Annotated in this window: 106 protein-coding genes and 2 pseudogenes (1 of these 108 cut by a window edge); 55 read left to right on the plus strand and 53 right to left on the minus strand. The window is 67.7% G+C overall.

Features of this window, described 5'->3' with window-relative positions:
- Nucleotides 1-144: 144 nt before the first annotated feature.
- Nucleotides 145-1458 (minus strand): NAD-dependent dihydropyrimidine dehydrogenase subunit PreA, encoded by a 1314-nt coding sequence (preA, locus tag N1F91_RS04670; RefSeq protein WP_289990582.1) that lies wholly within the window; start codon nt 1456-1458, stop codon nt 145-147.
- An 81-nt stretch (nt 1459-1539) separates the two neighbouring features.
- Between preA and N1F91_RS04675 the strand changes: the two genes are divergently transcribed.
- Nucleotides 1540-1770, plus strand: coding sequence for a type II toxin-antitoxin system HicB family antitoxin (locus N1F91_RS04675; protein ID WP_289990583.1), 231 nt, complete (start codon nt 1540-1542; stop codon nt 1768-1770).
- Between the two features lie 3 nt (nt 1771-1773).
- On the plus strand, nt 1774-2010 hold the full coding sequence (locus tag N1F91_RS04680) for a type II toxin-antitoxin system HicA family toxin (protein ID WP_289990584.1): 237 nt from the start codon (nt 1774-1776) through the stop codon (nt 2008-2010).
- A 130-nt stretch (nt 2011-2140) separates the two neighbouring features.
- Here the strand turns inward: N1F91_RS04680 and N1F91_RS04685 are convergent, their stop codons facing one another.
- A complete protein-coding gene (locus tag N1F91_RS04685; RefSeq protein WP_289990586.1) occupies nt 2141-3499 on the minus strand; it encodes an NAD(P)-dependent oxidoreductase in 1359 nt (452 codons plus the stop codon).
- 502 nt (nt 3500-4001) lie between these two features.
- Nucleotides 4002-5543 carry a trimethylamine methyltransferase family protein gene (locus tag N1F91_RS04690; RefSeq protein ID WP_289990588.1) on the minus strand — a complete coding sequence of 514 codons (1542 nt, stop codon included), beginning with the start codon at nt 5541-5543 and terminating at the stop codon, nt 4002-4004.
- 192 nt (nt 5544-5735) lie between these two features.
- On the opposite strand from N1F91_RS04690, the gene N1F91_RS04695 reads away from it, so the two are divergent.
- From N1F91_RS04695 to N1F91_RS04710, 4 genes are all read left to right on the plus strand, one after another.
- Nucleotides 5736-6317: a hypothetical protein gene (locus N1F91_RS04695; protein WP_289990837.1), complete on the plus strand. Its 582-nt coding sequence runs from the start codon at nt 5736-5738 to the stop codon at nt 6315-6317.
- 58 nt (nt 6318-6375) lie between these two features.
- Nucleotides 6376-6708 carry a hypothetical protein gene (locus tag N1F91_RS04700; RefSeq protein ID WP_289990589.1) on the plus strand — a complete coding sequence of 111 codons (333 nt, stop codon included), beginning with the start codon at nt 6376-6378 and terminating at the stop codon, nt 6706-6708.
- Nucleotides 6709-6760: 52 nt separating this feature from the next.
- Nucleotides 6761-7450 carry a L,D-transpeptidase gene (locus tag N1F91_RS04705; RefSeq protein WP_289990590.1) on the plus strand — a complete coding sequence of 230 codons (690 nt, stop codon included), beginning with the start codon at nt 6761-6763 and terminating at the stop codon, nt 7448-7450.
- Nucleotides 7451-7987: 537 nt separating this feature from the next.
- Entirely contained in the window at nt 7988-8152 is a 165-nt protein-coding gene (locus N1F91_RS04710) for a hypothetical protein (protein WP_289990591.1), read from the plus strand.
- A gap of 967 nt (nt 8153-9119) precedes the next feature.
- Here the strand turns inward: N1F91_RS04710 and N1F91_RS04715 are convergent.
- The 5 genes and pseudogenes from N1F91_RS04715 to N1F91_RS04735 all read right to left on the minus strand — a co-directional run.
- Nucleotides 9120-11213, minus strand: a pseudogene (locus tag N1F91_RS04715) (ABC transporter ATP-binding protein); the annotation flags it as partial.
- Between the two features lie 10 nt (nt 11214-11223).
- Nucleotides 11224-12378 carry an ABC transporter permease gene (locus N1F91_RS04720; protein WP_289990592.1) on the minus strand — a complete coding sequence of 385 codons (1155 nt, stop codon included), beginning with the start codon at nt 12376-12378 and terminating at the stop codon, nt 11224-11226.
- Between the two features lie 12 nt (nt 12379-12390).
- Nucleotides 12391-13425, minus strand: a complete 1035-nt coding sequence (locus N1F91_RS04725; protein ID WP_289990593.1) for an ABC transporter permease — start codon at nt 13423-13425, stop codon at nt 12391-12393.
- A gap of 91 nt (nt 13426-13516) precedes the next feature.
- Nucleotides 13517-15169 (minus strand): ABC transporter substrate-binding protein, encoded by a 1653-nt coding sequence (locus N1F91_RS04730; RefSeq protein WP_289990594.1) that lies wholly within the window; start codon nt 15167-15169, stop codon nt 13517-13519.
- A 255-nt stretch (nt 15170-15424) separates the two neighbouring features.
- Nucleotides 15425-16216 carry a creatininase family protein gene (locus N1F91_RS04735; RefSeq protein ID WP_289990595.1) on the minus strand — a complete coding sequence of 264 codons (792 nt, stop codon included), beginning with the start codon at nt 16214-16216 and terminating at the stop codon, nt 15425-15427.
- 301 nt (nt 16217-16517) lie between these two features.
- On the opposite strand from N1F91_RS04735, the gene N1F91_RS04740 reads away from it, so the two are divergent.
- From N1F91_RS04740 to pbpC, 9 genes are all read left to right on the plus strand, one after another.
- The gene (locus tag N1F91_RS04740; protein WP_289990596.1) at nt 16518-17522 is read left to right on the plus strand and encodes an ABC transporter substrate-binding protein; all 1005 of its coding nucleotides are present in this window, start codon (nt 16518-16520) and stop codon (nt 17520-17522) included.
- A 75-nt stretch (nt 17523-17597) separates the two neighbouring features.
- Nucleotides 17598-18416 (plus strand): ABC transporter ATP-binding protein, encoded by an 819-nt coding sequence (locus N1F91_RS04745; protein ID WP_289990597.1) that lies wholly within the window; start codon nt 17598-17600, stop codon nt 18414-18416.
- Nucleotides 18413-19267, plus strand: a complete 855-nt coding sequence (locus N1F91_RS04750) for an ABC transporter permease (RefSeq protein WP_289990598.1) — start codon at nt 18413-18415, stop codon at nt 19265-19267. Before N1F91_RS04745 ends, N1F91_RS04750 begins: the two co-directional genes overlap by 4 nt.
- A 277-nt stretch (nt 19268-19544) precedes the next feature.
- A complete protein-coding gene (locus N1F91_RS04755) occupies nt 19545-20855 on the plus strand; it encodes a cytosine deaminase (protein WP_289990599.1) in 1311 nt (436 codons plus the stop codon).
- 4 nt (nt 20856-20859) lie between these two features.
- Nucleotides 20860-22263: an FAD-binding oxidoreductase gene (locus tag N1F91_RS04760; RefSeq protein ID WP_289990600.1), complete on the plus strand. Its 1404-nt coding sequence runs from the start codon at nt 20860-20862 to the stop codon at nt 22261-22263.
- Between the two features lie 231 nt (nt 22264-22494).
- Nucleotides 22495-23076, plus strand: coding sequence for an NAD(P)H-dependent oxidoreductase (locus N1F91_RS04765; protein WP_289990601.1), 582 nt, complete (start codon nt 22495-22497; stop codon nt 23074-23076).
- Between the two features lie 9 nt (nt 23077-23085).
- A complete protein-coding gene (locus tag N1F91_RS04770) occupies nt 23086-23673 on the plus strand; it encodes an NAD(P)H-dependent oxidoreductase (RefSeq protein WP_289990602.1) in 588 nt (195 codons plus the stop codon).
- A 169-nt stretch (nt 23674-23842) separates the two neighbouring features.
- Nucleotides 23843-29305: an alpha-2-macroglobulin family protein gene (locus N1F91_RS04775; protein ID WP_289990603.1), complete on the plus strand. Its 5463-nt coding sequence runs from the start codon at nt 23843-23845 to the stop codon at nt 29303-29305.
- Between the two features lie 208 nt (nt 29306-29513).
- On the plus strand, nt 29514-31592 hold the full coding sequence (pbpC, locus tag N1F91_RS04780) for a penicillin-binding protein 1C (RefSeq protein WP_289990604.1): 2079 nt from the start codon (nt 29514-29516) through the stop codon (nt 31590-31592).
- Nucleotides 31593-31908: 316 nt separating this feature from the next.
- Here pbpC and N1F91_RS04785 read toward each other — a convergent pair whose 3' ends face one another.
- The 8 genes from N1F91_RS04785 to N1F91_RS04820 all read right to left on the minus strand — a co-directional run bounded on the left by N1F91_RS04785 (nt 31909) and on the right by N1F91_RS04820 (nt 41455).
- On the minus strand, nt 31909-32868 hold the full coding sequence (locus tag N1F91_RS04785) for a helix-turn-helix transcriptional regulator (RefSeq protein WP_289990605.1): 960 nt from the start codon (nt 32866-32868) through the stop codon (nt 31909-31911).
- 67 nt (nt 32869-32935) lie between these two features.
- The gene (gene boxA / locus N1F91_RS04790) at nt 32936-34132 is read right to left on the minus strand and encodes a benzoyl-CoA 2,3-epoxidase subunit BoxA (protein WP_289990606.1); all 1197 of its coding nucleotides are present in this window, start codon (nt 34130-34132) and stop codon (nt 32936-32938) included.
- Nucleotides 34133-34484: 352 nt separating this feature from the next.
- A complete protein-coding gene (gene boxB / locus N1F91_RS04795; RefSeq protein ID WP_289990607.1) occupies nt 34485-35936 on the minus strand; it encodes a benzoyl-CoA 2,3-epoxidase subunit BoxB in 1452 nt (483 codons plus the stop codon).
- Nucleotides 35937-36127: 191 nt separating this feature from the next.
- A complete protein-coding gene (gene boxC / locus N1F91_RS04800; RefSeq protein ID WP_289990608.1) occupies nt 36128-37795 on the minus strand; it encodes a 2,3-epoxybenzoyl-CoA dihydrolase in 1668 nt (555 codons plus the stop codon).
- 130 nt (nt 37796-37925) lie between these two features.
- The gene (locus N1F91_RS04805; RefSeq protein WP_289990609.1) at nt 37926-38459 is read right to left on the minus strand and encodes a DUF309 domain-containing protein; all 534 of its coding nucleotides are present in this window, start codon (nt 38457-38459) and stop codon (nt 37926-37928) included.
- The gene (locus N1F91_RS04810; protein WP_289990610.1) at nt 38456-39271 is read right to left on the minus strand and encodes an alpha/beta hydrolase; all 816 of its coding nucleotides are present in this window, start codon (nt 39269-39271) and stop codon (nt 38456-38458) included. The genes N1F91_RS04805 and N1F91_RS04810 overlap by 4 nt, the downstream gene beginning before the upstream one ends.
- A 4-nt stretch (nt 39272-39275) precedes the next feature.
- Nucleotides 39276-40820, minus strand: coding sequence for a benzoate-CoA ligase family protein (locus N1F91_RS04815; RefSeq protein WP_289990611.1), 1545 nt, complete (start codon nt 40818-40820; stop codon nt 39276-39278).
- Nucleotides 40821-41062: 242 nt separating this feature from the next.
- Nucleotides 41063-41455: a DUF3307 domain-containing protein gene (locus N1F91_RS04820; protein ID WP_289990612.1), complete on the minus strand. Its 393-nt coding sequence runs from the start codon at nt 41453-41455 to the stop codon at nt 41063-41065.
- A gap of 349 nt (nt 41456-41804) precedes the next feature.
- Between N1F91_RS04820 and N1F91_RS04825 the strand changes: the two genes are divergently transcribed.
- Nucleotides 41805-42692, plus strand: coding sequence for a dihydrodipicolinate synthase family protein (locus N1F91_RS04825; protein ID WP_289990613.1), 888 nt, complete (start codon nt 41805-41807; stop codon nt 42690-42692).
- A gap of 159 nt (nt 42693-42851) precedes the next feature.
- On the plus strand, nt 42852-43820 hold the full coding sequence (msrP, locus tag N1F91_RS04830) for a protein-methionine-sulfoxide reductase catalytic subunit MsrP (RefSeq protein ID WP_289990614.1): 969 nt from the start codon (nt 42852-42854) through the stop codon (nt 43818-43820).
- 335 nt (nt 43821-44155) lie between these two features.
- Here the strand turns inward: msrP and N1F91_RS04835 are convergent, their stop codons facing one another.
- Both N1F91_RS04835 and trxB read right to left on the minus strand, forming a co-directional pair.
- Nucleotides 44156-45052 carry a LysR family transcriptional regulator gene (locus tag N1F91_RS04835; protein ID WP_289990838.1) on the minus strand — a complete coding sequence of 299 codons (897 nt, stop codon included), beginning with the start codon at nt 45050-45052 and terminating at the stop codon, nt 44156-44158.
- Between the two features lie 29 nt (nt 45053-45081).
- Nucleotides 45082-46056 (minus strand): thioredoxin-disulfide reductase, encoded by a 975-nt coding sequence (gene trxB, locus N1F91_RS04840; RefSeq protein WP_289990615.1) that lies wholly within the window; start codon nt 46054-46056, stop codon nt 45082-45084.
- 283 nt (nt 46057-46339) lie between these two features.
- Here trxB and N1F91_RS04845 point away from each other — a divergent pair, with 283 nt between their 5' ends.
- Nucleotides 46340-46804 (plus strand): Lrp/AsnC family transcriptional regulator, encoded by a 465-nt coding sequence (locus N1F91_RS04845; protein ID WP_289990616.1) that lies wholly within the window; start codon nt 46340-46342, stop codon nt 46802-46804.
- A 339-nt stretch (nt 46805-47143) separates the two neighbouring features.
- Nucleotides 47144-47995 (plus strand): glycosyltransferase family 2 protein, encoded by an 852-nt coding sequence (locus tag N1F91_RS04850; RefSeq protein WP_289990839.1) that lies wholly within the window; start codon nt 47144-47146, stop codon nt 47993-47995.
- 22 nt (nt 47996-48017) lie between these two features.
- Here the strand turns inward: N1F91_RS04850 and N1F91_RS31105 are convergent, their stop codons facing one another.
- The 7 genes and pseudogenes from N1F91_RS31105 to N1F91_RS04885 form a co-directional block, all read right to left on the minus strand.
- A complete protein-coding gene (locus N1F91_RS31105) occupies nt 48018-48806 on the minus strand; it encodes a glycosyltransferase (RefSeq protein ID WP_354670523.1) in 789 nt (262 codons plus the stop codon).
- A 144-nt stretch (nt 48807-48950) separates the two neighbouring features.
- Nucleotides 48951-49982: pseudogene (locus tag N1F91_RS04860) on the minus strand (glycosyltransferase family 4 protein); the annotation flags it as partial.
- Between the two features lie 55 nt (nt 49983-50037).
- Entirely contained in the window at nt 50038-50511 is a 474-nt protein-coding gene (gene greA, locus N1F91_RS04865; RefSeq protein WP_289990617.1) for a transcription elongation factor GreA, read from the minus strand.
- A 181-nt stretch (nt 50512-50692) separates the two neighbouring features.
- On the minus strand, nt 50693-51229 hold the full coding sequence (locus tag N1F91_RS04870) for a PH domain-containing protein (protein ID WP_289990618.1): 537 nt from the start codon (nt 51227-51229) through the stop codon (nt 50693-50695).
- 55 nt (nt 51230-51284) lie between these two features.
- On the minus strand, nt 51285-52715 hold the full coding sequence (locus N1F91_RS04875) for an MATE family efflux transporter (RefSeq protein ID WP_289990619.1): 1431 nt from the start codon (nt 52713-52715) through the stop codon (nt 51285-51287).
- Between the two features lie 270 nt (nt 52716-52985).
- Complete coding sequence (locus N1F91_RS04880) at nt 52986-53513, minus strand: tetratricopeptide repeat protein (protein ID WP_289990620.1); 528 nt, start codon at nt 53511-53513, stop codon at nt 52986-52988.
- 101 nt (nt 53514-53614) lie between these two features.
- Nucleotides 53615-53965 (minus strand): DMT family protein, encoded by a 351-nt coding sequence (locus tag N1F91_RS04885; RefSeq protein ID WP_289990621.1) that lies wholly within the window; start codon nt 53963-53965, stop codon nt 53615-53617.
- A gap of 153 nt (nt 53966-54118) precedes the next feature.
- Here N1F91_RS04885 and N1F91_RS04890 point away from each other — a divergent pair, with 153 nt between their 5' ends.
- Entirely contained in the window at nt 54119-54541 is a 423-nt protein-coding gene (locus tag N1F91_RS04890; RefSeq protein ID WP_289990622.1) for a DUF3775 domain-containing protein, read from the plus strand.
- 198 nt (nt 54542-54739) lie between these two features.
- Nucleotides 54740-55546 carry an extensin family protein gene (locus N1F91_RS04895; protein ID WP_289990623.1) on the plus strand — a complete coding sequence of 269 codons (807 nt, stop codon included), beginning with the start codon at nt 54740-54742 and terminating at the stop codon, nt 55544-55546.
- Between the two features lie 6 nt (nt 55547-55552).
- Here the strand turns inward: N1F91_RS04895 and N1F91_RS04900 are convergent, their stop codons facing one another.
- Both N1F91_RS04900 and N1F91_RS04905 read right to left on the minus strand, forming a co-directional pair.
- The gene (locus tag N1F91_RS04900; RefSeq protein WP_289990624.1) at nt 55553-56416 is read right to left on the minus strand and encodes a DUF1206 domain-containing protein; all 864 of its coding nucleotides are present in this window, start codon (nt 56414-56416) and stop codon (nt 55553-55555) included.
- Between the two features lie 145 nt (nt 56417-56561).
- Complete coding sequence (locus N1F91_RS04905; protein WP_289990625.1) at nt 56562-57161, minus strand: NAD(P)H-dependent oxidoreductase; 600 nt, start codon at nt 57159-57161, stop codon at nt 56562-56564.
- A 90-nt stretch (nt 57162-57251) separates the two neighbouring features.
- Between N1F91_RS04905 and N1F91_RS04910 the strand changes: the two genes are divergently transcribed.
- On the plus strand, nt 57252-57617 hold the full coding sequence (locus N1F91_RS04910; protein WP_289990626.1) for a helix-turn-helix domain-containing protein: 366 nt from the start codon (nt 57252-57254) through the stop codon (nt 57615-57617).
- Nucleotides 57618-57692: 75 nt separating this feature from the next.
- Complete coding sequence (locus N1F91_RS04915) at nt 57693-58007, plus strand: Dabb family protein (RefSeq protein WP_289990627.1); 315 nt, start codon at nt 57693-57695, stop codon at nt 58005-58007.
- 207 nt (nt 58008-58214) lie between these two features.
- Here the strand turns inward: N1F91_RS04915 and N1F91_RS04920 are convergent, their stop codons facing one another.
- The 3 genes from N1F91_RS04920 to N1F91_RS04930 are packed head-to-tail and all read right to left on the minus strand — an operon-like array spanning nt 58215 to nt 59692.
- The gene (locus N1F91_RS04920; RefSeq protein WP_289990628.1) at nt 58215-58598 is read right to left on the minus strand and encodes a VOC family protein; all 384 of its coding nucleotides are present in this window, start codon (nt 58596-58598) and stop codon (nt 58215-58217) included.
- 1 nt (nt 58599) lies between these two features.
- Nucleotides 58600-59271, minus strand: a complete 672-nt coding sequence (locus N1F91_RS04925; RefSeq protein WP_289990629.1) for a sigma-70 family RNA polymerase sigma factor — start codon at nt 59269-59271, stop codon at nt 58600-58602.
- A gap of 4 nt (nt 59272-59275) precedes the next feature.
- A complete protein-coding gene (locus tag N1F91_RS04930; RefSeq protein WP_289990630.1) occupies nt 59276-59692 on the minus strand; it encodes an acyl-CoA thioesterase in 417 nt (138 codons plus the stop codon).
- A gap of 191 nt (nt 59693-59883) precedes the next feature.
- On the opposite strand from N1F91_RS04930, the gene N1F91_RS04935 reads away from it, so the two are divergent.
- The 5 genes from N1F91_RS04935 (at nt 59884) to N1F91_RS04955 (ending at nt 65619) form a co-directional block, all read left to right on the plus strand.
- Nucleotides 59884-61500 (plus strand): GMC family oxidoreductase N-terminal domain-containing protein, encoded by a 1617-nt coding sequence (locus tag N1F91_RS04935; protein ID WP_289990631.1) that lies wholly within the window; start codon nt 59884-59886, stop codon nt 61498-61500.
- Between the two features lie 191 nt (nt 61501-61691).
- Nucleotides 61692-62903: a mandelate racemase/muconate lactonizing enzyme family protein gene (locus N1F91_RS04940; RefSeq protein ID WP_289990632.1), complete on the plus strand. Its 1212-nt coding sequence runs from the start codon at nt 61692-61694 to the stop codon at nt 62901-62903.
- A gap of 71 nt (nt 62904-62974) precedes the next feature.
- The gene (locus N1F91_RS04945; protein ID WP_289990633.1) at nt 62975-63412 is read left to right on the plus strand and encodes a hypothetical protein; all 438 of its coding nucleotides are present in this window, start codon (nt 62975-62977) and stop codon (nt 63410-63412) included.
- 8 nt (nt 63413-63420) lie between these two features.
- A complete protein-coding gene (locus tag N1F91_RS04950; protein WP_289990634.1) occupies nt 63421-64533 on the plus strand; it encodes a hypothetical protein in 1113 nt (370 codons plus the stop codon).
- A 24-nt stretch (nt 64534-64557) separates the two neighbouring features.
- Nucleotides 64558-65619, plus strand: a complete 1062-nt coding sequence (locus N1F91_RS04955; protein WP_289990635.1) for an alpha/beta hydrolase — start codon at nt 64558-64560, stop codon at nt 65617-65619.
- Between the two features lie 24 nt (nt 65620-65643).
- Here N1F91_RS04955 and N1F91_RS04960 read toward each other — a convergent pair whose 3' ends face one another.
- The 3 genes from N1F91_RS04960 to N1F91_RS04970 are packed head-to-tail and all read right to left on the minus strand — an operon-like array spanning nt 65644 to nt 68627.
- Nucleotides 65644-66552, minus strand: coding sequence for an NAD(P)-dependent oxidoreductase (locus tag N1F91_RS04960; protein WP_289990636.1), 909 nt, complete (start codon nt 66550-66552; stop codon nt 65644-65646).
- A 4-nt stretch (nt 66553-66556) separates the two neighbouring features.
- Nucleotides 66557-67375 carry a glycosyltransferase gene (locus tag N1F91_RS04965; protein WP_289990637.1) on the minus strand — a complete coding sequence of 273 codons (819 nt, stop codon included), beginning with the start codon at nt 67373-67375 and terminating at the stop codon, nt 66557-66559.
- 31 nt (nt 67376-67406) lie between these two features.
- Entirely contained in the window at nt 67407-68627 is a 1221-nt protein-coding gene (locus tag N1F91_RS04970; protein ID WP_289990638.1) for an NAD-dependent epimerase/dehydratase family protein, read from the minus strand.
- Nucleotides 68628-68907: 280 nt separating this feature from the next.
- Between N1F91_RS04970 and N1F91_RS04975 the strand changes: the two genes are divergently transcribed.
- Complete coding sequence (locus N1F91_RS04975; protein WP_289990639.1) at nt 68908-69315, plus strand: hypothetical protein; 408 nt, start codon at nt 68908-68910, stop codon at nt 69313-69315.
- A 176-nt stretch (nt 69316-69491) separates the two neighbouring features.
- Nucleotides 69492-71231, plus strand: coding sequence for a sensor histidine kinase (locus N1F91_RS04980; protein WP_289990640.1), 1740 nt, complete (start codon nt 69492-69494; stop codon nt 71229-71231).
- A gap of 7 nt (nt 71232-71238) precedes the next feature.
- On the opposite strand, the gene N1F91_RS04985 is transcribed toward N1F91_RS04980, so the two are convergent.
- Nucleotides 71239-72879: an FAD-binding oxidoreductase gene (locus N1F91_RS04985; protein WP_289990641.1), complete on the minus strand. Its 1641-nt coding sequence runs from the start codon at nt 72877-72879 to the stop codon at nt 71239-71241.
- A gap of 481 nt (nt 72880-73360) precedes the next feature.
- On the opposite strand from N1F91_RS04985, the gene N1F91_RS04990 reads away from it, so the two are divergent.
- From N1F91_RS04990 to uvrB, 4 genes are all read left to right on the plus strand, one after another.
- Nucleotides 73361-74089 carry an autoinducer binding domain-containing protein gene (locus N1F91_RS04990; protein ID WP_289990642.1) on the plus strand — a complete coding sequence of 243 codons (729 nt, stop codon included), beginning with the start codon at nt 73361-73363 and terminating at the stop codon, nt 74087-74089.
- Between the two features lie 135 nt (nt 74090-74224).
- Nucleotides 74225-74482, plus strand: coding sequence for a SemiSWEET transporter (locus tag N1F91_RS04995; RefSeq protein WP_289990643.1), 258 nt, complete (start codon nt 74225-74227; stop codon nt 74480-74482).
- Nucleotides 74483-74569: 87 nt separating this feature from the next.
- Nucleotides 74570-75079 carry a histidine phosphatase family protein gene (locus tag N1F91_RS05000; RefSeq protein WP_289990644.1) on the plus strand — a complete coding sequence of 170 codons (510 nt, stop codon included), beginning with the start codon at nt 74570-74572 and terminating at the stop codon, nt 75077-75079.
- Nucleotides 75080-75184: 105 nt separating this feature from the next.
- Complete coding sequence (uvrB, locus tag N1F91_RS05005) at nt 75185-78247, plus strand: excinuclease ABC subunit UvrB (RefSeq protein ID WP_289990645.1); 3063 nt, start codon at nt 75185-75187, stop codon at nt 78245-78247.
- A gap of 231 nt (nt 78248-78478) precedes the next feature.
- Here uvrB and N1F91_RS05010 read toward each other — a convergent pair whose 3' ends face one another.
- Nucleotides 78479-78838: a hypothetical protein gene (locus N1F91_RS05010; RefSeq protein ID WP_289990646.1), complete on the minus strand. Its 360-nt coding sequence runs from the start codon at nt 78836-78838 to the stop codon at nt 78479-78481.
- A gap of 281 nt (nt 78839-79119) precedes the next feature.
- Between N1F91_RS05010 and N1F91_RS05015 the strand changes: the two genes are divergently transcribed.
- Nucleotides 79120-79716, plus strand: a complete 597-nt coding sequence (locus N1F91_RS05015; RefSeq protein ID WP_289990647.1) for a DUF922 domain-containing protein — start codon at nt 79120-79122, stop codon at nt 79714-79716.
- Between the two features lie 65 nt (nt 79717-79781).
- The gene (locus N1F91_RS05020; protein WP_289990648.1) at nt 79782-80699 is read left to right on the plus strand and encodes a CHAD domain-containing protein; all 918 of its coding nucleotides are present in this window, start codon (nt 79782-79784) and stop codon (nt 80697-80699) included.
- A gap of 30 nt (nt 80700-80729) precedes the next feature.
- Here N1F91_RS05020 and N1F91_RS05025 read toward each other — a convergent pair whose 3' ends face one another.
- The 4 genes from N1F91_RS05025 to N1F91_RS05040 form a co-directional block, all read right to left on the minus strand.
- The gene (locus tag N1F91_RS05025) at nt 80730-80996 is read right to left on the minus strand and encodes a hypothetical protein (protein ID WP_289990841.1); all 267 of its coding nucleotides are present in this window, start codon (nt 80994-80996) and stop codon (nt 80730-80732) included.
- 100 nt (nt 80997-81096) lie between these two features.
- Complete coding sequence (gene rpsU, locus N1F91_RS05030) at nt 81097-81366, minus strand: 30S ribosomal protein S21 (RefSeq protein WP_289990649.1); 270 nt, start codon at nt 81364-81366, stop codon at nt 81097-81099.
- Between the two features lie 67 nt (nt 81367-81433).
- Nucleotides 81434-81565 carry a hypothetical protein gene (locus N1F91_RS05035; RefSeq protein WP_289990650.1) on the minus strand — a complete coding sequence of 44 codons (132 nt, stop codon included), beginning with the start codon at nt 81563-81565 and terminating at the stop codon, nt 81434-81436.
- Between the two features lie 635 nt (nt 81566-82200).
- Nucleotides 82201-82419: a hypothetical protein gene (locus N1F91_RS05040; RefSeq protein WP_289990651.1), complete on the minus strand. Its 219-nt coding sequence runs from the start codon at nt 82417-82419 to the stop codon at nt 82201-82203.
- Between the two features lie 259 nt (nt 82420-82678).
- On the opposite strand from N1F91_RS05040, the gene N1F91_RS05045 reads away from it, so the two are divergent.
- From N1F91_RS05045 to N1F91_RS05060, 4 genes are all read left to right on the plus strand, one after another.
- Nucleotides 82679-83029, plus strand: coding sequence for a hypothetical protein (locus N1F91_RS05045; RefSeq protein ID WP_289990652.1), 351 nt, complete (start codon nt 82679-82681; stop codon nt 83027-83029).
- Nucleotides 83030-83325: 296 nt separating this feature from the next.
- A complete protein-coding gene (locus N1F91_RS05050; RefSeq protein WP_289990653.1) occupies nt 83326-83538 on the plus strand; it encodes a cold-shock protein in 213 nt (70 codons plus the stop codon).
- Between the two features lie 341 nt (nt 83539-83879).
- Nucleotides 83880-84101, plus strand: a complete 222-nt coding sequence (locus tag N1F91_RS05055; protein WP_289990654.1) for a cold-shock protein — start codon at nt 83880-83882, stop codon at nt 84099-84101.
- 202 nt (nt 84102-84303) lie between these two features.
- Nucleotides 84304-84714, plus strand: coding sequence for a BA14K family protein (locus N1F91_RS05060; protein ID WP_289990655.1), 411 nt, complete (start codon nt 84304-84306; stop codon nt 84712-84714).
- Between the two features lie 72 nt (nt 84715-84786).
- On the opposite strand, the gene N1F91_RS05065 is transcribed toward N1F91_RS05060, so the two are convergent.
- Together N1F91_RS05065 and N1F91_RS05070 are read right to left on the minus strand one after the other, a co-directional pair.
- Nucleotides 84787-85428: an MBL fold metallo-hydrolase gene (locus N1F91_RS05065; protein ID WP_289990656.1), complete on the minus strand. Its 642-nt coding sequence runs from the start codon at nt 85426-85428 to the stop codon at nt 84787-84789.
- 290 nt (nt 85429-85718) lie between these two features.
- A complete protein-coding gene (locus N1F91_RS05070; protein ID WP_289990657.1) occupies nt 85719-86612 on the minus strand; it encodes a branched-chain amino acid aminotransferase in 894 nt (297 codons plus the stop codon).
- 240 nt (nt 86613-86852) lie between these two features.
- Between N1F91_RS05070 and N1F91_RS05075 the strand changes: the two genes are divergently transcribed.
- The 5 genes from N1F91_RS05075 (at nt 86853) to N1F91_RS05095 (ending at nt 90776) form a co-directional block, all read left to right on the plus strand.
- On the plus strand, nt 86853-87398 hold the full coding sequence (locus N1F91_RS05075; protein ID WP_289990658.1) for a MarR family transcriptional regulator: 546 nt from the start codon (nt 86853-86855) through the stop codon (nt 87396-87398).
- Nucleotides 87388-88092 carry a response regulator transcription factor gene (locus N1F91_RS05080; RefSeq protein ID WP_289990659.1) on the plus strand — a complete coding sequence of 235 codons (705 nt, stop codon included), beginning with the start codon at nt 87388-87390 and terminating at the stop codon, nt 88090-88092. Before N1F91_RS05075 ends, N1F91_RS05080 begins: the two co-directional genes overlap by 11 nt.
- A gap of 106 nt (nt 88093-88198) precedes the next feature.
- Nucleotides 88199-89611: an ATP-binding protein gene (locus N1F91_RS05085; protein WP_354670522.1), complete on the plus strand. Its 1413-nt coding sequence runs from the start codon at nt 88199-88201 to the stop codon at nt 89609-89611.
- Nucleotides 89612-89682: 71 nt separating this feature from the next.
- Nucleotides 89683-90099 (plus strand): antitoxin Xre-like helix-turn-helix domain-containing protein, encoded by a 417-nt coding sequence (locus N1F91_RS05090; RefSeq protein WP_289990660.1) that lies wholly within the window; start codon nt 89683-89685, stop codon nt 90097-90099.
- Nucleotides 90096-90776, plus strand: coding sequence for an RES family NAD+ phosphorylase (locus N1F91_RS05095; protein WP_289990661.1), 681 nt, complete (start codon nt 90096-90098; stop codon nt 90774-90776). Before N1F91_RS05090 ends, N1F91_RS05095 begins: the two co-directional genes overlap by 4 nt.
- Before the next feature lie 207 nt (nt 90777-90983).
- Here N1F91_RS05095 and N1F91_RS05100 read toward each other — a convergent pair whose 3' ends face one another.
- Genes N1F91_RS05100 through N1F91_RS05110 form a run of 3 tightly spaced genes read right to left on the minus strand, consistent with a single transcriptional unit; the run spans nt 90984 to nt 95742 of the window.
- Nucleotides 90984-92135, minus strand: coding sequence for an osmoprotectant NAGGN system M42 family peptidase (locus tag N1F91_RS05100; protein ID WP_289990662.1), 1152 nt, complete (start codon nt 92133-92135; stop codon nt 90984-90986).
- Nucleotides 92132-93961 (minus strand): N-acetylglutaminylglutamine synthetase, encoded by a 1830-nt coding sequence (ngg, locus tag N1F91_RS05105; RefSeq protein WP_289990663.1) that lies wholly within the window; start codon nt 93959-93961, stop codon nt 92132-92134. Before ngg ends, N1F91_RS05100 begins: the two co-directional genes overlap by 4 nt.
- Before the next feature lie 5 nt (nt 93962-93966).
- Nucleotides 93967-95742 (minus strand): N-acetylglutaminylglutamine amidotransferase, encoded by a 1776-nt coding sequence (locus tag N1F91_RS05110; RefSeq protein ID WP_289990664.1) that lies wholly within the window; start codon nt 95740-95742, stop codon nt 93967-93969.
- Between the two features lie 99 nt (nt 95743-95841).
- On the opposite strand from N1F91_RS05110, the gene N1F91_RS05115 reads away from it, so the two are divergent.
- Nucleotides 95842-96327: a MarR family winged helix-turn-helix transcriptional regulator gene (locus N1F91_RS05115; RefSeq protein ID WP_289990665.1), complete on the plus strand. Its 486-nt coding sequence runs from the start codon at nt 95842-95844 to the stop codon at nt 96325-96327.
- Between the two features lie 12 nt (nt 96328-96339).
- Here N1F91_RS05115 and N1F91_RS05120 read toward each other — a convergent pair whose 3' ends face one another.
- The 3 genes from N1F91_RS05120 to N1F91_RS05130 form a co-directional block, all read right to left on the minus strand.
- Nucleotides 96340-96699 carry a tRNA-binding protein gene (locus N1F91_RS05120; protein ID WP_289990666.1) on the minus strand — a complete coding sequence of 120 codons (360 nt, stop codon included), beginning with the start codon at nt 96697-96699 and terminating at the stop codon, nt 96340-96342.
- A 2-nt stretch (nt 96700-96701) separates the two neighbouring features.
- Nucleotides 96702-97202, minus strand: coding sequence for a YbjN domain-containing protein (locus tag N1F91_RS05125; RefSeq protein WP_289990667.1), 501 nt, complete (start codon nt 97200-97202; stop codon nt 96702-96704).
- A 332-nt stretch (nt 97203-97534) separates the two neighbouring features.
- Nucleotides 97535-97816: an accessory factor UbiK family protein gene (locus N1F91_RS05130; protein ID WP_289990668.1), complete on the minus strand. Its 282-nt coding sequence runs from the start codon at nt 97814-97816 to the stop codon at nt 97535-97537.
- 195 nt (nt 97817-98011) lie between these two features.
- Between N1F91_RS05130 and lgt the strand changes: the two genes are divergently transcribed.
- From lgt to N1F91_RS05165, 7 genes are all read left to right on the plus strand, one after another.
- Entirely contained in the window at nt 98012-98848 is an 837-nt protein-coding gene (gene lgt / locus N1F91_RS05135) for a prolipoprotein diacylglyceryl transferase (RefSeq protein WP_289990669.1), read from the plus strand.
- Entirely contained in the window at nt 98845-99903 is a 1059-nt protein-coding gene (locus N1F91_RS05140; RefSeq protein WP_289990670.1) for a class I SAM-dependent methyltransferase, read from the plus strand. The genes lgt and N1F91_RS05140 overlap by 4 nt, the downstream gene beginning before the upstream one ends.
- 143 nt (nt 99904-100046) lie before the next feature.
- Nucleotides 100047-100838, plus strand: coding sequence for a peptidoglycan editing factor PgeF (gene pgeF / locus N1F91_RS05145; RefSeq protein WP_289990843.1), 792 nt, complete (start codon nt 100047-100049; stop codon nt 100836-100838).
- Nucleotides 100838-101989, plus strand: coding sequence for a Xaa-Pro peptidase family protein (locus tag N1F91_RS05150; protein WP_289990671.1), 1152 nt, complete (start codon nt 100838-100840; stop codon nt 101987-101989). Before pgeF ends, N1F91_RS05150 begins: the two co-directional genes overlap by 1 nt.
- A gap of 54 nt (nt 101990-102043) precedes the next feature.
- The gene (locus N1F91_RS05155) at nt 102044-102580 is read left to right on the plus strand and encodes a hypothetical protein (RefSeq protein WP_289990672.1); all 537 of its coding nucleotides are present in this window, start codon (nt 102044-102046) and stop codon (nt 102578-102580) included.
- A gap of 141 nt (nt 102581-102721) precedes the next feature.
- The gene (locus N1F91_RS05160; protein WP_289990673.1) at nt 102722-103654 is read left to right on the plus strand and encodes a ribose-phosphate pyrophosphokinase; all 933 of its coding nucleotides are present in this window, start codon (nt 102722-102724) and stop codon (nt 103652-103654) included.
- Between the two features lie 124 nt (nt 103655-103778).
- The gene (locus N1F91_RS05165; RefSeq protein WP_289990674.1) at nt 103779-104963 is read left to right on the plus strand and encodes a GGDEF domain-containing protein; all 1185 of its coding nucleotides are present in this window, start codon (nt 103779-103781) and stop codon (nt 104961-104963) included.
- Between the two features lie 12 nt (nt 104964-104975).
- Here the strand turns inward: N1F91_RS05165 and chrA are convergent, their stop codons facing one another.
- The 3 genes from chrA to N1F91_RS05180 all read right to left on the minus strand — a co-directional run bounded on the left by chrA (nt 104976) and on the right by N1F91_RS05180 (nt 107642).
- A complete protein-coding gene (gene chrA, locus N1F91_RS05170) occupies nt 104976-106328 on the minus strand; it encodes a chromate efflux transporter (RefSeq protein ID WP_289990675.1) in 1353 nt (450 codons plus the stop codon).
- Nucleotides 106325-106648 (minus strand): rhodanese-like domain-containing protein, encoded by a 324-nt coding sequence (locus tag N1F91_RS05175; protein WP_289990676.1) that lies wholly within the window; start codon nt 106646-106648, stop codon nt 106325-106327. Before N1F91_RS05175 ends, chrA begins: the two co-directional genes overlap by 4 nt.
- 157 nt (nt 106649-106805) lie before the next feature.
- Complete coding sequence (locus tag N1F91_RS05180; RefSeq protein WP_289990677.1) at nt 106806-107642, minus strand: helix-turn-helix transcriptional regulator; 837 nt, start codon at nt 107640-107642, stop codon at nt 106806-106808.
- 107 nt (nt 107643-107749) lie between these two features.
- On the opposite strand from N1F91_RS05180, the gene N1F91_RS05185 reads away from it, so the two are divergent.
- Nucleotides 107750-108961: an MFS transporter gene (locus N1F91_RS05185; RefSeq protein WP_289990678.1), complete on the plus strand. Its 1212-nt coding sequence runs from the start codon at nt 107750-107752 to the stop codon at nt 108959-108961.
- Between the two features lie 19 nt (nt 108962-108980).
- Here N1F91_RS05185 and N1F91_RS05190 read toward each other — a convergent pair whose 3' ends face one another.
- On the minus strand, nt 108981-109379 hold the full coding sequence (locus N1F91_RS05190; protein ID WP_289990679.1) for a cupin domain-containing protein: 399 nt from the start codon (nt 109377-109379) through the stop codon (nt 108981-108983).
- Nucleotides 109380-109450: 71 nt separating this feature from the next.
- The gene (locus N1F91_RS05195; RefSeq protein ID WP_289990680.1) at nt 109451-110323 is read right to left on the minus strand and encodes a LysR family transcriptional regulator; all 873 of its coding nucleotides are present in this window, start codon (nt 110321-110323) and stop codon (nt 109451-109453) included.
- A gap of 114 nt (nt 110324-110437) precedes the next feature.
- Between N1F91_RS05195 and N1F91_RS05200 the strand changes: the two genes are divergently transcribed.
- Entirely contained in the window at nt 110438-110662 is a 225-nt protein-coding gene (locus N1F91_RS05200) for a hypothetical protein (RefSeq protein WP_289990681.1), read from the plus strand.
- Here N1F91_RS05200 and N1F91_RS05205 read toward each other — a convergent pair.
- Nucleotides 110659-111061 carry the 3' portion of a DUF502 domain-containing protein gene (locus N1F91_RS05205; protein WP_289990682.1) on the minus strand. Its footprint extends 332 nt past the window's final position, so 403 of the gene's 735 nt are visible here — the last part of the coding sequence; the start codon falls outside the window, past its right edge; its stop codon occupies nt 110659-110661. The two genes, N1F91_RS05200 and N1F91_RS05205, sit on opposite strands and share 4 nt — an antisense overlap.

Below are 111061 nucleotides of genomic sequence, written 5' to 3' on the forward strand. Positions count from 1 at the left end.
CGACCGCCTCCTCAACGTCGCCTGCGCCATGCTGAAAACCGGAACCTCCTTCGACCCCTCCCGGGCAACCCAGAAAACCTCTTGCTAAACGGTGGGGAGTCCCCCCCACTTCGTGGGGTTGGAGGATGGGCGTCCCGTCCGCCCCTACTCCGCCGCCACCTGCGCCGAGGGGTTGTTCGGATGCGTCGTCCAGTTGGCATAGACCGGCTTCACCACTTCGCCCGTGCGCTTGTCGAGCGCGCCGGCGGCGAGCGGCTCCATGGTGATGCAGTTCTCGACCGGGCAGACGTTGACGCAGAGATTGCAGCCGACGCATTCCTCCTCCATCACCTCGAAATGCCGCGCGCCGTCGACCAGCGCCGTGATGGCCTGGTGCGAGGTGTCCTCGCAGGCGATGTGGCAGCGGCCGCACTTGATGCAGAGATCCTGGTTGATCTTCGCCTTGGCGACGTAGTTGAGGTTGAGGTACTGCCAGTCGGTGACGTTGGGCGTGGCGCGACCGACGACATCGGAAAGCGTGCGATGGCCCTTGGCGTCCATCCAGGCTTCGAGGCCGGCGATCATCTCCTGCACGACCTTGAAGCCGTAGGTCATGGCCGCCGTGCAGACCTGCACGTTGCCAGCGCCGAGCGCCATGAACTCGGCCGCGTCGCGCCAGGTGGTGATGCCGCCGATGCCGGAGATCGGCAGGCCGGCTGTCTCCGGATCTCGGGCGATCTCGGCCACCATGTTCATGGCGATCGGCTTCACCGCCGGTCCGCAATAGCCGCCATGCGTGCCCTTGCCGTCGATCATCGGCTCCGGCGAAAACGTGTCGAGATTAACGCCGGTGATGGAGTTGATGGTGTTGATCAGCGACACCGCGTCGGTGCCGCCGGCATGGGCCGCGCGTGCGGGCTTGCGGATATCGGAGATGTTGGGGGTGAGCTTGGTGATCACCGGCATGCGCGTGTTGGCCTTGCACCAGCGCACGACCATCTCGACATATTCCGGCACCTGGCCGACCGCGGCCCCCATGCCGCGCTCGGACATGCCGTGCGGGCAGCCGAAATTGAGCTCGATGCCGTCGGCCTCGGTCTCCTCGACCAGCGGCAGGATCGCCTTCCAGGCCTCCTCCACGCAGGGCACCATCAGCGAGACCACCAGCGCCCGGTCGGGCCAGTTCTTCTTGACCTGCTTGATCTCGCGCAGGTTCACGTAGAGATCGCGGTCGGTGATGAGCTCGATGTTGTTCAGGCCGAGCAGGCGCCGGTCAGCCCCCCAGATCGCGCCGTAGCGCGGGCCGTTGACGTTGACGACGGGCGGGCCCTCCTCGCCGAGCGTCTTCCAGACCACGCCGCCCCAGCCCGCCTTGAAGGCGCGCTCGACATTGTAGGCCTTGTCGGTCGGCGGCGCCGAGGCCAGCCAGAACGGGTTGGGGGACTTGATGCCGACGAAGGTGCTGGAAAGGTCTGCCATGGCTGGTTCTCCCGGCTTTAAAATCTAAGGGCGTGCGATTAGTATCGGGCGCGATGAAAGTCTTGGGACAGAGGCCCCATCATGACGACGGAAAGACGCTTCACGATTCACCTTCGCCCGGAACCGGAGGGTGGGTACACGGTGCAGGTGCCCGCGCTGCCGGAAGTCGTGACGTATGGGGAAACCTACATGGAAGCCATGGCCAACGCCCGGGAGGCAATCGAGGCCATCCTCGACTTCTACAGGGACGAGGGCTGGGACATCCCGCAAGACGTCGAGACACGTATCGACCACCTGACCATCGCCGCCTAGGCCATGTCTCCGAAGAACCTGCCGACGATTTCCGGGCAGGAAGCCATCCGTGCGCTGATCAGACTCGGATTCACACTCGACCGCATTCGGGGCAGCCATCATATCTTGCGGCACGAGGGTCCGCCCGTGCGGGCGATCAGCGTGCCGGTTCACGGCAGCAGACCCTTGCCGAAGGGGACCCTTCAGGAGATCGTGAAGAAATCCGGCTTCACCACCGAAGAATTCGTGTCGAAGCTCTGAAGCGGGCGCCCCATGGAAGGGCACCTCCGACGCCGGGACGACCCGGTGTCCGGCTGACTGGCTTCCTGGGCTCCAATCCGACATCACGGCGTTCTGCCTCCCTGCGTGAGGACTGTGCATTGAACCAGCGCTAGGCTGTGACCAGCACCCGGTGCATGCTCTCCGCCGCATCTCTCCCCGCGGCCACCGCGGCGACCGTCAGGTCTTCGCGGGCGTCGGCCACGCAGTCGCCGCCGGCCCAGACCTTGCCCATCGAGGTACGGCCGTCCGCGTCGACCTTGATGCGGCCGCGCTCCAGCGCGATCTTCGGCCCCGAACCGTTCAGCGGCGCGGCATCGAAAGACTGGCCGATCGCCTTGAACACCTGGTCGGCGGCGAGCGTCACGGTTTCGCCGGTGCCGACGAGCCTGCCGTCCGCGACGGTCGTGTATTCGAGTTCGATCCCGACGGTCGCGCCGTTGACGCCGACGATGCGCTTCGGCTGCATCCAGTGGCGGATGGTGACGCCGTTGGCGGCGGCGAGATCCTGCTCGTAGGTCGAGGCGTTCATGCTCTCCTTGCCGCGACGGTAGCAGATAGTCACCTCCTCGGCGCCCAGCAGCTTGGCCTGCACGGCGGCGTCGACGGCGGTCATGCCGCCGCCGAGCACCACCACGCGCCGGCCAACCGGCAGCGAGGTCAGGTCGCTCGCCTGGCGCAGCTCGGCGATGAAGTCGACCGCGTTCGAGACGCCCGACGCCTCCTCGCCCTCCCCGCCGAGCGCGTTGACGCCGGCAAGGCCCATGCCGAGGAACACGGCGTCATAGGTCTCGGCGAGCGAGGAGAGCGTGAAGTCGCGGCCCATCGCCTGCCCGTTCTTCACCGTAATGCCGCCGACGGCCAGGATGTAATCGACCTCAGCCTGGGCGAAGCCGTCGACCGCCTTGTAGGCGGCGATGCCGTATTCGTTGAGGCCGCCGGACTTCGGCTTCGCCTCGTAGATGGTGACGTCGTGGCCCTTCACGGCCAGTCGGTGGGCGCAGGCGAGGCCCGCCGGCCCGGCGCCGACGACCGCGACCTTCTTGCCGGTGGGTGCAGCGCGCGGGAAGAACTGCTTGTCCTGCGCCATCGCGACGTCGGTGGCATAGCGCTGCAGCCGGCCGATCTGCACCGGCTTGCCCTCGGCGACCTCGCGCACGCAGACTTCTTCGCAGAGCGTCTCGGTCGGACAGACGCGGGCGCACATGCCGCCGAGGATGTTCTGCTCGAGGATGGTCTTCGCCGATCCCAGAGGATTGCCCGTCGCGATCTGGCGGATGAACAGCGGGATGTCGATCGACGTCGGGCAGGCCTGCATGCAGGGCGCGTCGTAGCAGAAGTAGCAGCGATCGGCCTCGACCACGGCCTCGTGCCGATCGAGCCGCGGATGCAGATCGGCAAAATTGTCGGCGACCTGCGCCGCCGGGAGCCTCCCCGAGGCGATCCCTTCCTTGAAAAGGCCTGTAGCCATTCCTGTTCCCCATTCTTGATTTTGAGGAACGCTAACGCAGATTCCGTTTTTTATCAATTGGTCAATTTTTGAAAATGGCGGGCAAGTCGTTGCAAATATGAGATGATTTATCATGTTTTAGAGTTCAGGCGGGACGCGGCCGGGCGGGCGGGCGGGATGGACATCCTCGCCGCCACGCGGAACGGGCCGGATCGGAAGGCAGGCGGACTGCGTCTGCAATCTGCCGCGGGGCGCGGCCGGTGAGGTTTCGAGGCTTCCGATCATCGCGAGCGGTGTGGATCCAGAGTCCGAGGTCGAGCCCTACGGCGGCCCCCTCTGTCCTGCCGGACATCTCCCCCTTGAGGGAGGAGATCGGCAATTCCACGCTTGGTGCTTGCCTTTGGACGACGTCGATTGGCGCAGGCGGCACGCGCGCGTGATATCCCTCTCGTGGGCCCCTCGTGGGGGAGATCGGCGGTTCCAGGCTCGGCGTTCGTCCTGCGACGGCGCGCAGCGCCATGGCTCAGGGGTCGCCGGCGCCGATCTCCTCGCGGCGGCGGGCGACGTAGGCGTCGAGCGCCTCGCGGATCGCAGGGTCGAGCGGCGGCTGCTCGTATTCTGCGAGCGCCTTCTTCCAGACCCCGGTGGCGCGGGCGGTGGCGTCGAGGCTGCCGGCCTCCTGCCAGGCCTCGAAGTTCTGCCAGTTCGACAGGATCGGCTGGTAGAAGGCGGTCGAATAGCGCTCCAGCGTGTGCGGATCGCCGAAGAAGTGGCCGCCGGTCGGCACCCGCGCCAGCGCATCGAGCGCGAGTTCGCCTGCATCGACGCGGATCGGCTCGAGGAAGGCGATCATGTGCTGGATCATCTCGACGTCGATGACGAGCTTCTCGAAAGAGGCCGTCAGGCCGCCCTCCTGCCAGCCGGCGGCGTGGTAGATCAGGTTGCCGTGGCCGAGCACCGCCCCCCACAGCGCCATCATCGTCTCCCAAGCGCCCTGCGCATCGGCGGCATTGGAGGCGGAGCCCGGCGTCGAGCGGTAGGGCAGACGATATCGCCGTGCGAGCTGGCCGGAGGCGATGTTGGCCTTCGTATTCTCCGGCGTTCCGAAGGCCGGTGCGCCCGAGCGCATGTCGACGTTCGAGGTGAAGGCGCCGTAGATCGCAGGCGTGCCGGGCCGCACGAGCTGCGCCAGGACGATGCCGAACAGCGCCTCGGCGTTCTGCTGCGCAAGTGCGCCCGCCAGCGTCACCGGGCTCATCGCGCCCATCAGCGTGAAGGGCGTGACGCAGACGGCCTGGCCGTGCTCGCTCATGGTGATGAGCCCGTCGGCCATTTCGCCGTCGAAACGGCGTGGCGAGTTGACCGAGATGATCGTGGTCAGGCCAGGATCCTCTGCCATCTGCTCGAGCCCGAGCCCGCGCGCGATGGCCATCATCTCGATCCCGTCGAGCGCCCTGCCCCGCCCGATCGCGGAGACGTGGAAGGCCTTGTCCGTCAGCGCCAGGTTGGTCAGGTAGGTGTCGAGGTGTCTGGTATTGGCAGGCAGTTCCACCGGCGCGCAGACCTGGTTGCCCAGCATGGTGATGCAGTCGAAATGCTGTGCCAGCCGCACGAGGTCGGCGTAGTCGGCGAGATTGCCCGGCCGGCGGCCGCGCTCCCGGTCGTGAACGTTGGGCGGCCCGGCAACGAGCGTGAAGTTGATGCGGTCGCCGCCGATGACGACGGTGTCTTGCGGGTTGCGCGGCGTCAGGGTCACAAAGGCCGGCGCGGACTTCAGCGCCTCGGCGACAAGGCCGCGGTCGAGACGCACCGCGCCTGTGGCGGCGTCGACATCGGCGCCCGCGCGGCGAAACAGGTCGAGCCCGCGCGGGCTCATCAGCTCGATGCCCATCTCCTCCAGGATGCGCATCGAGGCGTCGTGGATCGCCTCGACCTGATCGTCGGAGAGGAGCTGCATCGGAGGATAGGGATTGCGCACGCTGCGCCGCGTAAGCTGCGGAATCCGCGCCTCCCCTCTGGCGGCGTGTCGCTCCGGCGATCGGCGGCGGCGGGTTCCGGCTGTCATGGCGGGTATCAGAGCCGGTCCGCGCCCGGCTGGCTGTCGGAAAAGCGTCGTCCGGGGCCGGCATCGCCGCATCCGCGCCGTTTCCCGGCGGGAATGTCGCGATCGGCCGCCGCGCAGCGGGAGCCGGTTAACGGCGTTCTCAAGATTCGCTCAACCCTTTCGCGCTAATCATGGCGCATGTTCGCGTTGCGTTTGAGTAAAATCATCCTCGTCGGAGTGCCGCTGTCGATCGGGCTCACCGCCTGCGCGTCTCCGCCGCGCCAGATCAACAATGTGTGCGCCGTCTTCGACCAGAACGACGGCTGGCTGACCAACTGGGAGCACGAGGCACGCGCGGCCGAGCGCAAGCACGGCGTTCCGGTGGCGATCCTGATGGCCACGGTGCGCAAGGAGTCCGGCTTCCGCCACAATGCGCGCCCGCCGCGCACGAAGCTGCTCGGCGTCATCCCCTGGAAGCACCAGTCGACAGCCTATGGCTACTCGCAGGCGCTCGACGGAACGTGGGCGCAGTACAAGGCCGAAACGGGAAACCTCTCGGCGCGCCGGACGAGCTTCGGCGACGCCGTCGACTTCGTCGGCTGGTTTCACGCCAAATCCGCCGACACGCTCGGCATCGCCCGCAACGACGCCTACAATCTCTACCTGGCCTACTACTCGGGCTGGGGTGGCTACCGCAGCGGCTCGTGGCGCGGCAATGCAGCCATCCAGCGCTATGCCCGCGAGACCGAAGCCGTTGCACAAAGCTACTCCGCACAGCTGCAGCGGTGCCAATAAGCGGGTTTGGCCACACGGCCGACGTCAAATTTCCGCATTTCAGTGGTTTGGCGTGATCATGATGTTTCGCCTTCTCGTCTTCGTCATCGCGCTCGCGCTGCTTCCGACCGGCCTGCTGGCCGGCCCCCGGACGTCGGCGTTCCATCCGTCAGCCCAACCGTCGGGGCAGACGGTCGCCACGGTGCCGGGAGCGACCGGCGCCACGGCCGTGGCCGGCAAACGGTGCCTGAGGGGCGCCGTGCCGTCACTGTCCTGCGGCGCCGATATCGGCCTGCCGGTGACGGTGGTGCTTGCGACCGCCACCGCGGTCACGGACAGCTTCGAACGCGCCTCTCCCACGATGGCGGGCATTTCGCCCGGCTGCCTCGTCGGGCCACCCCGATCCTGCTGATCGCCCCTGCGGCCTTCGCCGAATCACCGATCAGCAATCCAAGGAATTCCCTATGTTCACCCGACGCGCTTTCATGGGCGCGGCCTCCGCCGCTTTCGTCTCCGGCTGCACCAGCATCGGGGGCCGCACCAGCCCCATCGCTCCGGCCGTTCCACCCCCTCCCCCGGAAATGCCGTTCTTCTACGGCCCGATCGCCGACGAGCCCTTTCCCATCCCCGCGGTGCCCCGCGGCGTGGTGCCGCCGCAATACTGGCGCCAGCAGGTCGAGAACCCGTTCCCGGAACAGGCGCCGGGTACCCTGATCGTCGATCCGAACGCCTTCTATCTTCACCTGGTCCAGGCGGACGGATCCGCCATGCGCTACGGCATCGGCGTCGGCCGGCAGGGCTTCTCCTGGGCGGGCGACGCCGTCGTCCAGTACAAGCGGCGCTGGCCGCGCTGGAAGGCGCCGGACGACATGGTGGCCCGGCAGCCGGAACTGGCGCCCTACTCTGTCGCTGCGGGCGGCATGGATCCAGGCATCGACAACCCGCTGGGTGCCCGTGCGCTCTATCTGTTCCAGAACGGCGAGGACACGCTCTATCGCATCCACGGCAACCCGGAGGCACACTCCATCGGCCGTGCCGTATCCTCGGGCTGCATCCGCCTGCTCAACCACGACATCATCGATCTGCATGGCCGCGTCCGCGACGGCTCGAAGGTCGTGGTGCGGCCGTCGTCGATGCCGGCGACGATCGCCTGAAAGGCGAGCGGGGCGGGGCTCGCACCTCGAGGTGACGACCGCGCGCCTCGGGCGCGCGGTGCCCGGGGTAAGCTGAGGCGGGGCCTGTCCCCGCCCTCGTCGTCAAATCTGCCGCATCCGAGTGTTTCCGGGCCTGGCATCGACGGGCAGCCGCGCGCCTCGCCGTCCATCCCCGCATTCCGGTTCAGGAGAAAGGACGCGCCGCCGGCTCTGTCCGCAGACGCCGACCCGGCTGTCCCCCTTCTGCACCGTCCGGCCTTTCGGCATCCGCCGAGGCATGGATCCCGGGTCTGCGCCTCCGCTGCGCTCCGGCTTCGCCCGGGATGACGAAGGGACGGAATGGCGCGCGAACTCTCCCGTCGGGGAGGAATGGACGGGAGGCGGAGGGGCGCCGCGGAGCGAGCGGTTCGGTCGCTTAATCCCGCCCGTGCACGGACAAGCAAGTGTGATCGGCTACGAGCACCTCGACGGTTTTCACCGCAGGGACGGTCGTCTAGGATTCCCCAGGGTCATTCCAGACCTCCGGGAGATCACAGCATGCGCATCGTGAAGAGCCTTCTCCTCGCCGCCGCCTTCGCGGCCTCCTCCCTGTCTATGGCCTCCGTCGCCTCGGCGACCGGTTGCACCGGCGCCGACTGCTCGCAGTCGGAGCAGTCCGGCGGCGGCTGCCATGGCTCGAAGAGCGATCCCGTCAGTTCCTGAGCCACCGCGCAGCGGCTGCGAACGGTCTGCCCGGCAGCATCCCGCTCCGGGACGATCATCCGCGAGATCGGCTGGCGGCATTCTGCGGCCCGCATTTATCTCGTGCGCCTGGCGTCCGGACGCTTGATCTCGGGCGGGCATTCGCTGCGCGTGTCGGCGTGCGGGGTTCACCGCCCGATCCCGCTCGAGCGGGGCTTCGAAGGCCAAGCCCGTCTTCCACGCGTCGGCGCCGTCCGCCTGATCGACGCGTCCGTCCAGCCGTTCAGCGCGGCTTGCGGCCGAACACGCGGACATACTCCTCCACACCGCCCGTCTTCAGCGCCTCGGCCTGCCTGACCCAGTCGTCGCGGTCGATGCGACCCTTGAACTTGAGGAAGCCGTCGACCCAGTCGCGCTCGGCTTCCGTCCATCCGGCGATCTGCCGGTAGGTGTAGATGCCGAGGCCGTTCAGCGTCGCTTCGATCTTCGGCCCGATGCCCGCGATGAGCTTCAGGTCGTCCGGCTGGTCCGGACGCGGGATGCCGGCCGGCCTGTTGCGATCTTCCGGCGACAGGGCGACCGCCGGTGCGGCTTCGGCGTAGGGATGCGCGGGTTCCGCCATGTCGGCGCCGGCCTCTGCGCGGCCTGTCTCGCTGGCGGATGGCGCCGCTTTGGGTGCGGTCGTCCCGGGCTTCACCTTCGGGTTCACGGCCTCGCGGCCGGAGCCGGCTTCCGCACCCCGCCGCTTCGGCGAGGACTCGCCTGGAACGGCGGAGCGGGTCGAAGCCTGACGCTTGCGCGCGCCCGTTCCGGCCGCCCCGGCGCCGGCGGGCGCCGCCGTCGGCGCGGCGGCCACGGGCTCTCCATCGGTCCTCGCCGCCGCGGCGGGAATGGTCGCCGCCTTGGGCGCGACGGCGGGCGCGGGTTCGATCGCCGGCGCGGCCGCGGGCTGCGCTGCCGGCGGTTCCGCTGCCGGCGAGGGCTGGGCAAACGAGATCACCGGCTCCATCGAGGCCAGTTCGGCATCGTCGAGCCAGCACAGGCTCTGGTGGCCGTTGCCGAGGTTCTTCAGCGGCGGCACCTTGGTCTCGCAGAGATTGTCGGGCACTCGGCTCTTCCAGCGGCATCGCGTCTGGAAGGGGCAGCCGGACGGCGGGTTCATCGCCGACGGGATGTCGCCGTCGAGCACGATGTGCTTCTTGACCACGCTCGTGTCGGCGATCGGGATCGCCGACAGCAACGCCTCGGTATAGGGGTGGTAGGGCGGCGCGAAGATCTGGTCGGTCGTGCCCTGCTCGACGATGTAGCCGAGATACATGACGACGACGCGGTCGGCGAGATAGCGCACCACCGACAGATCATGGCTGATGAACAGCATGGTCGTCTTGTTCTGGCGCTGCACGTCCATCAGCAGCTCGGTCACCGCCGCCTGCACCGACACGTCGAGTGCCGAGACCGGCTCGTCGGCGACGACCACGCGGGCGTTGCCGGCAAAGGCTCGGGCGACGCCGATGCGCTGCTTCTGCCCGCCTGACAGCTGGCGCGGCATGCGCGTGGCGAAGGCGCGCGGCAGCTTCACGAGGTCGAGCAGTTCCAGCATCCGGTTCTGCCGGTCCGACTGCGTCTTGCCGACCTTGAACTTCTCAAGCGTCCGGACGATCTGCGAGCCGACCGAATGGCTGGGGTTGAGCGTATCGAAGGGGTTCTGGAACACCATCTGGATCGACGAGATGGTGTCGACGTCGCGCTTCTCGATCGGCGTGTCCTGGATCTCCGAATTGCCGAGCAGCACCTTGCCGGAGGACGCGGTCTCGAGGCCGAGCAGCACCTTGGCGAGAGTCGACTTGCCGCAGCCCGATTCGCCGACGATCGCCACCGTCTCGGATTCGCGCGCCTCGAAGGTGATGGATTCGTTGGCCTTGACCGTGCGTGCCTCCGCGCCGCCAAAGATCTCGCTGGCGGCGACCCGGTAGTATTTTCGCAGATCGTCGATCCTGAGCACGACCGGCCCCGGCTTGACCGGTTCGTTGCGCTTGATGCCCGCCGGCAGCGCGGTCCAGTCGACGTCCTCGAACCGCACGCAGCGCGACAGATGCTCGGGATGACCCTTGACCGGATACATCGGGATCTCGCGCGCGTCGCACAGTCCCTCGACGAAGTGCTGGCAGCGCGGCCCGAAATTGCAGCCGCGCGGACGCTCGTGCGGCAGCGGCAGCTGGCCCGGAATGGCGATCAGCGGCCGCGAATTCTTGTCGGCGCCGGGCAGCGGGATCGAGCGGAACAGGCCCTGCGTGTAGGGATGGCGCATGCGGTCGAACACGTCGCCGACCTTGCCCTCCTCCACCGCCTCGCCCGAGTACATGACCGTGATGCGGTCGCAGGTCTCGAGGATCAGGCCGAGATTGTGCGAGATGAACAGCATCGACGTGCCGAACGTCTTGCCGAGGTCCTTGACCAGCTCGACGATGCCGGCCTCCACCGTGACGTCGAGAGCGGTCGTCGGTTCGTCGAGCAGGAGCAGCGCGGGCTTCGACAGGAGCGCCATGGCGATGACGACGCGCTGCTGCTGTCCGCCCGACAGCTGGTGCGGATAGGAGCCCATCATGCGCTCGGGATCGGGCAGGCGCACCGCGGCCAGCATCTCCAGCGCGCGCTTGTAGGCATCGGCTTTCGACGCCTTCTCGTGCAGGATCGGCACTTCCATCAGCTGCTGGCCGACCTTCATGGCCGGGTTCAGGCTGGCCATCGGCTCCTGGTAGATCATGGCGATCTTGTTGCCGCGGATGTCGCGCAGCTCCTTGTCGCTCATCTCCCCCATGTCGCGGCCCATGAACTTGATCCGGCCACCGACGATCCGGCCGCGATTGCCCATGTCGCGCATGATGCCGAGCGCCACGGTCGACTTGCCGCAGCCCGACTCGCCGACGAGCCCCATCGCCTCGCCCGGCATGACCTTGCAGGAGAAGTCCATCACCGCCGGGATTTCGCCCGCGCGGGTGAAGAAGGAGATCGACAGGTTCTCGATCTCGAGGATCGGCTGGGTGTTGGCGGCGGGCCGGGCGGCGGCGGAAAGCGCGGACATTCTGGCCTCCTCAATCCTTCAGCGACTGTTCGCGCAACGCGTCGGCGAGCAGGTTCAGGCCCAGCACGAACGACATCAGCGCGATCACCGGCGGCAGCGCGGGATGGATGAAAGCGCGCAGCAGCCGGCTCGAATCCTTGATCGCCGTGCCCCAGTCCGGGCTTTCGGGCGCAAGGCCGAGGCCGAAATAGCCGAGCGTACCGAGCAGGATGGTGGTGTAGCCGATGCGCAGGCAAGCATCGACGATCAGCGGCCCGCGCGCATTGGGCAGGATCTCCCACAGCATGATGTACCAGGGCGTCTCGCCGCGCGTCTGCGCGGCGGCGACGTAGTCGCGCGTCTTGATGTCCATGACCAGGCCGCGCACGATGCGGAAGACGCCGGGCGACGAGGCGAAGACGACGGCCACGAAGATGTTGAGCTCGTTGGGCCTGATCGAGATGATGCCGAGCGGATCGGCGTCGAAAACCAGCCCGAAATAGATCCACAGGCCGAGCACCAGCGTCACCGCGAGCTGCGGATAGAGCCGGTCGGTGCGGTTCTTGAAGCGCGTGTAGAACAGGACGCAGAAGAACACGATCGGGAACAGGAAGAAGACGCCGGCCATCGCATAGGGGATCGGCGTGTCCATGATGCCCGGCGTCACCAGGAGATAGAACAAGAGGATCACCGGGAAGGCGAGCACGAGGTTTGCGAGGAAGGACAGGACCGAATCGATCCGCCCGCCGAAATAGCCGGCCGGCAGGCCGAGCGTGATGCCCACCATCAGCGCGAAGGCCGTGGCGGCTGGCGCGATGATCAGCACGATGCGGCTGCCGAACACCATGCGCGAGAAGATGTCGCGCGCGAGCTTGTCGCCGCCGAACAGGTAGACGCCGCCGTCGGGCGTCATCGCGCCGGGCAGCGCGTCCTTCATGACCACGTTCTGGGCCAGCGGATCGAAGGGCGCGATCGTGCCCGAGAAGATGGCGGTGAACAGCCAGAACAGGCAGATCACGACGCCGGCTATGCCGACATTGGTGTCGAAGAGCTGGCCATAGAGACCGAGCCGCTTCTTGTAGGTGATGCTGAGCGCCAGCACGATGCCCAGCGCCAGCCAGACCGGCCAGAAGCGAAACAGGACGCCGAGGACGATCTGGAAGGCGCCGACATATTCGAGCTGCATGCGTGTCGCCCCCTACTGAACTCTGATGCGCGGGTTGAGATAGGCATAGCCGACGTCTGAGATCAGCTGCGTCGACAGGACGACGGCGACCGAGACGAGCGAGCATCCGAGCAGCAGGTCGATGTCGTTGTTGCCGGCGGCTTCCACGAGGGTGTAGCCGAAGCCCTGGTAGCGGAACATGACCTCGACGATGACGACACCCGTGAGCAGCCACGGGAACTGTAGCATGATGACCGTGAACGGCGCGATCAGCGCATTGCGCAGCGCATGCTTGACCACGACCGCGCCGAAACTGAGCCCCTTCAGGCGCGCGGTGCGGATGTACTGCTGCGTCATCACCTCGACCATCGAGGCGCGCGTCATCCGGGCGATGTAGCCGATCCCGTAGATGGCCATGGTCATCACCGGCAGGGTGAAGTTGTAGAAGGTGATCCCCTGCCCGGTGGCCGACGCCGCCGAGCCGTTCAGCCAGCCGAGCCAGGAGGCGAAGACGACGGTGAAGATCACGCCCGACACGTATTCCGGCGTGGCGGTGGTGGTGATCGAGGCGACGGACAGCGTCCGGTCCGTTCGCGAGCCTTCGCGCATGCCGGCCAGGATTCCGATCAGGAGCGAGATCGGCACCATCACCACCATGACCCAGAACATCAGGATGCCGGTGGCGCCGAGCGCGGGAAAAAGCTTGGCCGACACGGTGGTCTTGAACTTGGTGGAGCAGCCGAAATCGCCCTGGAGGATGCCTCCGTAATGGGGTTCGGCGGGTTCGTTGCAGTAGGAGAAACGCGGGACCGGCTGTCCCTCGGCGTTCATGTTGGGCTGCTTCTCGACGACGCCGAGCCAGCGGCCGTAGCGGACGAAGAAATTGTCGCGGTAGCCGTTGCGCTGCAGCCAGCTTTCGATGTGCTCGTCCGACGAACGCATGTCGAGCTGACTGATCGACAGCTTGCGCAGGTTGGGTTCGAGATTGACCATGAAGAAGACGACGAGCGTCAGGCACAGCATCGTCAGCGCCATCGTGCCCAGTCGCCGCACTATGAAAGCAAGCATCGGTCCCCCTGCCGCTTCAGGTTGGGGCGTCTAACCCTCCGGACGTGAAGGGGAGAGGCCCGAAAGGCCCCTCCCCGTCGTCATCGTCGGCTCAAGCCTCGTCGAGCCAGACCTTGCCGAAGTCGTGCTCGAAGGTCGGATGCATGCCGTGGTTCTTCACGGCCGGCACGGAGTGGTTGTAGAGCTTGCGCCAGTAGGGCTGGATCAGGATACCGGAGTCCTGCATGATCTTCTCGATCTTCTCCATGACCACCTTGCGCTTCTCGGCATCGGCGATGGCAAGCGCCTCGCCGACGAGCGCGTCGAATTCGGGGTTCGAGAAGGCTGCCTCGTTCCACGCTTCGCCGGTGCGATAGGCGATGGCCAGAACCTGGATGCCGAGCGGGCGCATGTTCCAGTTGGTCATCGAGTAGGGATACTTCGTCCAGTCGTTCCAGAAGGTCGAGCCCGGCAGCACCGTGCGCTTCACCTTGATGCCGGCTTCACGGAGCTGGGCGGCGATCGCATCGCCGGTGTTCTTGTGCCAGTCCTCGTCGACCGTGATCAGTTCGTGCTCGAAGTCGGCCTGTCCGGCCTCTTCCATCATCGCCTTGGCCTTGGCGATGTCGCGCTCGACCTTGGGCAGCGCAACGTATTCCGGATGGATCGGGCAGACATGGTGGTTTTCGGCCGGTTCCCCGGCATTGCCGTAGCCGAGCGCGAGCACGGTGGCATTGTCGACGGCCAGCTGCATGGCGTTGCGGACGCGCTGGTCGTCATAGGGCTTGTTGGCGACGTTGGTGCGCGCCACGATCGTGGCCGCAGTCACGGCTTCCGACACCACCGCGCCGACGCCGTCGAGGATCGAGACATAGTCCGCCGACGTTTCGAAATTGGTGTGGACCTCGCCGGCCTCGAAGGCCGATACCATCGCCGACGGATCGGTGCCGTAGTCGATGAACTCGACGCCGTCCAAATGCGCCTCGCCGCCCCACCAGGTGCCGTTCTCGCGGCGCTTGTAGACGACCTTCTGGCCGACGTCGTAGGAGACGAGCTCGAACGGGCCGGTGCCGATCGGGTTCTGGGCGAAGTTCGCGCCGGTCTCGTCGAAGGAGCGATGCACGACGAGCGCAGGATAGTCCGTCAAGCTCGGGATCAGCGCGATGTCGGCCTTGGTGAGCGAGATCTTGACCGTCATGTCGTCGACCTTCGTCACCGCACCCTCGCGCAGCTTGCCGGAGGCCTCGTCGACGATGGTGCCGAGGCGGCCGGGCATGGAGTTGCCTTCGGCGCTCTTGTCGGCCCAGCGGGTGAAGTTGAAGATGACGTCGTCCGCATTGAACGTGTCACCATTGGTCCAGGTCACGCCGGGACGCACGTGCAGGACATATTCCGTGGCGTCGTCGTTCACTTCCCAGCTCTCGAGCAGGTAGGGCTCGAAGGTGTAGTCCTTGGTGTACTTGACCAGCGGCTCGAGCGTCTGGCGCTCGGCGGTGGCGATCTCCGACCAGTCGGCCGTACGCGGGTCCTTCGGATCCTTGATCCACATCGCGACCTTCAGCACGCCGCCCTTCTTGGGCTCCTGCGCGATGGCGGGCGTCGGCGCGACGAGACCGATCATGCTGTAGGCCATGGCGGTGGTGGCGCCGAAGGCGCTCGCCAGCGCGAGGAACTCGCGACGATCGAATTTGCCGGCGCGCACGCCCTCCGCGAGCGCCTCCACGTGACCGGGCACCCGGTCTCCGTTGCTCTTGTAGAAGCTCATGTCTTTCTCCCGTTTCTCTGGCTTTTCGCCTGTTAGCATTCCCCATCCGGAAGGGGTTGTCAAAACAGCCCCGATCCGGCTTCGTAACGGAATGTGCAACTTTGCGGCAAAGCAAGATGCTGCGATTGCGACAAGATTGATGCCGAATCGACCGCAACCGGGACATTCGTGGCCTCTGGCTCGTCGAACCTTCCGACGATCGAAACACCGTCTGGCCATGCGTTCCGCACCGGTGCCGCCTGGAGACGGACCGGCTCAGGCGAGCCAGTCGTCGAGCCGCGCCGCGCGCACGTCCTTCAGCAGTTCGACGAACCCGGCCGCCTGCTGCGCGGCGGTCTGCCGCCCCTTTTCGGCGGTCGCGATGGACGCGTCGCCGGCCACGCCGGCCGGATTGATGTCGCTTGCGATCCAGGCGAAGGCATGGGTACCCTGCGGTTTCAGGAGCGCGAAGGCCGCATCGGCCCGCGTCGTCGACGAGGCGAAGTCGCGTGCCTCGCCCATCGCCACGAGATCGGGCCGGAAATGCAGCATCAGCGAGGTCTCGACGTCGCCACCATGGATGCCGAGCCTCTCTTCGGCCTCGGTATACAGTCCGGCCGGTCGGCCGAATCGCTGCCAGCTCGTCTTCACCGCAAGCATTCGCGCCCTGACCCGCAGTTCCCGCGCGACGATGCCCATGATTTCCTCGTTGCCGCCGTGAGAATTCACGAAGACGATCTTGCGCACGCCGGCGCGGGCCACCGACAGGCCGAGTTCGGTCCAGGCCTCGATCAGCAGCGGCGCGGGCAGGGTCAGCGTGCCGGGCGCATGCAGGTGCTCGTTCGACTTTCCCACCGCCTGCACCGGCAGGAAGCGCACGTCGAGATCGGCGGGCACGAGCGGCAGCACGGTCTCGATCATGCCCTGCATGATGCTCGTATCCGTCGAGACCGGCAGATGCGGCCCGTGCTGCTCGATCGCCGCCACCGGAACGACGGCGATCACCGCCTCCGGATCCAGCCCCTCGAAATCGACCGTGCGATAGTCGCCCCACCACAGCTTGCGCATCGTCACCCTCGTGTTCGTCGCCGTTTCGCGGCAGCCTCGGCAGCACCTAAGACCCTGTGGCGATCCGCATCAAGACATGGCCGAAGTCAATCTCGGCAGGCGTCGTGCGACGATGGACTCGTGGCGGAAAAATAGGCAGGTTGCGCAACGTGTCGGCATCGCATGCAGGTGGTGATCCAGCCGCCCCGGCCGGGCCGTATCCTTGCCGGCGCGCGGACCGATGGCATGCGTCTTGCGTCGCTCATGGATGGAATCACAGCGCCCGCTCTCCGGAGTGCGGGCCAAGCACAGGGGTCGTGTCATGACGTCAGGAATCCGCATCGCAGCCGCCGCCGCCTTGCTCGCCTCGATCTCGCCGCTGGCCGCGCAGGCCGCCGACAAGGTCGTGTTCGCCACCAACTGGCTCGCCCAGGCCGAGCATGGCGGCTACTACCAGGCCGTCGCCGACGGCACCTATGCCGCCTGCGGCCTCGACGTCGAGATCATGCAGGGCGGCCCGCAGGTCTCGGGCCGGCCGCTGCTGCTTGCCGGCAAGATCGATTTCTACATGGGCGGCAACATGCTGCAGGCCTTCGCGGCAGTCGAGCAGAACATCCCGCTGCGCGTCGTCGCCGCGTCCTTCCAGAAGGAGCCGCAGGTGCTGATGAGCCATCCCGGCCAGGGCCTCGACACCTGGGATGACCTGAAGAAGGCCGAGCAGTACATCCTCGGCGACGAGGGCTTCCAGAGTTACTTCCAGTGGATGATCACCGATTTCGGCTTCGATGCTTCCAAGCGCGTGCCCTACACCTTCAACCCCGCGCCCTTCATCGCCAACCCGAAATCGGTCCAGCAGGGCTACGTCACCTCCGAGCCTTTCGCGGTCGAACGCGAGGCCGGCTTCAAGCCGAACCTCTTCCTGCTCGCCGACTACGGCTTCGAGACCTATGCGACCACGATCGAGACCATGCAGAAGACGATCGACGAGCGGCCAGCCGTGGTGCAGTGCTTCGTCGATGGCTCGGCCAAGGGCTGGTACAACTATCTCTACGGCGACAATGCCGCGGCCAACGCGTTGATCAAGAAAGACAATCCCGACATGAACGACGAGCAGATCGCCTTCTCGATCGCCACCATGAAGGAGTTCGGCATCGTCGATTCGGGCGACACGGCGACCATGGGCATCGGTGCCATGACCGACGAGCGCATCGCCGGCTTCTACGCCTCCATGGTCAAGGCCAAGGTCGTGGCCGACGGCCTCGACATCAAGAAGTCCTACACGCTCGACTTCGTCAACAAGGGCGTCGGCCTCGACCTGAAGAAGTAACGCCTCATCCGGACCCCCACCCATGCCCCCTCCGGCTCCGCGGCCGGAGGGAGCGAACGCAGGACCGCGCCGGACGTGCTTGCCCACCAGACCCCGACCGAACGTCCCGCCTCGCCCGCGCCGCTGCTGTCGCTGCGCGGCGTCGGCAAGGCGTTCTCCAACGGCGTGACGGCGCTGTCCGGCGTCGACATGACCATCCGCCAGGGCGATTTCGTCAGCCTGCTCGGGCCCTCGGGATGCGGCAAGTCGACGGCGCTGCGCATCGTCGCCGGCCTCTCCTCGCCCACCACCGGTACGCTCGACTGGCACAGCGAGCCGATCGGCCAGCGCGACCTCGGCTTCGTCTTCCAGGAGCCGACGCTGATGCCCTGGGCGTCGGTCTTCGACAACGTCTGGCTGCCGCTGCGCCTGCGCGGCGTCTCGCGCAGCGAGGCTGCGCCGCAGATCGCCGAGATGCTGGAGCGCGTCCACCTGACCGGCTTCGAGAACGCCGTGCCGCGCGAGCTGTCGGGCGGCATGAAGATGCGCGTCTCGATCGCCCGCAGCCTGGTAACGCGGCCGAAGCTGCTCCTGATGGACGAGCCCTTCGCGGCGCTCGACGAGATCACCCGCTTCAAGCTCAACGACGACATCCTCGAGCTCTGGCAGGACCGCAAGCTCACCGTCGTCTTCGTCACCCACTCCGTCTTCGAGAGCGTGTTCCTGTCCAACCGCATCATCGTCATGGCCGCGCGCCCCGGCCGCGTCCATGGCGAGTTCGGCGTCGACGCGCCCTACCCGCGCGACGAGCGCTTCCGCACCTCGGCCGCCTATGCCGCGCTCTGCCGCGACGCCTCGGAGGCGCTGCTCGGCGCCATCAATGCCTCGCACCAGTCGTCGCGGGTGCGCGCATGACCGCGATCGACCAGGCCGCGTCCGTCGCCATCGATCCCGAGGAAACCCGCCGCGTCCGGCGCGAGCGCGCCGAGCGGATCGGCCGCTGGGTCCTGCCTTTGACCATCATGACGCTGGCGATCCTCGCCTGGGACCGCGTCTGCGTCTGGAACGAGATCCCGCACTACATCCTGCCGCGGCCGGGCGTGGTGCTTCAGGCGCTCGTCGACGACGCCGGCCTGCTGTTTTCCTCGCTGCTCGTGACGCTCCGGATCACCTTCCTCGGTCTGGCGCTGGCGGTGGCGGGCGGCGTCGGTCTGGCGGTGCTGTTTGCCCAGTCGAAATGGGTGGAGATGTCGTTCTTTCCCTTCGCGGTGGTCCTGCAGGTCACACCGATCGTGGCGATCTTCCCGCTGATCAACATCTATGTCGACAACCAGACGACGAAGCTCCTGCTCTGCGCCTGGATCGTCGCCTTCTTCCCGATCCTGTCGAACACGACGCTGGGGCTGAACTCGGCCGACCGCAACCTGCGCGACCTCTTCGCCCTCAATGGGGCGACGCGCTGGCAGGAATTGTGGCTGCTGCGCCTGCCCGCGGCCATGCCCTATTTTCTCGGCGGCCTCAAGATCGCCGGCGGCCTGGCGCTGATCGGCGCTGTGGTGGCGGAGTTCGTCGCCGGCGCGGCCGGCCAGTCCTCGGGCCTCGCCTCGCGCATCATCGAGGCCGGCTACCGCCTCAACGCACCGCGCCTCTTCGCCGCCCTGATCCTGATCTCGGCGACCGGCATCGTCATCTTCCTCGTGCTGTCCTGGGTGTCGCACATGATGCTGCGCCGCTGGCACGAGAGCGCATTGAAGCAGGAGCGGTGATGGGGATGCTGGACAGGGCGGCGCTTGGCATCAGCCTCTCCTTACACGGACGAGACGCATGTCCCGACCGTCGAAGCACCCCCTCACCGTATCGCTTCGCGAGCCACCTCTCCCCCTGCCCGGGGGAGAGGAATCGCAGCCTCGGCTTCGCGCCCCGACCTGAAGCGACGAGCGAGATCGGCCGAGCGCCTCTCCTCTCCCCCGGGCAGGGGGAGAGGTGGCATGCGAAGTATGACGGTGAGGGGGTGCTTCCTGTCCACGCGAGAGGTGCCAACTCGTGACGATCGAACTCCCCTCCTCCGGCTGGTACGTGCTGGCCAACGCCCGCCTGCATGCCTCACTCACCAGCGCGAACCTCGGCCCGGCCGATGCCGACGGCTTCGTGCTCGCCGACCTCGCCATCGCGGAGGGCGCAGTCTCGGGCATTGCGCCGAAGACGGAGGGACGGCCCGTTCCTCCGCGCAGCGTCGACCTCGCTGGCCGCATCGTCATGCCCTGCTTCGTCGACTGCCACACCCATCTCGACAAGGGCCACATCTGGCCGCGCCGGGGCAATCCCGATGGCTCCTTCCCCGGCGCGCTCGAAGCGGTGGGCGCCGACCGGGCAGCCAATTGGTCGGCAGCGGACGTCGAGGCGCGCATGGAGTTCGGGCTCAAGAGCGCATTCGCGCACGGAACCAAGGCGATACGCACGCATCTTGACTCGATCCATCCGCAGGAGACGATCTCCTGGCCGGTGTTCCAGGCGTTGCGCGAACGCTGGGCCGGACGCATCGAGCTGCAGGCGTCGAGCCTGATCGGCATCGACGGCGTGCGCGACGGCGCCTTCTTCGACGCGCTGGCCGACCGTGTGGCCGAGGCCGGCGGTATCCTCGGCGCGGTCACCTACATGGTGCCGAACCTCGGCGACCTGCTCGACACCGTCTTCCGCGCCGCGATCGAACGCGGCCTCGACCTCGATTTCCACGCCGACGAGACCGACGACGTGAACGCGGCGTCGCTGAAGCGCATCGCCGAGAAGGCGATCGAGCACCGCTTCGAGGGCAGGATCCTCGTCGGCCATTGCTGTTCGCTCGCCCGCCAGCCCGGTGACGACGTGCTCGACACGCTGGACAAGGTGGCGCAGGCGGGCCTCGCGGTCGTGTCGCTGCCGATGTGCAACATGTATCTGCAGGACCGCCGCCACGACGGCACGACCCCGCGCTGGCGCGGCGTGACGCTGCTGCACGAGATGAAGGCGCGCGGCATCCCGGTCGCGGTCGCCTCCGACAACACCCGCGATCCCTTCTATGCCTATGGCGACCTCGACATGCTGGAGGTCTACCGGATGGCCACCCGCACCATCCATTTCGACCATCCGGTGGCCGACTGGCCGAAGACCGTCGCCGCGACGCCGGCGGACGTCATGCGGCTCGACGGCACCGGCCGCATCGCCGTCGGCGCTCCGGCCGACCTCGTGATCTTCAGGGGGCGCTCCTGGACCGAACTCCTGTCGCGGCCCGAGAGCGACCGCATCGTGCTGCGCGACGGCGCCCGCAGCGACGCCACCCTTCCCGACTACGCCGAACTCGACCCGATCCTGAGGTGATTGCATGGACATCGCAGCGCTGAGACGCGACATCGACGGCATCCGGATCGAGGACAACGCCGCCATCGTCAGGCAGAAGAGCCGCGACTTCTACTGGTACTCGCCGATCCTGAAGAAGCAGCTCGACGAGGTCACCGCCGACATCGTGGTGACGCCGAAGGACGAGGCCGAGGTGGTGCGGGTGCTCGCCGCCTGCTTCCGGCACGGCGTGCCCGTCACCCCGCGCGGCACCGGCACCGGCAATTACGGCCAGGCCATGCCGCTGTCGGGCGGCGTGCTGCTCAGCCTCGCGGAAATCAGCGACGTGCGGACGATAGCACCCGGCCGCGTCGTCTGCGGCCCCGGCGCCGTGATGGCCGACATCGACCGGCAGACCCGGGCGCATTCAGGCCAGGAGCTGCGCATGCTGCCCTCGACCTTCCACACAGCCTCGATCGGCGGCTTCATCGCCGGCGGCTCGGGCGGCATCGGCTCGATCAACTGGGGCGGGTTGCGCGACTTCGGCAACATCATCCGGCTGCGCGTCGTCACCATGGAGGAGACGCCGCGCATCCTTGAGCTGACGGGTGAGGACCTGCACAAGGTCACCCATGCCTACGGCACCAACGGCATCATCACCGAGGTGGAGATGCCGCTGACGGCGGCCTATGACTGGGTCGACGTGATCGTCGGCTTCGACGACTTCGTCGAGGCCGCGCGCTATGGCAACGCGCTCGCCCGCCAGGACGGCATCCTCACCAAGCTGATCTCGCCGATCGCCGCGCCCGCGCCCTTCGACTATTTCAAGCGCCACCAGAAGTTCCTGCGCGAAGGCCGGAGCGTCTGCCTGGTCATGGTGGCCGCCCATGCGCTCGACGCCTTCCTGGCCTTCACGCGGCGGCAGGGCGCGGAGATCGTCTTCAACGCAGCGACAGCCAGCGCCGACGACGTGAAGGGCCTGCCACCGGTGGCCGAACTCTCCTGGAACCACACCACGCTACGCGGCATCCGCATCGACCCGGCGATCACCTATCTCCAGGTGCTCTACCCCTTCCCCAACCAGATCGATCTGGTGGAGAAGGTGCATGCACTCTTCCCCGACGAGGTGATCGGCCACCTGGAATTCGTCCGCTTCGACGGCGACGTCACCTGCTTCGGCCTGCCCATGGTGCGCTACACCACCGAGGAGCGGCTGGACGAGATCATCCGCGTCCACGAGCAGACCGGCTGCCCGATCTTCAACCCGCACCGCGTCACGCTCGAGGAAGGCGGCATGAAGCAGACCGACGCCGTCCAGCTCGCCTTCAAGAAGGAAGCGGATCCGAAGGGCCTGCTCAATCCGGGCAAGATGATCGCCTGGGAGAACCCGGATTTCGATTTCTCGACGTCGAAGCCGTTTTTGTTCAGGGGGTTGCAGCAGGTCGGTTGAGGTCGAATCCATGAAATGCCGGCGCTCTGTCACGCCCCCCTCTGGCCTGCCGGCCATCTCCCCCACAAGGGGGGAGATCGGCGGTTCCGCCCTCGGCGCTCGTCCTGCACCGGTGGCGATAGGCGAAGGCGGCGGAGCGAATGATCTCCCCACCCGTGGGGGAGATGGGCGGCAGCCCAGAGGGGGGCGTGACGGAGCTCAACGTTCATCGCCTTGGAGGACAGGCGCCCCATGAACGTCCTCCTCCTCCACGCCCACCCGGTCGAGACGAGCTTCAACGCCGCGCTGCACCGGCTGATCGTCGAGCGGCTGACTGCCAAGGGGCACGCAGTCGATGACTGCGACCTCTATGCTGAGGAGTTCGACCCGCGCCTGTCGCGGCAGGAGCGGCTCGACTACCACGATCCCGACAGGAGCATCGAACACGTGCGGCCCTATGTCGAGCGGCTGCGTGCAGCCGACGCGCTGGTGCTGTGCTATCCGGTCTGGAACTACGGCTACCCGGCGATCCTGAAGGGCTTCTTCGACCGCGTCTTCCTGCCCGGCGTGTCGTTCCGGATCGTCGACGGCAGGGTCGAGGGCGCGCTCCACAACATCACGAAGGTGGCGGCGGTGACGAGCTATGGCGGCACGCGGTGGCGCGCCGTTCTGATCGGCGACCCGCCGCGCCGGCTGGTCAAGCGCCTGCTCTGGGGCACGGTGAAGCCGGGCGCGCCGGTCGAATACCTCGCCCATTACGACATGAACCGCTCGACGGACGCGTCGCGAAAGCGTTTCATGGACAAGGTATCCTCCGCCATGGATCGATTCTAGAGCAACGCCGTGCGTGTCCTCGTCGTCTACTGCCATCCCGTCCCCGAAAGCTTCTGCGCCGCCATCCGTGACGAGACGCTCGCCGCGCTGGCGGCGGCCGGCCACGAGACGCGGCTGCTCGACCTCTACGCGATGGGCTTCGATCCGGTGATGGGAACCGAGGAGCGGCGCACGTACAACGATCACGCCCCGACAGACCCGGCGCTCCAGCCCCACATCGACGCCCTGCGCTGGGCCGAGGGCCTCGTCTTCGTCTATCCGACCTGGTGGTACGGCCTTCCGGCCATGATGAAGGGCTGGCTCGATCGCGTCTGGGCCATCGACATCGTCTTCCAGCTGCCGAAGGACGGCGGGCGGATCCGGCCGCTGATGACCCATATCCGCAAGGTGGCCGTGGTGACGACCTGCGGCGCCTCCTTCCTGTGGTCGCACATGATGGGCCACCCCGGCCGCCGCACCGTTCTGCGCGGCATCCGGGCGCTGTGCGGCTGGCGCTGCCGGACGCTTTTCCTGGCACATTACCGCATGGACGCCTCGACGCCGGCCTCGCGTTCGCTCTATCTCGCGAAGGTTCGCGCGAAACTCTCCGTATTTTAGGCGCAATCTGGGGATTGCCTGCCGCGGGGTTAAGTCCGTCGCCGCAAGGGCTACGGCAATGGGCAGGCGACCGCATGGCGGCCGGCAGGCCGCGCGACTGTGGAGCATGTCACAGTCCCGCGGCGGGACCGGGCCTAGGATCGGCCGAAGGGCTTTTGGAGGAATTCGGATGCGCGTGTTTCGTCTCGTGGCGGTCGCTCTCGCGGCCATGCTCGCCCATGCGTCGCCGGGAGTGGCCCAGGACGCCAGGCAGATCGTCACCTCCGCCGATGGGGATTATTTCGGCTTCGACCTGCGCACCGAGCAGAACGTCACCCTCGACCAGTGCAAGGCGGTGTGCCTCGGCGACCCGTCCTGCCGCGCCTTCACCTACAACACCCGCGCCAGCTGGTGCTTCCTGAAGTCCGACTACAACGTGCTGAACCCCTTCCCCGGTGCGGTCGCGGGCAAGGTGGTGAGCCTGACCGGCGAGGCCGACATCGGCGCGCCGGCCGAGCTTTCCTACGTCGCGAGCTACGTGGTGGACGACGCCCGGCGCTGGCGCGACGAGACGCTGGCCCGGGCCGATTCGGGCGGCGCGGGACTGGTGGCGCTGACGGAAGCCGCGCGCAGCGCCATGGCCGGCAACGACCCCCGCGGCGCCATGCTGAACTTCACCAACGCGCTCGCGATCCTGCCCGACGACACCGGCCTGTGGACCGGCCTCGCCGAGGCGGCCAACGCGGTCCGCCCCGGCGGCGGCGAGAATTCCTACTATTACCAGCGCGCGGCGACCGGCGCGGCCATCAACGGCTATCTCCTGTCGCGCACGGCCAACGAGCGTGCCGCAGCGCTGAACGCGCTCGCCGCCGGCCTCGAGAAGCGGGCCATGTTCCGGCCGGCCATCACCGCCTACGAGAAGAGCCTCGAGCTCGTCTCCTCGCCGCAGATCCAGTCGCTCTATGCCGATCTGAAGCGGGCCAAGGGGTTTCGTATCATCGAGCATACGGTCGATTCCGACAGCGCTAGCCCGCGGGTCTGCGTGCAGTTTTCCGAGGACCTGGTGAAGACGGGCGTCGACTACGCCTCCTTCGTCGGCGTCGACAACGCGCCGACCACCGCCATCGAACGCGGTGACCGCGAATTGTGCGTGGAAGGCCTCGTCCATGGCGGACGATACCGCATCGTCGTGCGTGCAGGCCTGCCGTCGGCGATCGGCGAGGTGATCGGCGAGCCCGTCGCGCTCGACATCTATATCCGCGACCGTTCGCCCTCGCTGCGCTTCACCGGCGAGAACTTCATCCTGCCGGGCAGCGCGCGGCGCGGCATCCCGGTCGTCTCCGTCAACACCGACAAGGCGCAGATCGCCGTCTACCGGATCGGCGACCGTTCGCTCGCGCGGCTGCTCACCGAATCGCAGTTCCTGCGCCAGCTCGACAGCTACGAGGTATCCCGCCTCGGCGACGATCTCGGCGAGCCGGTGTTCGAGGGCATTCTGGAGATGGCGCCCGAGCTCAACAAGGAGGTCGTCACCGCCTTCCCGGTCGACGAGGCGCTGCCCGACCGCAAGCCCGGCATCTACGTGATGACCGCCGTGCCCGAGAACGACCGCAGCGACAGCTGGGAGGCGCGCGCCACGCAGTGGTTCCTCGTCTCCGACATCGGTCTCGTCACCTTCTCCGGCGAGGACGGGCTCTCGGTCTTCGCCCGCTCGCTCGATACGGCCAAGCCGAAACCCGGCCTGTCGCTGTCGCTGGTGGCCCGCAACAATGAGGTGCTCGGCACCGCGACCACGGACGCCGACGGCCGCGCCCGCTTCGACGCCGGCCTGATCCGCGGCAATGGCGGCATGGCGCCGGCCGTGGTCATGGCGAGTGAAGGGGCGAACGACTTCGTCTTCCTCGACATGACGCGCGCGGGCTTCGACCTGTCGGACCGCGGCGTCGAGGGCCGCGCCTCGCCCGGCGCGATGGACGTCTATGCCTATACCGAGCGCGGCATCTACCGCGCCGGCGAGACCGTGCACGCGGCGGCGCTGAACCGCGATCCGCGCGCCGACGCGGTTGACGACCTGCCGCTCACCTTCATCTTCCAGCGTCCCGACGGCGTCGAGGACACACGCGTCGTCTCGTCGGGCGCCGAACTCGGCGGCCACGCGGTGGAGCTTGCGCTCGCCTCGACCGCCATGCGCGGCACCTGGTCGCTGCGCATCCACGCCGACCCGAAGGCCGAGGCGATCGCCCAGAAGAGTTTCCTCGTCGAGGATTTCGTGCCCGACCGGATCGAGTTCGACCTGGCGAGCGGCGCCGACGAAGTCGCCGTCGGCGAGGCGGCGACGCTCTCCGTCGACGGCCGCTATCTCTACGGCGCGCCGGCCGAGGGACTGGCGCTCGAAGGCCAGGTCACGGTTGGCCGCGTCCGCGAATGGGAGGATCATCCCGGCTACGTCTTCGGCCTCGAGGACGAGGAGGACGTCGAGGACAGTCGCGTCACGCTGGAGGACCTGCCGAGCACCGACGCCGACGGGAAGGCAAGCTTCGACGTCACCATCGATTCGGTGCCGGCCACGACGCAGTTCCTGCAGGCAACCGTTTCGGTGCGCATGGTCGAAGGCGGCGGCCGCGCCGTCGAGCGCACCGTCGAGATCGACGTGGCGCCGCAGACGAACATGCTCGGCCTGAAGCCCGAATTCGACGGCTCCGTGCCGGAAGGCGGCAGCGCTTCCTTCCGTGTCCTGGCGGTCGATCCGACCGGCGAGCGCATCGACCTGAAGGACCTGTCCTGGACGCTGAAGAAGCTCGACCGCTACTATCAGTGGTATCGCAGCGGCAGTTCCTGGAGCTACGAGCCGATCACCACGTCGAGCCTCGTCCAGGAAGGCACGATCGACGCTTCAGCGACGGCAGAACCGACGATCGCGGTGCCCGTGACCTGGGGCCGCTACCGGCTGGAGATCGAGACCGCCGACGCCGACGGGCCGGCCACCAGCATCGACTTCGAAGCCGGCTGGTACGTCGAAGCCTCCTCCACCGAGACGCCCGACGCGCTGGAAGTCGCCTTCGACAAGGACGCCTATGCCGTCGGCGAGACGGCGAAGCTGAACATCGCGCCGCGTTTCGCCGGCGAGGCGCTGATCACCATCGGCGCTGAGAGCGTGCTGTCGTCCTTCACGGCGACGGTTCCCGAAGGCGGCGCCACCATCGACATCCCGGTGACCGAGGAATTCGGCGCCGGCGCCTATGTGATGGCGACGCTGTTCCGCCCGGGCGAGGCGCAGGCATCGCGCCTGCCCACCCGCGCCATCGGCCTGAAGTGGCTGAAGGTCGATCCCGGCCAGCGCCGGCTCACGGTCGCGGTCGAGGCGCCGGCCAGGGTCGAGCCGCGCCAGCCGCTCGTCCTGCCCGTCTCGGTCGGCGGGCTCGCGCCCGGCGAGGAGGCCTATGTGACGGTCGCGGCCGTCGACGTCGGCATCCTCAACCTGACCCGCTACGAGGCACCGGATCCGGTGGCCTGGTATTTCGGCCAGCGCATGCTCGGTCTGGAGATGCGCGATGTCTACGGCCGGCTGATCGACGGCTCGCAGGGCGCCTTCGGGCGGCTGCGGACCGGCGGCGACGGCGGCGCGATGGGGCCGCAGGGCAACCCGCCGACCGAAAAGCTCGTCGCCTTCTTTTCCGGCATCGTGCGGGTGGACGACGAAGGACGCGCCAGCGTCGCCTTCGACATCCCGCAGTTCAACGGCACGGTCCGCGTCATGGCGGTCGCCTGGTCGAGGGACGGCACCGGCAACGCCACCGCCGACGTGATCGTGCGCGATCCGGTCGTCGTCACCACCAGCCTGCCGCGCTTCATGGCGCCGGGCGACCAGGCGCGCCTGCTGCTGGAGATCGCCAACACCGACGGCCCGGCCGGCGAATACCGGCTGGCGCTCACGACCGGCGGCTCGCTGCTGCCGACCGAGGGCGGCGTGCCGGCGACGGTGACCCTGCCCGCCGGTGGCAAGACGAGGCTCACCGTACCGCTGACGGCCGACGTGCCCGGCACCGGCGAGGTGCTGGTGGCGCTGACCCACGCGAGCGGCCTGACCGTCAACCGCACTGCGGCCGTTCCCGTCCGCCCGGGCGTGATGCCGGTGACGACGCGCCGCACGGTGACGCTCGCCGCCAATGGCGGCAGCCTGCGGCTCGACGGCGAGCTCTTCGCCGGCTCGCTGCCGCAGGGCGCCTCGGTCGCCGTCAACGTCTCGCGCATGAGCGCCTTCGACGTGCCGGCGCTGCTGATGTCGCTCGACCGCTACCCCTATGGCTGCGCCGAGCAGACCACCAGCCGCGCGCTGCCGCTGCTCTATGTCGGCGAACTGTCGAAGGTGTCCGGCCTCGAGGAGGACCCGGCCATCCGCGGACGCATCGAGGAGGCGATCGCCCGGGTGCTGACCTACCAGTCCTCGTCCGGCAGCTTCGGCCTGTGGCGGCCGAGCTCGGGCGATCTCTGGCTCGACTCCTACGTCACCGACTTCCTCACCCGGGCACGCGAACAGGGCTACGAGGTGCCGGAACAGGCAATGAGCCAGGCGCTGTCGAACCTCCAGAACGCGCTTTCCTACGACACCGACATCGCCTCGCGCGGCAACGAGATCGCCTATGCGCTCTACGTCCTGTCGCGCAACCGCAAGGCCTCGGCGGCCGACCTGCGCTACTATTCCGACACGCAGATCGACGCCTTCGCCAGCCCGCTCGCCCGCGCCCAGCTGGCGGCGAGCCTTGCGCTCTACGGCGACGCCGTGCGCTCGGAAGCGACCTTCGGCTCGGCCTACCGGCTCGCGCAGTCCGCGCCCGCCGGCTATTCCGGCCGCTCCGACTACGGCTCGAAGCTGCGCGACGGCGCAGCCATGCTGGCGCTGGCGGCAGAGAGCCGCCCCGCCCCTGCGCTGATCCCCAGCATGGTGAGCTACGTCACGGACGTCCGCCGCCAGACACAGTGGACGAGCACGCAGGACGAAGCCTGGATGCTGCTCGCCGCCCGCGCGATCCAGCAGTCGAGCGACGACATCCGGCTCGAGGTCGACGGCGCGGCGCGCCAGGGCGCCTTCGCCCGCCGCCTCGACGGCATGGAGGCGACGGTGACGCCGCTGACCCTTCTCAACCGCGGCACGGAGCCCGTCGACGCGATCGTCACGGTTTCGGCCGCGCCCGAACAGCCGTTGCCGGCCGGCGGCGAGGGCTTCTCGATCGAGCGCGCCTACTACACGCTCGACGGCGAGCCCGCCAACGTCGTCGAGGCGAGGCAGAACGAGCGCTATGTGGTGGTGCTGAAGGTGCGGGAGTTCAACGACTGGCCGTCGCGCATCCTCGTCTCCGATCTGCTGCCGGCCGGCTTCGAGATCGACAGCCCGCGTCTGGTCGACAGCGCCGCGCTGGCCAATTTCGACTGGCTGCCGCAGACCGACGCCGTCCACACCGAGTTCCGCGACGACCGCTTCATCGCCGCCTTCAATCGGAGCGGCGGGAGCGATCGCGACATCACGCTGGCCTATGTGGTGCGCGCGGTGACGCCGGGCGTCTACACGCACCCGGCGGCGAGCGTCGAGGACATGTACCGCCCGCAGCTGTCGGCGCGCACGGCGAGCGGGCTGATGGAGGTGCGGGGCGAGTGATGCTGAAAGAAGCCGCCGCGCTCGACGGCGCCCCCCTCTGCCCTGCCGGGCATCTCCCCCACGAGGGGGGAGATCGGCCGTCGCCGCGGGATTCGCCTTTCACCGGGACCGCTGAAAGAGGGCCGACGCTCGAACTGCGGATCTCCCCCCTCGTGGGGGAGATGGCCGGCAGGCCAGAGGGGGGCGCGAAGGTACGCCGCCTCGACCAATGACCCTGCCGTCCCGCCTCGCCCTCGCCGCGCTCTCCATCGCAGCCCTCGCCGGCGTCACCCTCCTCGCCCTCGACCGTCTCGACCGCGCCTATCCGCCGCCGCTCGACCGGGCGACGGATTTTTCCCGCGAGGTGGTCGACCGCAACGGGGCGCTGCTGCGCGCCTATGCCACCGACGACGGACGCTGGCGGCTGCCGGTCGACCTGAAGGCGGTCGACCCGCAGTTCCTGCGCATGCTGGTCGCCTACGAGGACCGCCGTTTCCACGCTCACCACGGCGTCGACCCGCTGGCGGTGGCTCGTGCCGCCTGGCAGCTGCTCGCGCATGGCCGCATCGTCTCGGGCGGCTCGACCATCACCATGCAGCTCGCCCGGCTGATCGAGCCGCGCGAGGAGCGCAGCCTGCCGGCCAAGCTGCGCCAGGCGCTGCGGGCGCTGCAGATCGAGCGGCGGCTGTCGAAGGACGAGATCCTGACGCGCTACCTGACGCTGGCGCCCTATGGCGGCAACATCGAGGGCGTGCGGGCGGCGAGCCTCGCCTGGTTCGGCCGCGAACCGAACCGGCTGACCCTGCCGCAGGCGGCCCTGCTCGTCGCGCTGCCGCAATCGCCGGAAGCCCGCCGCCCCGACCGCAACCGCGCGGGCGCGCAGGCCGCGCGCGATCGCGTGCTGGCCCGCATGGCGCAGGCGGGCGTCATCGTGGCGGGCGAGGTAGAGCGCGCGTCGGCCGAGCCGGTGGCCGCGACCCGCCGGGCCATGCCGGCGCTGGCCGCCCATGCCGCCGACGAGGCACTGCGGCGCGATCCGGATGCGCAGCGCCAGGCCGTGACGCTCGATCGCGGCGTTCAGGCGGCACTGGAGGACGTGGCGCGCGAGGCGGCCGGCCGGCTCGGGCCGAAAGTCTCGATCGCCATGGTCATGGCCGACGCCGCGACCGGCGAGATTCTCGCCCGGGTCGGCTCGGCCGGCGCCTTCGACCAGGCGAGCGGCGGCTGGATCGACATGACCAAGGCCGAGCGCTCGCCGGGCTCGACGCTGAAGCCCTTCATCTACGGGCTGGCGCTGGAAGACGGGCTGGTGATGCAGGAGACCATGGTCGAGGACCGGCCGGCGAATTTCGCCGGCTACCGGCCCAAGAACTTCGACATGGATTACCAAGGCGACGTCACCGTTCGCCAGGCGCTGCAGTTGTCGCTCAACGTGCCGGCGATCCGCCTGCTCGAGGCGGTCGGGCCGGTCAGGCTGATGTCGCGGATGCGCCGTGGCGGCGCGGCACCCCGGCTGCCGGCCGGCGAGGCGCCGGGCCTGGCGATCGGGCTCGGCGGCGCCGGCCTGACCCTCGAAGGCCTCGTCCAGCTCTATACCGGTCTCGCCAATGGCGGCCGGGTGGCGCCGCTGCGGCTCTTCCCGGGCGCGCCCGCCACTGCTGCCGAGCGCATCCTGTCGCCACAGGCGGTCTGGCAGGTCACCGACATGCTCTCGGGCGTGACGCCGCCGCAGGGCGCACCGCGCCTCGGCATCGCCTACAAGACCGGCACCTCCTACGGCTACCGCGACGCATGGTCGGTCGGCTATGACGGCCGCCACGTGCTCGGCGTCTGGGTCGGCCGCCCGGATGGCGGCTCGGTGCCGGGACTGACCGGCTACGCGGCCGCGGCGCCGATCCTGTTTTCGGCTTTCTCGAAGGCGGGCGTCGGCCTGACGCCGCTGCCCCGGCCGCCGGCCGGCGCGCAGCGGTTCGCCGCCGCCGACCTGCCCTATGCGCTGCGCCGCTTTGCGCCGCCGGGCCAGGCCCTCGTGGCGGGCGCGCCGACCGAGCCCGCGCCCGAAATCGTCTATCCACCGCAGGGGGCACGGGTCGACCTCGGCCAGATCGCCGGGGGCCGCGCCATGCCGCTGGCGCTGAAGCTCAACGGCGGCCGCGCGCCCTTCCGCTGGCTGGCTAACGGCCGCCCTGTCGACGTCCCCGGCCGCCGCCGAACCGCCGCCTGGACCCCCGACGGCGCCGGCTTCCAGACGCTCACCGTCATCGACGCGGCGGGGCGGGCGGCGAGCGTGCGGGTGTTCGTGGAGTAGCCGAGAGGCGCGCGACGCCGCGGGCTCTTCGACGTCCCCTGCGGCGCCCCCTTCACGTTCGTCATCCCGGAACGCGTCGTCGAGCGGAGCGAGACGGCGCGTATCCGGGATCCATGCCTCGGCAATCGTCGAGATCCCGGACGGCGCAGACGACGCTCCGGTCACCCCATATCCACCGTTCCGCCCAATGGCAGCCGCCGAGGCATGGATCCCGGATGCGTCGTCCTTCGCTGCGCTCGGACGTCGTTCCGGGATGACGAAGGTGAAGGGGGACACCGCCGGACCAGCCCCGGCAGTTCCTGCCGGACGCACCCGTTCAGCCGGCCTTGCGCTGCACCCTCCCCGCAGGACCCGCCACATCCCCCAGGATCCCCCGCTCGCGGATGGCCGCGAGAACGTCGGCGAGGCTCTCCTCCAGCAAGCGGCCCGAGGTGTCGACGTGGATCGAGGCCTGGCGGTACAGCGCCTCGCGGCTGGTGAGAATGGTGCGCAGTTCCTCCATGGCGGCGGGGTTGCCGGCCATCGGGCGGGTGTCGCCCTGCGCGCGGACGCGGCCCATGTGCTCCTCGGGCTGCGCCTTCAGCCAGACCGTGTGGTAGTGGCGCAGCAGGTAGGTGAAGGTCTCGGGCTCCGAGACGATGCCGCCGGCGACCGCCAGCACCAGCGCATCGCTGGTCGCCACGATGCGCTCGACCGACTGCCGCTCCAGCCGCCGGTAGCCCTCCTGGCCGTAGAGCGCCATGACCTCGTTGACGGGCATGCCGCTCGCCTGCTCGATCTCGACGTTGAGCTCCAGGAAAGGCACGCCGAGCCGGTCGGCGGCGAGCCGTCCGAGCGTCGACTTGCCGGCGCCGCGCAGCCCGATGAAGGCGATGCGGCGGCCGCGCCGGAGCGACGGATGTTCCGGGTCGAGGATTTCCAGCACCTTCTGGCGCTGCTCGGCGGTGGCGCTGCGGTAGAGCCCCATCACCGTCATGACGTCGGAATTCCACGGGTCGTCGGCCCCGACCAGCCATTCGATGCGGTGGTCGAGCGCCTCGGCGACGCGGCGCAGCAGCACGATCGAGATGTTACCCTCTCCACCCTCGAGCTGCGCCAGATAGCGCTGCGAGACACCGGAGATTTCCGACAGGCGCTTGCGCGAAATGCCCTTGCGCGCCCGCGCTGTGCGCACCCGCTCGCCGACCATCGCCAGCAGCGCGGCGTTGGCAGCGTCCTCGGCGAGGAAGGTTTCGGGACGGCGCACCCGCCCGTCGAAGCTGACGATCTCGTCCATCTGCACTCTGCGCGTTCGAACAATATGCACTATATTGCATATTGTTCGAACAAATGCAACGGAACTGTCAGTAGGTCTCGACGTGGTAGCGGCCGGAATTTCGCATGCCGTCGCGGATGGTGCGCCAGTTCAGCCCTGCCCCGCGCGCGATGTCCTCGAAGGCGCTCTCGACGCCGATTTCCATCGCCTTCAGCCCGCAGACATAGACATGGGTGTTTTCCGAGGCGATCAGCGCGGCGATCCTGTCCTTCTCCGCACGCATGCGGTCCTGGACGTATTCCTTCGGCCTGCCGTCGACCCGGCTGAAGACGAGGTGTTTGGTGAGAACAGAATCGGCCACCTTCTTCAGCGGCCCGAAATAGGGCAGCGAATCGGGGGTGCGCGCGCCGAAGATCAGCGTCATCCCGCCCGAGGGGCCGTTCAGCGTGCGCTGGCGGCGCATGGTGAAACCGCGGAACGGCGCCGAGCCGGTACCGGTGCAGATCATCAGGATGTTGGCCTGCGGGTCGTTCGGCATCAGGAAGGTGGAGCCGAACGGACCGGTGAGCCGCACCTGCTCGCCGCGCCCGAGGTCGCAGACATAGTTGGAGGCCAGCCCACCCGGCTCGCGCTTGACGGTGAGCGACAGATTGTTGGTGTTCGGTCGCTCGCCGTCGCGCGGCGAGGAGACCGAGTAGAGCCGCATGCGGTGCGGCCGGCCGCTGGCGTCGAGACCGGGCGGAGCGATGCCGACGCTCTGGCCTTCGAGCACCGGAAACGGCGTCGAGCCGAGATCGAGGATGATGTGGCGGACGTCAGCGTCCCCCGTCTCGGCGGTCAGGCGGTAATTGCCCTGGACGGTGGCGATGGCCGGATTGGCGTTGGTGAAGAGGTTGACGCTCGGCTTCGATGCCGAAGCGGGCGCCCGCGCCGCACCACCTGCCCCCGCATGCGCCTTGGCGAGCAGGGCTGCGACCTCGTCGTCGAGGGCCTCGATGACGCCCGACCCGCCCTCGCCTGCCGCCGCGAGATCCTCCTGCTCGGGCAGTTCCATCCAGGACAGCTGTTCATCGAGCGAATAGGGCGTGGCCACCACGCGCCAGTTGTCGATCGAGCCGGTAGGACAAGGCGCGATGCAGTTCATGCAGAAATTGCACAATGACGCATCGACCACCACGTTGTTCTCGTCATGGGTGATGGCATCGACCGGGCATGCCTCTTCGCAGGTGTGGCAGCGGATGCAGATTTCCGGGTCGATCAGGTGCTGCTTGACGGGTGCGTTCATGGGGTTGGCTCGCTTTGGTCGATGCGATGGACAGCAGTCGCGGGGTCGGGGGCGTGCTCCCCGCCGGTCGTCGGTCGGGCGCGGGCATCCAACCCTCTATGTACGGGCGCTGCGCCCACCCTACGTGCGGCGGGCGCCACCCCCACTCTTCATGCGGCGGGCGCTACCCCCACTCTTCATGCGGCGGGCGCTACCCCCACCCCTACCCCTCCCCACAAGGGGGAGGGGGACGTGAGACGTTGGCGCCCCCTCCCCCTTGTGGGGAGGGTAAGGGTGGAGGGCGGCGCCCGCCCCGGCAGATAATGGATGGGGGTCCTTCCAGCTCGATGCGCCCGGTCGGCCCTCCCCTCCCTCACGCCATGTGCAGCTGCACGTACTCGAAGTCGCCGGGCTTGTTGTCGATGCCGACGCGCGGCGGGGCGATCCAGCCGGCATATTTTCCGGGCTCCGAGCACGGCACCATCAGCGAGGCGATGTAGTCGCCGTCGGCCTTCGACGGCAGCCACTCGTCCCTCCGGCGCTCGAACTCTTCCGTCGAGACGAGGCCGCCGTCGGGCGTCATGCGGACCGACGAGAACACGCCGATATGGCGGTGGAAGCCCGGATGCGGCAGCTTCAGTTCGAAGGGAACGCCCATCTTGGCGATCGCCGCGTTCCAGCGTTTCAGGCCGCCGGCCGCGTCGGTGATGTAGTCGTCGCGCAGCCGCATGTTGATGGCCGAGAGCGCCGGCACGTCGACCGTCACCACCTTGCCGTCGACCATCTGGACGACCGGATAGGTCGAGTTCTGGAGCCGGTGGTCGTCGTCGATCTTCGTCTCCTGATAGCGCCCCTTGATGCCGGCGTTGAAGGCGTTGGCGGCGTTGGTGGAGACCTCCTGGCCGAACAGGTCGAGCGACAGCGTGTAGTGCAGGTTGAGCTTCTTCTGGATCGTCGGCAGGTCGATGACACCGAGATTGCGCACCGCCTGGATGTCGTAGGGGTCCTCGATCCCGGCCTCCTTCATCGCCTCGCAGGTGCGCTGGATGACGCGGCCGACGCCGGTCTCGCCGACGAACATGTGGTGCGCCTCCTCCGTCAGCATGAAGCGGCAGGTGCGCGACAGCGGGTCGAAGCCCGACTGCGCGAGCGATTCCAGCTGCATCTTGCCGTCGCGGTCGGTAAAGTAGGTGAACATGAAGAAGGACAGCCAGTCCGGCGTCGCCTCGTTGAAGGCGCCGAGCATGCGCGGCGCCTCTTCCGAGCCGGACGAGCGGCGCAGCAGGTCGTCGGCCTCCTCGCGGCCGTCGGCGCCGAAATATTTCTGCAGCAGGTAGACCATCGCCCAGAGGTGGCGGCCCTCCTCGACATTGACCTGGAACAGGTTGCGCATGTCGTAGAGCGAAGGCGCGGTGAGCGCCAGGAAGCGCTGCTGCTCGACGGAAGCCGGCTCTGTGTCGCCCTGGATGACGATCAGGCGCTTCAGCATGTTGCGGTATTCGCCCGGCACCTCCTGCCAGGCCGGCTGGCCGGCATGCTCGCCGCTCGGGATGCGGCGATCCTCCACCTGCGGGGCAAGCAGGATGCCCCAGCGGTATTCCGGCATCCGAACGTAGTCGAACTTGGCCCAACCTTTCGGGTCGACCGAGATCGCCGTGCGCAGATAGACGAGCGAATCCTGGAATTGCCGCGGGATCAGGTCGTTCCACCAGTTGATGTAGCCCGGATGCCACTTCTCCAGCGCCTTGAGCACGCGCTTGTCGGAGGAAAGCCCGACATTGTTCGGGATCTGGGTGTCGTAGGAGACGTTGATCAGGTCGAGCATGGGTCCTCCGGGGGTGGGCAGGCTGTCTGGCGGTGCGTACTATGTAGTGCGTAGTGAGTAGTGAGTAGTGAGTAGTGGGTAGTGGGTAGTGGGTAGTGGGTAGTGGGTAGCAAAGATCGAGAATAGATGGGATAGAAACCATATTTCCTTATATTTACCTACGCACTACTCACTACTCACTACTCACTATCCTACACCCGCTTCATGTCGTACTCGCCCCGCACGCCGGTGCCGTAGCGCTTGAGGGCGCCGGTGTCGCCGACCGCGTTGGGGCGCTGGAAGATCCAGTTCTGCCAGGCGGTGAGGCGACCGAAGATGCGGGTTTCCATGGTTTCGGGGCCGGGGAAGCGCAGGTTCGCCTCCATGCCGGTCATGGCGTCGGGCGAGAAGGAGGCGCGTTCCTCGAGGAAGATGCGCACCTCGTCCTCCCAGTCGATGTCGTCGAAGCAGAAGGTGACGAGGCCGAGTTCGTTGGCGTCGAAGGCCTCCAGCGGCTCGCCGATGCGCGCCCTCGCCTCCTCCACCTTGCCGGGCTCGCCGAGGAAGCGGGTCTGCAGGCGGGTCAGGTCGTTCGACATCGGATAGGGACCGAAATTGCCGGCCGTCAGCGTGATGGTCGCGACCGGGCGGTTGTCGCCCTCGAAATCGCCCTCGGCCATGTAGGAGCGATCGACGGCGAAGAGCAGCTCGGCGAGCGGGCCTGCAAAGCACGAGCCCGGCTCGACCAGCGCCACCAGCGAGCGCGAGGTGAGGTCGACGCGCTTCAAGACGCGCTTCCAGTAGAGCAGGATTTCGTTGGCCAGCCAGTCCGACCGGCTGTCGAGGAGGAAGGCCTCGTGCGCGGCGACCAGCGCCGGATCGCCCTGCGCGCGGAAGACCAGCACCCCGACCTCAAGCTCGTTGTTGCGCAGATGCAGGATCGCATCGTCGAGCTCACGCGCGACCCGCAGCATCCAGGTCGAGGCGCCCTGCCCGTGAAGCGCCGCGACGTCGGCAGGCGGCGCCTCGTCGGCCTTCGGGCCATGGACGGTGACACGGCCGACGCGCTTGGCACGGTCGACCTCGACCTCGACGCTGGAATAGGTGAGCGAGCCGTCCTCGCCGATGCGGCGGTCGAGCGCCGTCAGCGCGATGCCTTGGGCGTCCGCCGGGCGGCCCGACTTCGCGGCGAATTCGCGGGCGCGCTGCGCCACGAGTTCGTCGAACTTCGTGTTCGGCACGACGTCGTCGACGAGGTTCCAGTCCTTGGCGCGCTTGCCCTTGATGCCCTCCTCGATGGAGCAGAAGACGTCGGCATGGTCGCGGCGGACCTTGCGCTTGTCGGTGACGCGGGTGAGGCCGCCGGTGCCGGGCAGAACGGCGAGCAGCGGCACCTCGGGCAGCGCGACCGAGGAGGAGCCGTCGTCGGTGAGGATGATGTGGTCGCAGGCGAGCGCAAGCTCGTAACCGCCGCCGGCGCAGGCGCCGCGCACGGCGGCGATGTAGTACTGGCCGGATTCGGCGCCTGCCACCTCGAAGGTGTTGCGGGTCTCGTTGGTGAACTTGCAGAAATTGACCTTGTGGGCGTGGGTGGCGCCGCCCAGCATGCGGATGTTGGCGCCGGCGCAGAACACGCGCTCCTTGCCCGACTGCAGCACGACCGCTTTCACTTCGGGATGCTCGAAGCGCATGCGCTGGACAATGTCGGCGAGCTCGATGTCGACGCCGAGATCGTAGGAGTTGAGCTTGAGTTCGTAGCCTTCAAACAGGCCGCCGGCCTCGTCGACATCCATCATCAGATGGGCGACCGCGCCCTCGTAGCGGATCTTCCAGTGCCGGTACCTGGACGGATCGGTCTGGAAATCGATTACCTTGGCCACATCCAACTCCCTGGGGTCTCGAGTGAGGGCGACCTTAATGCATTATCATGCGCTTTGGTAGCCTCGTTTTCCGCCATCACGGAACTTTTATGCATCGTTCCGATCTAGAACCGCGCGATATTATGCATTATTATGCAACAATGTCAGTCGACAGCGCCGGTCGTGCCGGCAAAAGCACGGCAAGTTCGTCGGCGCCATGCGCCTCGATCCGCAGCGCAAAGCCGCAGGTCGCGGCGAGCACCTGGCCGGGCGCAACCCCCATGCGCGGTGCGGAGCCGGCTTCGGCAAGCCGCAGTCCCGCGTCGCGCACCAGCCGAAGCGCCGCACGCCTTCGCTCCATGCGCAGCTTCAGGCAGGCATTGGCGAGCTGGATCAGGCCCTGGACGAGGTGTCGCTCGGCGCTGTTGGGCGCAGCCCCCATCCAGACCGGCTCCCAGACCTCGTGCGCCTCCCAGAAGAACCCGCCGCCATAGAGCCGGAAGCCGTAGAGCCAGGCCTCGTTGGCCCGCCAGGCGGCGGGATCGGTGCGCGCCGGCGCACGGTCGGCGACCCTGATGAACAGCCCCTCCTCCGGCCGCGGATCGCGGCCGGGCACGAAGGCGGTCGCGGGCAGCGGCCAGCCGGCGACCGCAGCCGGCGGGTGCGGCCGCAGCGGCGCCGTCATGCCGCCTCGGCCTTCGCCGCCTCGATGCGGTCGAGCCGCTCCAGATAGTCGACGAGGAGCGCCAGCGTCTTCTCCGGCTGCTCGACATGGGGGGCGTGGCCGCAGGCGTCGAGCATGGCGACGTCGACGGGGTTGTAGCTCTGCGTCTCGAGTGCGGTGATCTGGGCGCGGGTGCCGTACTGGTCGTCCTTGCCCTGGATCGCCAGCACCGGCACGCGGATGTAGGCAATGACCTCCTCGATGTTCCAGGCCGCGAAGGCCGGGTCGAGCCAGGCATCGTTCCAGCCGCGGAAGGCGTTGTCGGCATCCTTGTGGTACCTGGCGAGCCGGGCGCGCAGGTCTCCCGTCTCGTAGGCCTCGCGGGCCTTCCCGATCGCGGCGAGGCCCATCGCTTCGGTGAAGAAGTGCGGCGCCATCAGGACGAGGCCGCGGACGCGGTGGTCCTGCACCGAGCCGCCGTAGATCGCCGCGATCGAGGCGCCGTCGGAATGGCCGATCAGCACGCCCTCGCGGAAGCCGATGGCGTCGAGCACCTTGGGAAGCACGTCCAGCGCCTCGCGCGTCATGTAGTCGAGCGGGCGCGGCAACTCGGCCGGGTCCGACTGGCCGTAGCCGCGGCGGGACCAGGCGAAGACGCCGTAGCGCGTCGCCCGCGCCAGCCTCTCCGGGAAATCGCGCCAGAGCGCCGTGCAGCCGAGCCCCTCGTGCAGGAGGACGATCGTCGGCGCGGCGTCAGGCGCCGGTCCGAAGCATCGCCCTTCCAGTGTCACGCCGTCGATGTCGAGGGTCAGGCTTTCGCCGTCTTTCCACATGAGGTCATGCTCCTTCCCTGAGCTTGAAGCGCTGGACCTTGCCGGTCGCCGTCTTCGGCAGGTCCGGCACGATGTCGATCCAGCGCGGATATTTCCATGCGCCGACCTTGGCCTTGACATGCTCCTTGAGCGTCTCGGCCAGGCCGTCGGGCGCGTGCCCGTTCTTCAGCACCACGAAGGCGCGCGGCTTCTCGAGCCCCGCCTCGTCCTTGTGGGCGACGACGGCGGCTTCCAGCACGTCCGGATGCGAGACCAGCGCCTGCTCGACCTCGAAGGGCGAGACCCAGATGCCGGAGACCTTGAACATGTCGTCGGTGCGGCCGCAGTAGACGAAGCGGCCGTCGGCGGTGCGCTCGTACTTGTCGCCGGTGCGGGTCCAGTGGCCCTCGAAGGTCGAGCGGCTCTTGTCGCGCTGGTTCCAGTAGCCGTCGGCGGCCGAGGGACCGTTGACGAGGAGTTCGCCCACCTCGCCCGCGCCGACCTCGCGGCCGGCCTCGTCGACGAGGCGCACCTGGTAGCCGGGCACGGCGATGCCCGAGGTGCCGTAGACGATGTCGCCCGGCGCATTGGACAGGAAGATGTGCAGCATCTCGGTGGAGCCGACGCCGTCGAGGATGTCGGCGCCGGTCTGCGCCTTCCAGCGGTTGCCGATCTCGGCCGGCAGCGCCTCGCCCGCCGACACGCAGATGCGCAGCCGGTCGAGCCCGCCCGGCGTCTCCTTCGCCATGTGGGCGACCATGCCGGCATAGAGCGTCGGCACGCCGCAGAAGATCGTCGGCCGCAGTTCGGCCATGGCGGCGAACATGTCGGCCGGCGTCGGGCGGCCGCGGAACAGTGCCGCCGTCGCCCCGGCGGCCATCGGGAAGGTCATCGCGTTGCCGAGCCCGTAGGCGAAGAAGAGCTTGGCCGCAGACAGCACCGTGTCGTCCTCGCGGATGCCGAGCACCTGGGCGCCGAACGTGTCGGCCGTAGCCTTCAGGCTGCCATGGACGTGGCGCACGCCCTTCGGCCGGCCCGTCGAGCCGGAGGAATAGAGCCAGAAGGCGCATTCGTCGGGCTCGGCCTGCGCGGTCCCGCCGGTCTCGCTCGCGGCGAGTTCGTCGGCGAAGGAGAGATGCGCGCCGGGTTCGCCACCGATGACGAACACCGCCTTCAGGTGCTTGAGCCGCGGCAGCAGCGGCGCGACGACCGGCAGGAGTTCGTGCGAGACGAAAAGCGCGCGGGCGCGGCTGTCGTCGAGGATGATCTCGTAGTAGTCGGGCGACAGCAGCGTGTTGAGCGGCACCGGGATGACGCCGGCCCTCAGGCTGCCCCAGAAGATGACCGGGAACTCGACCTGGTCGAGCACGATCATCGCCGCGCGCGCCTCCGGCGGTATGCCGTGGCGGCAAAAGAGATCGGCCATGCGGCCCGACTCGCTCGCCAGTTCACCATAGGTGAGGCTGCGCCCGCCGGGCCCGCATTCGACGAAGGCAGGCTTGTCGGCACGGCCTTCCTCGACATGGCGGTCGACGAAATGGGCCGCGGCATTGCCGTTCGCTGGGTTCAACTCATCCTCCCGATGAAGCCTGTCCTTGCAGCCGCGCCTCGGCTCTCCTCCTCCGCGCGAATATGAGATATCATGCATCACGCCAGCGCGTGCTGCAAGCGCCCGCGGGCAATGATGTGCATTTTTGTGCATGCAGACGCGCGCGCCTCATGCGCCCGCGCAAGGGCGGCAGCCGGTCTGTATGCGGGATCGCCGGGCGCCGCTCCCTGCGGCGCCCGCGAGCGATCGCGAAGGCTGCTGGATCAGGCCGCGGCCCAGCCGATGGCGACGGCCGTCATCACCAGGTAGGACAGGTGATGGATGCACTGGTCACCGCCGTGCAGCGCCCAGTAGGCGGCCGTCGTCGGCCCCTTCTCGCTGCCGCGCGAAACCAGAGCCTTGCTGTGATCGATGAGGAAATGCACCACGAACTCCGCTGCGATCAGCGCCGCCACCTTCGGCAGTTCCAGTCCTGCCAGCAGGAGCGCAGGCACCGAGAGCACGGCATGGATGCCCGCGTGGACGTAGCCGCCGGGATGGTCGAGATGCCCCTTCCCCGCGATGATCCACGGTGTCTGGAGCAGATAGTCGGCTGCGTAATGCTTGAGCTGGAGACAGGCGAGGACGCCCAGCGTCAGCAATAGAACGTCACTCAATCCATGCCCCCGACATTTGGCGCTCACCATTGCGGGCGATCACGCGATTGCGATCCAATCTTGCCGTGATCGTCCCCCTTGCCAAGAGAGAAAGTGCAAATCCGCCTGCCGACAACCCCCGAAACGGGTCGCCGGGCGCGTTTTCCCGGCTGTAAACGGCATTCTGCACCAAAATGCCGGCCGACGATGCCGCCGCGGCAATGCAGCGGGCGCAAATCGACACTTCTTTCGCATGCACCCGCCGCGGTATGATCGCCGCGACGGGCGCGTGCGAACAACCGGGCTCCGGCCGTCGCAGCCGGACAGGCCGGCCACGAAAAGCATATCAGACCAGGGAAACGACCAGCCAATGCCGACATCCAGACTGACGGGCGTGATCGCCGCCGTCCCCACGCCGGTGACCGAGACCGGCGAACCCGATCTCGACCGCTTCCTGCGCCACGCCGCCTGGGCGCTCGACAATGGCTGCGACGCGCTCAACGTGCTCGGCACCACCGGCGAGGCGAATTCGTTTTCCGCGTCCCAGCGCAAGGCGGTGATGGCGGCTGCGGCCGGACGGCTCGACCGCGCCCGGATGATGGTCGGCACCGGCGCGCCGGATCTCGCCACCACCATCGAGCTGACGCGATATGCCCATGCCCAGGGCTTCGCGGCGGCGCTCATCCTGCCGCCCTACTACTACAAGGGCGTCGCCGACGACGGTCTCTTCGCCTGGTTCGAGCGCGTGGTGGCTGCGACGGCCGACGCGCCGATCCCGATCTATCTCTACAACTTCCCGCAGATGACCGGCCTGCGCTTTTCGCCCGATCTCTGCGCGCGGCTGCGCACGGCCTTCCCCGAGCGCATCGTCGGCGCCAAGGACAGCTCAGGCGACCTCGCCTATGCGGCGGAGATCGCCCGGATCGACGGCTTCGACGTCTTTCCGAGCAGCGAGACGGCCCTGGCGCAGGCGGATGCCGACGGCTATGCCGGCTGCATCTCGGCGACCGTCAGCGTCACCGCGCCGCTGGTGGCGAAGCTTTGGGCGAACCGCGCCGATGCCGGCCTGCTGAAGGCGGCCGGAGATGCCCGCGCGGCGATCTCCTCGGTGCCGCTCATTCCCGCCGTCAAGCACATGGTCGCCCGGCTGCACGGCGACGCCGAATTCGAAAGGCTGCTGCCGCCGCACCTGCCCCTGACGGACGCGCAGAAGGAGACGCTGGCGGGTCTCGACCTCAAGGCGATCGCGAAGGCCTGACGGCACCCGCTCCGCCGCGCCGCCGGAAAGGGCCGGGCGCGGCGGACCTTGCCCTGCCGACGCCACGCAGAAGTGATCGGCCTCGTCCGGCCGGCCGTTGCCAAGCCCGCAGCCGCGGCTACTGTCGATGTTTCGCAGCGGCATGAGGGGACAGGCGGAATGGTCGGTATCGTCAGACGTGCGGACTGGGCGCTGCCGGAAAGCGCGGCGACGCCGGAGCATCTCTTCCTCAACCGGCGTACCCTGGTCGCCGGTCTCAGCGGCATGATCGCGGCAACGGCCCTGCCGGGCTCGATGCCTGCGGCACGTGCGCAGGCATCCGACCAGACGCTCGACCTCTACCCGGCGAAGCTCAACGACGCATACCCCCTCGACCGGGCCGTCACGCCTGCCGATGTCGCGGGCCAGTACAACAACTTCTACGAATTCGGTTCGCACAAGCAGATCGCCGGCGCCGCCCGGAGCCTGAAGACACGTCCGTGGACGGTCAGGATCGACGGCCTGGTGGAAAGCGAGCGCGAGATCGGCATCGACGAACTGATCCGCGCCATGTCGCTCGAAGAGCGCCTCTACCGCCATCGCTGCGTCGAAGCATGGTCGATGACGGTGCCCTGGACGGGTTTTCCGCTGGCCCGCCTGATCGACTACGCCGCGCCGCTCTCGTCGGCGAAATATCTCCGCCTGGAAACCTTCATGGATCCCGAGGCCGCCTCCGGCCAGCGCCAGGTCTGGTATCCCTGGCCCTATGTCGAGGGGCTGACCATGGCCGAAGCGCGGAACGAACTCGCCTTCATGGTCACCGGCGTCTACGGCAAGCCTCTGGAGAACCAGTTCGGCGCGCCGTTGCGGCTCGCCCTTCCGTGGAAGTACGGCTTCAAGTCCATCAAGTCGATCGTCCGCATCTCCTTCGTCGACGAGCGGCCGATGGGCTTCTGGGAGCAGATCGCGCCCTCCGAATACGGCTTCTGGGCGAACGTTAACCCGCAGGTGCCGCATCCGCGCTGGAGCCAGGCACAGGAGCGTGTCCTTCACACCGGCGAAAGCGTGCCGACGCTGCTCTTCAACGGTTATGGCGAGCAGGTTGCCGGTCTCTACGCGGGCCTGGAGGGCGAAAAGCTCTACTCCTGAACCGCTCGCGCCGTCGGGGACCGGTTGGCGGGGAGCGGGATGGCCGCAACCGCTCTGCCTGATTCCGGGCAGAAAAAAAGGCCGGCTCACGAAGAACCGGCCCGAGTTGTTGGAGTTGCCTGTTAAGGCGAAACCTCCAGAGGGGAACACTCGCAAGCGCCAATGGGAGGAGGAATGCGCTCGCGAGATGACGCGTATATGTGCCCCTGCTGCCACTTTGGCAAGCAACTGATTTGCAATTCACCCATGCAATTATGGACGGACTGGGCAATCGGCAAGCAACGAATGCATCTGCGCGTTCGGCGGGCACCTAAACCACCAGCCCGGAACGGCCCTCAATAGGCCCAGCTGCGCGCCTTGGAAAACAGGAAGTCGCGGAAGGCCTTGAGCTTCGCCTGGTTTTTCATCGCCTCGGGATAGACGAAGAACGTGTCGAAGGACGGCACCTCCATCTCGGGCAGGATCTGCACCAGCCCGGCGTCCTTGTCGACCATGTAGTCGGGCAGCATGGCGATACCCGCGCCGGTCTTCACCGCGCGCCGGATCGACATCAGGTCGTTGATCTGGAGCGAAGCCGTCCGCTTCGTCCCTTCCGGCATGCCGAAGGTCTGCAGCGAGTTCAGGTCCTTGAGGAACTGCGGCACCGGCTCGCCGAAGGTCACCAGCCGGTGGCGGGCGAGATCCTCGACCGTGTTGGGCTTGCCGTGGCGATTGAGATAGGTCGGCGCGGCATAGACGTGCAGGTGCACCGTGAACAGCCGCCGCTGGATCAGGTCGGGCTGCTGCGGCTGGCGCAGCCGGATGGCGCAGTCGGCCTGGCGCATCGTCAGGTCGAGCTCCTCGTTGGCGAGCAGCAGCTGGATCTGCACCTCGGGATAGAGTTCGAGGAACTCCTGCACGCGCTGGGTCATCCAGCCGGCGCCGAGGCCGACGGTCGTGGTAACCCGGAGAACGCCGGAGGGCTTTTCCGTCGTCTCCAGCAGGCGGGAGCGGACGGTGTCGAGCTGCATCAGCACGTCGTGCGCGGTGCGGTAGAGGAGCTCGCCCTGCTCGGTCAACACCAGCCCGCGGGCATGGCGGTGGAACAGCGGCACGCCGATGTCGTGCTCCAGCGCGCTGACCTGGCGCGAGATCGCCGACTGGGACAGGTTCAGCCGTTCGGCGGCATGGGTGAACGAGCCCGCTTCGGCCGCGGCATGGAAGACCCGCAGCTTGTCCCAGTCGAATGGCATCATGGTCCCCTTCCCCGTCGCAGGACGGCCTATTCGGCCGCTTCGCGGTGCGTCTCGATCTCCGCCAGATATCTTTCCGCCTCGAGGGCGGCCATGCATCCCATCCCGGCCGCGGTAACCGCCTGCCGATAGATGTCGTCGGTCACGTCGCCGGCGGCGAAGACCCCCGGCACGTCGGTGCGGGTGGAGTCCGGCGCCGTCCAGAGATACCCGTTCGGCTTCTGCTTGAGCTTGCCGGCGAAGAGTTCCACCGCCGGCGAATGCCCGATGGCGACGAACACGCCGTCGATCGGCAGATCCGAGACGACGCCGCTCTTGCGGTTGCGCAGACGGATCCCGTTGACCGACGGCGGCATCGGCGCCTTGCCGGGGTCGCCGACGATCTCGTCGACCTCGGTGTCCCACAGGATCGTGACGTTGTCCTTGTTGAACAGCCGGTCCTGCAGGATGCGCTCGGCGCGGAACTCGTCGCGGCGGTGGATGACCGTCACGGACTTCGCCAGGTTCGACAGGTAGAGCGCTTCCTCGACGGCCGAATTGCCGCCGCCGATCACCACGACGTCCTTGCCGCGATAGAAGAAGCCGTCGCAGGTGGCGCAGGCCGAGACGCCGAAGCCCTTGAACGTCTCTTCGCTGGAAATCCCCAGCCACTTGGCCTGCGCCCCGGTGGCGATGATCAGTGCGTCGCAGGTGTATTCGGTGCCCGAATCGCCCTTGAGCCGGAACGGACGGCGCCCGATGTCGGCCTCGACGATGATGTCGCTCACCATGTCGGTGCCGACATGCTCGGCCTGCTTCATCATCTGCTCCATGAGCCACGGCCCCTGGATCGGATCGGCAAAGCCGGGATAGTTCTCGACGTCGGTCGTGATCATCAGCTGACCGCCCTGCTGCATGCCGGCGATCAGCATCGGCTTCAGCATGGCGCGCGCGGCGTAGATCGCCGCCGTGTATCCGGCGGGGCCGGAACCGATGATGATAACAGGCGCGTGCTTCGTTGCCATGACGCGATCCTTCCTGCGCAAATGCCAAACGAACCCGTTCCCACCATGTGCGGGAGCGAGCTCGATCCTTCCGATGATCTAAGGTTTGCATGCCCTGCTGCGCAAGGGCGCAAGATCGTTTCTCACAGCTGACGGACGGATATTGGCCGCCGACCGGACGGCGCCGGCCCGGCAGGCCCTGTCGCCGCCGCCGGCGCCGTCGACCCGGCTCGCTTTTGGATTCGGCATATGGCAACCATGGTGAAAGATTCTTGCGCGGCGAAGCTGCCGGGAAGGACCATGCATGAAGGCCGACCTCGACGCGACGGACTGGAAGATCCTGCGCGAGCTGCAAAGTGACGGGCGGATGACCAATGTCGAACTGTCGCGGCGGGTCGGCATCTCGGCGCCCCCCTGCCTGAGGCGCGTCAGGCGGCTGGAGGAGAGCGGCGTCATCCGCGGCTATCGCGCGCTGCTCAACGCCCCGGTACTCGGCTACGACGTCGTCGCCTTCTGTCTCGTCGGCCTGCACCGGCAGGCCGAAGGCGACATCCGCGCCTTCGGCGAGCTCGCGCAGGGCTGGTCGATGGTGCGGCAGGCCTGGATGATGTCGGGCGAGACCGACTTCATCCTGCATTGCGTGGCGAAGGACCTGTCGAGCTTCCAGGAATTCGTGCTGTCGGGACTCACCGCCGCGCCGAACGTCGACACGGTGCGCACGGCGCTGACCATCCGCCAGGTGAAGGACGACGGCCTCGTCGCGATCTGACGGCCGGTTGCCGTCCCTTGCTCCGCCGTCGGGCGCATCGCAACATCAAAAGTGACGTTGGGCAACCCCTGCGGGTAGTTGCAAATCCTTTCGATCCCGCTACGAATCGCGGCTGGACGGGTGTCGTGAGCGGGGGGAGGCTTCGCTTGCGGAGCATGCGTCCTGCAACCAGTGCGCGTTGCGGAGCAGCGCGCGCGACGAGACGAGACCGGAGTACAATGGCTTTCGTTATAATCCTCGCCCGTCCATCTGGCGCCATCCCGCGCCCGCACGACACGTCCCGTTCACCCTGCCGGTCATGATCGGACCCCGAACGTGAGCCGATACGAAGCACCGCCCATGGCGCCGCCGGGGGCAGAACCGCCGCCGCCGGACGGTTTGGCAGACGGGATCGGGCCGGCGCTCGAGCGCATCTCGGCATTCATCATCTGCAAGAACGAAAGAAGCATGATCGGCGCGTGTCTCGACAGCCTCGCAGGTGTGGGCGAGATCGTGATCGTCGACTCCGGTTCGAACGACGGCACGCTCGACCTGATCGCGCAGTATCAGTCCTTCGGCTGGCCGATCCGCCTCCTCCATCGCGACTGGACCGGCTTTGCGGCGCAGAAGCAGTATGCCCTCGACCAGTGCACCCTCGACTGGTGTCTCAACATGGACTGCGACGAGCGACTGACGGCCGACCTGCGGCAGGCGATTTCCCACCTGCCGCTCGGGCGGCCGGGGCAGGTCGCCTATTCCCTCGCCCGCCTCGACTGGCTGCCGGGCTACGGCTATGCGCCGCGTCTCGTCCACACCCATCGCCACACGCGCCTGTTCCGCAAGGACCGCGCCAGCTACGGCCTTACGGCGCTGCTGCACGAAGGGCTGAAGCTCGACGGAGAGGTGGTACCGATCTCCGTCGGGCGCCTGCTTCACTTCCGCAACCTCTCGGTGGGAAACGAAATGGACAAGGCGAACAGCTATGCGACGCTGAAGGCCCGGCAGAAATTCGCGGCCGGGGAGCGCACCGGGCCCGGGCGGATCGTGCTGCGGCCGCTCTGGCGCTTCGCGAAAAGCTACGTTCTGCAGCGCTACTTCCTCTGCGGCGTGCCGGGCTTCATCTATGCGGGGCTGCTCGGCAGCTACGTCTTCCTGACCGAAGCCAAGCTCTACCGCCTGCAGTCCGGCGCCGAACTCCCCGAAGAGACGTGACGGCGCCGCAGGATCACCGGATTCAGACCCCGAGGCTCTTCACCCTTTCGGCAAAACCACCCGCCATCTCCTCGTAACGTCGCCGCGCAGCAGCGCCGAGCGCAGCCTTGGCCGGGTCCGACATGGCGATGACCGTCTCGATCGACCGCTCGAGGCCGGCCATGTCGACATGGAAGCAGGTTCCGAGATGGCGCGGCTCCGACGAGGCAACCGGAACGAGAATGCCGCAGCCCGGCTCCACCAGTTCATTCATCGGCGGGCCGTCGGTCGTTACCACCACGGCACCCACCGACAGCGCCTCGACGATGTGGTGGCCCCACCCTTCCGCACGGGACGGACAAAGATGGATGCCGCAGGCGTTCTGCAGCCGGCGCAGCTCGGGATCCGACAGGTAGCCTTGCATCAGGACGATGTTCGGCGGCAGATCCGCCGGAACGTTCCCGGCCTTCTGCACGAGCACCATTTCCGGCCATTCGGGATGGGTGCGCCATAACGCCACGATGTCCTCGGTTCCCTTGAGCGTGCTTCCGCCGGCAAGGTGGAAGAAGCGCGACCAGTCCCGCTCCACCGAACCGTCCCGGCGATCCTCGGCGGAGAACCCGATGTATCGGGTGGGACGCCCGAGGCCCGAGAAGATGTCGGCCGCATGGGCGGTCTTTGCCAGCACGAGGTCGATGCTGCCGAGCCGGTCGATGTGGCGGCGGGGAAAGCGCTCCTGGTTGGGCACAAGCAGGTTGCGCTCACCTGCGGTGATCCAGCCCGGGTGCACCCGTTCGAGGTGGACGATGGTCCGGGCATGGTGCCGACGCATCAGCCAGGACGCGATCCCGCGCGCGCGCGCGGCGGCAAATCCGGTGCGTTCCGGCCCGAAGGCTGCGCGCAGCAGCTTGACGTCCCGCTCAAGGCCGTAATGGTTGTCGCGCGCGACGACGAGCACCTCCTGTGCCGTCGCGCCGCTCCAGACACGGTCGTAGACGGCACCAACGCCCGCCGCTTCATCCGACAACCGGAACGAGGTCCGCACCCGGTCCAGCGCGATCCGGCCATGCGCGAGGGCCTGCGGCACGTCGGCCATGTAGCCTTCGATCGCCGCGCGAAGCGCGTCGCCGTCGCCTGCCGGCACGACCTCGCCGCTGACGCCGGGCTCGATCATCTCGGCATAGGCTCCGGCATCGCTGGTGACGCAGGCGACGCCGCTGGCCATGGCCTCGAGCGGGGTCAGGCCGAATCCCTCGTTGCGCGACGGCGCGACGAAGAGCGTCAGGCGCCGGAACCACGCCTTGATGTCGGGAACCTCGCCGAGAAAGACGATCCGGTCCGACAGGCCGGCCGCGTCGATCCGGCTCTTCAGCACCGAGGCGAAGGCTTCGTTTTCGGCGGTGACCATGCCGGCGATCACCGCGGTCCAGTCGGGATGGCGCGGCAGGAGCGCGATCATGGCGTCGACGAACAGGTCGGTGCCCTTCTGATGACGCACGCGGCCGAAGCAGCCGACCGCATGGCGGCCGGGCAGCCCCATCGAGGCGAAGTCATCTCCCGGCGTCGCCGGCGGGCGGAACTCCTGCACGTCGATGCCATGGCGCACCACGGTATGGGGCGTGTCCAGGAAAGAGCCGGAATGCGCGCTCGTTGCGATGATCCAGTCCATCCGGCGCAGCAGCCAGCGCGTGAAACGCTTGTGGCGCCGCTGCGCGGCGGAAGTGAAGACGATACGCAGCGGTGCACGCAGCACGTCGCGCAGCACCAGGCCCATCACCATCTCGATGTTGCGCCTGGCATGCCATATCCGGAAGGGCCGGCCCGCCGGTCGACGCCAGAGGCCGAGCAGCGAGACCAGGCCGATCTTCGGGACTTTGGCCGGCAGCCGACCGCCGATCGTGGCGATCCGCAATGTCCGCGCCTGCTCCGGTACCAACTGGACGATCGTGCTGGTGACACCCGACAGGCGAAGCTTCAGGTTCGGTGCGATGACGTCGACGTCGTCGATGGGCAGGAGGGGCCTCGTCGTCGCTGGGTCGCTCGGATCCACGGCTCCCCCTGCATCAGCCAAACGAAATATCGATGATCTCGTAGCCGCGGGCGCCGCCCGGCGCATTGACCTCGATCGCGTCTCCCACACCCTTTCCGATGAGGGCGCGCGCGATCGGCGAAGAGATCGAGATGCGGCCGCTCTTCACGTCCGCCTCCTGATCTCCGACGATCTGGTATCGGTTCTTCTCTTCGGTGTCCTCGTCGACGATGACGACCGTCGCGCCGAACTTGACCTTGTCGCCGGACAGCTTGGACACGTCGATGACCTCGGCGCGCGCGATCAAATCCTCGAGTTCGCCGACGCGCCCCTCGTTGAGGCTCTGCTGCTCCTTGGCGGCATGATACTCGGCGTTCTCCGACAGGTCGCCATGGGCGCGCGCCTCGGAGATCGCCTCGATGATCCGGGGACGTTCCTCCTGCTGGCGCCAGCGCAGTTCCTCCTTGAGCGACTGGAAACCGCCTGCGGTCATCGGGACCTTGTTCATCTACGCGACCTTTCCTTCGCCGACGCCTGCCGCGAATGCACTGCAATCTTCGGCATGGCACAAAAAGAAAACGGTCCGCGAGCCTCTGCCAGCGGAGCCGTGCCATATGAGTCAGCACAATATAGCAGCGAGACTTCGGATTTTCATCTGCAAAATATGCAGCCGGCGCGCTGGACGGACTTCATCGCTGGAAAATCGAGCGGCGTTCACCGGGTTCCGCAGGGGCAGCGGCGGGAACGAAGCCCCGCGCCGCATCGTCGATGAGACGGCCGATGACGCGAAGCGCATGATGCGGCCGCGCCAGATCCGCCACCGCGATGCTGGTGCCGCCGGCGATCTCGAACACCAGTGTACCCGAGCCGGTGAGGCGGCCGACCGGACCCTGCCTGAGCGTCAGACGCCGGATCAGGGCGTAGGGAATCTCCTCGGGCGCATTGCGGGGAAAGCCGGTATGCGCATAGACCGCATGCGGCATGACGTCGATGCGCACCGTGAAACGGCGCAGGACCGCGTGCGCGACGAGGAACGGCCCGCCGACGGCCAGCACCAGCAGGCACAGCCGCGCCAGCGCACCCTCCCCCCGGCCGAAGAACCACAGCGACGCAAAGGCTGCCGCGTAACCGCTGACGATCACCACGGTCGGAAGGAAGACGGCACGTGTCGACGGAAAGAACGGCCCTTCCGCCCCGACGTCCGGATTGTCGTTGTCGCCCCGCATGCGCCTGATTCGCTTCGCCCTGCCGCTGCGCAGGATACTACGGATCGCCCTTGCGTCAGGCTTGCGGAATGGAACCGGCCGCGGCTGTGGTGTCGCGGCCTTCGGCCGTGGCGCGGAAGACGCCCCAGCGGAAGCCGGTGCGCGCCCGCGACCGCGCGAGCAGCACCGCGACGACGCCGAGCATCAGCACCTCCGACGCCGGGCCGGCGAGCCAGATGCCGCCTTCGCCCAGAAGCGCCGGCAGCGCGAAGGTGAGCGGTATGGCGAAGGCATAGGTGCGGGTGATCGACAGCACCGCAGCCCTGCCGGCGTCGCCGATCGCCTGGAAATAGCCGGCGAGGACGAGGATGGGGCCGGCCAGCACATAGGCCATGGTGGCGATGGGCAGGATGCGCGCGATCTCGGCGATCGTGGCGGGATCGTCGACGAAGACGTGGCCGAGGCTGGCGCGCTGCGTGAAGAAGACGGCCTGCATGGTCGCGCAATAGAGCAGCGCTATCGTCGCGCCGAGCCGCAGGCTCGCATCCGAGCGGTGGTGGAGACCGGCGCCGAAATTGTTGCCGGTGATGGTCTGCACCGCCATGTTCAGTCCCATCAGCGGCAGGAAGGCGAAGGTGAGGATTCGCGTCATGACGCCGTAGGCGGCGACGGTCTCGGCATAGGTTCCGGTCGCCCAGAGCTGGAGCATGGCGATGATGGCGGCCGAGGCGCAGGCGATGCCCACGAAGCTCAGGCTTTGCGGCGCACCGAGCGCCAGGAAGCGCGGCCAGTCGCGGTTCCAGCCGTCGGCACGCAGCGCCGACAGCGGGATCGGCGTGTCGGCCAGCATGCGGAAGACGACGATCGACGCGAGCGCCAGGGCCTGCGCCATCACCGTGCCCCAGGCGGAGCCGGCGACGCCGAAATCGAGGACGACGATCAGCAGATAGTTGAAGGCGACGTTGGCGAGCGTCGCCACCAGGCTCGTCGCCGCCATCAGCCCCATGCGCCCCTCGCAGCGCAGCGTATCGGCATTGAGGCCGAGGAAGAAGGACACCGGCGCGGCAAAGACGAGGATGGCGATGTAGGAATGCCCCATGGCGGCGAGCGGCGCCGACCCGTTGGCGACCCAGAGCGTCAGCGGCCCGCCGACGGCGAGGAAGGCGGCAATGACGACCGCGCAGACGACGAGCGCCAGCGCATGCGCGGCGACATAGGCCCGCCGCGCCGCGGCATGGTCGCCCGCGCCGAGCAGCCGCGCCAGCACGCTGGCGAGCCCGCTCGCCACCACTGTGGAGAGCGCGACCAGCAGCATGTAGACCGGAAACAGCAAAGTGACGGCGGTGAGCGCATCGGCCCCGACGAAGGTGCCGAGGAAATAAGCGTCGACGACCGTGAGCAGACCGTTCATGCCCATGATGAAGACGATGGGCGTTGCGGTGCGCAGGAACAGCCCAGGCAGGGGACGCACGAGGAAGGGGTTCTCCCGACCGAGGGCGGTGGTCATGGTGGTGTCTCCGGATCCGATCGGACCGTTCTGGACGGTGCCCGCATTGCCATCGAGATCCGATCGACCTGGGGACGACGAACCGTGAGAGGCTTCACCGGAGCATGCGCTCGCGGGCGGCCGGTGCCTCGGACCGGAGGCTCGCCTAGGCCTGCCGCGGGCGCTTGTCAAAAGATTCTTCGCCGCCCGGGCTTCGGACCCGGGCGGCGAAGAAACAGTGTGGCGGGAACGCCGCGGTCAGGGTCCGAGCAGCCGGGCAGGCCGCCGGCTTCAGCCGTTCTGCGCCTCGAAGGCGGCGATGTGCTTCGACAGTTCGGCGAACTCGGCGCTCGACCGCCCTGCCCGCTTTTCGATCTCCAGCAGTTGGTCGCGGGCCGAGGCGAGATCGCCCATCTGCAGATGCGCTTCGCCGAGATATTCGCGCGTCAGCACATGGTTGGGGTCGAGCCGCAGCGCCTCCTCGTAATAGCCGAGCGCCACCAGAAGCTTGCCCTGCTTGCGATAGGAATAGCCGAGCATGTTGAAGACACCCGGCATCTTCGCGTCATAGGCGAGCCGCAGGGTCTCGATCGCTTCGTCGTAGCGGCCGGCATAGGCGAGCGCCCGGCCGGTCTCGAACAGCGATTGCGGGTCGACCGCGCTCGTCTTGGGTTCGCATTTCTGCTTGGCGTTGTTGTAGACCTGTCCCTTCGGACAGGTGGGCGTGGTGGTCTCGCCGCCGGCGGCTGCCGCCGGTGCAGACGACAGCGCGAGGCCGACGGCGGCAAGCGCCGCGCCATGCATGAGGATTTTCATCATCGTTGGATCCTTCCGTTCGAACCGAGCGCACCGCCGCTCCGCCTGGCGCGAAAACTAGATCAAAGCTGTCGCGAACGCACTCACTTTGACGTGACGGAACTTCAGGCGCGGAAGATGACCGCTGCGCCGCCGGCGATCATGGCAAAGCCGATCAGATGGTTCAGGGTAAAACTCTCCTTGAGATAGAGCACCGAGAAGACGGCGAAGACCGTCAGCGTGACCACTTCCTGGATCGTCTTGAGTTCGGCCGCGGAATAGACCTGGTGGCCGAGCCGGTTTGCAGGCACGGCGAGCCAGTATTCGAAGAAGGCGATCCCCCAGCTGGCCAGCACGACGACCCAGAGCGCGGAGGTCTTGAACTTCAGGTGCCCGTACCAGGCGAAGGTCATGAAGACGTTCGAGGCGACGAGGAGCAGGATGGGCAGGATCTTGGGCGACAGAAGCGCAGCCATGGGGGCATCCGGGCGGGAGGAATTCCCGCCGAGCTTTCGTCCGCCGCCGATCGCCTGTCAACGACGGATGCGGCGGCGTGTCGATTGCCAGCGCGCCGTCTTGTCGACATGATGCCGACGGGTCGAAGGGCCTGCGGGAGCGAGGAGACACCGGTGCGGAAATCCGTCGAGAAGAAGTGGGACCTGGCGATCGATCCGGACACGGTTCGCCTGTTCATCCTCAAGGCGAAGGCCATCAGTGCGGCCGTCAACGACGACTACCAGGACGGCACCGAGCACGAGGTGGAACTCGAGGACACCCACGCCGGCCACCACCACGACGGGCTGGCCGAGGAAGAAGAGCAGGACCTGACGGCCGAGGAGCTGCGCGAGCTGATCGCCGACCTGAACGTCGACGAGGCGGCGGATCTGGTCGCGCTGGTCTGGGTCGGCCGCGGCGACTACGACGCCGCCGAATGGGAGGACGCAGTGGCTGCCGCCCGCGAACGCGCCAACAAGCGAACCGCTTCCTATCTGCTCGGCCTGCCGATGCTGGCAGACTATCTCGAGGAGGGGCTCGAGGCGCTGGGGGCCTAGGCGCGTCCGCCATTTGAATCGCCGCCTCAGGTTCGGCCGCCAAGCCCCTGGAACGATTCCGGGTTTAGGGCCCGTTCGCCGGCGCGGCGAGTCCTCTTATCCCGCCTCGCTTCGGCCACACGTGTGAACGCGGGCGCAGACCTTTCCTTTACCCTTGCCGGCTATGGTCGCCTGTCTGACGGACGGGAACCGAAGTTCATGCGTAAGTCGTTCCTTCGCCCGGCGGGCCGCCGCACGGCCGCCGCGCGCTTTCCTGCCCTCGCGGTTGCGGGGCTCTTCCTCGCGGGGCTTGCCGGCCTGTCGGCCTGCTCGGTCGCCGACACGCTGCGGCCTGACGTCGACGTCGGCATGCGGACCGCCGCCGTGCCCGCGCGCGGGCTGCAGGCGCTGGTGCCGTCGAACCCCTTCATGGCCGGCTATCCGCGGCTGAACGAGCCGCTGGCGACCGAGGCTGTCATGCCGGCCGAGGAGGTGCAGTGCCGGCGGCAGCTGAAACGGCTCGGCGTGCGCTTCCGCGACATTGCGCCGATCCGCGACTCGGCGTCCTGCGGCATCGACTGGCCGGTCGAAGTGTCGGGCTTTTCGGGCAATGTCGGCATGAAGCCGGCGGCGACGCTGACCTGCGACATGGCGCTGGCCTTCGCCCAGTGGACCGAGGACGAACTGGCACCGGCCGCGCGCTGGCGCTATCTCTCCGGCGTCAGGACCATCCACCAGGGCTCGAGCTATTCCTGCCGCTCGATCGCCGGCACCCGCACCGTCTCCGAGCATGCCAAGGGCAACGCACTCGACGTGATGCGCATCGAGCTGAAGAACGGCAAGGACATCGACGTCCGCAAGCCCGGCTGGTTTTCGTTTCGCGAGAAGGGGCTGCTGAACAATGTCCGCTCCGACGCCTGCGGCTATTTCTCGACCGTGCTCGGACCCGGCTACGACGCCGCGCACAAGGACCACTTCCATTTCGACATCAAGGAACGCCGCAACGGCACCAAGGCCTGCCGCTGAGTCGCCTCACATCGCGGCGCGGGCGCTCGCCTGAAGCCGTGCCGCCAGCGTCTCGATCGAGCCGCCCGCGACCTTGGGCACGACCCGGAAGGCTGCGTTGACGAAGCAGAACAGCGCAAATCCGACGAGACCGACGCAGATGGCGGCGACGAGGACCTGGCCGTAGGGCTGGCGGGTCAGCCAGGAGAAAGCGTCCTGCAGGCCGCCGGCCGCCCCGGCATTCGCCCACCACGCGGCATAGAGGATGAGCCCCCCGACGATGGCGATGACGGCACCATGGGCGAAGAGGCCGGCGCGCAGCGCGCCGTTCCAGTGGGTGGTGAAGTGGTTGGCGACGAGGTGGCGGCGGTAGGTCTCCTTCCAGCCCTTCATCGCGTAGGCCCCGGCGGCCCCCAGCACAACGAGGCCGAGGGCCGCGACGACGAAGCGGCCGCCCGGCCATTCCATCAGCGCCGACAGCGTGCTGCGCAGCGTCGAGCCGTCGGAACCCTCCGATCCGCCGCCGGCGAAGAGCAGCGAGAAGGCGGCGCCCGCGATCGACAGGTGGATCAGGCCGGTGACGGCAATGGCGATGCGCGCGGCGATGCCCTTCGCTTCCGTGCCATGGTCGTCGAGATCCCAGATCGCGTCGATGACGCGCCAGGCGGCATAGGCCAGCATGCCGATGAATATGAGCACCAGCACGATGCCGCCGCCGGTGGTGTTCTCGAGATCGGCCAGCGCCGACTGCGTGCCCTGCGCCTGTCCGCCGCGCCAGATGGCATAGAGCGAGAAGCCCGCGACCACCAGATAGACGAGGCCGCGCCCAGCATAGCCCATGCGCATGACCGGAACGGACCAGGACAGATCGGGGTTCGGCATGCTGGCCATGGAGGCTCTCCCATTGTTCGGGAGAAAACCGCTGCGCACCGGCTTGGTTCCGGCAGCAGGTGGCGTTCGGGACGCGAGACGCGGCGCACGGAACACGCCGCAGTCTGTGGCGGGCGCGGGCCGGAGACGGCCGCGCCCTGCCCGCTCAGGCGGCCTTCGCCTGCGCCGCGTCGGCCGCGCGGGCGGCCGTCAGCGCATGCGCCCACCAGGCGAACTGGTCGAGCATGGCTTTCGCGCCGTCCTCGAGATGCGCGATCTCGCCGAGCTTCGCCTGCCCCTGCATCAGCGCCATGAAGTCGGGCATCAGGATCTGCACGGCGGCCGAAACCGGCACCATCTGCAGAACGCTGAGCTGGTTGCGCAATTGCACGACGGCACGCGCCGCGCCCGCGCCGCCATAGCCGACAAAGGCGGCCGGCTTCTTGCTCCATTCGCGGAAGGCATAGTCGATCGCGTTCTTCAGGACGGCCGTCGGTGCGTGATTGTATTCGGCCACCGTGAAGACGAAGCCGTCGAGCGAGTCCACCTTCGCCTGCCATTTCAGCGCGATCTCGTTCTTTGCCGGAGCATAGCCCAGAGGGGCGCCCTCCTCGAAGAAGGGCAGCGGATAGTCGCGCAGGTCGACCATCTCGACCTCGAAATCGCCGCGCTGGGCGGCAAGGTCGAAGATCCACTGCGCCGGCTTGTCGGCGAAGCGCGCCGGGCGCGTCGAGCCGATCACTATTCCAATCCGCGGTTTGAACATGCTAGTCTCCTTTGGAAACGATAAGAGGTATCGAATGGATACCCGCTTACTCTAGGAGACTGCCGGGATGGCCCGCAAGGAGGCACTTTCGTGACACCGAGGCACCTGCACGAAACCGAAGACTGCCGCGCGGTCAGCGCCGTGCTGCAGCGCGTCGGCGACAAGTGGACCGTGCTGGTGGTGAGCCGCCTCGGCGCCGGCCCGATGCGCTTCAACGAGCTGCGCGCCGCCGTCGGCGGCATCTCGCAGAAGATGCTGACCACCACGCTGCGGGCGCTGGAGCGCGACGGCTTCGTCACCCGCACCGTCTTCCCCACCATCCCGCCCCGCGTCGACTACGAACTCACCGACCTCGGCCGGGAACTGCTGGTGCCGGTGCAGGCGCTGGGCGACTGGGCGCTGAAGAACATGGCGCGGGTGGAGGCGGCACGGGAGCGGTTCGATGGCGAGGGATGACAGGCCACAGGCGGCCGGGTCGGGCATGACGCACGCGGGCCGCCGCGATGCCCGCCGTTCATCAGGAGAAATGCCATGATCCGCCATATCGTCCTAACCCGGTTCAAGCCGGACATGACCGAGAACGAGATCGCCGACATCTACGCCGGGCTTTCGGCGCTGACCGACTCGCTGCAGGGAGCGCGCGGCTTCACCGGCGGCCGCTCGGCCAGCCCCGAACGGATCGAACGCGGTTACATGCACGGCTTCGTCATCGATTTCGATGGCTGGGCGGAGCTGAAGGCCTATGCGGATCATCCGAAGCACCGGGCGCTCGGGGCACGGATCGTCGAGAACGCCATCGGCGGGATCGACGGCGTTCTCGTGCTCGACCTGGAAGTGGCGGTCTGAGAAAACTGGCGGACTAAAGCATGTCGCGATCTTTCAGATGCGCTCCGCACGCTTTAGGTTGTCGTTTCGCGCATGTCTTTCACCCGAAACCGGTGCCCACTTTCGGGAGACATGCTTTCGCAGCAATCGTTCCCGGTGTTTCGCTTGATCGGCTGGCTGATTGTCGAAACGTCCCGTCCCCGCACGAAAATCACCGGATGCGCGCCATCACCCCAGTCGCCGCGGCTTCTCCGCCGGCTGATACAGCGACAGCACGTGGCCGTCGGGATCGGCATAGTCGCCGGACCAGCCGCCGGGGGCGTGGCTGACGGGGGTCACGATGGTGGCGCCCTTTTCGACGAGGGCGGCGGCGACGTCGTCGATGCCGCCGTCGTCCAGGGTGAAGACGATGATGGGCGAATCGCCCGGGCGGGCGTCGCGGACGAAGAAGATCAGGTCGACGCCGCCGGCCGTCGACGCGATCAGGAAAGCTTCGCTGCCCTCCTTGACGCGCTGGACGTCGAGGCCGACGACGTCGCGCCAGAAGCGCTCCGTGCGGTCGAGGTTGGCGACGTAGTAGCAGATGTTGCCGATGCGGGCCTGGCCGAGCATGTCATCCTCCTGTGGGTTGCCGGTACCCCTGATGGCCGCCGGACGGGAAAACGTGAGGCCGGCCAGGCGAAAAATCGAACGCGATAAGGTGACCGTCGGGGTCGTGGCTCGCGAGTGCCACGCCCGGCCGCCGCGCGACGGGCAGCAGCGCCCGGCGGATCGCGCCGAAAGGCAGCGGCAGGGCCGGCGCGGCGCCGGCCGCCTCTCCCCCGGCGGCGCGGAAGTGCCGCCAGCGGGCGCGCAGTGCCGACAGTCGCTGGCGCAGCGCGGCATCGCCGGCGCCGGTGACGTGGGCGATCTCGGCCCGCGTGGCGCCGGCGCCGGCAAGCAGCGCCACGAGGCGCAGGCCGGCGGGCAGCGTCTCGACGAAGACCTTCGGCAAGCCGGACCGCCCCGCCTCCGCGGCGGCATCTTCGGTTGCGGGGCCGGTGCCGGCGGTGAGGTCGGCGAAGGCCGCCTCGCGCCGCACCCGGCGCATACTGCTGCGGCGGGCGGTGGCGGCGAGATTGCGGATGGTGCCGGCGAGCCAGGGTTCGAGGTCGCGGCCGGGCAGACGGCCTTTCTGAAGCGCCAGGATCAGCGCTTCCTGCAGCAGGTCGTCGGCCTCCTGCGCTCCGCGCGCATGGCGCCGCGCCAGCCCCTGAAGCAAGCGGAGACGCGACGCGTCGAGCATGGCGTCAGACCGGGCGGGCGGACTTGCCGTCGACCGGCACCGGCTTCGGCCGCCCGTCCGCATCCAGCGCCACCATGACGAAATCTGCGTCGGTCACCTTCTCCATCAGGTCGGAGAGATAGCGCTGCGCCCAGGCTTCGACCTTCAGCGTCATCGAGGTGCGGCCGACGCGGGTGATGTGGGTATAGATGCAGAGCGTGTCGCCGATCTTCATCGCCTTGGCGAAGGACATCTCCTTCACCGCGGCGGTGACGACGCGGCCCTTGGCGCGCTCGGCGGCGCGGATGCCGCAGGCCAGATCCATCTGCGCCATGACCCAGCCGCCGAAAATGTCGCCCGCGGCGTTGGCGTCGGCGGGCATGGCGAGCGTGCGCAGGGTGAGTTCGCCGGTCGGCGCCGGTTTCGCTTCGGTCTCGCTCATGCCGTTGGTCCGCTCCGTTCAGGCTCCCCCGGTTGGTAGCGAGCGCCCCCGGCCGCGTCAACGCACCGGTCGGCACGGCAAGCCGTCGTTTTTCTCACAGCCGGCGGCGCTGTGGGAGCAAGACGCGGGCGGCTGCGCGGGTCTAGTCTCCGGGACCGACCGCCAGGGGGACGAGCGCCGGACGCGCAGCCATGCAGACAGCAGATTTCATCATCGTCGGCGCCGGGTCGGCCGGCTCGGTTCTCGCCGAGCGCCTGTCGGCCTCCGGCAGATACTCCGTTATCGTGCTGGAAGCCGGCGGCACAGACATGCGCTTCTACGTTCAGATGCCGCTCGGCTACGGCAAGACCTTCTTCGATCCCGCCGTGAACTGGAACTTCAAGGCCGAGCCCGATCCGGGGCTGGCCGGCAATGCCGACCACTGGCCGCGCGGAAAGATCCTCGGCGGGTCGAGTTCGATCAACGCGATGGTCTGGGTGCGCGGCGCGCGCGAGGATTATGACGACTGGCGCGACGCCGGCAATCCGGGCTGGGGCCACGACGACGTGCTCAAGGCGTTCAGGGCGCTGGAGGACAACGAGGCGGGCGAAAGCGACTGGCGCGGCCGCGGCGGCCCGCTGCATGTTTCCGACATGCGCGGCAAGGTGCATCCGCTGACCCGGCTCTATCTCGAGGCCGGCCGCCAGGCGGGCCTGCCGCTCAACGAGGATTTCAACGGCGAGAGCCAGGAGGGTGTCGGCATCTACCAGCTGACCACCCGCGACGGCCGGCGCATGTCGGCCGCCCGCGCCTTCCTGCGGCCGGCGATGAAGCGGGGAAACGTGCGCGTGGTGACCGGCGCCCACGTCTCGCGCATCCTGTTCGAGGGGCGCCGCGCGGTGGGCGTGGAGTATCAGAAGGGCGGACGCATCGAACAGGCCCGCGCGGGCCGCGAGGTCATCCTGTCGGCCGGCTCGGTCTGCTCTCCGAAGCTGCTCGAACTGTCGGGCGTGGGCGATCCTGCGCTGCTGGCGGGGCTCGGCATCGACGTGAAGCACGCCAACGCCAATGTCGGCGAGCACCTGCAGGATCATCTCGGCATCAACTACACCTGGAAGGCCAGGCAGAAGACGCTGAACCAGGTGCTGCGCCCCTGGTGGGGCAAGGCGCTGGTGGGGATGCAGTACCTCTTCGCCCGCTCCGGTCCGCTGTCGATGTCGCTGAACCAGGGCGGCGGCTTTTTCCGCACCGATCCGTCGCGGCCGCGCCCCAACATGCAGCTCTATTTCCAGGTGTTCTCCACCGTGCTGCCGCGTCCCGGCGAGCGGCCGATCCTGTCGCCCGACCCCTGGCCGGGCTTCTCGATCGGCCTGTCGAACTGCCGCCCGTCGAGCCGCGGCGCGATCCACATCCGCTCCGCCGACCCGAACGAAGCGCCGAAGATCGTGCCGAACGCGTTTTCGACGAACAGCGACGTGGCCGAGATGCTGGATGCCGTGAAATATCTGCGCAGGCTGGCGTCCATGCCCGCACTTGCCCCGGTGATCGCCGAGGAGGTGCTGCCTGGCCCGTCGGTCCGGTCGGACGAGGACCTCGTCGCCGATTTCCGCAAGCGCTCCGGCACCGTCTACCACCCGGTCTCGACCTGCCGCATGGGACCGGACGCCGCGACCGCGGTCGTCACCCCGCGGCTGAAGGTGCACGGGCTGGAAGGCCTGCGCGTCATCGACGCCTCGGTGTTTCCGTCGAACGTCTCCGGCAACACCAATGCCGCGGCGATCATGACCGGGTGGAAGGGGGCGGAGATGGTGCTGGAGGATTGTGGCTGAGGCTTTCCGATGTCATCGATGCCTGTGCTTATGGGGCTAGGACGCAGTCCTGGACAAGCCGCGTCCAGTCGCGCCCCCCTCTGTCCTGCCGGGCGGGGCGAGCCACCGGTCTCGCCCGGCCCGGCAGCCCAGAGGGGCGCGCGACGGAGCGATGCGCCTGCCGTAATTCAAGGAAGACCGGGAGACTCAACATGAAGATCATCGACGTCAAGACCTGGGTCGTGGGCAATCCGCCGCCCGGCATCGGCGGCAAGTATTTCATCTTCGTCAGGCTGACGACCGACTCGAACGTCGTCGGCTACGGCGAGGCCTACAATGCGAGCTTCGGGCCGCATGTGACGGCGCGGATGATCGAGGACATGGCCGAGCGCTACTTCATCGGCCAGGACCCGCACGACATCGAGATGTTCTTCCGCCGCTGCTATTCGTCGGGCTTCACGCAACGCCCGGACGCCGCCGTGATGGGCTGCTTCTCGGCGCTGGAGATCGCCTGCTGGGACATCATCGGCAAGGAGGCGAACAAGCCGGTCTGGAAGCTGATGGGCGGGCGCGTGCACGAGGCGCTCAGGACCTACACCTATCTCTACCCGCACGAGGGCTCGGTCCACACCGAGGACGTCGGGCCGAAAAACGTCTACAACGATCCCGACATGGCGGCCGAATGCGCGGCCGAATACATCGCGCAGGGCTTCACCGCGGTGAAGCTCGACCCCGCCGGCCCCTACACCGCCTTCGACGGCCACCAGCCGCGCCTCGTCGACATCGACCTGTCGGCGCGCATGATGAAGGCGATCCGCGAAGCGGTGGGGACGAAGGCCGACATCCTGTTCGGCACGCACGGCCAGTTCACCGCGTCGGGTGCCCTGCGCATGGCGCGCGCCATCGAGCCCTACGATCCGCTCTGGTTCGAGGAGCCGGTGCCGCCTGATATGCCCGAGGTGATGGCGCAGGTGGCGCGCGGCACCTCGATCCCGATCGCCACCGGCGAGCGGCTGACGACGAAGTTCGAATTCGCCCGGGTGATCGAGAGCCGCGCGGCCTCGATCCTGCAGCCGGACCTCGGCCGCTCGGGCGGCATCCTGGAGACCAAGAAGATCGCCGCCATGGCCGAGGCCTTCCACATCCAGGTCGCGCCGCACTGCTATTGCGGGCCGATCGTCGGCGCGGCCAACATCCAGCTTGCCGTGACGCTGCCGAACTTCCTGATCCTCGAGGCGCTGAAGCAATGGGACGGGTTCCACGAAACGCTCTTGAAGAAGAAGATCGTCTGGCAGGACGGCAACGTGATCCCTTCGGAAGAGCCGGGACTCGGCGTCGAGCTCGACGAGGCGGTCTGCGAGGCGCATCCCTATGCCGGCAAGGCGCTGCATCTGCAGATGATGCAGACCCCTTTGATGCCGTAGCGAGAACCCGGCCTGTGCGGCGACGCAGAATCGGCTAGGATCGTTCCGAAGAGGTGGAGGGGTTCGCCGTCATGTCGCTGATCCAGAGGCTGGGGCTGGCCTATGCCGTCCTGTTCTTCCTCGTGGTGGGGATCGGCTACGTGCCGGCCTTCGTCGACGCGGACGGGCAGCTGTTCGGCCTGTTCTCGCTGCAGTGGTACGACGACCTGCTGCACGCCTTCTCCGGCGTCTGGGCCTTGGTGGCGGCCTTCGTCTCGCACCGCGCCTCGGTGCTCTATTTCAGGCTCTTCGGCTCCGTCTATCTGTTTGACGGCGTGCTGGGGCTGGTCACCGGTTCGGGCTGCCTCGACGGCGGCATCTTCGTCGACGGCTTCCGGTCGTTCAACGACATCGAGTTGCCGGTGCGCTTCTTTGCCAATGCACCGCACCTGGCGATCGGCGGGATCGCGGTGCTGATCGGCTTCTGGCTGGCGGGCGGAGGCGGCCGGCGCCCCCTCGCCACCGCCTGAGACGGCCGATGCGCCCGCTGAAATGGCTCGTCCGGATGATCGTGCGGCTCGTCGCGATCATCCTCCTCATTCCGATCCTCGGTTTCGCCTATGGCTGGCTGACCACTGCAGACCAGCCGCCGGCGCCGCGGTCGCAGGCTGCGCCGGCGGCGATCGCAGCACAGCTGCGCGAGGGTATTCCCGGCTATCAGAGGCCGGAGGAATCGACTTTCCTCACCTATCCCGAATGGGCCATCGTCTACGCAGCGCGTGACTATGCCGCCTTCGTCGCCGGCCGCAGCGAAAGCGACTTCCCCTACGTCGCCTATATCGGGCGCTTCTGGCAGGACTATGCCATCGTCGTCCGCGCGACCGCGGGCTACCCCTTCAATGCGCAGAACCACCTGATGCTGGTGGTGATCGGCACCAGCCATACGATCGAACACGGCCTGCAATGGGCCTGGGAGAACACGATCGGCCGGCTGACGGAGTGGTCGGCGGACGGGGGCAAGACCGCGCAGGATGTGTATCTGGCCGCAACCGCGGCGGAGTATGCGGCCTTCCTCGACCAGGTCCCGTGGTACCGCTTCCCCTATGCACGGAAGCGGGCCGAGCTGTGGCGGATACCTGTCGCCGAAGGACGTGCTGGAATCCGCGCGTGGGAGCGCAGGCTGGCCTTCGGCCTGTCCTACACGATCAAGCAGGCCTATGCCGACCTGATCGCTTCCGGGCTCGAAGCGACATCCGAGGCGGCGCAGTCGCAGATCTACGTATGGGCGCAAGGACCGGTGACCGACGCAATCCGCGGCGAACCGGATACGGCGCTGGAACGCGAGTTCGACGCCGACGGGACCGTCTTCGTGACCAAGCGCTACCAGGCCTTCACCGAACTCCTGCCCCGCCTCGTGGACAAAGGTCTTCGCTTCGTAGAGATCGGCGGCAACCAGAACGTTCTTTTGACTGTCCTGTCGACGGAACCGCCGATGACGCCGCCCGGGGTCCGGCAGCTCTTTTCGCATGCGCTCCCCGCCGATCCGTCGCGCCTGCGGACGGGCTTCATCGTTCCTGTCTCCAGCCTGCACGAGGTGTTGCCCATGCTCGATTCTCGTGGCGATCGACTGGAACACGTTTACGATTACTAGAAGGACTGCGGGTAGAAGGGACGCATGCCGCCGTCCATCCGCAATCTCGTCGTGGTCGCCGTTCTGGCCGTGCTCGTCACAGGCATCGGCTTTCGCATCCTGGCGTCGAGCCGCGAGGCCTATGGTCCGGAGACCGTCGCGGGACCCGGCGCCACCTTCGCCGACGTCCAGGGGTTGCGCATCCACTACGAGGAATGGGGGCCGAAGGACGGCCGGCCGCTGCTGCTCGTCTCGGGCGCCATGGCCTGGTCGGGCACGTGGCGCGCGCTGGCAGAACCGCTGGCCAGAGCCGGCTACCGGATCATCGCGCTCGACCTGCCGCCTTTCGGCATGTCGGACCGCCCCTCCGCCGGACTCTACACTCGGGCGCGCCAGGCGGCGCTGATCGCCGGCTTCGCCGACGCCATGCGGCTCCAGCGCTTCACGCTCGTCGGCCACTCCTTCGGCGCGGGGGCGACCATGGAGACGGCCTTCGCCAATGCGGCGCGGATCGAGCGGCTGGTCCTGATCAGCGGCGCGATCGCACCCGGCGGGACGACGCAGGGTTCGCTGGGCAAGATGATGCTCGGCGTGGATTTCCTGCGACCGCTCGCGGTCTCCTCCACCTTCACCAATCCGCTGGCGATCAACATCGGCCTGAAGAGCCTCGTCCACGATGCCTCGGTCGTTACGGCCGAGCTGAGCGACCTCTACAGCCTGCCGCTCTTCATGCGCGGCACGACCGGGGCGATCGGCGACTGGCTGATGACCGGCCTGTACGCCGACGAGAGCGAATCGCTGGCGGCCGACGAAGTGAACTACCGGCGCTTCACGCAGTCCGTGCTGCTGGTCTGGGGGAAGCAGGACGCCGTCACGCCCGTCTCGGTCGGAGAGACGCTGTTCCGGCTCTTTCCGGCTGCGCGGCTGGAGGTGCTGGACGGCGTCAACCACCTGCCCCAAGTCGAGAAGCCGGCCGAGGTCGCAGATCTGATCGCGGCCTTCATGGGCGGTGGCGCGCGCACCAGCCCCGGCGCCGCGCAGGTGGCGCGCAAGCCGCTGCCGCTCGTCTCCGCGGCCGGCCTGCGCGGCTCGGTCGAAGGCGACTAGACCGACCTCCGACCGGCTGACGCTTCAGCGCCGGAGCGCGCGGCAAACTTCGGGCAGTGCGGCGACCGTCTCTTCCAGCAAGGCCCGTCCTCCGGGCTGCCAGCCGAGGCTTTCGAGCCGGTGCGCGGCCATGACGTTGAGGGCGCTGGCGTCCGCCTGCTCCGGAAGGGGGTGGGTGCAGCCGGTCGCGTCCTGAACGATCGCCAGGAGTTCCCGCCGGTCCAGCACGAGGTCGGAGACGTTGAAAAGGCGGTCGGCGAGGTCGGCCGCGTCAGTCTCGAGCATCATGCGCACGGCGGCGGCCACGTCGCGCCCATGCACCTCCGTAGCAACCCTCGGCGAGACGTGAACCCCGGCCAGATAGTCGTCGATCAGGCCGGACCATTTGTGCGGCAGGCCGGGCGAGGCCGACCCGTAGACGCCGGTGACGCGGAGGCTGACACCGACGAAGCGGTCGTCGGTCAGCATGTCGAGCGCGCGCTCCGCTGCATGCTTGACCTGACCGTAGACGGTGTCTGGATGCGCGACCACGGTTTCGTCGAGCCCCCTTCCCGGCGCCTGCGTGCCATAGGCGGCGCGGCTGGACAGGAAGACGACGCGACGGACGCCCGCACGCTTCGCCGTCTCGAACAGCGCGATCGTACCGTCGAGGTTCCTGTGGCGGAATCCGTTCGGATCGTCCCCCTCCCCGCCGCGATATCTTCCGGGCAAATGGTCGAGGGCGGCATGGACGAAACCGTCGATGCCGTCGAAGCAATGCGACTGGTCGACGTCCGGATCGAGCGATCCGATCGCCACGCCGACGCCGCGCGGCAGACGTCCGGCGGCCGGCTCGGTGCGCGCCATGACAATGACCTCATGGCCGCTCGCCAGGAGGTCGTCGACGACAAAGCGACCGACATGGCCGGTGCCGCCCGATACGATGATTTTCACGTGCTCATTCCTTCATGCCGGCAGGCCCCGGAAGGGTTCCGGGATCGGGGACCGGCAGGTCGGCGTCGAATGCCTTCCACAGGTCGATCAGCGGCTGCAGCCTCTCGACCTTCGGATGTCCGTTCTCCCAAGGCTTCTCGTACTGGTAGTGGATCACCCGAACGGACGTCCAGTCCCAGAGTTCCGGAAGATTGAACCAGACATATTGCAGCATGTTGTCGAAGACCGGCAGGCCATGCCAGTCGGGGAAGAAGGCTTCGAGGAAGCTCTGGTCGGTGCGGCGCCAGAAGGCGCCGGGCGAATCGAGGCGATCGAGCATGGCTGCGAAGGTCGACCGCGACGGCTTCGCGACGAAGACGCCGGAGTTCAGCCGATGAAAATCCGCCAGGCTCTCGCAGACATTCGGCGCCGCGGAAAACTCGGGATAGGAGAACAGCCTGTCGATGCTGCGCAGAACGATGGTGTCGGCATCGAGAAAGACGACGCGTTCGTACTCTTCCAGTTCCCACAGCCTGAGCTTGACGAAATTGTCGAGCGGCGTGTGGAAGGCGGGCTTGCGCCCCTTGGTGAAAGGCGCGTCGGCGTGCAGCTTCTCGCGCGCATGCCGCTCGTTGAAGGCATCGGAGGTGGCAAGCAGCCCGGCCGCGACCAGGCGCACGCCGAGCGCCTCCAGCGGTGCCAGCGCCGCGGGCGCGACGCCGCCGGTGTGCAGCACCACGATCTCGGCCCTGGTGCCGGTCCGCTTCAGCGATCGCACCAGCGCCGCCGCGCCCCGGGCGTAGTCGGCATTGGTGACGAGGGTGGCGTAGGCGTGGCGGGTCATGCGGGTGGACGCGCCGACATGTCGTCGCGGCTCACCCGACGCTCTTCAGCCGCTTTCCCTCCGGATCGCGGTCGATCTTCGGCGCGATGTCCCTGGTCCAGGCCGAAACGGCAGGGATGCGCGCGCGGTCGACGCGATAGGCGAACTTCTTCGCCACGTCGATCACCTCCGAGAGCAGCCCGGCTTCCAGCGTGATGGGGTCGAGGCCGAGCGCCAGGAACTGCTCGTTCTTCACGACGAGGTCGTTCTCGGCCGCCTCCTTGCGCGGGTTGGGCAGATAGGCGACGCGGCCGCCGGCGATCCGCGCCACCATCTCGGCCAGATCGCGCACGCGGTGGGTCTCCGTCATCTGGTTGAAGATCTTGACGCGCTCGCCGCGCTTCGGCGCGCTCTTCAGCGCGATCTCGATGCAGCGCACCGAATCCTGGATGTGGATGAAGGCCCGCGTCTGCCCGCCCGTCCCGTGCACGGTCAGCGGATAGCCGATCGCCGCCTGGATCAGGAAGCGGTTGAGCACGGTGCCGTAGTCGCCGTCATAGTCGAAGCGGTTGACGAGCTGCGGGTGGAGCCGGGTCTGCTCGGTATGCGTGCCCCAGACGATGCCCTGGTGCAGGTCGGTGATCCGCACGCCGTCGTTCTTGGCGTAGAACTGGAACAGAAGCTGATCGAGGCACTTGGTCATGTGGTAGATCGAGCCGGGATTGGCCGGGTAGAGGATCTCCTGGCTGACGGTATCGCCGCTCATGGTCTCGATGCCGACCGGCAGATAACCTTCCGGAATCGCCGCGCCGACCGTCGAATAGCCATAGACGCCCATCGTGCCGAGATGGACGAGATGCGCGTCGAGATCGAGCTCGACCATGGCGTTGAGCAGGTTGTGGGTGGCGTTGACGTTGTTGTTGACCGTGTAGTTCTTGTGCCGGTCGCTCTTCATCGAATAGGGCGCGGCGCGCTGCTCGGCGAAGTGGATGATCGCGTCCGGCCGGTTTTCCGACAGCCAGCGCTTCAGCACTTCGTAGTCGCGCGCGATGTCGATCAGGTGGAAATGCAGGCGCCGCCCCGTCTCCTGGTGCCAGATGCGGGTGCGCTCCTGGATCGAGTCCATCGGCGTCAGCGACTGGACGCCGAGTTCGGTGTCGATCCACCGTCGCGACAGATTGTCGAGGATATGAATCTCGTGTCCGAGGCTGGACAGGTGCAGGGAGGTCGGCCAGCCGACGAAGCCGTCGCCGCCGAGAACTGCAATCTTCATCGAATCGGTTCCTTTCCGTTCGTCGCCCAATCCCCCGCTAACACCTCTTTGTGACAGGAATGGCTGCCGTCGCAAGGCCGCGCGACGCGGCGTCATTTTCTCCGGCGTTCACGAGCGGCCCCAGGTGGAACGCTTGGAGCCGGCTGCGAAGCGCACCTGTTGCAGCAGGGCAACAGATGAGACCCCTCCTTTGGTCCGCCACAGTTCTTCCCGGATTCGAGCCAATTGCGGCCCCGATCGCGCTCTAGTCCCTGTTATCGGAGGATATGAGGACGGGACCATGCTGAAGCCTGCTTTGATCGCGCTGACGATGATGGGATTCGACTGCGACGAGCAGCTGTGCGTGCCGGTCGACGCGCCGGTCCGTCACTACGCGACGATCGGCGAATGCGAAGCGGCGCTGGCAAGTGCGCTCGACTCGGAGATGCATCGTTCCTATCCCCTGCTCAAGGCGCAGTGCGACAGGCAGGGCGAGCCGGACCTCCTCGTGGCAGGCTCGCCGGCGGAAGAGCCAAGCGACGACGAGCGCGGCGTGCTCGGGCATGGCTTCGCCTATGCCGGACGCACGGGGGAGTATCTCGTCTACCGCACCGCCGACGGCGTGGTCGCCGTGCGCGACGGCCTAGGCTGGGCCATCGACCGCGTCCAGGGCGGCGCGGCTCGGGCGCTGGCGCTGCTGGCACGCTGAAAACCGGCCTCTGCGGGCGAAGACCCTGCTCCGTTTCCGCTGGGTCCGTGCCGCTTCCATTGCATCCATGGGTGGAGGGCGGCATAAAGTCATGCGAGAGGTCGCCCGGCCCGCCAGCGGCGGCCCGGAGATGGGGAAACGTCCGGCGTGGCCGGACGGCTGAGAGGAACCGACCGTTGCGGCTATCGCGCCATCTGGCCCGGCACACGTCGGCGCCCAGGACGCTGAGGTTTCACCTGATCGCCTTCGCGGCGATCCTGGTGCTGCCGCTCTTCGTCATCGCTGCCCTGGCCGTCAGCTGGTTCGCGCAGGCCGAGCTCTCGGCCAATGAGACGAGGCTGCAGCGGCTGGCGCAGGACATCTCCGCCTCGGTCGATCGCGACGTCGTCGGCTGGCTGACGGTGCTCGACACGCTCGCCACCTCCGAACTCCTCCGTGCCGGCGATCTGGCAGGGTTCCACGCCCGCGCCAGGGCGGCGCTTCGCAACCGCGACGTCCACGTCATCCTCGTCGGCCGGGATCACCAGCAGATCCTCAACACCCGCGTGCCCTTCGGCAATCCCCTGCCCCGCGTCAGTGACAGCGACAGCATCGAGACGGTGTTCCGGACCGGCAGGCCCTACGTTTCCGACGTCTTCACCGGCAGGGTCTCCGGCGATCCCGTGGTCAACGTCGAGATCCCCGTCTTCACGGGGGAGAGGGTCGACCAGGTCCTGCTGATCACCTTCTCTCCGAGCCGCATCGGCGAGATCATCGCCAAGGAACAGCTCGGCAAAGGCTGGACCGTCAGCGTGTCCGACCGAAAGGGCAACATCCTGGCGCAGCGGCTGGACGGCACCGCACTCGTCGCGCCCCAGTCCATCGAGAACGCGCCGGACAATGGCTCGGGCATCATTCAGGAGGTCGGTTCCGGCGAGACCGAATGGGTGGAAGGGTACCGATGGTCGCCGACCACGGGCTGGCGAACCTCGGTGCGCGTGTCCCGGTCGCTGCTCGACGCGCCATTCTGGAACAGCATGACGGGCCTCGGCGCGCTGGCGCTGCTGGTCGGCCTGGCAAGCACGGCGCTGGCCACGGTGCTCGCCAGGCGCATCTCCCTGTCGATGAGCAAGCTTCGGCTGGCCGCCAGCGACCTCGCCGCCGGCCGCGCCATCGAGGCCGCGCCCCAGCCGATCGCCGAGGCGAACCTCGTGGTGGACGCGATCCGCCAGGCCGCCAACATCATCAGCGACCGCACGCAGGCGCTGGAGGCGAGCGAGGAGCAATCGCGCCGGCAGGTCGACGAGATCAAGCTCCTGATGGGCGAACTGGCCCACCGCAACAAGAACGTCATGGCCGTGCTGCAGTCCATCGCGCGACAGATCCTGCGCCGCAGCACCTCGCTGGCGGAATTCCAGGAGAGCTTCGATGCGCGCATCGCCGCGCTCGTCCGCTCGAACGACCTGCTCTTCGGCGCGGCCGGCACCAATGGCAGCCTGCGCGAACTGGTCTGCCGCCAGCTCGCGCCCTTCGTCGACACGCAGACCGAACGCGTCGAGATCGGCGGCGAGGAGGTTCAGCTCAAGACGAATGCGGTACAGAGCCTCGGCCTCGCCCTGCACGAACTGGCGACCAACGCCACCAAATACGGCGCCTTGAGCGGGGCCGACGGAAAGGTGATCGTGCGCTGGGAACGTGTCGGCGCCACCGGCCTCGACCTGTCGTGGTTCGAACGTGGCGGCCCGGTGGTCGCCGAGCCGACCCGCTCGGGATTCGGACAGGTGGTGATCGAGAGACTGACCGCGCAGAACCTTTCCGGCACCGTCGACTACACGTTCGAGCCGTCGGGCGTGGCCTGGAAGCTGCGCGCTCCGGACGTGCTGCTCGGCCTCCCGGAGGGTACGAGCCTCCGCGAGCCAGCTCACGCCGAAGGTTGAAGCGTCGTCAGGCCGGCCCCGGCAGCGGCGCGTCGAAGGCCATCGCCTTGACCGCACGGTAGAAGGTCGAGGTGAAAAGTTCTCCCGGATCGTAGGCCAGCTTGGAGCGCAGGAAAACGGGCAGTTCGGGATAGCTCGCGCGCAGCTGGGCCGTCGTGAAATGCAGCTGGTAGGGCAGGAAGAAGCGCCCGCCATGCTTCAGCGCCAGATCGATCATGTCGCGCGTCAGCGCCCGCATCCGGCGGGTGCCCTCCGCGTCGGCCCGCTGGTTGATGTAGAGCACGAGGGAGAAGGCGGGCTCCGGCGCGTAGTTGAGCGCGATGTCCTCCTGATGCACCACCCGCACCGAGGCGTTCAGCACCGGCAGGTCGTGGCGGGCCAGCACGTCGCGCGCGCCCGCGATGAAGGCATCGTAGGCGGCGCGGGGCACGAAATACTCGTGCAGCACATCCGTCTCGTCCTGCAGGTCGTTGAACAGATAGGGCACGGAGTCGTGCATCGGATCGTTGCGCGAGACGAGGCAGGCCTCGCCCTCGCCCATCGCCGCCGTGCGCGGCACGGTGCAGGCCTCGAACGCGTGCTCGAGGCGCGACTCGGCGAACCACTTGAAGCGCTGGAACAGATCGCCATGCTTGGCGAGGTTGAGGATCAGGCGCTTCAGGCCGACCGAACCCGGCTCGGCGAGCGGCGGGATCGTCTCCGCAGGGACCCCGTCGACCGCGTCGTAGCGGTAGACGATCATGTCGTCGAGGAAGTTACCGGGCGCCGTCGACAGATGGCCGTAGAACAGCGCCGGCCCGCCCTCCGGATCGATCTCGCGCGCGAAGGTCGCGGGAAACGCCTCCGAGCGGATGATCGCGCGCGACGTGCGGTAGACGGCGTTGTCGGTGACGTCGAGCGTCGCCGACAGGACCACGCCGAACAGGCCGTAGCCGCCGACGACGTGGCGGAAGAGATCGGCATTCTCGGTCCGCGACACCGTCAGGACCGTCCCGTCCGCCAGCATCACCCGCATCGAGCGGATCGTCCCGGCGACGGAGCCGGCGCGATGATCCATGCCATGGGCGTTCACGGAGATCGAGCCGCCCACGGAGAAGATGTCGCTCGACTGCATCGCCTTGACGGCGAGGCGCGGATGCAGCGCGTTCTGGATGCGGTGCCAGGTCGCGCCCGGCTGCACGGTGACCGTCCGCGCCGCCTCGTCGACCGCGATACGGTCGAAGCCCGTCATGTCGAGCACCAGCGCGTGGTCGTCGAAGGCCTGGCCGCCCATGGAATGGCGGACGGCGGACATCGAGACCTGGAGGCCGTTCTCGCGCGCGAAGGCCAGCGCACGGGCCACATGCGCCTCTTCCGTCACACCGACCACGCCGTAGACCGGCGTGCGCGACAGGGCGCTGGCATCGTTCATGTCGCCGCCTTTGGCGAGCCAGGGCAGATCCGGGTCGTGCGGCGGCAGCGTCGCGGGAGCGTCGAGAGCAAGCGCCATTCCGTCGGCGTCCGCCACGCGGCCCAGGCTCTTCGGCGCCGCAGGCGAGCGCGCCAGGCGGGCCAGCGTGACGCCGCTCCAGGCAAGACCGCCAAGCGCCACCGCACCGCCCAACAGCAATCGCCGCGACAGACGAAACCGACCGCGCCCCTCGACCACGACTCATCCTCCCCGCCCGACAAGGCCCCGAGTAGACCGGTTCCCTGCCCCGCGGGCAACCGTGCGACGCGGGAGTCCGGCGCGAAATGTCCAGCGAAACATGCCTCTCGTTCACGGATAGGTCTCGCCGCCACCTGACCTTTCGCGACCTTTCGCAAGCGCGCGAGACGGGCCGAGCGAGACGAGATCGCTGGCCGGGCTACCCTTCTCGCGAGGGGCTGCCATGCGTCGCACGCAGGAGCACGCAACTTTCTTTCGAACAGCGCAGATTGCAAGTCACAATACACCAGTATTGACCCGCGGATCGACGTCTCCATGCTTCGAATACCGCCTGCCAGAACGAACCCATGTTTTCGCATGGTTGCATTGCAGCATCGCGTGTTCGTCGCCTGGACCCATTCGTGTATCAGCGCGTTCTTCCACCTATGAACGAAGAAGACGCGCCCGACACTCGGCGCAGCACCCCTGGAGGGCGCTTGCGATGATTTCAGCAACACGTGCCGTTCTCCCGACAAGCACCTCGATACTTGACGACCTGGACCTGATCCGGTCGCTCGGCGATGCTCATGATTTCCTGAGAAGCCTGGCTCGGGAACACGGATTCGCCCATCATGCGGCCCTGCGGTTCGCGCCGGAGCCGGAGGGCAGACCGACGCGCCAGCTGGCGATAACGAGTTTTCCGCGCGATGTCGTCCAGGCCTACGAGCGCGCGATGCTGGCGAGCGGCAGCCGCGCCATGGCCTCCGCCCGCGCCTCGGCCCGCCCTTTCGTCTGGAACAGGCATGTCCCGCTTCCGCGCGGGGACGACCTCGCCCGCGCCGTTCTGGCTTCGGCCGGCGTGACGATGGGCCTGACGCTACCCGTCGCCGGTCGCGACGGCGATCGGGGACTGGTCATGCTTGGCGGCGACCGCCCCGCGCCGGAGCTTGAGGAGACGGCCCTTCTCAGCCTCTTTGCCAACGGCCTGTTCGACCGGATCGTGTCGATCCAGAACGAAGAACGCTACACGCACGACTTCCGCCTGACGCTGCGCGAACGCCAGTGCCTGATGTGGACCAGCGCCGGCAAGACGGCGCCGGAAATCGCGGAAATTCTCGATCTGTCCGAGCACATGGTGGAACACCACATCGCCGCCTGCATCGACAAGCTCGGTGCCGTCAACCGCACGCAGGCGGTCGCCAAGGCGATCCGGCTGCGCGTCATCGACTGAGCCACTGCGACGGCGGTCGTCGAAAACAACCCCTCCCCGTTCGGCCGCGACGAAATGCCGGCCGCGCCTTCTTCCTGTACCGGCGGCAGAAGGTGTATTGCAGCGCAACAGGTCCCCTCGTGAAAGTACCCAGCCGTGTCTCCTTCGGTCGAACTTCTCGGCGCCGTCGCCGCCGTCATCACCTCGCTGTGCTGGCTGCCGCAGATGCTGAAGATCCTGCGCGAGCGGCAGACCGCCGGCATCTCGCTGTCCACAAATGCCTTCTTCGCCTCGGGCGTGTTCCTGTGGCTGATTTACGGCCTGATGATCGGCTCGTGGCCGGTAATCGGCGCCAATGCGGTGACGCTCGGCTTCGTGCTCGCCATCGTCGGGCTGAAGCTCCGCTACGGCTGAACCGCGCCCCTTTCGCATCCCGGCCGCATCGGCCACCCTGCAACCGACCGAATCGGGCGCCCGACCGGGACGAATCGGGAGGAATGGATGAGGGAACTGCTGCTGCTGCGGCATGCGAAGTCGAGCCGGGACGATCCTGCGCTCGCCGATTTCGACCGCCCGCTGTCGGGGCGCGGCCGCAGGGACGCACCGCGGATGGGCGCGCTGGCAGCCGCCCGCGGCTGGAGGCCGGATCATGCCATCGTATCGCCCGCTCTGCGCACCCGCCAGACCTGGGACATGGCGCGCCCGGCGCTGGGCAACGTCGCCACCCGTTATGACGACGCGATCTACGAGGCCGCACCGACGGCGATCCTCGCCGCCATTCGCGCTGCCCCGCCAGGCGCCCGCCGGCTGATCGTGATCGGCCACAATCCGGGGCTGGAGGACCTGTCTGCCATTCTCGCCTCCGATCGATCCGATGCCGCAGCGCTGGCGGCGCTGCGCGAGAAGTTCCCGACGGGCGCCCTGGCGCGATTCGAGGTCGAGGCGGAGTGGCGCAATCTTGCCGGCGGCGGCGCGCGGCTGGCGGACTTCGTCCGGCCGAAGGATCTCTGACGACGGCCGCCCTGCTGACAACCTCCTGTCAGGAGCGCCGGCAGGCATCATGCCCGGCCGCGCGGCGCCCTTTCCATTTCGACTGACTCCCTCCATATTCCGGCCATGGCCCGATCCCCCCAGAAGAAGCGCCCGCAGCAGGCGGAACGCGATGCGTCCGCAGCGAAGCGTCGCAGCCCCATCCTCGACTTCATGGACGCTTCGGAGCCGCTGGAGCCGCGCGGCTTCGGCGAGGCGCCGCAGCCCGAGCTGTCGGGCACGCCCCTCACCGGCTCGGTCTCCGACTGGGCGCGCGAGATGGAGCGCGCCGCCGAGGAGGAGTTGCGCGCCACCGAGATGCGCTCGATCCGTTCCAAGGCGGGCAAGCACCGGGTTCAGGTCGCCATCGACGCCGAAAAGGAAGCCGCAGGCAAGGCGGAACCGGAGGTCGCCCGCAAGCCGGGCAAGAAGATCCCCGAGCGCTCCTCCGCCCCGACGCGATCGGCGCGCGGCACCTCGATGGGCGGCGCGGCGACCGCCAAGGAGCGCGCCGCCGCGGGCATGAACCCCGTCGCCGGCATGGACGTGTCGCTGGAAGACGCGGCGGCGCTCGCCACCGGCAGCGTCACCGCCACGGTGGCGGCGCTGTCGGCGCTGATCGAGAGCGGCAACCCGCTGCACAAGAACGGCCAGATGTGGACGCCGCACCGCCCGGCCCGGCCGGACAAGTCGGAAGGCGGCATCGAGATCGTCATGAAGGCCGATTTCGAGCCGGCCGGCGACCAGCCGACGGCGATCCGCGACCTCGTGGCGGGCGTGAAGGAGAACGAACGCACCCAGGTGCTGCTCGGCGTCACCGGCTCGGGCAAGACCTTCACCATGGCCAAGGTGATCGAGGAAACGCAGCGCCCTGCCCTGATCCTTGCCCCCAACAAGACGCTGGCGGCCCAGCTCTACGGCGAGTTCAAGCAGTTCTTCCCGCACAACGCGGTGGAGTATTTCGTCTCCTATTACGACTACTACCAGCCCGAGGCCTACGTGCCGCGCACCGACACCTTCATCGAGAAGGAATCGTCGATCAACGAGCAGATCGACCGCATGCGCCACTCGGCGACCCGCTCGCTGCTGGAGCGCGACGACGTCATCATCGTCGCCTCGGTGTCGTGCATCTACGGTATCGGCTCGGTCGAGACTTACACGGCGATGACCTTCCAGATGCAGGTCGGCGACCGCCTCGACCAGCGCCAGCTTTTGGCCGACCTCGTCGCGCAGCAGTACAAGCGCCAGGACATCAATTTCGTGCGCGGCTCGTTCCGGGTTCGCGGCGACACGATCGAGATCTTTCCCGCCCACCTGGAGGATCGCGCCTGGCGCATCACCTTGTTCGGCGACGAGATCGAAACGATCACCGAGTTCGATCCCTTGACCGGGACCAAGACCGGCGAGTTGAAGAGCGTCAAGATCTACGCCAACTCGCACTACGTGACGCCGCGGCCGACCTTGAATCAGGCCATCAAGTCGATCAAGTCCGAGCTGCAGCACCGGCTGCAGGAGCTTGAAAAGGCTGGACGACTGCTCGAGGCGCAGCGGCTGGAGCAGCGCACGCGCTTCGACCTCGAGATGCTGGAGGCGACCGGCTCCTGCGCCGGCATCGAGAACTATTCGCGCTATCTCACCGGCCGCGCGCCGGGCGAGCCGCCGCCGACCCTGTTCGAATACATCCCCGACGACGCCCTCGTCTTCATCGACGAGAGCCACGTCACCGTGCCGCAGATCGGCGGCATGTATCGCGGCGACTTCCGCCGCAAGGCGACGCTGGCCGAATACGGCTTCCGCCTGCCGTCCTGCATGGACAACCGGCCGCTGCGCTTCGAGGAGTGGGACGCCATGCGCCCGCTGACCGTCGCGGTGTCGGCCACGCCCGGCAACTGGGAGATGGAGGCTGCCGGCGGCGTCTTCGCCGAGCAGGTCATCCGTCCGACCGGCCTGATCGACCCGCCGGTGGAGGTGCGGCCGGCCAAGAGCCAGGTCGACGACGTGCTGGGCGAGATTCGCGAGACGACGCGCAAGGGCTATCGCACGCTGTGCACCGTGCTGACCAAGCGCATGGCCGAAGACCTGACGGAATACCTGCACGAGCAGGGCGTGCGCGTGCGCTACATGCATTCCGACATCGACACGCTGGAGCGCATCGAGATTCTCCGCGATCTCAGGCTCGGAGCGTTCGACGTGCTGGTCGGCATCAACCTGCTGCGCGAGGGCCTCGACATCCCGGAATGCGGCTTCGTGGCTATCCTCGACGCCGACAAGGAGGGCTTCCTGCGCTCGGAAACGTCGCTGATCCAGACCATCGGCCGCGCCGCGCGCAATGTCGACGGCAAGGTCATCCTCTATGCCGACCAGATCACCGGCTCGATGGAGCGGGCGATGGCCGAGACCTCGCGGCGCCGCGAGAAGCAGCTCGCCTGGAACACCGAGCACGGCATCACCCCGGAAAGCGTGAAGAGCCGCATCGCCGACATTCTCGATTCGGTCTACGAGAAGGACCACGTCCGCGCCGACATCTCCGGCTTCACCGAAGGCGGCAAGGACAATCTCGTCGGCAACAATCTCAAGGCGCATCTCGAGCATCTGGAGAAGGCGATGCGCAATGCCGCCGCCGACCTCGACTTCGAGACCGCGGCCCGCCTGCGCGACGAGATCAAGCGCCTGCGCGAGACCGAACTGGCCGTCATGGACGACCCGATGGCGCGCGACACCGGCGTCGACAACACCAAGGCGAGCCGCAAGGCCAAGGCGCAGGGCAAGCCGGTGGGCCCCGCCGGCAAGGCGGGCCAGGTGGGCAAGGACAAGCCCGCCGGGCTGTTCGCCAAGCCGCATCTCGACGAGATGGGCACCTCCGGCGACCACGCGACGCCGGCCGGCGCCGTCGACCGCTCGCTGTTCCGCAAGAACTCGCTGGACGAGATGACCGTCCGGCGGACGGAAAAGCCGGTGGAGGGGGTGAAGCCGGATCCTTCCAGGCTCCGGCCTGCAGCCGCAGCACCTCAGGATGAGAGTGGCACGCGTGCCGCAGACGATCCGCGGCCGGTGGTGCGTGGCAAGGTCGGCGCGGGGTCGTACGAGGATCCAGGCGACGAGAAGCGGCAAAAGCGGCGGCCGGGCAAGACCGGGCGGCCGGGGCGGTAGGATAGCGTCCGGCCGGCGCCGACGTCCCGCCTCGTTTCGGGGGTGGTCTCGCGTTCTGCCCGGCCAGGCTTCCGTTTCACTCTGGCCGGAGCGTCGACGACCGGGGTACGGTGACGCGGGGCCGTTGCAGCGACTTGCCACTGCTTCCGCATGCTCGAGCCCGGCCGGCCAGGACCGGGCTCTTCTGATGGCGCCGGACGTCTGCCGCGCCTGACCGGCGCGGCCGACGGATCAGCACTTTCCGAACGACTTCTGGACGATCATGTTGCCGGCGACGCTGACGGTCAGAGTGACGCCGGTGGGGATGCCGAAGGTCGTGCAGATGTGGATGCAGGCCTGGGCGACAGTCCCGTTGGGGACGAAGGCCGGGACCGGCAGGCACACGCTGCCGATGCCGAGCGGCAGGTTGAGGCAGACCTTCCCGCCGCTGACCGTGACGGAGATACACCCGCCCGCGATCTGGATATGCCCGTCGTCGGGCACCGCCGTCTCGGGGCCGGCCCTCTGCAGGCTGGCGACGTCATGCATTTCGCGCGCGGCGTCGAGTGCCGCCTGAATCTGCCTGGAGTCGAATTCCGGATAACTGGCCATCTGACTGCTCCTCCATGGTTGCTTGTGGTCGGACAGCTCCCGTCGGTTGCATTCGCCCAACGCACAACCATGAATAGCACGTAAAGAATTTTGCTAGCAAGAATTGTATTATGGGGGTCGATTACTCTGCTTATAATTGCCTTCGTAAGGACTGCGCGGTTCGGCCGCGTCATTGCATGACAGGAAGATGCGACGCGAAGCCGGCGGTCCTCCCCGCGCTTGCGCACCGGGGCCGACCTGTCTACGTCTCGAGACGAGGCTTGAACGACAGGACGACGCGCATGAAGACGACCCTCCGGGCCACCCTCGCGCTGGCGTTCCTCCTCTCCCTCCCCGCGCAGGCCGCGGACTGGAAGGCGGTGGAGAAGACCGAGACCTATGCGGTCACCGGTACGACGGGAATGGAGCTCTACGCCTCGATCGGCGCCAAGGGGCCGCTGCTGGGACAGACGCGTGCGATCGCCTACACGACCTTCGACCTGAAATGGTCGCGCGATTACCGACCGCAGCCGGACGGGTCCTGCACGCTGGTCTCGGGCAAGCCCTGGCTGACAATCACCTACCGCCTGCCGAAGCCCTCCCGGACGCTTCCGGCGCCGCTGGCACAGAACTGGAAACGCTTCATCACCGGCATGACCGCGCACGAGAAGGTGCATGGCGACCACATCAAGGAGATGGTCGAGCGGATCATCGCCACGACGGTGGGGGTGAACGTGCCGGACGATGCCGGCTGCAGAAGGATCCGCGAGGTGCTGCAGCAGCCTCTGGCCGAGGCGTCACTGGAACAGAGGGCACGCTCCAACGCCTTCGACCGCGAGGAGATGAGCCCGGGCGGCAACGTTCACGGGCTGATCCTGGAACTGGTCAACGGGGGCTGATCGCTCCGGCGGAGGAACCGCGACGCCCGATGCCCGTTCGCCCGGGATCAGCAAGGCGGAGCCCGATGGCCTACGAGTTCAAGCGCAACGACAGGACGGTGCAGACGGCGGTACGGCGGATCGCCCGTCGCGAGATCGAGAAGACGCTGGACGCGATGGAGGACGGAGCGCGCAGTGACCGCATCCACGCAGCCCGCAAGAGCTGCAAGAAGCTGCGCGGCCTGATTCGTCTCGTGCGCCCCGCCTTCCCCGCCTATGCGCGTGAGAACGAGGCGCTGAGAGACACGGCCCGACTACTGTCGGGTCCGCGGGATGCCGCCGTTCTGATCGAGACCTACGACGCGATCATGGACGCGTTCGACGACGAGATCGACCGCCCGGCCATGGGCAGGATCCGCCATGGCCTGACCTTGGAGTTGAAGGACAAGCGCGCCGAGGAGGCGCTTCGTGACCGGACGGAGCTGTTTCGGCAAAACATGCGTGCGGTGCTGGAGAGGGCTCCAGGCTGGAAAGTGACGCAGGGCGGTTTCGATGGGTTGTCGGACGGCCTCGCGAAGACGCTGCACCGTGCCCGCAAAGCGCTGGAGGCGGCGCAGGCAGACCCGGACGCGGCATCCATGCATGAATGGCGAAAGCGGGTGAAGTATCACTGGTACCACGCCCGTCTCCTGGAACCATGCTTTCCGGAGGTACTGCGCGGGCACCGCAAGGCGGCGAAACGCCTCGCCGACCTGCTCGGCGATCATCACGATCTTGCCGTGTTCGCCGAGAGGCTATCGAAGGATGCCGACGGTCTCGGCGCTGCGGAAAGCCGGGACTTGGCGATCGGCCTCGCTCGCCGCCGCAAGGCCTCCATCGAGGCTGAGGCATTCCCCCTGGGATCAAGGCTGTTCGCCGAGAAGCCGAAGGCACTTTCGCGGCGATGGGATCGATGGTGGACGATCTGGCGGGACATGCCCGCCGAAGCGGCGCGACCGGATTAGCGCGGTCGCCCCATCGACAGGGGCATCATCTCAGCGCGGACGCTGGGTGATGGCGCGGCGCGGCGCAGGCTTCTTTGGGGCCGCCTTCTTGGCAGCGGGCTTCTTTATGGGCGCGACGGTCTCGCCCGTTGCCTCGGCCTGGGCTTCCTGCTCGAGTCGCAGTTTGCGCAGCCGCTCGGTCTTCTTCTCGCGCGCGGACACCTCGGCGTCGATGATGGCGCGCGACGCATTGGTCGTGGTGTCGGACTTGCTGCTGCGGCCGGCTTCCGTCGGCTTGAACAGCTTGTCCTTTGTCATGGAGGCCATTCCTGTCTCCTTTCCGTCTGGGGAACGGGCGCCCGGATGAGCGCCAGGGTGCGAGCGGGGCCGCGCGCTTGGCCGCGCGGCCGCTCAGCGATCAATAACGGGGCGTGGAAGGAGCTGCGCCGGGACGGGGAGCGAAGACCTTCTTCTTCGGCGCCGGCAGGAGACCCTCGCGCTGCGCCTGCTTGCGGGCGGCCTTGCGGCTGCGGCGGACGGCCTCGGCCTTTTCGCGGACGCGCTTCTCGGACGGCTTTTCGTAGGAGCGGCGAGCCTTCATTTCGCGAAAGACGCCTTCGCGCTGCATCTTCTTCTTCAGCACCCGAAGGGCCTGATCCACGTTGTTGTCGCGTACGAGTACCTGCAAGGGATATCCTGTCCTGTTTGTCTTGGTCGTCGATTGGTTGCGTCGGCCGCTGCAGGCCGACGGTTCTTCACTTCTTCTTGCTGGCCGCCTCGTTGGCCTGCTTCACCTGGGCTCCGAAGGGGGTCGGCGCGGGCGCCGCCTTCTTGTCCTTCTTGGGCTTCCGGGCTTCCTTGTTACTGCGCATCTGGCCTTTGGCCATGTCACTTCCCCTCTTGTTCCTGCCATGGACGCAGCGAGCCTCGACCCGCCGACGACCGTGAGCCCGGTCCGGGTCGCGATGCGCCTGTTCGTCCTGTCCTCCTGCGGACCCAGTCCGGCTGCCGAACGTCGACCGGCCGCAGGAAGCCGGTAACGCGAATAGGATGAACGCGTGACGCGGCCGAACGTGGCCGCACGACGTTCGCGGTAGGCGAAAACCGGACGGCCGACGCCGGTCCTCCGGAAAAGCAAAAAGCGGGGACGTGCCCCGCTTCCGGTTCGTCATCCGGAGAGTGACCGCCGTCGGGAGGCTGCCAGTACATCCGTGGTCAGTTCCCTCGGCGGTCGTCCGGCTCTGCGGCGGCATGCCCTCGAGCATTCCATTCCGCTACCGGCCAAGGAACCATCTGCCGCCTTCTATGGGGCGGCCAAGCCGGCAGCAGATCGCTCTGCGCCCGAAAGACGGTTCCTCGCTTCGCTCCAATATGGTGCAGTTCGACTGCCGTTGCAAGCCGGCGGGGCAATTTTACCGGCAGGTCGCGCTTTTTCCCCAAGGCTTGCCGCGCGCGGAAGAACCGCCGAAGCGCCGCGCCTCCTCGCCAACCCGCACCGCTCTGTGCTTCCGGGCGCGATGCGTCAGCCGTCGAGACCGGCACGCACGAGGTCGAGGGGCTGACGTGGCCCCCTGCGCCAAGCAAGAAGAACACGCTCCTCGACGGCCGCCCGGCGCCTGCGTTCGCGCGCGGCTATGCCAAGCTCGTTGCAGACGGCCTCGACGACCGGCCGAATGTCGTCCGCGGTCGCATCCGCGCCCGCAGGCCTGGACGGGCCGCTTCCGTGCAGAAGGTTCATCATGGCCGGCCTCCTCTGTTGCCGTCCGGCGGCTGGCGCCGCTCTCGTTGCGGAACACATGTCCGCTTGTAGACAGTGTAGCGCATTTTCACGAAAGCAACAGGGCAACAGCATCACACTTTGCCGCGGAACTGTAATCCGTGCTTCCGCTGCGTGATGGTGCACCGCAGAAACAGCAGGCGGCACGGCGCCAAGGATCCGGCAGACGCCTCGCCGCCGGAGCGGCCTTGCGTCGCGCGCAAGGCGCCGCCATGCTCCTGGCATGACCGCCGGATTCGCAATTGTACTCGCCATGGCCATCGGCGCTCCGCTCGTCGGAGGCGCGCCTGCACAGCAACGGCCGGAGACACCCGTCATGCTCGTCGGCGGCTGCCATCGGGACGTGCAGCGGCACTACGTGCCGACCTTCCGCGACACGGTTCGACACCGCCACCTGCCGGGAGATTGCCGGCCGGTGCCGGTGCGCGAGACGATCGCGCCCCTCGACTGCCACCGCGACGCCCGCCGTCATTTCGTGCCTGGCATCGGCGTCGTGCTGCACCGCCACGTCGGGCAGGATTGCACCATCCGCCGGATCAACCGGTCCACCGAGCCGAAGCCCCGATTGCCGTAAGTCGGCTCAGACCGGCACCGGTCCTGACCCGCCGAGCGGCCGGCGCGATAAGTCGCTGTTAGTTTTCGGCTTTACTTCCGCTCGCAGTCCCGTGAACGACAACTCGTCTTGCCAATCGACCTTTTTCGTGCAACGCTCCGTACTGTTCGGGTTATGTGCAGGCCCGGAGACTGGAACGTTAGAGGACGACCTTTCCCCGAAAGTGTGAACACTCGACGCGAACGCTGACCCGGACCGGCTCCGTGGCCAACGCCTGGCGCCGTTCCTTCGATCCACGACGGGAAAAGGAGTTTCCCATGCCCCAGACGGGCACTGTCAAGTTCTTCAACAACGAAAAGGGCTTCGGCTTCATCAAGCCGGACGGCGGCGCCAAGGACGTGTTCGTCCATATTTCGGCCGTGCAGGCATCCGGCATGGGCTCGCTCGCCGAGGGCCAGAAGGTGAGCTTCGACACCGAGCCGGATCGCATGGGCAAGGGTCCGAAGGCGGTCAACCTCCGTCCCGCGTAGTCGCGCGCGAAGAACAGGACGGGTGAACTCCGGCAAGGCGCAGGCTTCGGCCTGCGCCGACAAACTGCGTCGGCTTCAGGCGAACGGCACATGTTGCGGCGCGAAGATAAGCCTTGCTCACCTGCCGGAAATGAAGGACAGTTTCAGCGTTCGGGCCTAGGTCGACCCGGAGACTGGATAGCCTTTGGGCAAGAGCTGCATGGCGGTTTTGCGCCTGACGCGACGAACGGGCTTCCGTGGATGGCCCGGCCGACCTGCGCTCCTTTCCTCTCTCCGGGACCGGCGAAGACCAGCAGGGCGTTTGCCCAGGTACGCTATCTGACGGGAGCAGGGAGTTGCACATGGCTCGGATGACCGGAACGGTAAAGTTCTTCAACGAAGGCAAGGGGTTCGGTTTCATCACCCCCGACGATGGCGGCAAGGACATCTTCGTGCACATCTCGGCGGTGCAGGTGTCGGGGCTCGATGGCCTCAACGACGGTCAGAAGGTCTCTTTCGACACCGAGCCCGACAAGCGCGGCAAGGGTCCCAAGGCGATCAATCTGTCGGTCGAACGGGGCTGAGCCGATCGCACCGTTTCGACGACCGGCATCGGGCATGCATGCCCGGAAGCTGCTCCGGTGAGCCGGGCAGCGGGCACGACCATCGCCGGCGAAAGCCTGTCTCGGGAGTGACCGGCTCATTCAGCCTGCATTCAGCCGCCCTCCCCTAGATCTCCCGTCATGACCGGCCGCCAGGAAGGCCGGCAGACCCAAGGAGATCACGATGAAGCGTCTCGTCCAATCCCTCGTGCTGTCGGCCACCGTCGCCGCCGCGACCCTCGTTCCGGTGATGGAAGCCAGCGCGGGCGAGCGCTGGCGCGAGCAGCGTCCGCGCAACCCTCAGCATCATCACCGTCAGGACGCCACGGGCGATCTCGTCGCCGCGGGCGTGCTCGGGCTGGCGATCGGCATCATCGCGGCCACCGCAATCGACGATACCCCCGCCGGCTACCCCGACACGGCCGACTATCCGCCCGCGCCGTACGGGGGCGCTTCGGTCGCCTATGGCGGGCAGATCGAGCCCTGGACGCGCGACTGGTATCGCTACTGCGCGGCCCGCTACCAGTCTTTCGACCCGCAGACGGGCACGTTCCGCGGCTATGACGGCTACGACCACTTCTGCGTGGCGAACTGAGCCATCGCAGACGTCGGCGGACGGACGCCCGGCCTGCCGGCCGTCCGTCCGGCTGCGAGGAGCCGCTTCAGGCTACCGCAGGAACGGATTGGTGCGCCGTTCTTCGCCGATCCGGCCGCCGGGTCCATGCCCGCAGATGAAGCCGACGTCGTCGCCGAGCGGAAAGAGCTTCTCCTTGATGGAGGCGATGAGCTGATCGTGATTGCCGCCCGGCAGGTCGGTGCGGCCGATCGAGCCGGCAAACAGGACGTCGCCGACATGGGCGAAGTTCGCCGGCCTGTTGAAATAGACGACATGGCCCGGCGCGTGGCCAGGGCAGTGCAGCACCTCGAAGACGTGGCCGCCGAAGGAGACGGTTTCGCCCTCGGTCAGATAGCGGTCGGGCGTGCAGTTGCGCACCGCGCCGGCAAGGCCGAACATCTTCGCCTGGTTCTCGAGATTGGCCAGCAGCGGCGCATCGTCGGCGTGCGGCCCGACGATCTCGACGCCGAGCGCCTCCTTCAGCTCCATCGCGCCGCCGGCATGGTCGATATGGCCGTGCGTCAGCCAGATCTCCTTCACCGTCAGCCCGTTCTGCTCGATCGCCGAAAGGATGCGGTCGACATCGCCGCCCGGATCGACGACGACCGCGCTCTTGTCGTCGGTATCGAACAGGATCGTGCAGTTCTGCTGGAAGGGCGTGACCGGAATGATCCCGGCGTTGAGCTGTCCCATGGCGTTTCCTTCGATTGACCCGCCCGACATAGGCAGGACGGGCGGAGACGTCCACCGGGAAATGCGGCGCGGCGGGGCGCGGGGATGCGGCTCGCGGCTCCCCTCCCCCTTGCGGGGGTCCGAAGGACGGGCGAGACACGAGGCTCGCCCCGGCAGGTCGGGGGTGGGGGTGGTCGTCGCACGCGCGGCTGATCGGGATTGGCGGAGAGCCATGACTTCGAGGCATTGCGGGTGGCGCGGCCACCCCCACCCCTGGCCCCTCCCCGCAGGGGGGAGGGGTACATCCGTGCTTACTCCGCCGCCAGCGCCCGGCGCGGCTGCACTTCGGCGGAATAATCCTCCATCAGCGTCTTCGCGATCTCGCCGACCTGGAAGTTGTAGGGGCCGATCTCGGAGACCGGCGTCACTTCGGCGGCGGTGCCGGTGAGGAAGCACTGCTCGAAGCCTTCCAGTTCCTCCGGCATGATCGCGCGCTCGATCACCTCGAGGTTGCGGCGCTTCGCCAGGTCGATGACCGTGCGGCGCGTGATGCCGTCGAGGAAGCAGTCGGGCTTCGGCGTGTGCAGCTTGCCGTCCTTGACGAAGAAGACGTTGGCGCCGGTCGCTTCGGCCACCTGGCCGCGCCAGTCGAGCATCATGGCGTCGGCATAGCCCTTCGCCTCGGCCGCATGCTTGGAGATGGTGCAGATCATGTAGAGGCCGGCGGCCTTGGATTTCGACGGCGCCGTGCGCGGATCGGGCCGGCGATACTCCGCCAGATCGAGGCGGATGCCCTTGAGCTTCTGCGCCGGATCGAAATAGCTCGGCCACTGCCAGATGGCGACGGCGCAGTTGATGCGGTTGTTCTGCGCCGACACGCCCATCATCTCCGAACCGCGCCAGGCGATCGGCCGGACATAGGCGTCGGTGAAGCCCTGCTTCTTCAGCAAGGTACGGCAGGCGTCGTCGATCTCGGCGACCGAATAGGGGATGGTGAAGCCGAGGATGCGCGCCGATTCATGCAGCCGCTCGGTGTGCTCCGTGAGCTTGAAGATCTCGCCGCCATAGGCGCGCTCGCCCTCGAACACAGAGCTTGCGTAATGCAGGCCGTGCGTCAGCACGTGGATCTTCGCGTCCGCCCACTTCACGAATTCGCCGTTCATCCAGATGAAGCCGTCAAGCTGATCGAAGGGAACGGATGCCATGCTGACCTCCCGCGGACCGCGGTCCGCATATCGTTGGAATTATGACCGTGTTGTCCGCACCGCTCCTGCGGCCGGGAGCATTCTTGCCGATCGAGGGAAAAAAGCAAAGCGACGGACGCATCGGAAAGATGCTCCAGACTTGCCTTTTCGTTCGCAATCTGCCGAAAAGCTTGATGAAAATTACCAGTGGGCCGAATATATGTCAACAAGGCTGACGTATTTTTCGGGAACGGAGATCGCATGAGAGAGAACGCCGCTGGCGACAGCAGCCCCATCCGCGCCGCGCTGGCGGCGCGCGAAGGGCTGGAGCTCGACCTGATCGAGCTGCTGTTCTTCGCCTATCGCGACTTCACCTCGGACCCCGACCAGATCCTGTCGACCGACGGCTTCGGCCGCGCCCATCACCGCGTGCTGCACTTCGTCAACCGGATGCCGGGGCTGACCGTGGCCGAGCTTCTGGACGTGCTGAAGATCACCAAGCAGAGCCTCGCCCGCGTCCTCAAGCAGCTGATCGATACCGGCCACATCGTCCAGATGCAGGGACCGAAGGACCGGCGCCAGCGCGAACTCTACCCGACGCCCAAGGGCCGCGCGCTGGCGCTTGCCCTCGCCTTGCCACAGTCGCGACGCATTCGTGCGGCTCTGCAGGAGACCGGGCCGGAGGAACGCGCCGTCATCGGGCGCTTTCTGAAGGCGATGGTGAACCCGGAACTGCGTGCGCAGATCGATCGTCTGCCGCATGGCGGCGCGCCGGACGTTGACGGAGAACCGAACGATGGTCGATGACATGGTGGTGCCCACCGACGACGCGCCGCATCTGCTGGTCGTCGACGACGACACCCGCATCCGCACCCTGCTGATGCAGTTCCTCTCCACCAACGGCTTTCGCGTCACGGTCGCCGCCACCGCCGCGGAGGCGCGGCGAAAGCTCGAGGGCCTCGACTTCGACCTGATCGTGCTCGACGTGATGATGCCGGGCGAAAGCGGCGTCGACCTCACCCGGTCGCTGCGCGAGCGCAAGGAAGTGCCGATCCTGATGCTCACCGCGCTGTCGGAGACCGACAGCCGCATCGCCGGCCTGGAAGCGGGCGCGGACGACTATCTGCCGAAACCCTTCGACCCGCGCGAACTCATCCTGCGCATCAACAACATCCTGCGCCGCGGCGGCCCGCCGCAGACGCCGAAGGCCGAGCAGATCGTCTTCGGGCCCTACACCTTCCAGATCGCGCGGCGCGAGCTGAAGAACGCCGGCGAGTCGATCAAGCTGACCGACCGCGAACAGGACATCCTGGCCATCTTCGCCGAAAGACCGGGCGAAACGATCCCCCGCCACGAGCTGGTGAGCGGCGATGCCGAAGTCGGCGAGCGCACCATCGACGTGCAGATCAACCGGCTGCGCCGCAAGATCGAGCGCGATCCGGCCAATCCCGTCTGGCTGCAGACCGTGCGCGGCGTCGGCTATCGCCTGAGCGTCGAATAGGCGCGGGCTCCACGCCGGAGGGGATTGACCGGTTCCGTCCGGCCATGGCCTCGACTACACTGCGACGCGAGGCGCGGACGGCGGCGCGGCACGCATGAAGGACGGAATGGCCACCAGCGAGACCCGGAGCGCGCGACAGGACGAGGACGGCAAGCCGCTGCTGCGCGTGGCGGCCGCCCTGCCCGACGGCTGGCGACGCTTCTGGCGCCGCGTCTCGCTGTTCATGCCGAAGCGGCTCTACGCCCGCTCGCTGATCATCGTCATCGCGCCGATGATCCTGCTGCAGTCGGTCGTGGCCTTCGTTTTCATGGAGCGGCACTGGCAGACCGTGACCCAGCGCCTGTCCATGGCGGTGACGCGCGACATCGCCGCCATCATCGACATGATCGAGACCTATCCCGACCAGAACGGCTATCAGAACGTGCTGCGCATCGCGCAGGAACGGCTGGGGCTGAAGGTCGACATCATGCCGCCCGATCCCCTGCCCGCCCCCGGGCCGAAGCCATTCTTCTCGATCCTCGACCAGGTGCTGTCGGCCGAGATCACGCGCCAGATCAACCGTCCCTTCTGGCTCGACACGGTGGGCAACTCGGCCATCGTCGAGATCCGCATCCGCCTCGACGACATGGTGCTGCGCATATTCGCCCGCCGCAGCCAGGCCTATGCATCGAACACCCATATCTTCCTGTTGTGGATGGTCGGTACCTCGCTAGTGCTGATCATCATCGCCGTGCTGTTCCTGCGCAACCAGATCCGGCCGATCCAGCAGCTCGCCGCCGCCGCCGAGAGCTTCGGCAAGGGTCGCCCGCCGCCGCCCGACTTCCGCCCGCGCGGCGCCGACGAAGTGCGGCGCGCCGGTGCCGCCTTCATCCTGATGCGCGAGCGCATCGAGCGGCAGATCGAACAGCGCACGGCGATGCTCACCGGCGTCAGCCATGACCTGCGCACCATCCTGACCCGCTTCAAGCTGCAGCTCGCCATCGCCGGCAAGCGGCCGGAGACCGAAGCGCTGAACCAGGACATCGACGACATGCAGTCGATGCTCGAAGGCTATCTCGCCTTCGCCCGCGGCGAGGCATCCGAGGACACCGGCCAGCTCAACATCGAGAGCCTGTTCGAAAGGCTGTCGGAGGAGGCGCGGCTGCGCAAGCGCAAGCTGACGACGCAGATCACCGGTTCGCCCGACCTGCTGGTGCGGCCCGCCGCCTTCACGCGGCTGATGTCGAACCTCGTCGGCAACGCCTTCCGCTATGCCAGGACCGTGCATGTGCACGCCACCCACACCCGCGGCTCGCTGACGGTGGTCATCGACGACGACGGACCGGGCATTCCGGCGGAAAAGCGCGAACACGTCTTCAAGCCTTTCGTCCGGCTGGACGACGCCCGCAACCAGGACGCCAGCGGCACGGGGCTCGGCCTGTCCATCGCCCGAGACATCGCCCGCAGCCATGGCGGCGACATCATACTGGCCGCCAGCCCGATGGGCGGCCTGCGCGCCACGGTGCGTCTGCCCGCCTGAGGCGGCCCTTTCCCGAGCTTGCGCCCTGCCAGATGGCTTACTATATTCAGCCATCTGGCAAGGAGATGTCCATGATGCCGTCCGCCGCTTCGCCTTCGGTCCAGCCCCGCGGTCCGCTGCACGGCAAAGCCGAGGCAGCCACAGTCGCGGCGAAAGCCTTCGCGCGGATCGCGGAAGCCTGGCGACTTCGAAACGAAGAGGCCGGCCGGTTGCTCGACGTGTCGGGACGCACCTGGAACCGCATGAAGACCGGCGATTGGAGCGGCAGGCTGTCGCAGGACCAGCTGCTTCGGGCGAGCGGCGTCATCGGTCTCTACAAGGCGCTGCATCTCTATTTCGGTGACGCGCTCGCCGACGACTGGGTGCGGCTGCCCAATGCCGGCCCAGCCTTCGCCAACCGAAGGCCGCTCGACGCGATGATCGAGGGCGGGCTGCCCGCCATCCTGTCGACGCGCGATTATGTCGACGCGCTGCGGGGCGGCGTTTGATCCCGCCGCTCACCGCGATCGCGGAGCAGGCGACGGTCCGGCTGATCTCCACCGCCTATTTCAAGCCGCCGGTGCTGCGAGCGCTGGTGGACACGCAGGAGGAACTGGAACTGCTGGCGGAGATCGAGGGGCTGACCAACCGCCGGCTGAAGGCCCAGACGGTGGGCGCGGGCTCGCTCGACCCGCGCGAAACCGTGTTCCGAGCCTGGGGTCACACCTATATCAACGCCGCCTTCGCTTACACCCGCGCCGAGGGCAACCGCTTCAACGCCGGCGACCGCGGCGCCTGGTACTGCGCCTTCGACGAGTTGACCGCGCTGGCCGAGGTCGGATTCCACCGCACACGCGAGCTCGCGCGGATCGGCCGCTTCGAGGACGAGGCGGTCTACCAGTCGCTGCTCGCCGGCTTCATCGGCGACTTCCACGATCTGAGGACCCTTCCCGGGCCGCTCGACTGCCTGGGTGCCGACCCGGCCGAGGCTTATCCGGCCGGACAGGCGCTTGCGCGCGCACTGCGCGAGGAGGGCAGCCGCGGCCTGATCTACCCCTCTGCCCGCCGTCGCCGCGGCACCTGCCTCGTCGCCTTCGAGCCGCACAGCGTGCAGAACGTGCGCCCGGGCGCACGGTGGAAGCTCGTGTGGGAGGGCAGCGCGGACTATGCGGTGACGACGGACTGAGGTGGCGGCGGTCCCCCTCCCCCTTGTGGGGAGGGGTCAGGGGTGGGGGTCGGCCCGAAGGGCCAGACCTAGGACTCCGGGCAGCGCGCCGATGCGAATGTTCCTCCTGTCTCGCAGGCACCCCCACCTACATCCTCCCCACAAGGGGAAGGGGGACGCCGGCGTCGGCTCGTATTCAGGCACTGTAAGATCTGACGCCGAGGACGATCAGGCCCCGCCCTGCCCCTCGCCCGAACTCCCGTCGTGCGGCGCGCTGGGCTGCTCGGTGAAGCCGGTCATGCCCGAGATCTCCTCGATGTCGCGCTTGATCTCCAGCGGGCTGGTCACATAGGCGGTGATGAGTTCGGCGATCGAAACAAGCGCGTCCATGTGGATGCGCTCGTAGCCGTGCGAGGCGTCGACACCGAAAGCGATCAGTGCGGTTCGGACGTCGTGGCCGGCCTCCACCGCCGAGGCGGAGTCGGAACGGTAGAAGCGGAAGATGTCGCGCTGCATCGGGATCTCGTACTCGCGGCAGAGGTCGATCAGCTTCTTGGTGAGGTGGTAGTCGAAGGGGCCGGTCTGGTCGGCCATGGCGATGGTGACGCCGAACTCGGACGAGTTCTGACCCGGCGCGGTGGTGCCGTTGTCGACGGCCACCATCGAGGCCACCTCGGGCGCGACGATCGCGGTCGCGCCGACGCCCACCTCCTCGGCGATCGTGAACAGCCAGTGGATGTCGACCGGCGTGCGCGCCTGTGCCCGCTCCATCGCTGCGAGTGCAGCCAGCGAGGCGGCGACGCCGGCCTTGTCGTCGAGATGGCGCGAGACGATGAAGCCATTGTCCATGAACTCGGTCTCGGGATCGATGGCGACGATGTCGCCGATGTCGATGCCGAGCGCCAGCGTCTCCGCCTTGCTCGTGGTCCGCGCATCGATCCGCAGCTCGATGTGCGCCCAGTCGACCGGCTGGGTGTCGACGCCCTCGTTGAAGGTGTGGCCGGACGCCATCAGGGGCAGGATGGAGCCGCGATACCTGCCATCGTAGGAATAGATGTTGGCACGCGCGCCCTCCGCGAACCGCGACGACCAGTGGCCGATCGGCACGAGTTCGAGTCGTCCGTTGTCCTTCACGCGCTTCACCTGCGCGCCGAGCGTATCGAGATGGGTGATGATCGCCCGGGCGCCCTGGCGGCGGCTGCCCTGCCGCACCGCCCGGATCGCGCCGCGCCGGGTCAGTTCGACGCTCATGCCGAGACGCTCGAGTTCGCGCGAGACATGGCGCACGACGGTGTCGGTGAAGCCGGTCGGGCTGTCGATCGCAAGCAGCGCCTTCAGCTGCGCCGCGAGGTAGTCGGTGTCGATCTCTAGCCTGGTCACGTCGCCTGCTCCAGGCGGCCGGACGGCGAGTGCGACGCCGGGATCGGCCGCGAATGCGGAAAGAGGAGGTCGACGAAGCGCTGCGCCGTCGGTTGCGGTTCGTGGTTGGCGAGCCCGGGCCGCTCGTTGGCCTCGATGAAGACGTAGTCCGGCTCGGTCGGGCGCCGGACCATGAAATCGATACCGACGACCGGGATCTTGATGGCGCGCGCCGCCGTGCAGGCGGCATCCACCAGTCGCGGATGCACGATGCCGGTGACGTCATGGATCGAGCCGCCGGTATGCAGGTTCGCCGTCTTGCGAACGACGATCTCGCGGCCGGCTTCGAGCACCGTCTCCAGCGAAAGACCCTGCCCCGCCAGGCACCGCTCGGCATCGGCATCGATCGGAATGGCACTCTCGCCGCCCGTCGCGGCGGCGCGACGCCGCGACTGCCGCTCGACAAGCCAGCGGACGTCGTGCTCGCCATCGCCGACGACACAGGGCGGACGCCGTACTGCTGCGGCGACCAGCTTGTAGTCGATGACGACGAGGCGCAGGTCCTCGCCCTGGAAGCAGGCCTCGAGCAGCACCCTGTCGCAGACCTCGCGCGCCGAGCGGATGGCCCTGCGCGTATCCTCCAGCGTTTCCAGCCCGACCGACACGCCCCGCCCCTGCTCGCCGCGCGCCGGCTTGACCACGACGCTGCCATGCCTGGCGAGGAACGCGTCGATCGCCTCGTCGCCATCGCTCTCGACCGCGATCTGGTCGGGCACCTTGAGCCGGGCGCGCTCGACCACGCGGCGCGTCACGGCCTTGTCGTCGCAGATCGATACCGCCACGCCGGAGGTCATCTCCGACAGGCTCTCGCGGCAATGCACCGAGCGCCCGCCATAGGCGAGGCTGAAGAAGCCGCCGGCCGCATCGGTCACCTCGACCTGGATACCGCGCCGACGTGCCTCGTCGACGATGATGCGCGCGTAGGGATTGAGTTCGTCATAGCCTTCGATCGGGGCGGCGAAGAGCCGCTCGTTGATCGGGTTCTTGCGCTTGACGGCGAAGATCGGCACGCGGCGGAAGCCGAGCTTCTCGTAGAGGGCGATGGCCTGGTCGTTGTCGTGCATGACCGACAGGTCCATGAACGCCGCACCCCGCGCCTGGAAATGCTCGGCCAGCCGGCGCACCAGCATCTCGCCGACACCCGGGTGACGGCACTGGGGATCGACGGCCAGGCACCAGAGCGAGGAGCCGCGCTCCGGATCGCCGAACAGCCGCTGGTGATCGACGCCCGTCACGGTGCCGATCACGTCGCCGGTGGTCTCGTCCTCGGCAACGAAATAGGTGATCGCGCGGCTGTCGCGGTTGGCCCAGAAGAATTCGGGGCTCACGGTCACCATGTTGCGCGCCGCATAGATGGTGTTCACGGCATCGGCGTCGACCTGCGAGGCGAGGCGGCGGATGAAGAAGCTCTTCGGCTTGCGCCGGCTCGCCCGGTAGGTCGACAGGTCGAGGCGATAGGTGTGCGAGGGGTCGAGGAAGGTCTCCTGCGGCGCAAGCGCCAGGAGCACGTGCGGATCCCGCACGTAGAAGGCAATGTCGCGCCGCTTGTCGCCCTCATGCGACAGGGCGTCCACGATCGACGGATTGTCGGGATAGGTCTGCGAGAACAGGAGCCGCCCCCAGCCGCAGTCGAGCGCGACCGACTGGCGCGTCGGCCCGGCTTCCCCGGCATGCGGACCGATCGGCGGCTTCTGCGATTCGCTGCGCAGCCGCTTGAGCCGGTGGCCGAGCGCCAGTTCGGCCTTCCCGGTGTTGCGGCGGGGCTCCGCCGTCTTGATCTTGGCCATCGTGGTCAGATCCCGTGCGTCTGGAGCCACAGTTCCAGCAGGCCCGCCTGCCAGAGTTCGGAGCCCTGCAGGGGCGTGATGTGGTCGGAGGGATTCTCGAACAGCGTGTCGAGCCACTCCCGCCGGAACAGGCCCCTCTCGCGCGCGGCCTGCGAGGAGAGCGCGTCACGCACCAGATCGAGATAGGGTCCGTCGACATATTTGAGCTGCGGCACCGGGAAGTAGCCCTTCTTCCGGTCGATCACCTCCGACGGAACGATCCGCCGTGCCACGTCCTTCAGCACGCCCTTGCCGCCGTCGCGGATCTTCTCTTCCGGCGGGATGAGGGCGGCGAGTTCGACGAGTTCGTGATCGAGGAACGGCACGCGCGCCTCGAGCCCCCAGGCCATGGTCATGTTGTCGACGCGCTTGACCGGGTCGTCGACGAGCATGACCGTCGAATCGAGCCGCAGCGCCCGGTCGACAGGCGTATCGGCACCGGCCCGCAGCAGCCGCTCGGCGATGAAGTCGCGGCTGTGATCCTTGCCGTCGATCCAGTCGGGCGCGAGCTGCGTCTTCAGCGTCGCGTGATCCCGGTCGAGGAAAACCCGGGCATAGTCGCCCACCACGTCGTTCGAATTTATCAGCGGCGGATACCAGTGATAGCCGCCGAAGATCTCGTCGGCACCCTGCCCCGACTGGACGACCTTGATGTGCTTGGAAACTTCCTTGGACAGCAGGTAGAAGCCGACATTGTCGTAAGAGACCATCGGCTCCGACATCGCCGCAAACGTGCCCGGCAGCGCGTCCATCAGCTGGTCCGACGGCACGAAGATCTTGTGATGCTTCGTCCCGTAGCGCTCTGCGATCAGGTCGGAATAGACGAACTCGTCGCCCTTCTCGCCATTGGCCTCCTCGAAGCCGACGGAGAAGCTCATCAGCCCGTGCTGGCCGGCCTCGGCGAGCAGTCCGACGATCAGCGAGGAATCGACGCCGCCGGACAAGAGCACGCCGACCGGCACGTCGGCGACCATGCGCCGCTTGACCGCGAGCCTGAGCGCGTCGAGCACACGGTCGGCCCACTCCTCGCGCGAGACGGCTGCGTCGCGCGGGTCGCGTCCGAAGGGCGGGTTCCAGTAGATGTTGTCCCGGGTCGTACCATCGGGCTCGATGACGCGGATGGTGGCCGGCGGTAGCTTGCGCACGCCCGCGATGACGGTGCGCGGCGGCGGCACAACGGCGTGGAAGCTCATGTAGTGGTGCAGCGCCACCCGGTCGATCGACGTATCGACGTCGCCCGCGGCCAGGAGTGCCGGCAGGAAGGAGGAGAAGCGGATGCGGCCGGCGGTCTCTGCGAGATAGAGCGGCTTGATGCCGAAGCGGTCGCGCGCCATCACGATGCGGCCCGTCTCGCGCTCCTGCAGCACGAAGGCGAACATGCCGTGGAAGCGCTCCACGCAGCCCTCGCCCCATTCGCGCCAGGCTTTCAGGATCACTTCCGTGTCGCCCGTGGAGAAGAAGGAGTAGCCTTTCTGCTCCAGTTCGGCGCGCAGTTCCGGATAGTTGTAGATGCAGCCGTTGAAGGCGATGGTGAGGCCGAGGCCCGAATCGACCATCGGCTGCTGCGCGCGCTCCGAGAGATCGATGATCTTGAGCCTGCGATGCCCGAAGCCGGCATTTCCGTGGATGACGAGCCCGGCCCCGTCCGGACCTCTCGGCGCCATCATGTCCGTCATCTTCGCAATCGCGATCGGAGACGGCGCCTGGCCGTCCAGTCTTATTTCACCACAAATTCCGCACATCGACGCGTGCTCGAGCCTCCGTTGTCATTGACCTTGTCTTTGTCGCTGCATTCATTATAACCCTAATCATTAGAAGTCAAATGATAAGGCGACACGTCCATGAGCGACGAACTGGCGAACGTGCCGGAACAGGAAGGGTTCCACCCGCAGCAGGATCTGGGCGGCGAGTTCAGGACTTTGATGAAGGCGGTGCGCCGGATCGTGCGCGCCAACGACGTGCGCTCGCGGGCGCTGGCACGCGCCAGCGGCCTCACCGCACCGCAGCTGGCCGTGCTGACGGGCGTGGTGGAACTGGGCGAGGTGACGACGAACGCGCTGTCGGACTACGCCGATCTGAGCCCCGCCACGGTGGTGATGATCCTGGAGAACCTGGAGGGTCGTGCCATCGTCGAGCGCTACCGTTCCACGACGGACCGGCGGGTCGTCTACACGCGCCTGACGGAAAAGGGCCGCACGATGGTCACGTCGGCACCGCTCTCCTTCGGGGAGGCCTTCGCGGGCCGATACGCAGCACTTCCGGCCGAGAAGCGGCGGGTCATCCTGGAAGGATTGACGGAGACTGCACGGCTGATGGAACGCCAGTAGCGCGGCAGCGGCTCAGAACAGCCGCCCGCCGTCCGGTACCTTGAGGTCGATCGCCGCCAGCACGACGGCGCCCTCCTCGTCGGGAAACCCGAGCGTCAGCACTTCCGACATGAACTTGCCGATCTGGCGCGGCGGAAAATTGACGACCGCCATCACCTGCCGGCCGACGAGCTGCTCGGGGCTGTAGTACTTGGTGATCTGCGCCGACGACTTCTTGACGCCGATCGCCGGCCCGAAGTCGATCTTCAGCTTGATCGCCGGCTTGCGTGCCTCCGGAAAGGGTTCGGCCTCGACGATCGTGCCGGCGCGGATGTCGACGCGGTCGAAATCCGCGAAGGTGATGTCGGGCTTGCGCTCGGAACCGGCCGGCACGGTCAGGCCGTCCCGTGCGTCTCGAACAGCACGCTCTGCAAGGCATCGCGTGCCGACACGCCCGACCACACCACGAACTGGAACGCCTGGAAGTAGCATTCGCAGGCTTCGAGCGCGGTCGACAGCAGCACCTCGACCTGCTGGCCGGTCGGCTCGACGCCGCCGTTGAGCATCAGCGCCTGCCGGAACATGATGGCGCCCTCCTGCTCCCAGAGATCGAAGTGGCCGAACAGCATCTGCTCGTTGATCAGCGCGAGCAGCCGCATGACCTCGGTCACCCGCGGTTCGGAAACCTTGATGTCGAAGGCGCAGGCGAGATGCAGCGCCTCGAAGTCCTCCATCCAGGAGAACGAGATGTGATAATCGGTCCAGTTGCCCGCGACCGAGATAGCGATCTCGTCGTCGCCGGCCCTCTCGAAGGCCCATTCGTTGGCATTGGCGACCGCCTCGATCACATCCACGGGATGTGCTTCGCGGGACAGGTCGATTTCCAGAAGGCTCATGGTTGCTTCCTGTGGCTATGGGAGCGCCGTTCGCGCGCTCCACCGGAAACGCACGTGACGCGACGACGAACGGGGACGGACAACGAAGGCCTCATACCTCCACCCGGGCCACCCCTGCCCGGCGCATGCTCGAATCATGCTGTAGATTCAGTGTATTGATGCGAGGACACGGTGCCAGCGGTTTTTTCGTGGCGGGCGATCGGGGGTGTGGATAGATCATGCGCCGGCTTGCTGCATCGCAGCGTAAGCGATTCAGCGCGAAGGTCTTTTCGTGCTTGGGCGCCTGTGGACAGACCGGCGATTTTTTTCGCGCAGAACGGGCGCGGTGACCCTCAGTCGCGGGTTTCGGCAGCGCCGCCGGTCAGCGAGGCCACCTTCGCCTCGAGTTCGTCGAGGCGTGCGGCAAGCTTCTTGTTCTCCGCGCGCGCCTTCACCGCCATGTCGCGCATCGCCTCGAACTCTTCGCGCTGGACCATGTCCATTGAGTTGAGAACCCGCTCGGCCTGCCCGCGGAAGGCTGTCTCCATCTCCCGCCGCACGCCCTGCGCCGCTCCGGCGGCGTCCGTCATCAGCTTTGCCAAATCGTCCAGGATGCGGTTCGGTCCGGTGGTCATGGCGTCGGCCTCTTCGGTTTGCGCAGCCGCTTCGCATGCGGCCGCGTGATAGTGAACTAGGCACGCGGCGGCCGCATTGCAAGACGCATCGCAGCCCGGCGCGGGCCTCGGCCCATCCGTCGCAGCGGCCCGGCTTGACCTTTCCGCCCGGCTTCGACCATGGTCCGCCCGCCGCAACAAGCCCGGACGGACGCTTTGGAACATCTTCTCCTGCCGCTTGCGGCCCTGCCCTTTCCCGACATCGATCCGGTGATCGTCCAGCTCGGTCCGCTCGCCATCCACTGGTACGGGCTGGGCTATGTCGTCGGCATCCTCTTTGCCTGGTGGTACGCCAAGCGGCTGCTGGCGAACGCCGCGCTCTGGCGGGACCATCAGCCGCCCATGAAGCCGGACGACCTCGACGACTTCATCCTCTGGGCGGCGATCGGCATCGTGCTCGGCGGACGGATCGGCTACATCCTGTTCTACGACCTGGCGCGCTACATCGAGAACCCGCTCGCCATCCTGGCCGTCTGGGAAGGCGGCATGTCCTTCCATGGCGGCTTCCTGGGCACCACCGTCGCCATGATGCTGTTCGCCCGGTCCCGCGGCGCCGGGATCTGGAGCATGTTCGACGTCGTGGCCGCGGGCGTGCCCGTCGGCCTCGGGCTGGTCCGCGTGGCCAACTTCATCAATTCGGAACTCTGGGGCCGGGCGACCGACGTGCCCTGGGCCTTCGTCTTCCCCAACGGCGGCGAGGTGCCGCGCCATCCGAGCCAGCTCTACGAGGCGGCGCTCGAGGGGCTCGTTCTCTTCCTCGTGCTGCGCCTGCTCACCCACGGCTTCATGAAGCTGAAGAGTCCGGGCTTCGTGGCCGGTGCCTTCGTGGCCGGCTACGGCCTGTCGCGAATCGTGGTGGAGTTTTTCCGCGAACCCGACGCCCAGCTCGGCTACCTCTTCGGCGGCTGGCTGACGATGGGCATGGTGCTGTCGGTGCCGATGGTGCTCATCGGCGTTTGGGCGATGGTGCGCGCCCGCAGCGCGGCGGCATGACGCCGCTGGGCGAGAAGATCGCCGCGCTGGTGGCACAGGCGGGGCCGATCGGCATCGCCGAATACATGGCGCTGTGCCTGTTCGATCCCGAGCACGGCTACTACACGACGCGCGAACCCTTCGGATCGGCCGGCGATTTCACCACCGCGCCGGAGGTGAGCCAGATGTTCGGCGAACTCGTCGCTGTCTGGGTCTACATGGCCTGGCAGGGTGCAGGCAGCTCCGCGGAAATCTGCGTGGCCGAACTCGGGCCAGGCCGCGGCACGCTGATGAAGGACATGGTCCGCACGCTGGCGCAGTTCGACCGCGCTTTCGTCGACCGCACCCGGTTCGCCCTCGTCGAGGCGAGTCCGCGCCTCGTCGAGGTGCAGCGCGCGACACTCGCGCCGGCCCCCGGCCGCTTCGAATGGCACGACCGCTTGGAGCAGCTGCCAGACCTGCCGACCGTCTTCGTCGGCAACGAGATCTTCGATGCGATCCCGGCGCGGCAATATGTCAGACAGGGCGGACGCTGGTTCGAGCGCTGCGTCGGCCTCGACGACGCCGGCCGGCTGCGATTCGTGCTAAGCGCGGGCACTCTCGACGAAGCCCTCTTGCCGCCGGGCGCGGATCGCGTCCTCGACGGGACGGTGATGGAGGTGGCGCCGGCCCGCGAGGCCTTCATGCAGACGATCGCCGAGCGCATCGCGCGGCTCGGCGGGGCGGCCCTGTTCTTCGACTATGGCCACCTCGAGCCCGGCCTCGGCGACACCCTGCAGGCGGTGCGCCGGCATGCTCCGGACGGCGTCCTCGACCATCCCGGCGAGTCGGACCTGACGAGCCACGTGGATTTCCACAGCCTGGGGACGATCGCGGAGCGCTGCGGCCTCGCGATCCAGACGGCGACCCAGCGCGATTTCCTGCTCGCCCTCGGGCTTGCCGAACGCGTCGAAGCGCTTTCGGCCGGAAAGAGCGAGGAGGAGCGCGCCAGGATCGCAGGCGAGGCGCAGCGGCTGGCCGGCGCCGGCGAAATGGGTGAACTCTTCAAGGTGCTGCTCGTGACCCGCCCGGCCTGAGTCGACCGGTCCAAGCGGGTGGCGACACCCTCCCGGAACAGCGCCCTCCCGAGCGTCAACCTGCCGCCGCCAGACCTCGCATTGACTTGGCCACCCCCCTGCCCCACCATTTGCCGCCGAGGGAAACAGACATCATGACCACCATGTCACAGGAAGAGCGGCCGGCCCCGCTCCGGTCTCCCGCGCTCGACGCACTGGCTGCCGATGGCGTGCGCCATGGCTATTTCACCCGGCAGGGCGGCGTTTCGTCGGGCCTCTATGGCGGGCTGAACGTCGGCCTGGGCTCGAGGGACGAGCGCGCCGCGGTGCTGGAGAATCGCGCCCGCGTCGCCGCCCATATGGGCGTCGCGCCGGAACGGCTGTGCACGCCGCACCAGATCCACTCGCCGCGCGCCGTCACGGTCACCGCGCCATGGGCCGAGCGCCCGGAAGCCGACGCCGTCGTCACCGACCGTCCCGGCCTGGCGCTCGGCGTGCTCGCCGCCGATTGCGGGCCCGTGCTCTTCGCCGATGCGAAGGCCGGCGTGATCGGCGCCGCCCATGCCGGCTGGAAAGGGGCACTGGACGGCGTGCTGGAAGCGACCATCGAAGCCATGGTCGATCTGGGCGCCGATCCTGCCCGCATCGTGGCCGTCCTCGGGCCGTCGATCAGCCAGGCAAACTACGAGGTCGGGCCGGAATTCGTCGCGCGCTTCGTCTCCACGGAGCCGGAGAACGAGCGCTGGTTCTCGCCCTCGGCGCGACCGGGGCATTCGCTGTTCGACCTCAACGGCTATACCGTCGACCGGCTTGGCCGGGCGGGCGTCCGCGCTTCGCAACTCGGCCGCTGCACCTATGCCGACGAAAGCCTGTTCTTTTCGTACCGCCGCACCACCCACCGAGCCGAACCCGACTACGGGCGGCAGATATCGGCAATCGTCCTGGAGGATATCTGATGGCGCTTCACTTCGAGAGGACGGAATTCGACGCCCGGCGCGACCGGCTCGTCATCGAGATGGCCGACCGCAAGCTGGATGCGATGCTGCTGTTCGCGCAGGAGAGCATGTACTGGCTGACCGGCTACGACACGTTCGGCTTCTGCTTCTTCCAGTGCCTGGTCGTGAAGGCGGACGGCACGATGGTGCTCCTGACCCGCTCGGCCGACCTGCGGCAGGCGCGCCACACCTCCACCATCGAGGATATCCGGCTGTGGACCGACCGCGCCGGCGCCAACCCCGCGGTCGACCTGCGCAACCTGCTCAACGATCTCGACCTGCTCGGCTGTCAGATCGGCGTCGAATACGACACCCACGGCCTCACCGCCTTCAACGGGCGCCGTCTCGATGAGCAGTTGCAGACCTTCGGCAAGATCGTCGACGCGTCAGGGCTGATCCCGCGGCTGCGGCTGTTCAAGAGCCCGGCCGAAATCGTCAAGTCCACGCGCGCCGCAGCGCTGGCCGACGACGCGCTTGACGCGGCCCTGCCGCTGGTCAGGCAGGGCGCCGACGAAGGCAAGATCCTCGCGGCGATGCAGGGCGCCGTCTTCGAGGGCGGCGGCGACTATCCCGCCAACGAATACATCATCGGCTCCGGTCCGGACGCGCTTCTCTGCCGCTACAAGGCGGGACGCCGCAAGCTCAACAAGAACGACCAGCTGACGCTGGAATGGGCCGGCACCTTTCACCACTATCACGCCGCGATGATGCGCACGATCGTGCTCGGCAAGGTGTCGAAGCGCCACCAGGAACTGTTCGAAGCCGCCAGGGACGCCCTCGTCGCCGTCGAGACGGCGATGGTGCCCGGCAAGACCTTCGGCGACGTCTTCGACGCGCATGCGCGGGTGATGGAGGCGCACGGCCTGACGCGCCACCGGCTCAACGCCTGCGGCTACTCGCTCGGCGCCCGCTTCACGCCGTCCTGGATGGACATGCCGATGTTCTTCGCCGGCAACCCGGAGCCGATCGCGCCCGACATGACGCTCTTCGCCCACATGATCATCATGGATTCCGAGGCCGAGACGGCGATGACGCTGGGGCGCACCTACCTGACCACCGAAGGCGAAGCCAAGCCGCTCTCGCGTCATGATCTGGACTTGATCGTGCGATGAAAGCATAAATTGATCGTCGGCCGCCGGTGGGGCGGCAGCAGGGAGACAGGGGACATGCGTGCACCGGCGCGGAGACATGCGATCCTGCTCGCCTGTCTCGCGATCTCGGCCTGCAGCACCTCTGAGGCGCTCGACCCCCGCGCGCTGTTCAACGGCCAGCCCGCCGCCACGCCCGCGCAGCCGGAGACGCCCGCGAGCCCGCTTGTTCCGGCCGCCACCGGTCCGGTCGCCAGTTCGCGCCTGCGCATGGAATTCGCGCCGGTCGTGGGCGCGACCATCAACGCCGCGACGCCGCTGTCGCGCCGGCTGTCGCAACAGGCGCCGCAACGCGGCATCGAGATCGTTCCCGGCGGAGCGGCACCCGGGGAGTACCTCGTGAAGGGGTACCTGTCGGCGATCGGCGATGGAAACGAGACTATCGTCATCTTCGTCTGGGACGTGCTCGACACCGCCGGAAACCGCCTCCACCGCATCCAGGGCCAGGAGCGCATTGCCGCGAAGGCCGGCGCTGACCCCTGGCAATCGGTCCCGAACGCCACCATGGAGCAGATCGCCGACCGCACGCTCGGCGAAATCGCCGCCTGGGCGTAATCGCGCAGCGGCTGACCGAAGCACCAACGATACCCTTTCTTTGGAATAGCGGGCGAATGGCGCAGCCAGCGCTTGCAATAGCGCGGTCAGGCGCTAAAAGCCGCCTCACGATCCGTGCGTGGCGTCAGCCGGGGAAACTGCATGAAACTGTTTGCGGGCAATTCCAATCGGGTGCTGGCCGAGGCCGTCGCCCGCTACCTGAACATTCCCCTCGGGCGTGCGAGCGTCCGCCGCTTCGCCGACCAGGAGATCTTCGTCGAGATCCAGGAGAACGTCCGCGGCGAGGACGTGTTCATCCTCCAGTCGACCTCCTATCCGGCGAACGACCACCTGATGGAACTGCTGATCATGATCGACGCCTTCCGTCGGTCCTCGGCACGCCGCATCACGGCCGTCATCCCCTATTTCGGTTATGCCCGGCAGGACCGCCGTGCTTCCGGCCGCACGCCGATCTCGGCCAAGCTGGTCGCCAACCTGATCACCCGCTCGGGCGCCGACCGCGTGCTGACGCTCGATCTCCACGCCGGGCAGATCCAGGGCTTCTTCGACATCCCGACCGACAATCTCTTCGCGCTGCCGGTGCTGGTGCGTGACGTCAAGGCGCATTACCAGACCTCGAACGTCGTCGTGGTGTCGCCCGACGTCGGCGGCGTCGTGCGCGCCCGCGCGCTGGCCAAGCGGGTCGAAACCCTGCTCGCCATCGTCGACAAGCGCCGCGAACGGCCGGGCGAGTCGGAGGTCATGAACATCATCGGCGACGTCGACGGCAAGGACTGCCTCCTGATCGACGACATCGTCGATTCCGGCGGCACGCTGTGCAATGCGGCGGACGCATTGCTGGCCAACGGCGCAACCAGCGTCACCGCCTACATCACCCATGGCGTCCTCTCCGGCGGCGCCGTCGCGCGCATCGCCTCTTCCAAGCTCAAGGAACTGGTGATCACCGACTCGATCCAGCCCACCTCGGGCGTCGAGGCGGCGCCGAACATCCGCGTGGTTTCGATCGCCGACCTGATCGGCGAGGCCATCTCGCGCACGGCGACCGAGAAGTCGGTGTCGAGCCTGTTCGACTGAGAAGCGGCTGCACGCGGGACCGTCGCGCTTAACCGCGTCTTTAGGATGCGACTGTGCGAGTTCCTTTACAAATAGCCCTTAACGTGGGGGCATGCTGAATCGGCATCCAGAACCGTTTGGAAGAATGGATGGAACTGCTCGGGGCTCGGACGCGTCCGCAGCCGCCGCAGTCGTGTTCTGGGCCGCCTATCGCTGGCTGACGAAGCCGCGACGCTTCGATACGCCGGAAATTCGAGAACGGCTGATCCGCAGCATGTTCGAACGGCGGCTGGCCGTCCTCTTCGGCGTGCTGACATCCGTAGCGACCGCAATCACGGCCCTCGTTCTCACCGGCGCCTTGTGGCCCGTGGCCTGGATCGTCACCGAGATCGTTCTTTTCGCGGGCCGATACAGGAACGTCGAGAGGATCGCCACGAAGCCGGAGCAGGAACGGCATCGCGCCTATGCAAGGCTCGTCTTCTTCGGTGTTGCCTGGTCGGTGACATATGGTCTGGGACAATTCGCCTGTGCCACCAGCGGCATCGACCTGCTCATCGTGATGGGTGCGATCAATACAGCCGGCGCCGTGGGCAACATCGCCTCGCGCAATGCGTCTCTTCCACGCCTGGGCACGATCGCGATGGTCTTTGCAGGGTTGCCATTCGGGTTCGGTCTCTATCTCCACGGCGCGCCGGAGATGCTCATGGTATTCGTCATGGCGACCCTGCTGACCGGCGGCATGGTGCTGGTCATGCTGCAGAACCACGAGATCATGCTGCGCATGATCAACGCGGAATGGACAAATCACCTCGCCGCAAGAACGGACCGGCTGACCGAACTGCCCAACCGCATCCATCTGGAAGAACGCCTCATGGACCTCTGCGACGACCTCTCGACGATGCCGGGCGCGCCGTCCTTCGCCGTGCTCTGCCTCGACCTCGACGGGTTCAAGGCGGTGAACGACCAGTTCGGCCACGCAGCCGGCGACACCCTGCTGCGGGCGGTGGCCGGGCGGATCGTCCAGTCGATCCGCGACCGTGACATCGCCTGCCGGGTCGGCGGCGACGAGTTCGTCCTCCTGCTGCCCGACACGTCCGCGTCTGAGGCTTCGTTCGTCGCCGCAAGGCTGATCACCGCGATCTCGCGGCCTTACGACATCGGGATCGACCATCTGGTCCGCATCGGTGTCAGCGTCGGCAGCGCGGTGGCCGAAGAGCCGGGCGAATCTCCCCAGGGATTGCTGGACCGGGCCGACCAGGCGCTTTACTCGGCCAAGGCCGCCGGCAAGGGCGTGCACCGCGAAGGACTGATCGGCAGCGCCGGCCGCTGACGCTCGCGACCGTCAGGTCAGGGCCAGCGCAGCGCCGGCCGCCGCGCAGACGAAAAGCACCGCGATCAGGTTGACGTGATATCGCAGCAAGGCCACGCCGGCCGCGACCGCGATGGCGGCTGCCGCCGGATCGAAACTCAATGGCGAGGGCGACGGAAGCGACAGCGGCCCGAACGCCACCTCGCCGACTTCTCCGAACAGGACGTGCAGCGCGAACCATACGGCGAGATTGGCGATCACGCCCACCACGGCGGCCGTCACCGCAGAGAGCGCGGCCGCCAGCCAGCGAACATTGCGCACCGTCTCGACATAAGGCGCGCCGGCGAAGATCCAGAGGAAGCAGGGCACGAAGGTGAACCACAGCGTCACCAGCGCGCCTGCCAGGCCACCGACGATCGGATCCAGCCCCGACAGCCGTGCGCCGCCGAGCGCGCCGACGAAGAGAAGCACCAGAATCAGCGGCCCGGGCGTGGTTTCCGCCAGTCCAAGGCCGGTCAGCATCTCGTCGGGCCGCAGCCACTGGTGAACCTCGACCGCCTGCTGCGCCACATAGGCCAGCACGGCATAGGCGCCGCCGAAGGTGACCGCGGCCATGGTGGAGAAGAAGCCGGCTTCGACCGAGAGCACGTGATCCGCTCCCAGTGTCACCTGCAGTGCCGCGAGCGGCACGAACCAGAGCGCCAGCCAGGTGAGGCTGGTCGACAGGAATCGCCGGAGGCTCGGCCGCGTCCACTCCGGCCCCGCCGGCTCGACGACCGGGGCTTCGGCCGTGGCGGAACCATCTGACGACCGTCCAGCGGCGTGGAGCGCGGCGCCGATGGCCCCGGCCGCCAGGATGATCACCGGGAACGGCACGTCGAGGAAAGCGATGGCCACGAAGGCCGCCACCGCCAGCACGATCATTGTCCGGCTCTTCAGCGCCCGTTTCGACACCTTGACCAGCGCCTCCAGCACGACGGCCAGCACGGCTGCCTTGAGACCGAAGAGCAGGCCCTGCACGAGCGCCAGTTCGCCTGCCAGCATGTAGGCGATGGTGAGCGCGGTGATCAGCACGGCCCCGGGCAGGACGAAGAGCAGGCCCGCGACCAGCCCGCCGCGCACGCCGTGCAGCAGCCATCCCGCATAGGTGGCGAGTTGCATCGCTTCGGGGCCAGGCAGCAGCATGCAGTAGTTCAGCGCATGCAGGAAGCGCGCCTCGTCCAGCCACTTCCTTTCCTCGACGAGGATGCGGTGCATGAGCGCGATCTGGCCTGCCGGGCCGCCGAAGGACAGGAGCCCGATGCGGGCGAAGACGGCGACGACCTCGCCGAACGGGACCAGCCTCCCGGCAGAATCGGCGGCCGACGTAGCAGGGGCCAGGCTCATACGTCCGCTCCGATCGCCTCGACGGGATTGCCTCGGGCCTGCCAGGCTGCGAAGCCGCCGTCGAGATAGCGGCAATCGACGCCCAACCCGGCCAGCCGGTTCGCGACGTCCCGGCTGACCTCGTGTCCATGGACGCAGAAGACGACAACGGTGCGACCAACGAGGGCGCGAGCCCATTCGGCTACGCGCTCGGGTTCGCCGCGCAGCGAATCCGGAATGGTCAGGCCGGACGCCGCACGGGCCGGCCCCTTTCTCACGTCGATCAGCAATGGTGCGTCGCAAGCATTCGAGAGATCGGCGCAAGTGATGGATTTCGGCATGACGGGCCTCCGCAACAGACGAGCGAAGGCGGACTTGAGCCGAAGCCTCTGGCGGGGAGTCCACCCATGCCCCCGCACTCCGACGCTACAGCGACGCTGCGCCGCGATCAACCGGCCGGGCGTGAAGGACATTCGATCCCTCGCGGCGACAGGCCGGTCAGTCCCCTGCCGACGGCTCCCGCTCCCGGGCCGCGATATAGCCGCGCGGCGAGACGCCGAGCATCTGGCGGAACATCGTCGTGAAGGCCGGCGCGCTGTCGTAGCCGAGGTCGAGGGCGACCGTCGTCACCGCGATGCCGGAGGCGAGCCGCGGCAGGGCGGCAAGCAGCGTCGCCTGGCGACGCCACAGCGACAGGCTGAGGCCCGTTTCTCGCTGGAAGGCGCGGGTAAAGCCGCGCCGGCTCATGCCCGCCCGATCCGCCCATTCGTCGATCGTGACGTGCGGCGTCGGCGCATCGAGGAAGCCGCGGCAGAGTCGCGCCAGGCGTTCGTCGGATGGCAGGGGCAACGCGAACGGCCTGACCGGCAGCCGGGGGATCTCGAGCAGGATGAGGCGCATGATTGCCCGCGCGCGCTCGTCGTCGGCGTCCTTCGCGCTCAGGTCGACAGCTTCGACCACGAGGCTGCGCATCAGCCCGCTCATCGCCAGCACGCGCAGCACTGACGGCAACCCGGGTGCTGCGCCGGGCACGACATAGGCGGAGCGCATCCGAACTTCGCCCAGCATCTCGACCGCATGCGTGATCCCGGCCGGGATCCACATCGCGTGGCCGGGCGGCACGATCCACCGCCCCTGTGCCGTCGAGACCAGAACCACGCCCGACAGGGCGTGCAGCAACTGCGAACGGCGGTGTTGGTGCGGCGCGACGCGGTGGCCGTCCGGATAGTCGCCCGCCGCGGCCACCACGTCGCCCGCCGCCGCCTCGATCCAGTCCAGCCGCCGGCGATGCTCGTCGTCTCCGGCCGCGGTCGCCGCAATGCGTGTCGAAGGCAAGCGTGTCCTCCCGATGCTGGCCCACTTGCGAATGAAATCGAACGAACCACGAAGGACGAACGGCGGCAAGAGGCGTAGACGCGGTCTGCACATCCGGGATCAGCATCTTGACCGACACGACCATCGGCGCCGTCCGCCGCACCGCTTCCGCCACCGTCTTCCCCGTCATCTTCGCGGTGAGCCTCTGCCACCTGCTGAACGACGTGATGCAGTCGCTGCTGGCGGCGATCTATCCGATGCTGAAGACCGACTATGCCCTCGATTTCTGGCAGATCGGGCTTCTCACCTTCACCTTCCAGGTCACCGCCTCGCTGCTGCAGCCGGCCATCGGTTTCTACACCGACAAGCGGCCGATGCCGCAGTCGCTCCCCTTCGCCATGGCCTCCACCATGGCCGGCCTGCTGCTGCTCGCCTATGCGACGACCTATCCGCTGCTTCTGGCCGGGGCGGCGATGATCGGCATCGGCTCGGCGATCTTCCACCCCGAGGCGTCGCGCGTGGCGCGGCTCGCTTCGGGCGGCCGCTACGGGCTGGCGCAGTCGCTGTTCCAGGTGGGCGGCAATTTCGGCACCGCGATCGGCCCGCTCCTCGCCGCCTTCATCGTGGTGCCGCGCGGCCAGGCCAGCGTCGCCTGGTTCTCGCTGGTGGCGCTGCTGGGCATGGTCATCCTGCGGCAGGTCGGCAACTGGTACGGACGCTACAACGCCGCGAATGCCGGACGCCCGGCCGCCAGCCGGACCCTGCCGATCTCGCGCAACCGCGTGGTGATGTCGATCGTGGTGCTGGCGCTTTTGATGTTCAGCAAGAACACCTACACGGCCTCGATCACCAGCTACTACACCTTCTTCCTGATCGAGCGCTTCGACGTCTCGGTGCAGCAGTCGCAGATGATGCTGTTCCTGTTCCTCGGCGCGATGGCGCTGGGCACCGTGCTCGGCGGGCCGTTCGGCGACCGCTTCGGTTCGAAGACGGTGATCTGGTTCTCGATCCTGGGCGTCCTGCCCTTCACCCTCGCCCTGCCCTATGCGGACCTGTTCTGGAGCGGTGTCCTGACCATCCTGATCGGCGTCATCCTCGCTTCGGCCTTCCCGGCGATCGTGGTCTTCGCGCAGGAACTCGTGCCGGGACGGGTCGGCATGATCGCCGGCATCTTCTTCGGCATGGCCTTCGGCATCGGCGGCATCGCCGCAGCCGTTCTCGGCGTTCTCGCCGACGCGAAGGGCATCGAGTTCGTCTACTGGCTCTGCTCGCTGCTGCCGTTCCTCGGCCTGCTGACGGTGTTCCTGCCGTCGATGAAGGAACTGCGCCCCGGCCGCTGAGGGCGCGGCGCGCCTGCGCCTACCTGCCCGGATACTGCTCGTCGGTCACCGGCTCCATCCAGTCGATGTGCTTGCCGTCGAGCGCCTCGTGGATGGCGATGTGGCTCATGGCGGTCTCGGGACCTGCGCCATGCCAGTGCTTTTCGCCCGGCGCGATCCACAGCGTGTCGCCGGGCCTGAGCTCGATCACCGGCTCGCCGAGCTTCTGCGCCAGGCCGTATCCCGAGACGACGTGCAGCGTCTGGCCGAGAGGGTGCGTGTGCCAGTTGGTGCGCGCACCGGGTGCGAAATGAACGGTCACCGCCCGCACCCGCGACGGCTCGTCCGCCTCGACGATCGGATCCTGCCAGACGGTACCGGTGAACCACTCCGACGACGCCCGCTTGCTGGGCCGCTGGCCGCTGGTGAAATGCTGCATGTTCGTCTCCTCCATCCGTGCCTTCGGATAGGGAAGGCAGACATGAGGGCCCGTCAAGGGCGGCCTTGCCGTCACGCGACCATGGAGGTGGCGGACAAAGTCCCGAAGGCCTCGCGGATCGCGTCGGCCATGCCGCCCACCGCGCCGCCGGTTGCGCCCGGATGGCGGTGCAGGACGACATGCGAGGCGTCGATGTCGCCGAAGCCGTCGGCGGGTCCGAGTTCGCGGCAGCCTTCCGGGATGTTGCTGCGCGAGATCGGCGCGATGGCGAGCCCCGACAGGACGGCAAGCTTCAGCCCGCCACTGGTGTCGCTCGAATAGGCGATGCGATAGTCGACGCCGCGCTGTTCCGGGGAGCGCAGGGCGAACTCCCGGCACCAGCCGGAACTCCCGTAGAGCGCGATCGGCACCGGCGTCTCCTCATGCATGCGATGCACGGTCGAGGTCACCCAGACCGTCGGATCGGTCATCAGGATCTCGCCTTCCGAGAAATCCTGCCATTCGAAGATGACGGCGAGGTCGAGTTCCCCCGCCCGCACCTTGCCGAGATGGACGGCCGAGCATCCGTAATTGACGGTGAGGTCGACGTCGGGATGGCGTTTGGAAAAGGCGCCAAGAGCACGCGACAGGATCGACTGCCCGTATTCCTCCGGGATGCCGATACGCACGAGCCCGCTGAGCGGCGGCGCGCGGAAGGCGGCCACCGTCTCCTGCATCAACGCCACGATGCGCCGGGCGTTGGGCAGGAGCAGGCTACCGCGGCGGGTCAAGACGACGCCGCGCGAACCGCGTTCGAACAGCACGTCGCCCACGGCGTCCTCGAGCCGCTTGACCTGCATGCTGACGGCCGACTGGGTGCGCCCGACCCGTTCCCCCGCCCGGGTGAAGTTACCGGTCTCCGCCACGGCCACGAAGGTGCGCAGAAGATCACTATCCAGGTTCATACTGCGCCTCCCCGTCATTCAGAATGCTGATGACAGGCATTCTTTCAATTCGTTTGCGCGATGTCAAATCGGCTGCCACCGTGCGGCCAGAAGGCAGGATGGAAGGAGGCGGTCATGTCGCTGCTGACGGTGATGCCCACGGTTCCGACTGCGGCGAGACGGTTCTGGACGGTCCTTTTGCGCATGCTCCCGGCGCGGGCAAAGCCGGTGGCAGCCGTGCCCGTGAAACTGGACGCGCGCCTGCTCGCCGACATCGGGTTGACCGAGCAGGACGTCCTGAGCGTCGAAAGACGATACTGGCGCGAATGGGAGAAGTCCCAGCGAGCCTGGAATCTCTAGCTCTTGTCCCCGGTCGGCGCGGCATCCTCCAAGCGGAGATCTCCACCCGCGGCGGCATCCGCGTCCGGTGTCGCGGCGGTCCGCGGTGTCTCGGCAGACTGCGAATAGTGCACCTCGTCGGGCGCATTCGAACCGCCGGTGACGACGAAGGCCATCGCCTGGTCGAAGGTCCAGTCGGTGAAGGTTACCTTGTCGATCGGTACGATCTCGATGTAGCCGTTGGTCGGATTGGGCGCAGTCGGCACATAGACGGCCACAAGCTCGTCGCCGGTCGTGGCATCGCGCAGCGTACGGGTGACGATGCCGATCGCCTTCATGTCGCGGGACGGGAAATCGATCAGGACCACGCGCTGGCTGCCCTCCCCGGCCGGCCCGCTGATGGCCAGGAAGCGCTTGGTG

It is taken from the genome of Aquibium sp. ELW1220 (assembly GCF_030398385.1).
In the GTDB taxonomy this organism is placed as follows: Bacteria; Pseudomonadota; Alphaproteobacteria; order Rhizobiales; family Rhizobiaceae; genus Aquibium.

What these genes read in the sequence shown, in the direction of transcription:
- N1F91_RS04680 (WP_289990584.1), top strand. Translation starts at nt 1,774, where the DNA reads ATGTCTCCGAAGAACCTGCCGACGATTTCCGGGCAGGAAGCCATCCGT.
- N1F91_RS04825 (WP_289990613.1), top strand. Translation starts at nt 41,805, where the DNA reads ATGCCGACATCCAGACTGACGGGCGTGATCGCCGCCGTCCCCACGCCG.
- N1F91_RS04810 (WP_289990610.1), bottom strand. Translation starts at nt 39,271, where the DNA reads ATGTGGAAAGACGGCGAAAGCCTGACCCTCGACATCGACGGCGTGACA.
- N1F91_RS05025 (WP_289990841.1), bottom strand. Translation starts at nt 80,996, where the DNA reads ATGACAAAGGACAAGCTGTTCAAGCCGACGGAAGCCGGCCGCAGCAGC.
- N1F91_RS04940 (WP_289990632.1), top strand. Translation starts at nt 61,692, where the DNA reads ATGAAGATCATCGACGTCAAGACCTGGGTCGTGGGCAATCCGCCGCCC.
- N1F91_RS04885 (WP_289990621.1), bottom strand. Translation starts at nt 53,965, where the DNA reads ATGGCTGCGCTTCTGTCGCCCAAGATCCTGCCCATCCTGCTCCTCGTC.
- N1F91_RS05000 (WP_289990644.1), top strand. Translation starts at nt 74,570, where the DNA reads ATGAGGGAACTGCTGCTGCTGCGGCATGCGAAGTCGAGCCGGGACGAT.
- N1F91_RS04950 (WP_289990634.1), top strand. Translation starts at nt 63,421, where the DNA reads ATGCGCCCGCTGAAATGGCTCGTCCGGATGATCGTGCGGCTCGTCGCG.
- pbpC (WP_289990604.1), top strand. Translation starts at nt 29,514, where the DNA reads ATGACCCTGCCGTCCCGCCTCGCCCTCGCCGCGCTCTCCATCGCAGCC.
- N1F91_RS04740 (WP_289990596.1), top strand. Translation starts at nt 16,518, where the DNA reads ATGACGTCAGGAATCCGCATCGCAGCCGCCGCCGCCTTGCTCGCCTCG.
- N1F91_RS04850 (WP_289990839.1), top strand. Translation starts at nt 47,144, where the DNA reads ATGGCGCCGCCGGGGGCAGAACCGCCGCCGCCGGACGGTTTGGCAGAC.
- N1F91_RS05015 (WP_289990647.1), top strand. Translation starts at nt 79,120, where the DNA reads ATGAAGACGACCCTCCGGGCCACCCTCGCGCTGGCGTTCCTCCTCTCC.
- N1F91_RS04710 (WP_289990591.1), top strand. Translation starts at nt 7,988, where the DNA reads ATGCGCATCGTGAAGAGCCTTCTCCTCGCCGCCGCCTTCGCGGCCTCC.
- N1F91_RS04760 (WP_289990600.1), top strand. Translation starts at nt 20,860, where the DNA reads ATGGACATCGCAGCGCTGAGACGCGACATCGACGGCATCCGGATCGAG.
- N1F91_RS04915 (WP_289990627.1), top strand. Translation starts at nt 57,693, where the DNA reads ATGATCCGCCATATCGTCCTAACCCGGTTCAAGCCGGACATGACCGAG.
- N1F91_RS04945 (WP_289990633.1), top strand. Translation starts at nt 62,975, where the DNA reads ATGTCGCTGATCCAGAGGCTGGGGCTGGCCTATGCCGTCCTGTTCTTC.
- N1F91_RS04720 (WP_289990592.1), bottom strand. Translation starts at nt 12,378, where the DNA reads ATGCAGCTCGAATATGTCGGCGCCTTCCAGATCGTCCTCGGCGTCCTG.
- boxB (WP_289990607.1), bottom strand. Translation starts at nt 35,936, where the DNA reads ATGCTCGACCTGATCAACGTCTCCTACGACACCCAGATCCCGAACAAT.
- pgeF (WP_289990843.1), top strand. Translation starts at nt 100,047, where the DNA reads ATGTCACAGGAAGAGCGGCCGGCCCCGCTCCGGTCTCCCGCGCTCGAC.
- N1F91_RS05085 (WP_354670522.1), top strand. Translation starts at nt 88,199, where the DNA reads ATGGCCACCAGCGAGACCCGGAGCGCGCGACAGGACGAGGACGGCAAG.
- N1F91_RS04730 (WP_289990594.1), bottom strand. Translation starts at nt 15,169, where the DNA reads ATGAGCTTCTACAAGAGCAACGGAGACCGGGTGCCCGGTCACGTGGAG.
- N1F91_RS04990 (WP_289990642.1), top strand. Translation starts at nt 73,361, where the DNA reads ATGATTTCAGCAACACGTGCCGTTCTCCCGACAAGCACCTCGATACTT.
- N1F91_RS04750 (WP_289990598.1), top strand. Translation starts at nt 18,413, where the DNA reads ATGACCGCGATCGACCAGGCCGCGTCCGTCGCCATCGATCCCGAGGAA.
- N1F91_RS04930 (WP_289990630.1), bottom strand. Translation starts at nt 59,692, where the DNA reads ATGAGCGAGACCGAAGCGAAACCGGCGCCGACCGGCGAACTCACCCTG.
- N1F91_RS04905 (WP_289990625.1), bottom strand. Translation starts at nt 57,161, where the DNA reads ATGTTCAAACCGCGGATTGGAATAGTGATCGGCTCGACGCGCCCGGCG.
- N1F91_RS05160 (WP_289990673.1), top strand. Translation starts at nt 102,722, where the DNA reads ATGAAACTGTTTGCGGGCAATTCCAATCGGGTGCTGGCCGAGGCCGTC.
- greA (WP_289990617.1), bottom strand. Translation starts at nt 50,511, where the DNA reads ATGAACAAGGTCCCGATGACCGCAGGCGGTTTCCAGTCGCTCAAGGAG.
- N1F91_RS05045 (WP_289990652.1), top strand. Translation starts at nt 82,679, where the DNA reads ATGACCGCCGGATTCGCAATTGTACTCGCCATGGCCATCGGCGCTCCG.
- N1F91_RS05140 (WP_289990670.1), top strand. Translation starts at nt 98,845, where the DNA reads ATGACGCCGCTGGGCGAGAAGATCGCCGCGCTGGTGGCACAGGCGGGG.
- N1F91_RS05090 (WP_289990660.1), top strand. Translation starts at nt 89,683, where the DNA reads ATGATGCCGTCCGCCGCTTCGCCTTCGGTCCAGCCCCGCGGTCCGCTG.
- N1F91_RS04970 (WP_289990638.1), bottom strand. Translation starts at nt 68,627, where the DNA reads ATGAAGATTGCAGTTCTCGGCGGCGACGGCTTCGTCGGCTGGCCGACC.
- uvrB (WP_289990645.1), top strand. Translation starts at nt 75,185, where the DNA reads ATGGCCCGATCCCCCCAGAAGAAGCGCCCGCAGCAGGCGGAACGCGAT.
- N1F91_RS05010 (WP_289990646.1), bottom strand. Translation starts at nt 78,838, where the DNA reads ATGGCCAGTTATCCGGAATTCGACTCCAGGCAGATTCAGGCGGCACTC.
- N1F91_RS04870 (WP_289990618.1), bottom strand. Translation starts at nt 51,229, where the DNA reads ATGCGGGGCGACAACGACAATCCGGACGTCGGGGCGGAAGGGCCGTTC.
- ngg (WP_289990663.1), bottom strand. Translation starts at nt 93,961, where the DNA reads ATGGCCAAGATCAAGACGGCGGAGCCCCGCCGCAACACCGGGAAGGCC.
- N1F91_RS04895 (WP_289990623.1), top strand. Translation starts at nt 54,740, where the DNA reads ATGCGTAAGTCGTTCCTTCGCCCGGCGGGCCGCCGCACGGCCGCCGCG.
- N1F91_RS04845 (WP_289990616.1), top strand. Translation starts at nt 46,340, where the DNA reads ATGAAGGCCGACCTCGACGCGACGGACTGGAAGATCCTGCGCGAGCTG.
- N1F91_RS05130 (WP_289990668.1), bottom strand. Translation starts at nt 97,816, where the DNA reads ATGACCACCGGACCGAACCGCATCCTGGACGATTTGGCAAAGCTGATG.
- boxA (WP_289990606.1), bottom strand. Translation starts at nt 34,132, where the DNA reads ATGAACGCACCCGTCAAGCAGCACCTGATCGACCCGGAAATCTGCATC.
- N1F91_RS04955 (WP_289990635.1), top strand. Translation starts at nt 64,558, where the DNA reads ATGCCGCCGTCCATCCGCAATCTCGTCGTGGTCGCCGTTCTGGCCGTG.
- N1F91_RS31105 (WP_354670523.1), bottom strand. Translation starts at nt 48,806, where the DNA reads ATGCGTCGGCACCATGCCCGGACCATCGTCCACCTCGAACGGGTGCAC.
- N1F91_RS04700 (WP_289990589.1), top strand. Translation starts at nt 6,376, where the DNA reads ATGATGTTTCGCCTTCTCGTCTTCGTCATCGCGCTCGCGCTGCTTCCG.
- msrP (WP_289990614.1), top strand. Translation starts at nt 42,852, where the DNA reads ATGGTCGGTATCGTCAGACGTGCGGACTGGGCGCTGCCGGAAAGCGCG.
- N1F91_RS04935 (WP_289990631.1), top strand. Translation starts at nt 59,884, where the DNA reads ATGCAGACAGCAGATTTCATCATCGTCGGCGCCGGGTCGGCCGGCTCG.
- N1F91_RS04965 (WP_289990637.1), bottom strand. Translation starts at nt 67,375, where the DNA reads ATGACCCGCCACGCCTACGCCACCCTCGTCACCAATGCCGACTACGCC.
- N1F91_RS05175 (WP_289990676.1), bottom strand. Translation starts at nt 106,648, where the DNA reads ATGCCGAAATCCATCACTTGCGCCGATCTCTCGAATGCTTGCGACGCA.
- N1F91_RS04900 (WP_289990624.1), bottom strand. Translation starts at nt 56,416, where the DNA reads ATGGCCAGCATGCCGAACCCCGATCTGTCCTGGTCCGTTCCGGTCATG.
- N1F91_RS05190 (WP_289990679.1), bottom strand. Translation starts at nt 109,379, where the DNA reads ATGCAGCATTTCACCAGCGGCCAGCGGCCCAGCAAGCGGGCGTCGTCG.
- N1F91_RS05110 (WP_289990664.1), bottom strand. Translation starts at nt 95,742, where the DNA reads ATGTGCGGAATTTGTGGTGAAATAAGACTGGACGGCCAGGCGCCGTCT.
- N1F91_RS04925 (WP_289990629.1), bottom strand. Translation starts at nt 59,271, where the DNA reads ATGCTCGACGCGTCGCGTCTCCGCTTGCTTCAGGGGCTGGCGCGGCGC.
- N1F91_RS04735 (WP_289990595.1), bottom strand. Translation starts at nt 16,216, where the DNA reads ATGCGCAAGCTGTGGTGGGGCGACTATCGCACGGTCGATTTCGAGGGG.
- N1F91_RS04880 (WP_289990620.1), bottom strand. Translation starts at nt 53,513, where the DNA reads ATGATGAAAATCCTCATGCATGGCGCGGCGCTTGCCGCCGTCGGCCTC.
- N1F91_RS05075 (WP_289990658.1), top strand. Translation starts at nt 86,853, where the DNA reads ATGAGAGAGAACGCCGCTGGCGACAGCAGCCCCATCCGCGCCGCGCTG.
- N1F91_RS04805 (WP_289990609.1), bottom strand. Translation starts at nt 38,459, where the DNA reads ATGACGGCGCCGCTGCGGCCGCACCCGCCGGCTGCGGTCGCCGGCTGG.
- N1F91_RS05055 (WP_289990654.1), top strand. Translation starts at nt 83,880, where the DNA reads ATGGCTCGGATGACCGGAACGGTAAAGTTCTTCAACGAAGGCAAGGGG.
- N1F91_RS04875 (WP_289990619.1), bottom strand. Translation starts at nt 52,715, where the DNA reads ATGACCACCGCCCTCGGTCGGGAGAACCCCTTCCTCGTGCGTCCCCTG.
- N1F91_RS05150 (WP_289990671.1), top strand. Translation starts at nt 100,838, where the DNA reads ATGGCGCTTCACTTCGAGAGGACGGAATTCGACGCCCGGCGCGACCGG.
- N1F91_RS05065 (WP_289990656.1), bottom strand. Translation starts at nt 85,428, where the DNA reads ATGGGACAGCTCAACGCCGGGATCATTCCGGTCACGCCCTTCCAGCAG.
- preA (WP_289990582.1), bottom strand. Translation starts at nt 1,458, where the DNA reads ATGGCAGACCTTTCCAGCACCTTCGTCGGCATCAAGTCCCCCAACCCG.
- N1F91_RS05050 (WP_289990653.1), top strand. Translation starts at nt 83,326, where the DNA reads ATGCCCCAGACGGGCACTGTCAAGTTCTTCAACAACGAAAAGGGCTTC.
- N1F91_RS05195 (WP_289990680.1), bottom strand. Translation starts at nt 110,323, where the DNA reads ATGAACCTGGATAGTGATCTTCTGCGCACCTTCGTGGCCGTGGCGGAG.
- N1F91_RS04920 (WP_289990628.1), bottom strand. Translation starts at nt 58,598, where the DNA reads ATGCTCGGCCAGGCCCGCATCGGCAACATCTGCTACTACGTCGCCAAC.
- N1F91_RS05165 (WP_289990674.1), top strand. Translation starts at nt 103,779, where the DNA reads ATGGATGGAACTGCTCGGGGCTCGGACGCGTCCGCAGCCGCCGCAGTC.
- N1F91_RS04835 (WP_289990838.1), bottom strand. Translation starts at nt 45,052, where the DNA reads ATGCCATTCGACTGGGACAAGCTGCGGGTCTTCCATGCCGCGGCCGAA.
- N1F91_RS05080 (WP_289990659.1), top strand. Translation starts at nt 87,388, where the DNA reads ATGGTCGATGACATGGTGGTGCCCACCGACGACGCGCCGCATCTGCTG.
- trxB (WP_289990615.1), bottom strand. Translation starts at nt 46,056, where the DNA reads ATGGCAACGAAGCACGCGCCTGTTATCATCATCGGTTCCGGCCCCGCC.
- chrA (WP_289990675.1), bottom strand. Translation starts at nt 106,328, where the DNA reads ATGAGCCTGGCCCCTGCTACGTCGGCCGCCGATTCTGCCGGGAGGCTG.
- N1F91_RS05060 (WP_289990655.1), top strand. Translation starts at nt 84,304, where the DNA reads ATGAAGCGTCTCGTCCAATCCCTCGTGCTGTCGGCCACCGTCGCCGCC.
- N1F91_RS05070 (WP_289990657.1), bottom strand. Translation starts at nt 86,612, where the DNA reads ATGGCATCCGTTCCCTTCGATCAGCTTGACGGCTTCATCTGGATGAAC.
- N1F91_RS05115 (WP_289990665.1), top strand. Translation starts at nt 95,842, where the DNA reads ATGAGCGACGAACTGGCGAACGTGCCGGAACAGGAAGGGTTCCACCCG.
- N1F91_RS05200 (WP_289990681.1), top strand. Translation starts at nt 110,438, where the DNA reads ATGTCGCTGCTGACGGTGATGCCCACGGTTCCGACTGCGGCGAGACGG.
- N1F91_RS05035 (WP_289990650.1), bottom strand. Translation starts at nt 81,565, where the DNA reads ATGGCCAAAGGCCAGATGCGCAGTAACAAGGAAGCCCGGAAGCCCAAG.
- N1F91_RS05040 (WP_289990651.1), bottom strand. Translation starts at nt 82,419, where the DNA reads ATGATGAACCTTCTGCACGGAAGCGGCCCGTCCAGGCCTGCGGGCGCG.
- N1F91_RS04725 (WP_289990593.1), bottom strand. Translation starts at nt 13,425, where the DNA reads ATGCTTGCTTTCATAGTGCGGCGACTGGGCACGATGGCGCTGACGATG.
- N1F91_RS04675 (WP_289990583.1), top strand. Translation starts at nt 1,540, where the DNA reads ATGACGACGGAAAGACGCTTCACGATTCACCTTCGCCCGGAACCGGAG.
- N1F91_RS05020 (WP_289990648.1), top strand. Translation starts at nt 79,782, where the DNA reads ATGGCCTACGAGTTCAAGCGCAACGACAGGACGGTGCAGACGGCGGTA.
- N1F91_RS04690 (WP_289990588.1), bottom strand. Translation starts at nt 5,543, where the DNA reads ATGACAGCCGGAACCCGCCGCCGCCGATCGCCGGAGCGACACGCCGCC.
- N1F91_RS04705 (WP_289990590.1), top strand. Translation starts at nt 6,761, where the DNA reads ATGTTCACCCGACGCGCTTTCATGGGCGCGGCCTCCGCCGCTTTCGTC.
- N1F91_RS04685 (WP_289990586.1), bottom strand. Translation starts at nt 3,499, where the DNA reads ATGGCTACAGGCCTTTTCAAGGAAGGGATCGCCTCGGGGAGGCTCCCG.
- N1F91_RS05155 (WP_289990672.1), top strand. Translation starts at nt 102,044, where the DNA reads ATGCGTGCACCGGCGCGGAGACATGCGATCCTGCTCGCCTGTCTCGCG.
- N1F91_RS04785 (WP_289990605.1), bottom strand. Translation starts at nt 32,868, where the DNA reads ATGGACGAGATCGTCAGCTTCGACGGGCGGGTGCGCCGTCCCGAAACC.
- N1F91_RS04765 (WP_289990601.1), top strand. Translation starts at nt 22,495, where the DNA reads ATGAACGTCCTCCTCCTCCACGCCCACCCGGTCGAGACGAGCTTCAAC.
- N1F91_RS04775 (WP_289990603.1), top strand. Translation starts at nt 23,843, where the DNA reads ATGCGCGTGTTTCGTCTCGTGGCGGTCGCTCTCGCGGCCATGCTCGCC.
- N1F91_RS04975 (WP_289990639.1), top strand. Translation starts at nt 68,908, where the DNA reads ATGCTGAAGCCTGCTTTGATCGCGCTGACGATGATGGGATTCGACTGC.
- N1F91_RS05125 (WP_289990667.1), bottom strand. Translation starts at nt 97,202, where the DNA reads ATGAGCCTTCTGGAAATCGACCTGTCCCGCGAAGCACATCCCGTGGAT.